Here is a 115,343-nt window from a genome sequence, read left to right as displayed (position 1 = left end):
CCCGTCCCGGCTGAAACCGACCGCACCCCCGCCAGCACCCGCCCGATCTCCCCATACCCGCGCCGCCGCGCATGCTGCAACGGCGTCTTGGCGTTCGAATCCACGAGATTGACGTCCGCGTGCCAGGCGAAACCGCGATTGCCCGCGGCATCCGACCATGTTAAAAGTCGTCGCACGCATTTGGAAATGAAATGCTCGAATCCACAGAAGTGCAGAAATGAATAGACCCCTGTTCGACCTCGACCTGCTGCGTGCGCTCGTGATGGTCGCCGACTGCGGCAGCTTCACGACGGCGTCCGCGCGCCTGCATTCGACGCAGTCGACGGTCAGCCAGAAGGTGCGCCGGCTCGAGGAAATCGCCGGGCACCGCCTGCTCGACCGCGGCACGCGCGACGTACGGCCGACCGACGCGGGCGTGACGGTGCTCAGCTACGCGCGGCGCATGATCGCGCTGAACGACGAGATGCTGGAAGCGCTGTCGGGCGCCACGGTCGCGCTGACGATCCGGCTCGGCGTGCCCGACGACTTCGCGGCAGGCCGCACGACGCATGCGCTCGCGGCATTCAAGCGCGCGCATCCGCAGGTGAAGCTCGAAGTGACGTGCGGGCTGAGCCGCGACGTCAGCGCCGCGTACGACCGTGGCGAGCTCGACCTCGTGCTGATCAAGCAGCGTCGCGACAGCCGCGAGGCCGTCGTGCGCTGGCCCGAGAAGCTGCGCTGGATCGACAGCGCAAAGCATCCGTCGATCGATCTCGACCCGGTGCCGATCGTCGTGTTTCCGCCGCGCGGGCTCTATCGCGACGACATGATCAAGGCGATCGAGGAGCGCGGCCGCCGCTGGCGGATCAGCTTCACGACGTCGAGCCTGAGCGGCATCCAGGCCGCCGTCGCGGACGGGCTCGGCATCAGCGTGCTGCCCGCGCGCGTGGTGACGGACGAGCACGTCGTGCTGACCGCGAAACAGGGCTTCGCGCCGATCGAGCACATGGACATCGCGATCCTGCATCGGCCGACGGCCGACCCGATGGTCAGCGAACTGACGAAGGCGCTCGCGACGATGCTGGAACACGAGGAGTAGCAAGCAGGCCGGATGCGGCGGCACTGCGAAGGACGCCGCTGCACCGCCGGCACCGCCGATGCGGCGCGATCGCGGGCGCATCGAAACGCCGGCGCACCCCATCCCCGTCAGAACATCGTGTTCCCGTTCGCGGCCTGCTCGGGCACGGGTTGATTGACGTCCCAGTGCTCGACGATCTTGCCGTTCTCGAGCTTGAAGATGTCCATGATCGCGCTGCCGCGCGTGCCGGGTTCGCGCACCGCATGCACGTGCAGGATCACGTAGTCGCCGTCGACGAACGAGCGCTTGATCTCGCTGTGCGACCGCGGATATTTGTCACGCAGGAATGCAACGAATTGGCGGAAGCCGTCGCGGCCGTCGGCCGCGTTCGGGTTGTGCTGCACGTAGCGATCGCCGACGTACGCGAGCGCGGCGTCCGCATCTTTCTCGTTCAGGCCTTTTTCGTAGAACGCGAGCACCGTCCGCCGGTTGGCCTCCTGCTGCGCGTCGGTCGGCCCGGCCGCCACCGCATGCGCGGCGTTCACGGCGAACAGGGCCGCCGCCATCCATCGTGCGGCCCGTGCCGCTGTCGTGCGTCGCATCGTCGTCTCCCGCGAAATCCGGCTGAAAACCGGATCATACCGGGGCGACGCCGCGCTCACGCTTCGCTCAGGCCAGCGCGCCGTTGCGCGCAACGATCTTCCCCGACGACACGACGAGCCGCCGCAGCGGCCGCGCAACAACGGCCTCGGCGAACGTCAGTGCATCGACGAGCACGACATCCGCGCGACTGCCCGGCTGCAGCCCGTAGTCGGCGAAACCGCACCCGCGCGCCGCGCCGTGCGTCACGCAGTCGAGCGCGACTTCCAGCGCATCGTCGCGGCGGAAATCGTTGCGCATGCCGATCAGCATCGCGCGTTCGAGCATGTCGGGCGACCCGTACGGCGTCCACGTATCGCGCACGCCGTCGTTGCCGCCGATGACCGTCACGCCCGCCGCGCGGCACGCGGCCACCGGCGGCACGGGCACCGCCGCCGGCGCGGTCGTGACGAGCCCGACGCCGAGTTCGGCCATCCGTGCGAGCAGGGCATCGCGCTCGCGTTCGGCGATATCGCCGAGACAGAACCCGTGGCTGATCGTCACCTTGCCCTGCATGCCGTGCGTGGCCGTGCGCTGCAGGATCAGGTCGAGCGAGCACGCACCCATCGATCCGCGCTCGTGCAGATGAAGGTCGAGCCCGCGGCCGTGGCGCTCGGCGATCGCGAACAGCACGTCCACCGCCTCGACCGGATCGCCTTCGATCGCGCACGGGTCGAGCCCGCCGAGCAGATCGGCGCCGGCGGCGAGGGCTTCGGACAACAGCACATCGGTGCCCGGCCGCTTGAGCACGCCCGACTGCGGAAACGCGACGATCTGGATTTCAACTTCCCCGCGCAGCGTCTCGCGCGTCGCGAGCACGCCGTGCAGATGCCGAAGCCCGGCTTCGGTATCGATGTCGACGTGCGTGCGGATGCGCGTCGTGCCGGCCGCAAGGAACGCGCGCGCCAGCGCGAGCGACGCGGCGCCGGCGTCATGCCCGCTCGTCGCGCGATAGTGGCGTTCGTTCTCGATCCGGTCGACGAGGCGCGGCCCGACCTGGTTGCGATACCACGGCATTCCCCAGTGCGTCTTGTCGAGGTGCGTGTGGCCTTCGACGAGGCCGGGCAGCGCGAGCGCGCCCGCGCCGTCCTCGATCGCGCAGCCGGCGGGCGCGTCGAGCGACGGGCCGATGCGCGCGATCCGGTCGCCTTCGATCAGGATGTCGAGCGCGGCGTCGGCGCTCGGACGGACGTTGCGGATCAGCAGGTTCGTCATGTCGGTTCCGGTGTGGTCGGTTGGTGCAGTCAGTGCGAGGAGGGCACGGCGCGTGCCGTGCCGCCGGTCCGGTGGGTCAGCGCGCCAGGCGCAGCGCGGGCGCGAACGGCGCGCCCGTGTCGCTTTCGCCGCGACGGAACACCCAGCGCTCGGCCGGCACGCCCGCGACGGCCGCCGCCGCATTCGGCGCACGCACCGCGACGAACGTCGCATCGCAGCCGACCGCGACTCCATAGTTGTCCTTTCCGATCACGCGCGCGCCGGCGTGCGTCGCCATGTCCAGCGCGATACCGAGCGCTTCATCGGTGTAGAAGCCTGACCGATAGCCGACCATCATCGCGCGCTGCAGCATGTCGCCGTTACCGTACGGCCACCATGCATCACGGATGTTGTCGTTGCCCGCGAACACGTGCACGCCCGCATCGCGCAGCGGCCGCACCGGCGGAAACGCGCAGTCGCCGGGCGCATTCGTCAGGATCGACACGCCGGCTTCGGCCAGCGCCGCCGCGGTGCGTTGCACCGCGTCATCGCTCACCTGGCCGAGCGCGTAAGCATGGCTCACGTTCACGCGGCCGCCGAGCCCCGCCGCGCGCGTGCGCGCCGCGATCCGCAGCAGCTGCGCGATGCCCGTTTCACCGGGCTCGTGCAGGTGAATGTCGATCTTCGCGCCGCGCTTCTCGGCGATGCCGAACACGATGTCGAGCTGGCCGTCCGCATCGCCGTCGAGCGTCGTCGGGTCGATCCCGCCGACCACGTCCGCGCCTTCGCGCACGGCTGCATCGAGGATCCCGGCGGTGCCGGGGCACGACACGACGCCCGCCTGCGGGAACGCAACCAGTTCGATATCGACGATGCCGCGCCATTGCTCGCGCGCAGCCATCACGGCCTGCAGGTTCGACAGGCCCGTGGTCGCATCGACGTCGACGTGGCTGCGCATCGCGACCGTGCCGAATGCCGCGGCCTGCGCGATCAGCGCATTCGCGCGCTCGACGATCGGCCGCGCCGCCGCGAGCTGGCGCTTCTCGACCGCGAGCCGCTCGCGCAGCGTGCCGACCGGTTCGTGCGGCACCCAGCGATCGCCGACGAAGCTCTTGTCGAGGTGGAGGTGGCCGTCAACGAAGCCGGGCAGCACGACGCGGCCGTCGAGGTCGATCGTTTCCGCGCCGGGCGCGGCGGCGCAATCGGCGCCGATCGCGGCAAAGCGGCCGTCACGGACGACGAGGTTGATGGGCTGGCCGCCGGCGTCGACGGCGTTGATGAAGAGACGATCGATCATGGCTCGGAATGTGGGGCGGTCGCGGCGCGGCACCAGCGCGGACAGGGGAAGGAACCGCAGCCGGCGCGGCGCGACCGTTGGCAGGGAATCGGGCCACGATATCGGACGCCGCCGCCCGAGGCCAATTAAATGTCGCGATGCCGCGCATTCGATTTCGCGATGCGCGTCGCGCGAGACCGCCGGGCCTGGCGATGGGGCGGGATCGCGGTGAAGACGGCGGAAAAGCCGATGGCCGCGCAGCGGCGGCCTCACCGGAAAGCGGGCGTCCGGAAGCCGCGTCGCGCCCTTGTCGGGCGTCGCTTCGGCGCCCCGCCGGGACGGCGATTTACGCGGCAACAGACTTTACACGTTGTTACCCGGCCGCACCGGACGCGCCTCAACCCATTCCTTATACTCACGCCGAGTTCGCCACCCGTCCCGGCATTCGTCGGCGGACCCGTTGCCGATGCAGGAAACACCATGATGCGCATGCCTTCCACGAAGACCGTTCTGTTCGCCTCGCTCGTCGCCGTCGCGGCGCTTCCGCTGACCGCCTGCGTCGCACCGGGTTACTACGGCGCGCAGCCGGGGTATCCGCAGCAGCAATACGCGACGCCCGGCTACGCGCAGCCCGCGTATTCGCAACCGGGCTACGTGCAGCAGCAACAACCCTATCCGAACCAGGCGCCGCAGCCGTACGACCAATACGGCAACTCGCAGCCATACGGGTCGCAGCAGCCGTATGACCAGTATGGGAATCAGCAGCAATACGGCAACGGCTACGGCACGCAGTACGGCACGGTCTCGAACATCCAGCCGGTCAACGGCTCGGTCGGCCCGTCGGGCGTGGCCGGCACCGTCGTCGGCGCGCTGGTCGGCGGCCTGGTGGGCAACCAGTTCGGCCGCGGCCACGGCCGCGATGCGGCGACCGTGATCGGTGCCCTCGGCGGTGCGGTGGCCGGCAACCAGATCGGTCAGCAGATGGGCGCCGCGCAAGGCCCGAGCAGCTATCGGATCGACGTGCAGGTCAGCGACGGCACGATGCGTTCGTTCGACGTGCAGTCGCCGGGCAATCTGCGGCCGGGCGATCGCGTGCAGATCAACGGCAATCAGCTGGCGCGGTATTGATGCCGATACGGCGCGCCTGACCTGATCGGGCGCATCGTCGCGCGTTTGACGTCGTGCACCGGTTCGGCGCGACGATACGCCTGCTTCACGTCATCCTCATCCTTCGTGCCGACGCGACGCGCATGACGCGCCGCCGGTACCTCCGCAGTCCGTCCACCTTCGCGTCAGCCTCCGGCGCGACGCATCGCACGGCCGTTTCGCCGCTCGTCTGCACGGACCGAGCGCGTTGCTGTCACACGCGACGCGCACCGAGCGCGATGCGCGTCGACCGCACGGCCGCCCGCGGATGCCCCGAACGCCGCCACGCGTCATCCAGATTCCGATTAGCATAGGCACGATGCAACCCGCGGCCGCAGCAGCCTGCGCCGACGTGCACAACCCTCTACCAGAATCCCCTCGATGACGATCACGACCCGCCTGCTCGATGCGGCCGACGCCGCCCGTTTCCAGACCGTCCGCCTGCGTGCAGTCGACACCGCGCCCACCTCGTTCCTGCCGACGCTCGAAGAAGAATCGCAGGTGCCCGTCGACGAATTCGCGACGCGCATCACGCCGACCCACGAACGTGCCGTGTTCGGCGCGTTCGACGGCGATACGCTCGTCGGCATCACCGGCGTGCGCCGCGATGCGCGCATGAAGATCGCGCACAAGGCGACGGTCTGGGGCGTGTTTGTCGATCCCGCGTATCGCGGGCAAGGCATCGCGCAGACGCTGCTCGAAAGCGCGACCGCGCACGCGGCGCAGGCGTGGGGCTGCAAGCAGCTGATGCTGTGCGTGAACGAGGTCAACGGCACCGCCGAACGGCTGTATGCGTCGCAGGGGTTCGTCCGGTTCGGCACGGAACCGCGCTCGCTGTTCGTCGACGGCCGCTTCTACGACGAGCATCACATGGTCAAGACGCTGGCGTAACGCGTTCAATCAGGTTGGCGCTCGCGTGCATCGACAAACCGCGCGCGAACGCCCTTCACCTTCACCTCACGCCACCGCTAGTCGGTGATCGTTGTATCGACGGCCTGCCCGGCGATCGTCACGTTCGTCAGCGTCATCGCGCTCACGTTGAACGCATGGATCGGCCCCGGCGACGTGACCGTCGGCGTGCCCGACGCGACCGGCATGCCGACGTCGCAGTTGCTGATCGTCACGCCGGAAATCGGCTGCACGGCAAGCACGGGCGGCGCGCGCCGCCCGTGCGTCACGTCGACATCGCACCCGTGCAGCGCGAGCCGCGAAACGTGCGCGAGCGACGCGGCGATGCGCGCAGCCGCGCCATGCTCGCCCCAGACGAGGTCGACCGCCGACGCATTGGGCATGTGGCCTCCCGCGAAGGCGCGGGTCGCCGCGAGCGGTCCGCCGAGCACGGCGCCGCCGGCGAGCGCGCCGGTCCAGCCGGTGAAAGCGCGACGCAACGCGCTTCGACGAGGGCGATCGGGCAGGCGAAAACGAACGGCGATTGTTTGCGGCCGTGGGAGCTCCTTCAGTGCATGGGGTATCGACGCACCTGACGGCGGATCGCTATTTGTACGTTGTCGTATCACGATGCGCAGTCTGAACGCGACCGCAGCCGAGCCCGCATTTGTCGCTTATCCTTTTTTAACCGGGATAATGCCTCGAATGTATGCGCTCACTCACATCGCAAAAGAGTAATTTCAGAGATGTGTTGTCGTACATTTATGCGCACAAACTTCAACTGAAACGCCCCGACCGACACCGTCCGCCGGGGCAACGACCTACTCGCCAGCAGCCGCTACCGCACCCGTTGCCGGCTCGCGTCCCGCCGAAGCGGCCGGTTCGAACATCAGCACCAGATCGCCGTGGTAACTCCCATTGGTCGAGGTCGCACCACTGACGGCCGGCGCATGGGCGCTGACTGTCAGGTTGCGCGTTTCGTCGTAGCCGTCAAAGCCATCGTGACCGGGCTTGACCAGCGTGATCGTGCGAGCGGCGCCGGATGCGATTTCCGCGTCGCCCGCCTTGCCCGTCAGCACGACCTTCGCATTGGCCATGTCGTCGCGACCGTTCGTCAGCCGCAGCGGCTGCAACAGCGTGACGTTGATATCGGGGTTCGTCGTGCGCACGCGGATCGGCAGCGTCGCGGCGAACGCCTGCTGCGCACGGTCCGTCGCGTTCAGTTCGACCACGTCGTACCACGCGGAATTGTCCGGCTTCGACACGAACAGGCTGTCGCCGATATGCGCCGTCAGCGTGATCTTCTTGACGACCGCTTGCGGCGACGTCGGGCCTGCATGAGCGATGCCGGCCAATGCGCCGCACACGGCGAGTGCGGCAAGCTGTTTTCCGATCTTCATTGTGTTGCTCCGCATTCTGGATGGATGGTCGAAATCCGATCGCCGAAAAGCCGGCCCGCTTCGAGCCCACGATCCCGCCATTGCTGGAAAATCCGGTATTCGCTTATCTCTAAATTAACAAGCAAATCCCTGCGGAATTCGAAATACCCGGCCGCATGCAAGAGCGATCGAATCGTCCGGATGCATTCGTAACCGCGTATCGGATTCCCGCGTCAGCCAGCAACGACAAGCTCGGACGAACACCTCACGCCACGGCGTGCATTAACGATAGGCCACGAGAACCCGGATAAATATCCATGGAAACCTTCACGGTTTTTTGCGGTTTCCATTTACCAGTGCTATCCCCAAATCAAATAAAACATGCACGGCAAGCACCTGCCGTCACGCTCGACAACGTCATCGTCAATCGCAACGGATATTCGCGCGCCGCCATTCGCCTCGGTAATTCCGCCCCTGTTCATCCCCCCGCCGCCCGCGCTATCGTTTCCCCATCTTCACAGCCCAGGAGCCGCCTTTGCCTTCCCGCCACGGAGTCGATCTCATCCGCGCCCGCGCGCTGTTCGATCGCGAGCGCCGCGCATTCACCGAAGCCATGCCGGTCTCCCGCGCCCTATCCGCGGAAGCATCCGAGCATCTGCTGTTCGGCGTGCCGTTGCACTGGATGCAGGACTGGTCGACGCCGTTCTCGCTGTACGTGAAGGAAGCGCGCGGCGCGACGTTCACCGACGTCGACGGCCATCGCTACGTGGACTTCTGCCTCGGCGACACCGGCGCGATGTTCGGCCATGCGCCCGAACCGGTCGCGCGCGCGCTCGCCGAGCAGGCCACGCGCGGCTACACGACGATGCTGCCGAGCGAGGACGCTGCGTGGGTCGCACGCGAACTCGCGCGCCGCTTCAGGCTGCCGGTCTGGCAGTTCGCGCTGAGCGCGAGCGACGCGAACCGCTTCGTGCTGCGCTGGGCGCGCGCGGCCACCGGCCGCAATACGATCGTGGTGTTCAACGGCTGCTATCACGGCACGGTCGACGACGTGTTCGTCGATCTCGTCGATGGCCGCCCCGTGCAGCGCGACAGCCTGCTCGGGCAGTCATACGACCTGCTCGCGAACACGCGCGTCGTCGAATTCAACGATCTGGCTGCACTCGAAGCGGCGCTGAAAAGCGGTGATGTCGCCTGCGTGCTCGCCGAGCCCGCGATGACGAACATCGGGATGGTGCTGCCCGATCCGGGCTTCTGGGAGGCGGCACGCGAACTGACGCGCCGCTACGGCACGCTGCTCGTGATCGACGAAACGCACACGATCAGCAGCGGCCCGGGCGGCTACGCGGTCGCGCACGATCTCGAGCCGGACATGCTGGTGGTCGGCAAGCCGATCGCGGGCGGCGTGCCGTGCGCGGTGTACGGGTTCAGTGCTGAATTTTCCGAACGCGCGAAGCAGGCAAAACTGAACGCGCCGCCCGGCCATTCGGGGATCGGCACGACACTCACCGCGAACATGCTCGCGATGCATGCGATGCGTGCGACGCTGGCCGAGGTCGCGACCGACGCGGCCTATGCGCATATGTTCGAACTCGCCGCGCGGCTGGCGACGGGGCTCGAACAGGCGATCGCGAAGCACGGGCTGCCGTGGTGCGTGACGCGCATCGGCGCGCGTACCGAGTTTCAGTTCGCGCCCGTGCCGCCACGCAACGGGACGCTCGCCGGCGCACAGCTCGACAGCGAACTCGAACACATCGTGCACCTGTACCTGCTGAATCGCGGCGTGCTGATCACGCCGTTCCACAACATGATGCTCGTGTGCCCGCAGACGACGGCCGACGATGTCGACCGGCTCGTGACGCAGTTCGACGCGTGTCTCGGCGAGCTGGTTTGATGCAGTGACATTCGCGGCAGGCAGCACATCGCGCGAGTACGCGCCGCGATGGGTTGCCTGCGGCGTCGCTCGTGTCGCCCGCGCCGCCCGTCTCGCCTGACAGTGAAACGAACCGCCGCACGGCGAGCCGTTTCCCGACGCATACGCATCACGCAGCGGCGCGCTACGCCGCCTTCAACGCCCGCCGCGCCACTTCCGCGAAATACCGCGCCCCCACCGGCAGGATCTCGTCGTTGAAATCGTAGCCCGCGTTATGCAGCGGCACGCCGCCGCGCCCGGCCGCCTCGCCGTTGCCGATGAACATGAAATTGCCGGGCACGGCCTGCAGGAACGCGCCGAAATCCTCCGAGATCATCATCGGCTGCACGTCGGCGTTCACCGCATCCACGCCCGCGACCTGCGCCGCCGCCTGCACCGCCGTATCGACCCACTCCGGCGAATTCACCGTCGGCGCGAACTCGTGCGTGTACTCGAACGTGCAGGCCGCGCCGTGCGTGCGGCAAATCCCTTCGCTGATCTCGCGCATCCGCGTTGCCAGCAGCGCCTGCACGTCGCGCGAATAGCTGCGCGTGTCGCCCTTGATCGTCACCGTCGACGGCAGCACGTTGCGCAGCCCGTCGGTGATGAACTCCGTACACGAGATCACGGCCTGCTGGCCCGGATCGAGATTGCGCGACACGATCGTCTGCAGCGCGAGCACGACCTGCGCGCCGATCACGATCGGATCGATGCCCATGTGCGGGCGCGCCGCATGCGTGCCGCGCCCATCGATCCGGATCACGAAGTTGTCTTCGCTCGCCATGATGCCGCCCGCACGCGTCGAGAACGTGCCCGCGCGCATGCCCGGCATGTTGTGCGCGCCGAAGATCGCGTCGACCGGAAAGCGCTCGAACAGCCCGTCGGCCATCATCGCCTTCGCGCCGCGCCCATGCTCCTCGGCCGGCTGAAAAATGAAACGCACGGTGCCGTCGAAATCCTTGCGCTCGGCCAGCAGTTGCGCGGCGCCGAGCACCATCGACATGTGGCCGTCGTGCCCGCACGCATGCATCTTGCCGGGCGTGCGCGACGCATGTTCGCGGCCCGGCGCGTGCTCGGCGATGTTCAGCGCGTCCATGTCCGCGCGGATGCCGATCGCGCGACGGCCGGTGCCTGCCGTCAGGTTCGCGACGAGCCCCGTGCCGCCGATCCCGCGATGCACGTCGAGCCCGAGCGTCGTCAGGATGCGCGCGACGTAGTCCGACGTGTTCACTTCTTCGAAACCCGTTTCCGGATGCTGGTGCAGATGGCGGCGCCAGGTCTTCAGTTGCCCCTGCAGCGTGCGTTCTTCGGTTGCGTCCATGGTGTTGGCCTCGTCAGTCCTAGTCGATCGGGATCGGTCGTGATGTCGGTCAGGCCGCCACTGCCGCGCGGTCCAGCCAGTCGCGCTGCCGCGCGAGCACGGCGTCGGCCGCCTCGCCGACGCAGCTCCGGTACACGGACGGCGCCGTCGCACCTTCGGTATTGATCGCCAGCACGCGCGATTGCGCATCCAGCCCCACCTGTCGCGCGAGCGCGGGGTCGCGCATCAGCACTGCCAGCCCCGCGACGCCGGCCGCGCCCGATTCGCCGGCCACGAGCGGCGCGTCGCGTTCGCTGCCGGCCGCGAGGCCGCGCATCGCCTGCACCGCGTCCTCGTCGTCGATCAGCATGAAGTGGTCGATGCACAGCTCGAGGAAATCCCATGCAAGCGGCGACGCCTCGCCGCACGCCAGGCCGGCCATCACGGAATCGACGCTGCCGGTCGCCTTCGCCGCCCGCCCCGCGAGCGCGCTCTGGTACAGGCAGTCCGCCTGGCGCGGCTCGACCACGATGAAATGCGGCCGCTGCGCGCCATCGCGCTCCCACAGATAACTCGCCACGCCCGCTGCAAGGCCGCCCACGCCGCCTTGCAGCAATACATGCGTAAACGGCCGCCCGTCGTCCTGCGCCGCCTGCGCGGCCGCCTCGGCGGCGATCACGCCGTAACCCTGCATCACGTCGCGCGGAATCGCCTCGTAGCCGTCGTACGACGTATCCGACACGACATACCAGCCGTTCGCCTGCGCAAGCTGCGCCGCGCAGACGACCGACTCGTCGTAGTTTCCCGCGATGCGCACGATCCGCGCGCCGTACGCCGAGATCGCGCGTTCGCGCTCGGCGTCGACGTTCGCATGCAGCACGGTCACGCACCCGCAGCCGATCGCACGCGCGGCGGCGGCGAGCGCGCGGCCGTGATTGCCATCGGTCGCGCTGATCACCGTCAGGTCGGCCAGCTCCGCCGCGTAGCGGCCGGTGACGAGCCCTTGCGGATCGAGATCCTGCGTGCGCCGCAGGCGCTTCACGAGCCGCACCAGTGCGATCGGCGCACCGAGCGCCTTGAAGCTGCCGAGCGGCGAGCGGCACGACTCGTCCTTCACGCTGACGCTCGCGACGCCAAGCCGCGCGGCGAGATCCGGCAGCGCGCGCAGCGGCGTGCGCGCGTGGCCGACGAGCGGCCAGTGCGACAGCCACGCGCCGCTTTCGTCGGCCGACGCGATGTTCATCACGCGGCGCAGCGCGTTCGGATAGGCGGCGCGCGACGCGCGGGGGTTGGCGATCAGCATGGGGAAAGGCTCCGGTGCGGGACCGCGGAGGCGGCCCGTCGGGTGGTTCGGATCGGGCAAGCGCGGGTTGCATTCGCCGTCGGTCCGAAAAATAATATTGCGCATGCCGGTCAACAAAATCGCCAAATCGGTTGTCTGGACGAAAAAATTTCTCATTCTTTCGAGGTTTCGCGCACCATCATGACGACCCCACTCGATGCGTTCGATCACAAGCTGTTGATGGAAGTGCAGCGCGACGCGCAGACGCCGCAAAGCGAACTCGGCGCACGCGTGAATCTGTCGACGGCGGCGGTGAACCGGCGTTTGAAGCGTCTCGCGGAAGACGGCGTGATCGAGCGCTACACGGCCGTGGTCGCGCCGGACAAGGTCGATCATCCGCTGACGATCGTCGTGAACGTCGAGGTCGAGAGCGAGCAGATCGACCAGCTCGACGCGATGAAGCGGTCCTTCGAGCGGTGCCCGCAGATCCAGCAGTGCTACTACGTGACGGGGGAATGGGATTTCGTGCTGATCCTCGCCGTGCGCAACATGGATCAGTACAACGCGCTCACGCGCGAGCTGTTCTTCGCGAACAACAACGTGAAGCGGTTCAAGACGCTGGTGAGCATGAGCCGCGTGAAGGTCGGGCTCGAGGTGCCGGTGGCTCTGGACACGTAGCGCTTAATCCAGGATATCAAAAGCAGCTAATCCACGTTATTGTGAATAAATTCACTCACGCGCTCCATCAATTCCGAGCATGGGTTGCTTCGGAAGATTCGTGTCGCCATATTCACTGGATCGCCGAAGAAGAATCGCTCGTAGAGGACCTGACGACCAGCGAATGCAGAAATTGAAGCGTCCCACGCTAGTCGGTACAGATCAATCTTGTCTGCCGCCTCCAGTCTCATGCCTTGAAAATATTTATCGATCTCGCTGCGCATCGGCCCATCCAAATCCTGGCTCGTCGGCAATGCCACTAAACCGCTAGCACCAATCTGCTGCACGACTTCCACGATCCGGGGGTATATGCGAGGAAACAAGAACCGAGCAGCCTCTAGCGGCTCCCAATCAGGAACCAGAACACCAAAATCGTTTGGCCTTGCCCCGGCCTCGGAAGCTGCCTTGAACGCCTTCATAGTTTGCCAGCCAGCCCAGACATCGGCCATCTTATCGTGAATATGCTGAAATAACTCAAGCCCGGAACCGCGAATCATCAGGGAAATAAGTCCGAGAAAGAACTCCAATTTGACAATATTCTTGCACACCACTTGATAGGTGATGTGTGCGGTTGCTCCAGTCGCGTCGTAGAAACGATTGCATATATCTATATCACGATAACAAAATACCCTCTCCCATGGAACGAATACGTTGTCAAACAGTGCTACGGCATCCATTTCCTCGTATCGTGCACCAAGAGGATGATTTTTGCGTTCCATCCCATAATCAAGGGACTCGCGACAGATGAACTTTAATCCTGGGGTACAGGTCGGCAGAACGAACGCAAATGCATACGCTTTCGACGCATCCGAGACGTCCAGCAACCTTGCCGGAAAGACCGCAATCTCATCGGCAAAAGGAAGTGTAGCAATCAACCTAGCACCTGTTATATAGATGCCAGCATCTGTTTCTCTTGTAACATGGGCGGATACAGTCGGATCATCTTGAAATGCCGGGCCGACGCGACGATTTGCTCGCGGATTCAAGAGGGTGTGTGTGAGAGCAAGATCATTGTCCCGCACAAACCGAAAATACTCCCTGACATTACCGGAAAATCCCCGCCCCCCGATGTCAAAAAAATCCGCGCATCCTGCGAACGAAGCAATTGATCTATTTAGGTAAGCCGGATCACGGCCGAGCATACCTTGACTAAACTCAGCGCCAGTAAGCAGCGCCTTACCAACGGCCAACAAATCACTTCGACTCTTCGTGATGGAAAAGGACCTGCTTACCCTCCTACCATCAATAGTCTCCAACATAAATTCGCTGTGATCCCATTGGTAGTCGTAGAGCGCAGCGAGTGTCTCCACGCCATTTCTGAGCCCTGCGGTATCTCGAATGCTTGTGACCCGCTCACCCTGATACCAAAGCTCTGGAGGATAGTTCTCGAGACGCCGCAAGAAATTCACCCCTTTTCTTGCACCTTGGTATTCATCGTCAAAAGCGAGCGACATGGACATAGTTTCCTTATTTCTACAAGCATCGATCATCATCAAGACTCCTGCTTATGATCGATATCTTCAATGCACAGCTTTGCGATCTGCCAACGATTGTCGACGACCAACCACAATTCAAAGAAATAAAATTGACTGGCTATCGCGCCATTTTTTTTGATTTTCATCGAACCGGATACTGTGCCCCAGTACTTACGCTCCTGCACCTGGTCGACCACTTCGGTATATTCGACATTATCCGCGCGTCTGTTTGGAAATTTTCTTCGACTTCGCTCTATGAACTCAATTTCCTCAGACTTCGATATGCTCCGCCCATTTCTAATCACGAAAAATAAAGGAATCTCAAGATAGTCAAGCCAATCCACCTCTCCATGCAGGTAAGCATTAATCCAAACCTCCCGAATCTGCATTATCGAGTATTTATTTTTCACACCAAAAACAATATAGAAATCCTAATTGATACTGATCGACCCGCTCGTTCGCGCGCGCTTTGCGTCACACATGCGCTCGCCTTCAATCTGGGTAAGCACCAATTTCTATAGCTTCTCTACAAGCGGCACCCGCGGTTGCCGACCGAAACACGTATTCATCATCCAATACATCGCTGCCATGAGGCATAGCGTAATCCGACCTTCATTATCGTTGTACGTGATGCACGCATCAAAGCGTCGGAAAATTAAACTCGGCTTTTCTTTCGCGCCACTGCCCACGCAACTCGTCAAGTAACATTTCCATATCCAGCTCTCCTATCGCATCGACTATCCTCTCCTTCAGCTCACGCGCCTCGGCTGTAGTCGTCGAATAGTTCACCTTGTCGCGAAAAAAGCGATTCTTAGCCAGCTCGTCGATGAATAGCTTCAGCACGTCCGCCCTTCTGACGAAATCGAGACCAATTGTTACGTGCATCGAAATATCGCTAATAGCCTCGACGTCGTGCCAATATCCGAAAGGCAAGTACAAGCCATCACCCGTGGATAGCGTGTATTCTTTAAGTGGCTCCCCCTTAGGGAGCGGAAAATGAAAACTCTTATCCCCTCGATTCGGCGAGTGGTATGTAGGTGCATATACTACCCATCGTTTGACACCATGAATCTGTATGGCAAAAACATCATGATCATCGAAGTGACAACCAAATCCGCCTGGCCCCTTGGGTGAAACATACAAGTTGGCCCACGTTCGGCAGCAAAACGAATCGCTGATTTCCTCTGTCAGCGCACTAACACCCGGGAAGAATGCTTCACAGTTGTCAATGATGATTGCGCAACCATCGGTCAGTACCTTGCGCAGCACGCCAGGAACCACTCTTGGTCGTCGCTCCCCCCGTTCCGAGATCGAATAGCGGAGGAATCCGTTATAGCCGCGGCTGTAGTCATTGCCTGCAGCAGCAATCCGGATCCTCGGATAATCGATCAGCCCACTCGATAAGAGCGAATTGACTTCATCCCAAGTGGCGATTCGATCGACGTTTATCGAGTCGAATGCATAGGGCCGCAAATTAAGCCCCTCAGACAAGAAATCTCCGGAACTAAGCATGCTACCTCCCACGCTTAATATGAATCTCGCCGCCAAACTCCTCCATGACGTGCGAGTTAATCGTTGAACTAGAATTAAAAACTGCCTCTGGACGCTGATGCATAATCACGAACATGACGGTGCTATCCGCGAGGCGCACTATAGTACCTGCAAGATCGGAGGCTCTCTTTTCGTCCAACCCAGAAAATGGCTCGTCAAGTATCAAGATGTCACATTCTTGCAGCAATCCCCTGGCGATAACCAGTCTCTGGCGCTCCCCGCCAGAAAGTCGACCACCCTTTTCGCCCACGACATATTCGAGATCGCTCGTAAATTTGTGAAGCCCAACCTTTGTAAGCGTATCGATGATTTCTTCTAGCGTAGCACTGGGTTTACCATAGCGAAGATTTTCGACGATAGACTCATTGAAGATGATATTGTCTTGAGAAACATAACCCATCTTTTTCAACAACAAATCCGAATCCAGACTAATTACATCAGTATCATTTATATGCAATTGCTCTGCCGAAGAGCGAATTTCTCCACGCATTGCACGTGCAACAGTACTTTTTCCAATTCCACTTGGGCCACGCAGTATGTTCAATGAACCCAGTTCGATCGTGATATCCCCGTTGATTGGCGGCATGTTTCTGTTCGATGAGTCTGCCATTCTGAAATCTCGAAAGGAAAATTTATATCGGCCTCCATCCAACACCGGACAACCCGCATCACAATTTAAATCCCCCTCAATTCTCAATCCTTCCGAAATCCTCAATATATCAATCTTCGCACCGAGAACATTACGATAATTAAATCCAAGCGCATTGATCTGAGAAATCAATTGCGCCAACCCGGTCGCAAGCATGACAACGACTCCAATCGAATCCCCCCCCTGTCTGTAGTACAGCATGAGACTCGCGAAACACACCACCAGACATATAACAGAGGAAACAAGACTGTCAACAAATAGCCTATTGGAATTCCCATCCTTTCTAATTTCCAGCTTTGCCAACAATGCATGGTGGCGATTTATTCTTTCCACCATAACAGCGGGGGAAATGAAATCCGAATTGATAAAGCTGTCGTGCATGAATGCCGAACATTCAGCATCCAATTTTACGATATCCCTCATCAACGGCACTCGCCTCTTCGTGACATAGATGACAAAAGCAGAGTAAACCACCGCAAACGAAATCAAAATCGCGCCCGCTCGCCACCCCACAAGCCAAACCGAAAATAGCGTGACGGACACAATTTCAAGCGCGATCGAAAGTAGTGATCTTAAAGTGTTATTTAGCAGAGCTCGTACTGAAGCAACCGCCTCCTGGATTTTCTTTTGATATTCTCCGGAATTCTTATGCCTAGCACTACGGTAATCCATTCGCACAACGTGCTCATACCACCTGTCGCGAACGTCGCTTTCGATTCGATTCGCGAGTTTATTCGAAACCAATGTCCCGCCAGCACCCGCGATTGGGAGCAAGAATCTTTGCAATGAAAATAGTGCAATGAAATAAAAAATCACATCCTGCCTTCCGTGTTGCAGGCCGTCCGTCAACCACTTCAACATCGCGCCAAACGACGTATTTAGCACCGCACTCAAACACGCAAGGACCAGCACGGCACTAAAATACCACCTATAAAGGACCAGCAATTTATAAATATACTTAGACACACGCCACCCTTTATTTCATTTCACCCAAACTGCTGCCCCAAGCTTGATTGCGCACACCATTCATTCAGGGCAGCTGATCTTATAGGTCACTCAACATCATGCATAAAGATCACGTGAAGAGTTGCAGGTGCAATACATACCGCATCCTCGTCTACCACAGCCCATCGTAATTTCCGATTTTTTAACGATTTCCGATATTAATTCACCACTTGTCATTCCCAAGATCGACTGCAAATTCATTGACACCCCTGATTTATCAGGCGCACCATGATTGATCGATCTTTTCAATACATTCATTTTCTTTAACGAATATTTCTCCCCGTACTCCACATACCACTTCCTGAGCGTCTCATCTCCAAATGTTGAGCCAATGAAATTGAGCTGCTGCTCCAGACGAGCTCGATTATGATCCTTCAGAGTTGTGCCACTCTGAACTAGCTTCTTTATTTTCTGGGCCAAATGCGCCGAACAGAATGGTATGTGATGAAGCGTCTTACCAAAAAAATGATGGCAAAATTTCTCATAGTCCTTTGTGAAAAGAATAAAGTGATGCCACATCTTATCTATCATCAGAATCGGCTCATCAACCTCAAACTCAACGCATTGCTTTTGCGCATACTCCGATACAAAAAGAAATTTCTTTGTTTCAGAGAAGATATCGATCGCCTCCACTTCCTCGACATCCCACTCATCTCTGAATTTCCCAATCACACCCTCATGCTCGTATCGAGCCAATGCTTCCGGATACAAAAAATCGACAACGTTATAATTGCAATCCACGACGGCACTCATAGGTTCTCCAATCTAAATAATCATCCGAATAGATACGAAGCCACAATTACCACAACGTCACAATGCATTCTTGCGAGAGTGCCGCCTCGAAAAACACAAGTCCATAAGACAAGTTCGAAATCCTCATTAATGATTTCCAAATTTAATTAAAAATGGAATTATTGGTTGAATTATTCAAGAACAGTAAATATATGGATTGACTGGCCGGTGTGTCAGGGCTATGAGTTCGTTCGGAGGAAAGCCGGCGCAGTAACCTATCTATCGTGCAACACGAACAACATACGTTGGAGAAACGTCGGGATGCGCAATTGATCGATATTCGCTGCACGATTTGTGCAAATCCCTGAATATAGAAACCCTGTCAAGCGCCGCCGGACGGTTGTACGCCGCTATTGCCTCCTGCTCTGAGACGTTAAGAGCAGAACCGCGCGCGTAGTTCAATCGTGAGAGTTAGCCCGGCGGATATCTCTTCCCGGCATAGATGGGTCAATTGAGTACGTTGCCGAACGCGGTACTGTGAGGAATGAGGTCAAACCACTCACACACGACTCGGCGTGCGATTTCCTCGGGGGACCGATCACTATCGGTCAATGATAGGAAGCGCTGACGCTAGATTGACGAACGCCTCTTTGGGCTAGATAGCGACTCGATGCTGGCACTCGAGCAGAATCATCAGCAGAATTGAGTTGGATTCTTCGTGTTCGACGCAATTGGACGTATTCTGGCTTCAGACCGGACTACGCCATCGAGCATGAGCCGCGTGAAAGTCGGGCTCGAGGTGCCGGTCGAACCCGGCGAATGAGTGCGGCAACGAAGCGGCCGGCGCGCAACCGCGCACGCCGGCCGCCTCCCATCGACGGCTACGTCAGCGGCAACTGAAGCTCGCCGCCGAATTCACGTCGCCGGAGCCGTTGTAGCGCGCCACCTGCGGATACGGGCACAGCGGCCGCGTACGCCCCGCCCCCCACGATGCGGGCACGTCCGCATTCGGCACCGCGTTCGTCGCATCGCGTGCAGTGGCCACCACCGTACCGGGCGCTTGCCCCTGCTCGACCCACGCGACGAGCGGCGTCAGCAGGTCGAACTGGTCGGCCGCCGGCCCGCCCGAGCAGTGGTTCATCCCCGGCACCGGATAGAAGCGCGCGAAATCCGACGCATCGCCGCCGTTCGCCTGCGCGACCCGCGCATACCAGTCGCGCGTGTCGTCGAACGAAAACACCGGGTCGCCCGTGCCGTGATAGACCAGCAGCTTCGCACCGCGCGCCTTCAGCGCGGACAGGTTGGTCTCGTCGGGCGGCGTCATGAACGACCACGCGGATTGCGTGTACACGCCGCTCGTCGCGAAAATGGCCGGCGCGTCGTTGTCCATGTCGAAACCGAGCGCAAAGCCGGGCACGTTTGCGAGCACCGCCGCGGTTTTCGGCGGCGACATGAACGTGAACGCCATCGCGACCGGATCGAGCGCGATCGAATTCGACTGCTTCCACGCGGCCCAGCCGCTGCCGGCGATGCCCGGATCGTACGGAAAGCCCGCGTAGAGCGCCGTGCCCGCGCTGTTGCGTGCGCCCGTGAACACGTTCTCGAGGGCGGTCTTCTGCGCGGTCGTCAGGCACGCGCCCGTGCGTGTGCCGTTCGCACAGGTCGGGATGTCCGCATCGACGCTGAAATGCGCCTGGCACGCGGCGACGTCCTGCACCATCCCGTCGGCCGCGCCGTCGAGCGCATCGCATTTCTCGAGGATCTTCGCGCCGACGAACTGCCGCTCCGCATCGCTGAAGCCGCTGCGGATATCCGGCAGCCCGTTCGACCCGGTCGCCGATGCGATCTTCGCGAACTGCTGCGCGCCATACATCTCGCCGATCGCCGCCTTCGGCAAGTGGAAGCCCGGATCGCCCGCGATGATGCCGTCGTAGTCGGCCGGGTTGCGCACCGCCGTGACCATCGCGTGGCGGCCGCCGTTCGAGCAGCCGCCGAAGTAGCTGCGGTCCGGCGCCTTCCCGTACGCGAGACGGATCACCTGCTTCGCCATCGGCGTCAGCGCATCCACGGCGCCGTAGCCGTAGTCGATCCGTGCCTGCGGGTCGAGGCCGAACAGCGGGTTCTGCGCGCCGCTGTGCCCGGAATCCGAGCTGATCACCGCGAAGCCCTGGTTCAGCGCATCGGTCAGCGGCCCGCCGCCGCCGATCTCGCCCGTTGCCGTCACGACGTTGCCGTCGAGCCCGCCGTTCGCCTGGTAGAAGAAGCGGCCGTTCCACGCCTTCGGCAAGCGCATCTCGAAGCCGATCGCATAGGTGTTGCCGTCCACCGCGCTCACGCGCTCGTTCATCTTCCCTTCGATCACGCAGTGCTCGGCGATCGGCTTGCCGGCCACCGTGAGCGCGCCGGCGGCTGCGGTCGTCACCGACGTGAACGACGTGTTCGCATACGCCAGCTTCGCGGCGAGCGCGTCGCAGGTCTGCGCCATCGCGGCCGGTGTCGCGGCACTCAGGTGCGTCGGTACGGAATTCACCGAATCGTCGCCGCCGCAACCGGCGAGCATCGCGGCGGTGAGCGGGGCAATGCAGAGGAATGCAGATTGTCTGTTCAAGATAGCTCCCGTTCGTCAGACTGCCGGATCAGAACATGTGCCGGACGCCGACCATCGCGCCGAGCTGCCCCATCCCTTCGCCGGGCGTCGTGCCCGGTCCGCCGCCGCTGACCGCGTAGCGCGCATGCGCGCTGTTCCACAGGTACGACGATTGCGCGTAGACGGCCGTGCGCTTGGTCAGCAGATAGGTCGCGCGCAGCGTCGCCATCGTCGCGCGCGTGTCGTGCGCGCTGTTGACGATCCGGTAGCCTTCGCCGTCGACGACGAAATCGGGCTTCACCGCGTACGACGCACCGACGAAGAACAGGTCCGAATGCGCGCCGGGCGCGGCCGGCGAACCGGTCGACACGCTCCGGCCGATCCAGCCCGCGCCGATCTTCGCGCCCGCCGCCTGCGCGTAGGCGCTCACGTGCGTGCGCGCGTCCTTGCCGCCGCTGCTCGTGAAGGCGACCGGCGCGACGCCGTCGAAGAAATTCGCGGCCGCGCCGGTGCCGCCGCGCTGCTCCTCGTACGACGCCGCCGCGCCGAAATACGCGCTGTCGTACTTGAGCATCACCGACCAGTTGCGGCACTGGAGCGTATCGCCCGGCACCTGCCCCGCGCACGTGCCCTGCCCCGGCGAGTTGCCGGTGCCCGCGCCGTCGCGGCCGAACGAATACGCGGCGCCGAGCGTCACGCCGCGGTACGTGCCGATGTAGGTCGCCGCGTTGTCGGCGCGCCCGTTCGGCACGTATGCGTCGAACGAGCCGAGCCCGTAGATGTCGGGGCCGATGATGTCCGCGCCCTGCAGCGCGAGGTACGTCATCGTGTACTGGCGGCCGAACGCGAGCGTGCCGAAGCCGCCCTTCAGCCCGACGAACGCCTGCCGCCCGAACAGCCGGCCGCCCTGCCCGAGATCGCCGCCGCGCACGTTGAAGCCGCTCTCGAGCGTGAAGACCGCCTGGTAGCCGCCGCCGAGATCCTCCGCGCCGCGCAGCCCCCAGCGCGACGGCAGTTCGCCGGTCACGGCCGGCATCCGCACCACGTGGTCGCCGGCCGCGTTCGCGTGGGACACGAACTCGACGCCCGTGTCGATGATCCCGTACAGCGTCACGCTCGATTGCGCGTGCGCGCCGGTCGAGGCCAGCGCGCATGCGCCGGCCGCCAGCAAGGCTTTGGTGTGCTTCATGGTTAGTGTCTCCAGACCTGTGTCGATTTCGCGCTCTGCCGGCGCTCGTGGGTGAAAGTAAAGAAACTCAGTCGTGTGCCTGCGGCCTGCGGATCAGCACCAGCGCCGCGACGGCGGCGACCAGCGTGACGGGAATGCTCGCGCCGATCACGACCGACGCGCTGCGGCCCATCGCGAGCAGCTCGGCGGCCGCGAGCGGGCCGACCACGGAGCCGAGCCGGCCCACCGCGACCGCCGAGCCGACGCCGGTGCCGCGCATCGCGGTCGGGTAGTAGATCGCGGCGAGCGCATACAGCACCGACTGGCCGCCGACGACGAACATCCCGGCCGCGAACGCCGCGGCGGACAGCCATACGAGGCCCGGCGCGATGGCGAGCGCGGCGAGCGACAGCACGATCCCCGCGTACATGCCGCCGACGACCCGCGACGGCCGCATCCGGTCCATCGACATGCCGATGCCGAGCACGCCGAGGCCGCTGCCGATGTTGAAGAAGATCTGCACGATGCCCGCCTGGCTGCGCGCGAGCCCTTTCGCGGCCATCAGCGACGGCAGCCAGTTCAACAGGAAATACAGGACGATCAGCGTGCAGAAATAGCTGAGCCAGAGCGCCAGCGTCGTGCCGGTGCGCGAGCCGCCGAACAGCGTGTGCGCGACGCCCGGACGCGCGCCGCCCGATGCGCTGACGTCGAGGAACGCGCGCGATTCCGGCAGCAGCGCGAGCAGCAGCGGGGCAAGCAGCAGCGGCCCGATGCCGCCGACGTAGAAGATGTGCCGCCACTCGGTGTCGCCGGCCAGCAGCACGCCGATCAGCGACGCGATCACGCCGCCGAACGGAATCCCGCAGTACATCACGGCCACCGCGCTGCTGCGCGAGCGCGAGTCGACCGCTTCGGACGACAGCGCAATGAGGTTCGGCATCGCACCGCCGAGGCCGAGGCCGGTCAGCGCGCGCACGACGACCAGCATCGCGAAGCTCGACACCTGCGCGGTCGCGATCGACAGCAGCCCGAACAGGCAAACCGACGCGATCAGCACGTGCTTGCGGCCGATCCGGTCGGCGAGCCAGCCGCCGAGCATCGCGCCCGGCAGCAGGCCGAACGTGCCGGCGCTGAACGCGAGCCCCATCTGCGAAACCGTGAGCCCGAACTCGTGAGCCATGCGCGGCGCGGCAACGCCGACCGACTGCAGGTCGAGCCCCTCGAGCAGCGCGATCGCGAAACACAAACCGAGCGTCGTCGCGACGGCCGGCCTCTCGGCAACGGAAGTGTCCATGTCGTCTCCAAACCTTGTACTGCGCGTCATGCCGGGACGCATGCGCGGCGTCTTTGTCGTGATCGGACCATGCATCAGAAATTATCAGGTAGCCTGATTTATTGTCCGAAATAAAATCCGCTCGACCAGCCGGTCATGCGGACCGTCATCCCATCGAAGGACGGGACGATTTAATAACAGGTAACCTGATATTTCAAGTGCGCGGTGCGCCGGTGTTAACCCGCAACACGCGCGGAAGCCGGCCGGGCAAGGGCGTGCGGAACGCCGAGTGAAGCGAACGTGTGGTTCAGTCGCGCAGGTTGCGCACGAACAGCTCGAGCGTGCGCTGGACCTGCGCGGCGTCGGCGGCGGTGAGGTCGTCGCCGAGCATCCGGCGCTCGAGCGGCCGCAGCACCCGTTCGCATTCGCGCAGGATCGCCGAACCTTCGTCGGTCAGGCGCAGCAGGATCACGCGGCCATGATTCGGATCGGCCTCGCGCGTGACGAAACCGCGTGCCGCCATCGCGACCATCACCTCGTTCGCGGATTGCGGCGTGATGAACGAGCGCACCGCGAGCTGCGCATTGGACAGCGCACCGCGCGCCTCGAGCACCGACAGCGCCGTGTATTGCGCGAGCGTCACGCCGAGCGGCGCGAGCGCATCGCTCATCTGGCGGCGCAGCAGCCGATCGAGATTGCCGATCAGGTAGGTCAGCCGCTGCTGGGCACGCATGGGCGGCCTGGCCTCGGTGGCACGGGCAGCGCGTTTCGCGCCGGCCGGTTTGACGGGAGTCGAACTCATGAAGGTGTCGGGAGGAATATCGCGGGCCATCTTACCTCACGCGGCCCGCATGGCGGACAGGCTCGCATCGCCGAATCGTGGCGGCCGGCACACTGTATACAACATGAGTCCGACCAACCGGTTTCGCTCATGGTTTACCCGCTGATTTGCACGATTCCGCTTGAACGCATGGCAGCGATGTATACAATTTTATCAAGTAACCTGATAACTCCGCACGCCTGCCTCGGCAATGCTGCACTGCCCCCGATATCCGCCATGACCGACCTCGACGCTCCGACTTCCGACACCCGCGCGGCTTCCCCGTCGCAAACGGTCCGCACGCTGCTCGGCCTGCGCGAACTCATCGTCGGCGGAGAGCTCGCGCCCGGCACACGCATTTCCGAACTGTGGGTCGTCGAGCGGCTCGGCGTATCGCGCACGCCGGTTCGGGCGGCGCTGATCCGGCTCCAGGAGGAAGGGTTGGTCGAGCCGATTTCGACCGGCGGGTTTGCGGTGCGCGCGTTTTCGGCGCGCGAGATCGGCGACGCGATCGAACTGCGCGGCACGCTCGAAGGGCTCGCCGCGCGGTTCGCGGCCGAACGCGGCGTGCCGCCGTCGATGCTGCACGGCCTGCACGCGTGCGCCGACGAGATCGACGTGCTGCTCGCCGGCCCGCTGACCGACGACACGTTCTCGCGCTACGTCGACGCGAATGCCCGCTTTCACCGGCTGCTCGCGGCCGCGGCCGGCAGCGACGTCGTCGCGCGGCAGATCGACAAGGTCGCGACGTTGCCGTTCGCGTCCGCGAGCGCGTTCGTCGTCGTGCAATCGCTCGATCCGCGCGCGCGCGAAACGCTGATCGTCGCGCAAGCCCAGCATCGCGCGGTGCTCGACGCGATCGAACGCCGCCAGGGCGCGCGCGCCGAAGCGCTGATGCGCGAACACGCGCAGATCGCGCACGACAACCTGCGGCGCGTGCTCGACAGCCAGCGCGCGATGACGAAGCTCAAGGGCGGCAACCTGATTCGCCGCGACGCCGGCTGACCGGCACGCGGCACCTTCGCGCGGCGCACGACGCGCCGCTCATCCGACGATAGACACGGCGTGGGGACACGCCATGGAGGAGACGCATGTTCCTGAAAAACGCGTGGTATGTGGCCTGCACGCCGGACGAATTCGCCGGCAAGCCGCTGGGGCGGCAGATTTGCGGCGAACGCATGGTGTTCTTTCGCGACGCGGACGGCGCGGTCGCCGCGCTCGAGGATTTCTGCCCGCACCGCGGCGCGCCGCTGTCGCTCGGCACCGTGCGCGACGGCCGGCTCGTGTGCGGCTATCACGGGCTGACGATGGGCGCGGACGGCAAGTGCACGAGCATGCCGTGCCAGCGCGTCGGCGGCATTCCGGCGATCCGCCGCTATCCGGCCGTCGAGCGGCACGGCTTCGTGTGGGTGTGGCCGGGCGACCCGGCCCAGGCCGATCCGGCGACGATCCACCCGCTCCACTGGGCCGACGATCCGGGCTGGGCGTATGGCGGCGGTCTCTATCACATCGACTGCGATTACCGGCTGATGATCGACAACCTGATGGACCTCACGCACGAGACCTACGTGCATGCGTCGAGCATCGGGCAGCCGGAGATCGAGGAAGCGCCGCCCGCGACCAAGGTGAACGGCGATACGGTCACGACCAGCCGCTTCATGGAAGGCATCGTGCCGCCGCCGTTCTGGGCCGCCGCGCTGCGCGGCAACGGGCTCGCCGACGACGTGCGCTGCGATCGCTGGCAGATCTGCCATTTCACGCCGCCGAGCCACGTGATGATCGAAGTGGGCGTCGCGCATGCGGGCAAGGGCGGCTATCACGCGGACCCGCGCGACAAGGTGTCGAGCATCGTCGTCGATTTCATCACGCCGGAAACCGAGACGTCGATCTGGTACTTCTGGGGGATGGCGCGCAGCTTCGCGGTGGACGACCGCGCGTTGACGGACACGATCCGCAACGGGCAAGGCGCGATCTTCGCCGAGGATCTCGACATGCTCGAAGCGCAGCAACGCAACCTGCTGCGCTGGCCGGACCGGCCGCTGCTGAAGCTGAACATCGACGCCGGCGGCGTGCAGTCGCGACGCGTGCTCGACCGGCTGATCGACCAGGAGCGCGCCGCCGCGCTGCCGTGCTGACCGCGTGCCGCGCCGCCGCCGCATGGCGGCGCGACACGCCTACTTCATCCTTCCCCATGAAAGTCACGCTCATCCGCAAGCTTCCCGTCGCGACCGACATCTGCGCGTTCGAACTCGCGCCGGCAGACGGCACGGCGCTGCCGCCATTTACGGCCGGCGCGCATATCGACGTCCACGTCGGCGGCTTCGTCCGCCAGTATTCGCTGTGCAACAGCCCGTCGGAGACGGGCGTCTACCGGCTCGGCGTGCTGCGCGAGCCCGCGTCGCGCGGCGGCTCGCTCGCGATGCACGCATGCGAGCCCGGCACGACGCTCGACATCAGCGCGCCGCGCAACCACTTCCCGCTCGACCCGCGTGCCGCGCACACCGTGCTGCTCGCGGGCGGCATCGGGATCACGCCGCTGCTCAGCATGGCCGCGCACCTGATCGAGACCGGCCAGTCGTTCGAGCTGCATTACTGCGCGCGCGAGCCGGCGCGCGCCGCGTTCCTCGACCGGCTCGACACGCCCGGGCTCAAGGCCCGCACGCGGCTCTGGTTCGACGACGCGCCGGACGGCCGGCGCATCGATTTCGCGCAGGTGCTCGCGAAGCCGGATGCGGGAACGCACCTGTACGTGTGCGGTCCCGGCGGGTTCATCGGCGCCGTGCTCGCGGCGGCCGCGCAGGCCGGCTGGGATCCGGCGAACGTGCATCGGGAGTATTTCGGTGCGGCCGGCTCGGGTTCGGCCGGCGTGGACGCCGCGGCTGTCCCAGGCGAAGACGGAGGCGACCGCGCGTTCCAGGTCTCGCTCGCGCAATCGGGCCGCGTCGTCGACGTGCCTGCCGGCACGACGATCGTCGAAGCGCTGCGCGGCTGCGGAATCGAGGTACCGGTGTCGTGCGAGCAAGGTGTGTGCGGCACCTGTCTCACGCGCGTGCTGTCCGGCACGCCCGATCATCGCGACGTCTACCTGACCGACGACGAACGCGCGGCCAACGATCAGATGCTGCCGTGCTGTTCGCGTGCGGCCACGCCGCTGCTGGTGCTGGATCTGTGAAAGTGCGTGCGGCGCGACGGACGCGCCGCACGCCGCCCGTTCACGCCGACGGCCGGTTTTGAGCCCTGGCAACCGGCAACGACGCCCGGCACCCGGCCTCGACGAGCGCGAGCCGACGCGCGAACGCCGCCAGCGGATAGTCGAAGAAGTAAGCGCCGACCGTGCGCTTGTCCGTGCGGAACGGATCGTCGTACGGCGCGTCGCCACTGTCGAACCGGCAGCCGTCGAGATCGCCGCTCGCGTCGAGCGGCGCGACGCGCCCGGTCACGAAGCGCGCCGCATCGTCGAGCACCTGTTGCGCGCTCGATGCATCGAGCGGCGCCACAGCGCCGGTGCGTCGAGCCATTCGTCGATCACGAACAGCATGTCGCGCAGCGGCGCGCGATATCCGGTACTCATCGTGCGCGCCTTACGCGCCGCGCGCACCGCCGGCGACGATCACGCCCGAGTCGGCCGCGTCGGCCGCATACATCGCTTCGACCACCGCCGCGCGCTGCGTCAGCACCGCGCGCTGGTTGATCGACCCCTTGTCGGTGATTTCGCCGAGATCGAGCGACGGCGGCGTGTCGAGCAGGCACAGCCGCGTGATGAACGTCGCGCTGCCGGTCGCGTCGCGGTTCAACCGCTGCAACAGGTCCGCAAAGAACGCGCGCACGGCCGGCGCCTGCAGCACGGCGCGCACGTCGGCGTCCGGCCCCGCGCCCGCGAGGCGGCGGCAATCGTCGACGCGCGGGAAGATCATCGCGCCGACGTCGTCGCGGTTCATCCCGGTCACCACCGCGTCCTGCACGTACGGCGCGCCGTTCGACACGATCCGCGCGCGCATCGGCCCGACGCTCACGAAGGTCCCCGTCGACAGCTTGAAATCCTCGGCGATCCGGCCGTCGAACATCAGCCCGATCTCCGGACGCTGCGGGTCGACGAAGCGTACCGCGTCGCCGCTGCGGTAGTAGCCTTCGTCGTCGAACACCTCGCGCGCGTCGTCGCCGCTCGCGCGCCAGTAGCCGGCCATCACGTTCGGGCCGCGAAAGCGCGCCTCGAGCTTGCCGTCGACCGGCACCAGCTTCGCGTCGCAGCCGGGCGCGGGCAGGCCGATGTAGCCGGCGCCCGACATCGGCCCGGTGGTGAACATGCACGACGGCGCGGCCTCGGTCATCCCGAGGCCCGCCATGATCCGGATGCGCTCGCCGCAGTGCGCGAGCGTCACGCGCTCGAGCCGGTCCCACGCGGCCTGCGACAGCCCCGCGCCCGCGAAGAAGTACATCTTCACCCGCGAGAAAAAGGTCGCGCGCAGCGCCGCGTCCGTTTCAAGCGCGACGGTCAGCTCCTCCCAGCCTTTCGGCACGTTGAAGTACACCGTCGGCGCGATCTCGCGCAGGTTGCGCAGCGTCTCGTCGAACTTGCCGGCGACCGGCTTGCCGTCGTCGATGTACAGCGTGCCGCCGTTGTACAGCGCGATCCCGACGTTGTGGCTGCCGCCGAACGTGTGGTTCCACGGCAGCCAGTCGACCAGCACCGGCGGCTCGATGCCGAATTGCGGAAACGTCTCGAGCAGCATCTGCTGGTTGCTGCACAGCATCCGGTGCGTGGTCGGCACCGCCTTCGGCAGCCGCGTCGAACCGGACGTGAACAGGAACTTGGCGATCGTATCGCCCGTGATCGCCTCGTGCGCGGCATCGACGCTGCCCGGCGCGGTGTCGAGCAGCGACGCGAAGCGCGTGACGCCGCGCATCCCGTCCGGCGCCGACACGACCACGCGCTCGACGTCGGGCGGCACCGTCGCATCGAGCGCGGCGCGGAACGCATCGCCGTCGGTGGCGAACACGAGCCCCGGCGTCAGCAGCGCCAGCGCGTGACGGAGCTTGCCGTAGTCGCTCGACACGAGCGAATACGCCGGCGACAGCGGCGCATACGGAATGCCGGCCCACATCGCGCCGAACGCGACCTGCAGGTGTTCGAGATCGTTGCCGGACAGGATCGCGACCGGCCGCTCGGCTGACAGCCCGCGATCGAGCAGCGCCTGGCCGATCGCGCGCGCGCGTTCGAGCATCTGCGCATAGCTGATGCCGATCCACGCGCCGTCGGGGCCGCGCCGCGCGACGAGCCAGCGGTCCGGGTGCGCTTGCGCACCGCTGACGAGCCGGTCGGTCAGCCGGCGCGGATATGCGCCGAGCGCGGTCGATGCGCGCAGGGTCCAGCAGCCGTCGCGTTGCGCGATGTCGGGCGGTGCCGCACCGATCGCGACGGGGCGGTAGCCGGCAGGGGCGGGCTGCACGGCGGCAGTGCCGTGCAGTTGGGTCGGATCCGCATCCAAGGTCTGTCTCCAGTCGGTTCCGCCTGCGCGCTGGCAGCGCGCGGCGGGAACTTCGTTGTGTCGTTGTCGGTGCCGCGACGCGGCTGCCCGCTCAGATCGGGTAGTGGCGCGGCGCGGTCTGCACGGTGATCCAGCGCAGGTCGGTGAATTCGGCGATCGACGCCTTGCTGCCGAACCGGCCGTAGCCGCTCGCCTTCACGCCGCCGAACGGCATCTGCGCCTCGTCGTGCACGGTCGGGCCGTTGATGTGGCAGATGCCCGACTCGATCCGCTTCGCGACCTGCATCGCGCGTGCGATGTCGCGGCTGAACACCGCGGCCGACAGCCCGTATTCGCTGTCGTTCGCGGCGGCAAGCGCCGCGTCGTCGCCGTCGACGCGCTGCACGGTCACGACCGGCCCGAACGATTCGTCCGCGTAGAGCTTCATGTCGCGCGTGACGCCGTCGACGATCGTCGGCTGCATCACCGCGCCGTCGACTTCGCAGCCGAGCGGCAACGCCGCGCCGTGCGCGCGCGCGTCGGCGACCAGCGCCGCGATACGCTGCGCGGCCGCCGCGCTTTCGAGCGTGCCGAGCACGACGCCCGGCGCGGCCGGGTTGCCCGCCTTCAGCGTACGCGCCTTCGCGACGAGCCGTTCGACGAACGCATCGGCGACTGTCCGGTCGACGATCACGCGCTCGGTCGACATGCAGATCTGGCCCTGGTTGAAGAACGCGCCGAACGCGACCGCGTCGACCGCCGCATCGAGATCCGCGTCGTCGAGCACGAGCACCGGCGCCTTGCCGCCGAGTTCGAGCAGCGCCGGCTTCAGGTGCTGCGCGGCGAGCGTCGCGACGATCCGGCCGACGCGCGTCGAGCCGGTGAAGTTGACGCGCCGCACCGCCGGGTTCGCGATCAACCGTTCGACGATCGCGGGGGCGTCCTGCGGCGCATGCGTGATCACGTTGACGACACCGTCGCCGAGCCCCGCGTCATGCAGCACGCTGCCGATCAGCCGGTGCACGCCCGGGCAGCCCTCGGACGCCTTCAGCACGACCGTGTTGCCGCACGCGAGCGGCATCGCAAGCGCGCGGGTCGCGAGAATCACCGGCGCGTTCCACGGCGCGATGCCGAGCACGACGCCGCACGGCTGGCGCACCGCCATCGCGAGGCTGCCAGGTACATCGGACGGGATCACCGCGCCGTCGATCTGCGTCGTCATCGCGGCGGCCTCGCGCAGCATGTTCGCCGCGAGCATCACGTTGAAGCCGTACCAGTTCGCCATCGCGCCGGTTTCGGCACGGCCGATCTCGATGAATTCGCCGGCGCGCGCGTCCATCCGGTCGGCCGCCGCGAGCAGCCGCCGGCGGCGCTCGGTCGGCGCGAGCGCCGCCCATGCGGGAAACGCGCGCGCGGCCGCCGCGACCGCGGCATCCGCATCGGCGAGCGTCGCCGCGGCGGCGCGCGACGCCACCTGTCCCGTCGCCGGATCGATCCGGTCGAACGTGCCGCCATCCGACGCGCCGCGCGACACGCCGTCGATCAACAAACTCACTTCGTGCATTTCGCTGTCTCCGCTCAGTCCGGTTGCGTGCCGCGTCGCGCGTCAGCGCTTGTATGCCTGCAGGCCCGGCTTGATGCTCTTGTCGTCGAGGAACTGCTTGAGGCCCTGCTCGCGGCCGCCTTCCGGATCGCGGTAGTTCGCCTGGTCGAGCTTCGCGTACAGGTAGTCCTCGTTCTGCTCCCACGTCAGTTCGCGGCAGCGCTTGAAGCCGTGCTTCGCGTTGCGGATCACGACCGGATTCTTGTCGAGCAGCTTCGCGGCGAGCGCCAGCACTTCATCGCGCAGTTGCGCACGCGGCACGCTCTTGTTGACGAGCCCCATCTTCGCGGCCTGCTGCCCGGTGAAGGTATCGCCGGTCATGATGTAGTACAGCGCCTCGCGATGCCCGACGGTATCCGCCATCGCCTTGCTGACGAGGTTGCCCGGCGGGATGCCCCAGTTGATCTCCGACAGCCCGAACACGGCTTCGTCGGCCGCGATCGCGAGATCGCACGCGACGAGCGGCGAGAAACCGCCGCCGAAACACCAGCCGTTGACCATCGCGATCGTCGGCTTCGCATACATGCGCAGCAGTTGCCACTGCCAGCGGCTCGCGTCGCGGCGGATCTTTTCCTGCAGGATCTCCGGGCCCGCGTCCACTTCGCGGAAATACTCCTTCAGGTCCATCCCGGCCGTCCAGGCATCGCCCTCGCCGGTCAGCACGAGCACCTGCGCTTCGGCGTCGAGCTCGACCGCTTCCAGCACGTCGATCATCTCCGTGTTCAGCGTCGGGCTCATCGCGTTGCGCTTGTCCGGGCGGTTCAGCGACACCCACGCGATCCCGCCCTCGACCGTGACCTTCACCGTTTTCCAGCGACCTTCGTAACTCATCTTCGTTCTCCAATGACCGTGCCGCCCTACGCGACTCGATGCCAATTTACTATCAGGTAACCTGATATGTAAAGTAGAATGGAAGCGGCTCGGGACAAACCCCTAAACGGGCACGAACGCGCGGTTTCGCGCCGCGCGGCGCCTGCGCTTCACGACATGAGGAGACACGCTTGGACATCCGCAACCTGATCGCCATCGACACGCACGTGCATGCCGAAGTGTCGTGCTGCCAGCCGCCCGACCTGTTCGCGAAGGCATTCGACGACGCGGCCGACAAGTACTTCGGCACGGTGCTGAAGCAGGGCCGCCGGCCGACGATTCCGGAGACGATCGCGTACTACCGCGAGCGCCGCATCGGCTTCGTGATGTTCACCGTCGACTGCGAGACGAACATCGGCCGGCGCCGCATTCCGAACGAGGAAATTGCACAGTTCGCGCAGGAGAACGCCGACGTGATGATCGCGTTCGCGAGCATCGACCCGCACAAGGGCCGCTTCGGCGCGCGCGAGGCGCGTCGCCTGATCGAAGAACACGGCGTGAAGGGCTTCAAGTTCCACCCGACGATGCAGGGGTGCTTTCCGAACGACCGGCTCGCGTATCCGATCTACGAGGTGATCGCCGAATACGGGCTGCCGGCCGTGTTTCACAGCGGGCATTCGGGGATGGGGTCGGGCATGCGCGGCGGCGGTGGGCTGCGTCTGAAGTACTCCGAACCGATCCATCTCGACGACGTCGCCGCCGACTTCCCGGACATGAAGATCGTGATCGCGCACCCGTCGTGGCCGTGGCAGGAGCAAGCGCTGTCGATCGCGCTGCACAAGCCGAACGTCTACATCGACCTGTCGGGATGGTCGCCGAAGTATTTCTCGCCGGAGCTGGTCAAGTATGCAAACACGCTGCTCAGGCACAAGGTGCTGTTCGCGTCGGATTTTCCGCTGATCCGGCCGGATCGCTGGCTGGAGGATTTCCACGGCGCCGGGTTCCGGCCCGACGTGCACCCGCTGATCCTGAAGAACAACGCGGTGGCGTTGCTGGGGTTGGGGCTCGACGCGCCGCGCGAATGATGCGCCGAGTGGCGAATGCGCCGATCGTGGCGCGGCGGCCGGCGCGGCCGGTGCGGTCGTGCGACGATGCCGCGCCCGCCGGCCGCTCGCCGCGCCGTGGCGCTCAGGTGGCGCGCTTCGGCGTGAACCGCGCGGTCGGCAGCCCCGCGTGCCGCGTCTGCGCGACGAACACACCGCCCGCATGTGCATCGCTTGCCAGCGCATCGCCGCTCAACCCGACGCGCGCACTCGTCACGTACAGGCGGCCTTCGCCATCGAGCGTTGCGCAACTCGGCTGCGCGGTCGGCACGTCGACGCGCGCCGTCTCGACGCCGTCCGGCCCGTAGCGCACGACCCGCCGCCCGCCCCATTGCGCGTTCCACAGGCCGCCGTCGCGATCGATCGTCGAGCCGTCGGGGTCGCCGTCCGGGTCGGTCAGGCGCGCGAACGGCCGCACGTTCGCGACGTCGCCGCCCGCGCGGTAGTCGCAGACGAAAATCTCGCGAACGAGCGAATCGCAGAAATACATCCTCGAACCGTCCGGCGAGAACGCGATGCTGTTCGCGATCGCCGCCGGCGGCAGCGCGAGCCGTTCGAGCGTGAGATCCGGATTGAGCCGGTAGAACCCGCCGACCGCGCGCGGCGGCTCGCCGCCTTCGTCCTTCATCCCGAACACGAACGCGCCGAACGGGTCGCAGCGCCCGTCGTTCAGCCGCGTCGGCAGATCGGGTTCGACGTCGACGATCCGCGTAAACGCGCCGCTGCGCAGGTCGAAGAACGCGAGATGCGTCGCGAGCCCGACGAGCAGCACGTCCGGATCGTCGGTCAGCGCGAAACACGCGAGCCGCTCGGACATCGCCCACGACGTCAGGCCGGAACCGTCCGCGCGGCATCGCCACAACTGCGCGCCTTCGATGTCCGTCCAGTACAGCGCGTGCGTCGCATCGCACCACGTCGCGCCTTCGCCGAGCGTGTTGCGGCTGTCGGCCAGCAGCATTGCCTGCCCGGCCGGATGAATCTGTTGCATGCCGTCTCCCGATATCTGTCGTGTCCGCAGGCGGCCGCACTTTCGTCAGATCTTCATCGCGCGCCGCTGGTTGCGACGATACTGGTCGAACAGCACCGCGAGCAACAGAATTCCGCCGCGTATCAGATATTGGTAAAACGTCGGCACGTTCAGCAGGCTCATCGCGTCCTGCACCGCGCCCATGATCAGCACGCCGACCAGCACGCCGGAAATCGTCGCGACGCCGCCCGTCAGCGACACGCCGCCGAGCACGCACGCGGAGATCACGCCGAGCTCGAGGCCGACCGACGTCTTCGGATCGCCGAGGCTCATCCGCGACGCGAGCATCACGCCGGCGAAGCCCGTCACGAGCCCCTGCAGCACGAACACGGTGATCTTGATGCGCATCACCGGCAGCCCCGCGAGCAGCGCGGCCTCGCCGTTGCCGCCGACGGCGAGCACGTTCTTGCCGAACACCGTCTTGCGCAGCAGGAAGCCGAACACGACGAAGCCGACGATGTTGCTCCAGATCGGATACGAAATGCCGAGGAACGAGCCGGCGCCGAGGTCGAAGAAGCGTTCCTCGGAGATCATCACCGCGTCGCCGTTCGACGTGATGAACGCGAGCCCGCGCACGACTTCCATCATCGCGAGCGTGACGATCAGCGAATTGATCCGGTAGCGCGCGATCAGCACGCCGTTCACGAGCCCGACCGCGCCGCCCGCGAGCACGCCGGCCGCTGCGCCGAACAGCACGCTGTGCGTCGCGGTGATCAGCGTCGACGCGACGACGCCCGAGAACGCGACGATCGACGCGACCGACAGGTCGACCTCGCCGAGCGCGAGCACGAACATCATCGTCACCGCGATCGAGCCGATCAGCGTGACCGACAGCAGCAGGCCCTGGATGTTGCGCGGCGTGAGGAAGTCCGGCACCGTCAGCGACAGCGTCGCGAACAGCACGAGAAACACCATCACGATGCCGGAACGGTTGATCAGTTGCCACACGCCGCCGCGCGCCCGCATGGGCACGCCGGTGGCATCGGGGGATGGAGAGGTACGTTGGGGTTGCATTGCCTGGCTCATGTCATTTGCATTCCGGTTGATCGTTGCGGGGCGCTAGCGCGGCAGCGCGAGCTTGATCAGCGCGTCGGGCGTCGCCTGCGCCTTCGCGACCTCGCCCGCGATCCGTCCTTCCTTCATCACGATGATCCGGTCCGACACGCCGATCACCTCGGCCAGGTCGCTCGACACGAGGATCACCGTGCGGCCCGCTTCCGCGAGTTCGTAGAACAGGTTGTAGATTTCCGCACGCGCGCCGACGTCGATGCCGCGCGTCGGCTCGTCCATCAGGAACACGTCGATGCGTTCGGCCAGCCAGCGCGCGAGCACGACCTTCTGCTGGTTGCCGCCCGACAGCGCGCCGATCGGCGTATCGCCGTCGCGGGTCTTGATCGCGAGCCGCTCGATGTAGCGTTGCGCGAGTTCGCGCTCGCGCCGCGTGTCGAGCAGCATCCGCGCCGGGCTGAAATGCCGGCGCGCGCTGATGTTCAGGTTGTCGGCCACCGATGCGATCGCGACGATGCCCTCCTGCTTGCGGTCTTCCGGGCACAGCGCGAGGCCGGCGCGTACCGCGTCGCGTGGGCTCCCGAACGCCACCCGCTTCCCGTTCAGCTCGACATGTCCCGCGCTCGGGCGCGCGGCGCCGTACAGCAGCTTCATCAGCTCCGAGCGGCCCGCGCCGACGAGCCCGAAAAAGCCGACGATCTCGCCGCGCCGCGCGGTGAACGACACGGGCTCGGACAACCCGGGCCCCGCCAGCCCCTTCGCCTCGATCAGCACGTCGCCGGCCATGCGCGGCCGGTAGCCGTACACGTCCTCGATCGAGCGGCCGACCATGCAGCCGATCAGCCGGTCGCGGTCGAGATCGGCGACCGAATCGAACGTGTCGATGCGGCGGCCGTCGCGAAACACGGTCACGCGGTCGCACAGTTCGTAGACTTCCTCCATCCGGTGCGTGACGTAGATGATCGCGCGGCCTTCGGCGCGCAGCGCGCGGATGATCCGGAACAGCTGCGTGGTCTCGCGCGCCGACAGCGAGCTCGTCGGCTCGTCGAACGCGATCACGCGCGCGTCGCGCATCAGCGCCTTGCCGATCTCGATCATCTGGCGCTGGCCGATCGACAGATACTTCACCGGGGTGCCCGGATCGATGTGCTCGCCGAGCCGCTCCAGCGCATCGAGTGCGCGCGCGGCGAGCGTGCGTTCGTCAACCACGCCGAGCCGGCTCGGCAGTTGCCCGAGCATCAGGTTCTCCGCGACCGTCAACTCCGGCACCAGATGCAGCTCCTGGTAGATGATCGCGATGCCGGCCTCGAGCGCCGCACGCGTCGACGCGAAACGCTGCTCCGTGCCGTTCAGCGTCAGCGTGCCGGCCTGCGGCTGGTTCACGCCGGACAGCACCTTCAGCAGCGTCGATTTCCCCGCGCCGTTCTCGCCCATCAGCCCGTGCACTTCGCCCGCGCGTACCGACAGCGACACGGCGTCGAGCGCGCGCACGCCCGGGAACGTCACGGTGATGCCGTCGAGCGCGAGCAGCGGGGCGTCCTGTGGCAGTGCGCCGGCTTCACCGTCGTCGTGGCGGGACACTGCCGTCATCGTCTGCATCGTCATGGCGTTTTCGCCCCGCGTGCTCAGATGCCGAGCTCGGCGCGCACGGCCTGCCAGTTCGCGCGCGTCATCAGCTTGCCGCTCGTCTGCGTGTCGGGCGGCGGCGTCTTGCCGTTGCGGATCCAGTCGACGAGGTTCTGCGTGCTGTCCTTGCCGTGGTTCGTCGAGCTGACGGCGATCGTCCCGTAGAAGCCGGTCGGCTCCTTCTTCTGGAATTCGGCGAACGCTTCGCCCGCGCCGTTGATGCCGACGCCGATCACGTCCGCCGCCGGGATGTGCAGCTGCTCCGTCGCGCGCACCGCGCCGAGCACGGTTTCCTCATTCAACGCGTAGACCACCCACTTCTTCACGTTCGGATGGCGCGCGAGCACGGGTGCTGCCGCGCTGAAGCCGCCTTCGTCGTCGGTCGTCTTCTGCGGCGCATCGAAGATGTTTTCCTTGCGGAAGCCGTTCGCGAGCAGCGCCTGCGTCGCGCCGTCGGTGCGCAGCTTCGCGGTCGGCAGCTCGTAGTTCGTGATCCGCAGCGCGCCGACTTCCTCGGGCTTCCAGCCGCGCCGCTTCATCTCGTCGGCAATGGCCTGGCCGACCTGGTTGCCGATCTTGGTCGCCGACATCCCGAGGTGCGGCACGTTCGGCAGCGGCTTGCCGGTCGAATCGACGAGCTGGTCGTCGACGGTCACGAACTTCATGTTGTAGCGCTTCGCGCGTGCGGCGATCGCCGGGCCGAGGCGCACGTCGGGCGCGCAGATCACGAAGCCCTGTGCGCCTTGCGAGCCGAGGTTGTCGATCGCGGCCAGCACTTTCTCGCCGTCGGGCGTGCCGATCTTCACGACCGAGAAATTCTCCTTCTGGCCGAGCGCGGACGCCGCGTTCTGCTCGTTGATGAACCAGGCCTGCTCGGGCATCTTCACCAGAAAGCCGATCTTCAGCGGCGCGTCGGCGCGCGCGGCGCCCTGCATGCCGAGCGGCGCGATGCAAAGCGCGGCCAGCAGCGCGCGCAGGGTATGGCGGCGAATCGTGCGATTCATGTCGTGTCTCCTTGTATCGACTGGGGTCTTCATCATTCGTCGTGCGCGGCCGCGGCGCAGCGCGCCGGCACGTTCATCGGCCGAACGCGTCGGTCTGGACGCGCCGCCCGAACAGAAACGCATCGGCGACGAGCCGCAGCGGCCGCACGTCGACATCGCTTGCGCCGCGCGCGATCAGCGCGCGGAAGTGCGCGTACAGCGCCGGATACTCGCGTTCGGGCCCGAGCTCGACCGGCTCGCCCGCGATCGACAATTGCGCGCCGCCGCGGCTGATCGCGAGCACGCCGTCGGCCGTATCGACCGCGATCTCCCATTGCTCGAGCGGGCCGTGCCGCCAGTCGAATTCCGCGCGCACCGGCACGCCGTCGGTATCCGCGCAATCGAGTTCGGCCGCGATCGGCGTCTGCACGTCGCTCGGCACGATGAGCGTCGCCTCGCGCAGCACGAGCTCGCGCGGCAGGATCCGCGTGACGATCGACAGCGCGTTGATGCCCGGATCGAACACGCCGAGGCCGCCCGGCTCCCAGATCCACTGCTGCCCCGGATGCCAGCGCCGCACGTCCTCTTTCCAGCGCACCTGCACCGCGCGGATCGTGCGCGTCGCGAGCCACGCGCGGGCGGGCTCCACCGCGCTCGCGCAGCGCGAATGCCAGGTCGCGAACAGCGTAAGGCCGCGTTCGCGCGCGAGCGCCTCCAGCGCGGCCACTTCGCCGAGCGTCGCGCCCGGCGGCTTCTCGAGCATCACGTGCTTGCCGGCTTCGAGTGCGGCACGCGCCTGCGCGTAGCGCACCTGCGGCGGCGCGCACAGCGACACGGCGTCGAGCTCGCGCTCGGCGGCCAGCAGCGCGCGGAGGTCGCGATAGTTGCGCACGCCGGTGACTTCCGCGTGGCGGCTCGCGCAAGCCGTCAACGTGAAGCCCGGTTCGGCGGCGATCGCCGGAAGATGCTGGTCGCGCGCGATCTTGCCGATCCCGACGACGCCCAGCGAAACCTGATCATTCATCGTGCATGTCTCCTTCGCGTATCGCTCAGTGCGCCCAGCGCAGCACGAGCGGATCGAGCCGGCGCGCGATCGCGAGCAGTTCCGCGCGCGTGTCGGGATGCAGTTCCGGCATCGGATGCCGCGGCCGCTCGCACGCGATCACGCCGCCTGCGCGCATCAGCGCCTTCGCGGTGAGGATCCCGGACTGGCGGTTCTCGTGATTGATCAGCGGCAGCCACGCCTGGTAGCGCGCGTACGCGTCGTCGTGGCGCCCGTCGCGCCATGCTGCGAGGATCGGCCGGATGCCGTCCGGATACGCGCCGCCCGTCATCGCGCCGGTCGCGCCCGCATGGAGGTCGGCGAGCAGCGTGATCGCCTCCTCGCCGTCCCACGGCCCCTCGATTGCATCGCCGCCGAGCCGGATCAGCTCGCGCAGCTTGTTCGCGGCACCGGGCGTCTCGATCTTGAAGTACGCGACCTGCTCGATCTCGCGCGCCATCCGCGCGAGGAACGGCGCGGCGAGCGCGGTGCCGCTCGCGGGGGCGTCCTGGATCATGATCGGGATGGCGATCGCGTCGGACACGCGGGCGTAGAACTCGAAGATCTGCGCTTCGGGCACGCGGAACGTCGCGCCGTGATACGGCGGCATCGCCATCACCATCGCGGCGCCGAGCTGCTGCGCGCGCAGGCTGCGCGCCGCGCACACCTGCGTGCTGTAGTGCGACGTCGTGACGATCACCGGCACGCGGCCCGCCACGTGTTCGAGAATCGTGCGCGTGAGCACGTCGCGTTCGTCGTCGGTGATCGCGAACTGCTCGGAGAAGTTCGCGAGGAGGCACAGCCCGTCCGAGCCCGCATCGATCATGAAATCGACCGCGCGCTTCTGGCTCGCGAGGTCGAGCTCGCCGGTGTCGGTAAACGTCGTCGGGACGACGGGGAAGATGCCGCGATAGCGCGGCGTGCTGCTCGAGGTCATGGTTCGGTCCTGCGTCGGTCGAAGCGGCATTCAGCCGGAAAGCAATGCGTTCAGGATTCGCGGGCGAGCGCGCCCGCGGCCGACTGCGGCGCTCGCAGCGTCGCGCGGACCACGAACGTGATCAGCACCGCGAACAAAAGCGTCGCCGCGAGGAAATACAGGCCGGCCGCGAGGCTGCCGGTTGCCTGCTTGATCAGGCCGATGCCGTACGGCCCGACATAGCCGCCGAGATTCGCGAGCGAATTGATCGCGGCGATGCCGACCGCCGCGCTCGTCCCGGTCAGGAACTCGCCGGGCAGCGCCCAGACGACGGCCTGGATCGAGTAAAGCGAGAACGCGGTGAGGCAGATGAACAGGAACTGCAGCGCGGGCTGACGCGCCCATGCGCTGGCGGCCATCGTCAGCGCCGCGGCGGCCGACACGACGACGATGTGCCAGTAGCGTTCGCGCGCGCGATCCGAATGACGCGGCACGACCAGCAGCCCGACCACCGCGAACAGGTACGGCACGGCGGACAGCAGGCCGGTGGCCGTGTCGCCCGCGCCGAACGCGTGAATGATCGTCGGCAGCCACAGCGACAGCCCGTAGATGCACAGCGGGAACGGCAGGAACAGCGCCGCGAGCAGTAGCACGCGCCGGTCGGCCAGCGTGGCGAGCGGGTTGCGGTGCGCGTCGGGGCGGAACGTGTCGCGATCGGCGGCGAGCTGGCGCGCGATCCAGCGCCGCTCGTCATCGTTCAGCCAGCGCGCGCGATCCGGCGATTCGGGTAGCAGCCGCAGCGTCGGCCACACGAGCAGCACGGCCGGCAGGCCGCTGGCGACGAACAGCGCCTGCCAGTTCGACAGCCCGAACAGCCCGTGCGTCGACAGCAGCCAGCCCGCGAGCGGCCCCGTCACGATGCCGGCGATCGGCTGCGCGAGCACCAGCAGCCCGATCACGCGCGCGCGGCCGCGCATCGGAAACCACTGCGTGAGGAAATACAGGATGCCCGGATACAGGCCGGCTTCGGCCGCGCCGAGCAGGAAGCGCAGCACGTAGAAGCTGGCCGGCCCGCGCACGAGCGCCATCGCCATCGTGATCACGCCCCACGTCGCGAGAATGCGCGCGAACCACACGCGCGCGCCGAAGCGGCCGAGCGCGAGATTGCTCGGCACCTCGCACAGGAAATAGCCGATGAAGAACAGCCCCGCGCCGAACCCGTACGCGGCGTCGCCCAGGCCGACGGCCGCATTCATGTGCAGCTTCGCGAAGCCGACGACCGTGCGGTCGACGTAGGCCACCACGTAGATCAGCGCGAGAAACGGCACCAGCCTGCGCGTGAGCGTGCGCATCAACTGCCGTTCGTCGACGGCGGCCGACGGGCCGGATTGAGCCGCGGCGGGTGTCGCGGACGGGTGCTGCGTCGTCGTCATCGTGTCTCCATGGGTGGGCTGCGCCGGCGTCGTCGCCGGTCTGTCCTGCTTCACCTGTGCCGCGTTTCGCGCACGCCGCTCAATGCGAGTGGCTCGGCACGTCCGCGCCGCGCGTGCCGACCAGGAAGTCGAGGTCGCACCCCTCGTCGGCCTGCAGCACGTGATCGATATACAGCCGCGCGTAGCCGCCCTTGCCGAGCTGGCCGGCCACGCCCGGCGCCGCGGTCGGATCGACGTCCGACAGGCGGCGCTGCAGTTCGTCATCCGTGATGTCGAGATGCAGCGTGCCGGCCTCGCAGTCGAGCTCGATCCAGTCGCCGTTGCGCACGGCCGCGAGCGGCCCGCCGGCGGCGGCCTCCGGCGCGACGTGCAGCACGACCGTGCCGTACGCGGTGCCGCTCATCCGCGCGTCGGAAATCCGCACCATGTCCTTCACGCCCTGGCGCAGCAGTTTCGGCGGCAGCCCCATGTTGCCGACCTCGGCCATCCCCGGATAACCGCGCGGCCCGCAGTTCTTCAGCACGAGCACCGAGCTTGCATCGACATCGAGCGCCTCGTCGTTGATCGTCGCCTTGTAGTGGTCGAGGTTCTCGAACACCACCGCACGGCCGCGGTGCTTCAACAGCTCGGGGCTCGCCGCCGACGGCTTCAGCACCGCGCCGCGCGGCGCGAGATTGCCGCGCAGGATGCGGATGCCGCCGTCCGCGATCAGCGGCCGGTCGAGCGGGCGGATCACCTCGTCGTCGTAGTTCGGCGCTTCGCGCACGTTGTCCCACAGCGATTTGCCGTTCACCGTCAGCGCATCCGGGTTCGGCAGCAGCCCGCCTTCGCCGAGCCGGCGCAGCACGGCCGGCAGCCCGCCCGCGTAATAGAACTCCTCCATCAGGAAGCGGCCCGACGGCATCAGGTCGACGATCGTCGGCGTGTCGCGGCCGATGCGCATCCAGTCTTCCAGTTCGAGCGGCACGCCGATGCGGCCCGCGATCGCCTTCAGGTGGATCACCGCATTCGTCGAACCGCCGATCGCCGCGTTCGCGCGGATCGCGTTTTCGAACGCGGCGCGCGTCAGGATCTTCGACAGCACGAGCCCTTCGAGCGCCATCTCGACGATGCGGATGCCGGACATGTGCGCGAGCACGTAGCGGCGCGAATCGACGGCCGGAATCGCCGCGTTGTGCGGCAGCGTGACGCCGAGCGCCTCGGCCATGCAGGCCATCGTCGACGCGGTGCCCATCGTGTTGCAGGTGCCGGCCGAGCGCGACATCCCGGCTTCGGCCGACAGGAAGTGATGCAGGTCGATCTCGCCGGCCTTCAGCGCTTCGTGCAGCTGCCACACGGCCGTGCCCGACCCGATGTTCTTGCCTTCGAGCTTGCCGTTCAGCATCGGGCCGCCCGACACGACGATCGCCGGCACGTCGCAGCTCGCCGCGCCCATCAACAGCGCGGGCGTGGTCTTGTCGCAGCCGGCGAGCAGCACGACCGCGTCGATCGGGTTGCCGCGGATCGCTTCCTCGACGTCCATCGACGCGAGGTTGCGCGTGAGCATCGCCGACGGCCGCAGGTTCGATTCGCCGTTCGAGAACACCGGGAACTCGACCGGGAAGCCGCCCGCCTCGAAGATCCCGCGCTTCACGTGCTCGGCGAGCTTGCGGAAGTGCGCGTTGCACGGCGTCAGTTCGGACCACGTATTGCAGATGCCGATGATCGGCCGGCCATCGAACTCGTGATCGGGGATGCCCTGGTTCTTCATCCAGCTCCGGTACATGAAGCCGTTCTTGTCGTTCGTGCCGAACCATTGGGCGGAGCGCAACCTGGGTTTTGTTGCCGACATCGTCAGTCCTGTGGTGACGGGATACCGGCGCAGTCTAGGCAGAATTTTGATAACTCGCTAATGACGTTTTGGTCGATTACGATATCCAATTCGATATCGATATAAACCCGTACGATGCCCGAAGCCAGCCCGTGGGGAAACCGTGGCCGCCTGAAGACGCGCCAGCTTCTGCTGGTCGTCGCGCTTGCCGACGAAGGCAGCATTCACCGCGCGGCGGCCGCGCTGAACATGACGCAGCCGGCCGCGTCGAAGCTGCTGCGCGAACTCGAGGAATCGATCGGCGCGGTGCTGTTCGAACGCCTGCCGCGCGGGATGCGGCCGACGCTGTACGGCGACGCGCTGATCCGCCACGCACGCGCGGCGCTCGGCAGCCTCGACCAGGCGCACGAGGAACTGGCCGCGCTGAAGGCCGGCCATCTCGGCCATGTGGCGGTGGGCGCGATCACGTCGCCGGGCCTGCGGCTCGTGCCGCCGGCCGTCGCCGCGGTGAAGGACACGCACGCGAACGTGCGCGTGTCCGTCGCGATCGACACGAGCAACGCGCTGCTCGAACACCTCGCGCAGGACAAGCTCGACATCGTGCTCGGCCGGCTGTCAGCCGAACACGACAAGCTGCACCTGCGCTACGAGCCGCTGACCGGCGAGCCGGTCGCGGCCGTCGTGCGGCCCGGCCATCCGCTGCTCGCGCAGGCGCCGCTGTCGCTCGCCGACGTGCAGCGTGCCGCGTGGATCATGCCGCCGGCCGGCAGCGTGCTGCGCCACCGCTTCGAGCTGGTGTTCCAGCGCGCGAGCCTCGCGCCGCCGGCGAACGTCGTCGAGACGGCCGCGCTGCTGTTCATCACGCAGGTGCTCGAACAGAGCGACATGATCGCGGTGCTCGCGGAGGACGTCGCGCTGTACTACGCGCGACATGGCATCGTGTCGGTGCTGCCGCTGGAAATGGATTGCCGGATGGACGATTTCGGGATCATCACGCGCACCGACCGGCTGCATTCACCGGCCGTCGCGGTGATGGCCGACGCGATCCGCGCGGCGGCGCGGGAGGTGTACGGGATCGCGTTGTAACGTCACGCGGCCGCGCACTCGACGCGCGGCTCGCACCGGATCGGAAAGTTCACGGAGTTCGCGATATAGCACTTCGCATGCGCATCGTGATGCAGCCGCTCGGCCAGCTCGCGATCGTCGCCCGCGCGGATCGTCACGCGCGGTTGCAGCACGATTTCGGTGAAGCGCCCTTGCTCCGGGGTGTCGAGCATCGTCCCTTCGGCGTCGTCGACATACGCGAGCACGCGGATGCCGGCTTCCGAGCAAAGATGCAGATACCACAGCTTGTGGCACGCCGAGGCCGACGCGAGTAGCAGGTCCTCCGGATTCCAGCGTGCCGCGTCGCCGCGAAACGCCGCGTCCGACGAGCCCGGAATGTCCGGCTTCGAACCGGCGCGGATCACATGATCGCGGCCATATTCGCGATACCCCGACGTGCCGGTTCCGCGGTTGCCGGTCCACTCGACTGCCACGCGGTACGTGTGTTCGCCATGCGCCATCTCGGTCTCCTTCGGTATCGGAACGTGAGGCCGTCATTGTGGCATCGGAAATCCGTTTGGTATACCATTATTCCAAAATGGAGAATCACGGAATGGAAGCTAGACTCGATTCGACGGCGGACGCGGTGGCCGCATCGCTGCGGGAAATGATCGTCAACGGCGAGCTGCAGGCCGGCGAGCGGCTCGTTGAACGCGACCTCGCCGAGCGCTTCGGGATCAGCCGGATTCCGATGCGCGAAGCCATCCAGCGGCTGGAGCGCGAAGGGCTGCTGGAGATCTTCCGCAATCGCGGTGCGGTCGTGCGGATGCTGAGCGCGTCCGACGTGCAGGAGATCTACGACATGCGTGCGCTGCTCGAAGGCGACGCGATCCATCGCAGCGTGAAGCGGCTCGACGACGAGACGCTCGCTCGCGCCGAACTCGTGCATCGGCTGCTCGGCGAATCGAACGTCCCGCGCCGGCAAGGCGAGTTGAACCGTGAATTCCATGCGTTGCTGTATTCGTGCTGCGGCAACGAGCGGCAGTTGAAGGCGATCGCGGAGCTGCGCAGCCAGGTCGAACGATATGAGCGCCTGCAAGCCACACTGCTCGCGGACACGCCGTCGTTCCAGTTCGAGCACGAAGAGATCCTGCAAGCGTGCCGCGAGCGCAATGCGCGCGGCGCCCGGGCGATGACCGTCGCGCATCTCGAGTCGGCCCGGCGCATCGTGTTGCGGCTCGTTGAAGGCGGGTGACGCCGGCACGTGTTCGGACACGGTCATGCGAGCAATCGCTGCCGACCGGTGCGGGCGGCCCGGTTCTTCGCACTTGCGGGGCGTGCTGCGCCCGCACGAACGGCGCAGCGCGCTTGTCCGCCGCTACCGTGAATCGCGCCAGTCGGTGAGCCGTCATTCGGCTTTCCGCCCACCGTTGCCGAATTCGCACGGCGCAAACAATAGCCGCCGGCGACTTCCCCGAACCCCATCGCTGTCCCGAGGCTCCCCGGCAAATCCGACCGTCCCGCCGCTCCCTCCGACGCCCTTTGGCACCCGCGCAACAAGATCAGCTTACGATTGCAAATAACTCTCATTTGCATTAGATTTCGGCGCGCAAATGAACTGTTTGGAACACGGATGCCGGCGCAAGACGGCCCGCGGCCCGAACGCGGACCACTCTCTGAGGGACGGGGTATGAGCAGGAAGAACTGGGCGGCCGCACCGATGGCCATCGTCGTCGGCGCGGCCGGCCTGAGCGCCGCCGACGCTCAGGAACTGTCGCTGCCCGCGATCGAAGTCTCCGGGCAGCGCACGACGGCGCCGTTTCGGGCGCCGGAATCGACGAGCGCGACGCGCACCGAGACGGACGTGATGGAGATTCCGTTCGCGGTCAGCAGCGTCGACAAGAAGCTGATCCAGACCGTGGCCGCCACGCGCGGCGAAGACCTGTACGACTGGGTCGCCGGCGTCGCGCGTCAAAACAACTTCGGCGGGCTGTGGGACAACTACGCGGTGCGCGGCTTCGCCGGCGACGGCAACACGTCCGGCACCGACTACCTCGTCAACGGCTTCTCGTGGAATCGCGGCATCGGCGTGCCGCGCGACACCGCCACGCTCGAACGCATGGAAGTCCTCAAGGGGCCCGCGTCCGCGCTGTACGGCCGCGGCGACCCCGGCGGGCTCATCAGCTACACGACGAAGCAGCCGCAGTTCGCGCGCTCGAACACCGTCGGCGTGTCGGCCGGCAGTTACGGCGCGCTGCGCGAGACGCTCGATTCGACCGGCCCCGTCACGCAGTCGCTCGCGTACCGTTTCGTCGCGATGAACGAGAACAACGGCAGCTTCCGCGATACCGTGTCGAGCAAGCGCTACCTGTTCGCGCCGTCGTTCACGTGGGACATCGGCGCGGACACGACGCTGCACTATGAATTCGAGACCGCCCGCCAGCGCGCGCCGCTCGATCGCGGCGTGGTCGCGGTCAACGGGCAGCTCGGTGCGGTGCCGGCGTCGAGGTTCATGGGCGAGCCGCGCGACGGCGACTTCGACGTGCGCAACTCGGGCCACCAGTTCACGCTCGAACATCGCTTCAATGCCGACTGGTCGGTCAACGCCGGCTTCGCGCAGCGCGACACCGACCTGTCCGGCCGCTCGTCCGAGGCGTTCGCACTGCAACCGGACGGGCGTACGCTATGGCGCCGCTACCGGCAGGTCGCGTTTCATTCGAACGACGTGCAAGGGCGCGTCGAGGTGGCCGGCAAGGCCCGCACGGCCGGCATCGGCCACACGTTCGTGATGGGCGTCGACGCCTATCGCTTCAACTACGACCAGTTCGTCGCGCGCTCGACGCCGACGGCCGCGGCGCCGTATGCGATCGACATCTTCGATCCGGTTTACGGCCAGCCGGCGCCCGTGCCGCGCACCGCGACGAACCTGCTCGAGCGCGACGACGGCCAGGGCCTGTACGCGCAGGACACGCTCGCGTTCGGGCCGCACTGGAAAGTGCTCGCCGGGCTGCGCTGGGACCGCTTTCACCAGTCGGTCGAGAATCGCCTGACGGGTGTGACGACGACCCAGCTGCAAACGGCGCTGAGCCCGCGGCTCGGCATCGTGTACGAAGCCAGCCCCGCGCTGTCGTTCTACGCGAACACCGCGTATTCGTTCCGGCCGAACAACGGCGCCGACGCGAACGGCCGCGCGTTCGATCCGGAGAAGGGGCACGGCTACGAGGCCGGCGTGAAATGGGCCGGCACGCGCTGGCTCGCGACCGTCGCCGCGTTCTACGTGAACAAGCGCAACGTGCTGACCGCCGATCCGGCGAATGCCGGGTTCTCGCGTGCGGCCGGCGAAGTACGCAGCCGCGGCGTCGAATTCGAATGGAACGGCGAACTGGGCCACGGGTTGCGCGGCCTCGTCAATCTCGCCTACGTCGATGCGCAGGTCACGCACGACAGCGTGCTGACGCCCGGCGCACGCCTCGTCGACATTCCGCGGCTGAGCGGGAGCGCGCTGCTGATGTACGAGACCGCGCTGCCGCTCGTCGACAAGGCCGGCGCGGGCGCGGGCGTGATCTACGTCGGACGCCGCGCGGGCAACACCGCGAACACGCAGGACGGCTTCGACCTGCCCGCCTACGCGACCGTGCAGCTCAACGGCTACGTGCAGGTCAACAAGCATCTGCGCGCGTCGGTCGTGCTGAACAACCTGTTCAATCGCACGTACTACGTCAGCTCGTACAACAGCCTGTGGGTCACGCCGGGCGCGCCGCGCAGCCTGTTCGCCTCCGTCGCGTACTCGTTCTAGAACGGCCGGCCGACGTGCATCGCGCGCCGGACGCAAACCGTGCGTGCGGTGCGCGACAAGCAATCACATCGCAGACGTCACGGGCCTCTCCACCCATTGCCCGCAACGTGAAAACGCCGCGCACGTCGCCCCCCGCTACATGGCGGCGCGTCGCCCGGACACCGCCGCCGTCGTACCGCGCACCACCAACCGCGGCAACGACGCGATCCGCACGCGCGACGCATCGTCGATCCGGCCGCCCGCCTCGCGCAGCGCGTTGAGCAGTTCGACCGCGAGCCCGGCGGCCTCGGCGGTCGGGATCGCCACCGTCGTCAACGTGGGACGCGTGTCGCTCGCCAGATGAATATCGGTAATGCCGACGATCGACAGGTCGTCGGGCACGCGCCGGCCGCGATCGGCCGCCGCGTGCAGGGCGCCGATCGCGGGCAGGTCGTTGGTCGCGACCAGCGCGGTCAACCGCGGATGCGTATCCAGCAACCGCCCCGCCGCACGCACGCCGCCTTCGATCGAATCGGGCTCCGCCGCGACAATCGTCGCATCGAGCCCGGCTTCGCGCATCACGTCGACGAAGCCGTCGTAGCGCGCCGCCTGCACGCCGCTCGCCGATCCGCCGACGATCACGCCGATCGTCCGGTGCCCGAGTTCGAGCAGATGCCGCGTCGCGATCCGCCCGGCTTCGCGGAAATCCACCGCCACGCACGGCAACCCTTCGGGCGGCGCATCGGGCCGCTCCCACAGACACAGCACGACCGGCACGCCGCGCGCCGCCACATCGAGCAGATCCGGCAGATGCAGGTTCGCGTTGGTCACGAGAATGCCTTCGGAGATCGTGCCGGCGATCTGGTCGAGATACGCTCGCCCCTGCAACGGATCTTCGTTCGTATTGCAGACGATCAGGAACTGCCCGTTGCGGCGCACCGCGCGCTCGACCGCCAGCGCGAACTCCGGATAGAACGGGTTCGCGATGCTCGACACCATCAGCGCGACCGTCGGCGCGCGCCCTTCCGCCAGCGCCCGCGCCGCGAGATGCGGCCGGTACCCGAGCGCCTCCACGGCTTCCAGCACCCGCGCACGCGTCGCGTCGCCCACCCGGCCGCGGTTGCGCAGCACGTTCGAGACCGTCGCGGCCGTCACGCCGGCGCGGCGGGCCACTTCATCGAGTGTCGCCATGACTTGCTCACTATATGAGACGTTGATCCAGTATTTGCTTCGCTCACCGAAGCGGCGCACTATCGCCGCACACCCTGCCGCCCGACCGACGGGCGCGACTCGGCCGCGATCGCATCGGCTCTTTTTTTGATCGCGATGATTAAGCGCTTAATCACTGATGAAAGCGCATTAGAACATGGAGCGGAGACAATGGCGAGCATCTCGATGCGGCGCGTGCAGAAAGCCTACGGCGATCACGCGCCGGTCATTCGCGACGTCGATCTGGAGATCGGCGCGCACGAGTTCTGCGTGTTCCTCGGGCCGTCCGGATGCGGCAAGTCGACGTTGCTGCGCATGATCGCCGGGCTCGAGGACCTGAGCGCGGGCGAGCTGTCGATCGACGGCCGCCGCGTCGACGACGTGCCGGCCGCCGAGCGCGGTGTCGCGATGGTGTTCCAGAGCTACGCGCTGTTTCCGCACATGACGGTCTACGAGAACATGGCGTTCGGGCTGAAGCTCGCGCGCGTGCCGAAGGCCGAGATCGACCGGAAAGTGCGTGATGCCGCGCGCATCCTGCAGCTCGACACGCTGCTCGATCGCAAGCCGAAGGCGCTGTCGGGCGGCCAGCGCCAGCGCGTCGCGATCGGCCGCGCGATCGTGCGCGAGCCCGGCGTATTCCTGTTCGACGAACCGCTGTCCAATCTCGACGCGGCGCTGCGCGGCCAGACCCGCATCGAGATCGCGAAGCTGCACCGGCAGTTCGAACGCGCGAGCGTCGTCTACGTGACGCACGACCAGACCGAAGCGATGACGCTCGCCGACAAGATCGTGCTGCTGCACGCCGGCGCCGATACCGCGCAGCACGGCAGCATCGCGCAGGTCGGTGCGCCGCTCGACCTCTACCACCACCCGGCCAGCCGCTTCGTCGCGGGCTTCATCGGTTCGCCGCGCATGAACTTCCTGCCGGCCGTCGTGACCGCCTGCGATGCGCATCGCACGGCCGTCACGCTCGCGCCGTCCGGCGAAACCTTCGTGCTGCCGCGCGACGGCGCGGCGCTCGGTGCGGGCGCCGCCGTGACGCTCGGCATTCGCCCCGAACACCTGACGCTCGGCGCCGCGCACGACGCGACGGCACTCGCCCGCGACGTCGCGCTCGTCGAACGCCTGGGCGAGCAGACCTACGTGCATCTCGACCAGCCCGGCGGCCACTCGCTCATCGCGAAGGTGCCCGGCGACGCACAGGTGCGCAGCGGCGAACGCGTGCTCGTGCATGCGCCGGCCGCGGCCTGCCATCTCTTCACCGAAGACGGCCGCGCGGTGCCCGCGTGCGCCGATGTCCACGTTCACCACTACGCATAAGGATCGGGCATGCGCCTCGGAGTCTGTTACTACCCGGAACACTGGCCGGAAACGATGTGGGCCGACGATGCCCGCCGGATGAAGGCGCTCGGCATCGAGCAGGTGCGGATCGCCGAATTCGCGTGGAGCCGCATCGAGCCGTCGCCGGGCGAATACGACTGGGGCTGGCTCGATCGCGCGGTCGACGTGCTCGGCGCGGCCGGCCTCGAGATCGTGATGTGCACGCCGACCGCCACGCCGCCGAAATGGCTGGTCGATCGTCATCCCGACATCCTCGCGATCGGCGCGGACGGCCGGCCGCGCGCGTTCGGCTCGCGCCGCCACTACGACTTCTCGTCGCCGACCTATCTCGAAGCGTCGCGCCAGATCTGCACGGCGGTCGCCGAGCGCTACGGCCGCCACCCCGCCGTGCGCTACTGGCAGACCGACAACGAGCTGGGTTGCCACCAGACCGTCGTCAGCTACTCGCCGGCCGCGCTCGTGCGCTTCCGTGCGTGGCTGAAGGCGCGCTACGGCACGATCGACGCGCTCAACCGCGCGTGGGGCACCGTGTTCTGGAGCATGGAGTATCGCCACTTCGACGAGGTCGACGCGCCCGTCGGCACCGTGACCGAGGCCCACCCGTCGCATCGCCTCGACTACCGGCGCTTCGCGTCGGACGAAGTCGCGCGCTATCACCGGATGCAGGTCGACGTGATTCGCGCACATTCGCCGGGCCGCCCGGTTGCGCACAATTTCATGCAGCTGTTCACCGAGTTCGACCATTACGAGGTGGCACGCGACCTCGACATCGCGACCTGGGACAGCTATCCGCTCGGCGCGCTCGAGGAGCAATGGTTCGCGCCTCACGTGAAGGCGCGCTGGCTGCGCACCGGCCACCCCGACTTCGCGTCGTTCAATCACGACCTCTATCGCGGCATGTCGAAGCTGCCGTTCTGGGTGATGGAGCAGCAGCCGGGCCCCGTGAACTGGGCGCAGTGGAACCCCGCGCCGCTGCCGGGCATGGTGCGCCTGTGGAGCTGGGAAGCGTTCGCGCACGGCGCCGGCTGCGTATCGTACTTCCGCTGGCGGCAGGCGCCGTTCGCGCAGGAGCAGATGCATGCGGGCCTGCATACACCCGATGACCAGCTCGACGAAGGCGGCCGCGAGGCGCAACGCGTCGCGCGCGAAATCGCGGCCGTGCACGACGCCGGCGCGGACGCGGACGGCGCCGTGCGCGCCCCCGTCGCGCTGGTCTTCGACTACGACGCGAAGTGGCTGTTCGAAGTGCAGCCGCAAGGCGCCGATTTCCATTACCCGCGCTTCGCGTTCGAGTACTACTCGGCGCTGCGCTCGCTCGGCCTCGACGTCGACATCGTGTCCGCGCATGCGCCGCTCGACGGCTACCGCCTCGTCGTCGTGCCGCCGCTGCCGATCGTGCCGGACGATTTCGCCGCGCGGCTCGCGGCCTCGGGCGCGCATGCGGTGTTCGGGCCGCGCACCGGCTCGAAGACCGTCGACCTGCAGATCCCGCCGACGCTGCCGCCCGGCCCGCTCGCGTCGATCCTGCCGGTGCGCGTGTGGCGCGTCGAATCGCTGCGGCCGAACGTGACCGAGCGGATCGACGGCACGCTGCGCGACGGCGCACCGCTCGCGGGCGAGGCACGCCACTGGCGTGACTTCGTCGAGCTTCACGACAACACGCGCAGCGTCGTACGCGCACGCTTTGCCGACGGTCACCCGGCCTGCGTGTCGCACGGCACGCTGCACTACTGGGCCGCGCTGTTCGACGATGCGACCACCGTCCGGCTGTTCGCCGATGTCGCGACCGAAGCGGGCCTCGCGCCGACGCCGCTCGGCGACGGCGTGCGCGTGAGCCGGCGCGGCGGCCTGACCTACGTTTTCAACTATGGCGACACACCGCACACGATCGACGCGGTGCCGCCGTCCGCGTTCGTGCTCGGCACGGCGCAAGTCGGGCCGCAAGACGTGGCCGCGTATCGAAGCCGTTCGTAGCAACCGCCCCCGGCGCCACGATGCGCCGGTGACGTACAACGACACCCAGAACTGGAGACACGTATGACACATCGCCCCCTTCGCGTCGCTGCCCGGCTCGCCACGGCCGCCGCTGTCGCACTGGCATCGCTCGGCATGACGGCGCCCGCCGACGCCGGCACGCTGACGATCAACATCGCGTTCAAGGGCGCGAGCCAGCGCGCGGTCTGGCAGTCGACGCTCGACGCGTTCCGCAAGGCGCATCCCGACATCGATGTGAAGGCCACCTTCGTCGACGAGGAAGCGTACAAGGTGCAGCTCCCCGCGTGGCTCACCACCATCGCGCCGGACGTCGTGAACTGGCACGCGGGCGAGCGGATGGCGTACTACGCGAAACGCGGGCTGTTCGAGGACCTGAGCGGCGACTGGGCGAAGAACGGCTGGGGCGCGATGTACGCGTCGACGCGCGACGCATCGTCGTACAACGGCAAGCAGTACGCGGCGCCGACCGTCTACTACTCGTGGGGGCTGTTCTACCGCAAGGACCTGTTCCACAAGGTCGGCATCGCCGACGAGCTGAAGACCTGGGACCAGTTTCTCGACGCGTGCAAGAAGCTGAAGGCGGCCGGCATCACGCCGATCGCGGTCGGCGGCCGCGACGCATGGACGCTCGCCGGCTGGTTCGACTATCTCGACCTGCGCCTGAACGGCAACGCGTTCCACCAGCAGCTGATGGCCGGCGACGTGCCGTACACCGACCCGCGCGTGAAGAAGGTCTACACGACGTGGAAATCGCTGATCGACGCGGGCTACTTCATCGACAACGCGCTGTCCTACGATCTCGACGGCGCGCAGCCGTTCCTGTTCCAGGGCAAGGCCGCGATGATGCTGATGGGCACGTTCATCGCAGCGGGCTTCCCGCCGAACGTGAAGCAGGAAATGGGCTACTACCGCTTCCCGATCATCGACCCGAAGGTGCCGACCGCCGAGGACGGCCCGGTCGAATCGCTGCATATCCCGACGAAGGCGAAGAACAAGGCCGACGCGCACACCTTCCTCGCGTTCGTCGAAACGCCCGAGATGGGCGCGAAACTCGCGGAAGGGCTCGGCTCGCTGTCGGCCAACAGCAAGTCGCCCGAGCCGGCCGATCCGATCTCGCGCACCGGCTTCCGGATCCTTGCCGACACGAAGGGCGGCGTCGCGCAGTTCTACGACCGCGACATGACGAAGGAAATGGCCGACGAGGGGATGAAGGGCATGCAGCAGTTCCTGGCCAATCCCGCGCAGCTCGATACGGTGCTCGCGCAGCTCGAACAGACCCGCAAGCGCATCTACAAGAAGTGACCGCGTGACCCAACCGGCGGCCCCGCGCCGCCGCGCCCGTTCAGGAGGCTTGCCGTGTCCAGTCCGATCACGTCCACCCCGCCCGCCGGCACCGCGCCGCCGCCGCGCGGGCCATCCGCCACGGTGCTGACCGCGCGCCGCCCGTCACCCGCCGTACGGCGGCAACGGCGCGCCGCGTGGCTCTTTCTCGCGCCGGCCTGCGCGATGGTTGCCGTCTATGTGATCTGGCCGATCCTGTCGACGCTGTGGCTGAGCCTGTACAACTGGGACGGGATGACCGAGCGCACCTTCGTCGGTCTCGCGAACTACGTCGAACTGCTGCATGCGCCGACGTTCTACACCGCGCTGCGCAACAACGTGATCTGGCTCGCGCTGTTCATGCTCGCGCCACCGCTCGGCCTCGCGCTCGCGTTGTACCTGAACCAGGCAGTCAGCGGCATCCGGCTCGTGAAGTCGCTGTTCTTCGCGCCGTTCGTGCTGTCCGGCGTGGTCGTCGGGCTGATCTTCTCGTGGTTCTACGATCCGACCTTCGGGCTGCTCGCGCTGATCGCCGGCCACGGCATCCCGGTGCTCGGCGACGCGCGCTATGCGACGTTCGGCATCGTGTTCGCCGCGCTGTGGCCGCAGACCGCGTACTGCATGATCCTGTACCTCACCGGCCTCACGTCGCTCAACCCGGAACAGATCGAAGCCGCACGGATGGAAGGCGCGCGCGGCTTCGCGCTGCTGTGGCACGTGGTGCTGCCGCAGTTGCGGCCGACCACCTTCATGGCGATCGTCGTCACGGTGATCGGCGCGCTGCGCAGCTTCGACCTGATCTCGGTGATGACGAGCGGCGGCCCGTTCGAGAGCTCGACCGTGCTCGCGTATTACATGTACGACCAGGCGATCAAGTACTACCGGCTCGGCTATTCCGCATCGATTGCGGTCGTGCTGTTCGCGATCATGCTCGTCTACATCGTGTTCCAGTTGCGCCGCCTGCTGCGCAACGAGCAATAACCTGACCGGTGGCCATCATGTTTCCAACTCCCGTTGCTCAATGGAAGCCTGTCTCGCGCAGGCTGTACAAGTTGTCGCTGCCCGTTGCGCTGCTGATCTGGCTGCTGCCGATGATCGCGGTGTTCGTCACGTCGGTGCGCTCGACCGAGGAACTGGTCGAAGGCCACTACTGGGGCTGGCCACGGCACTTCTCGATGATCGAGAACTATCGCGACGCGCTGACGACGTCGCCGATGCTGCATTACTTCTGGAACAGCGTGCAGATCACGGTGCCGTCTGTTGTCGGGTCGATCGCGCTCGCGGCGATGGCCGGATTTGCGCTGGCGACCTACAGGTTTCGCGGGAGTACCGCGCTGTTCGGGACGTTCGTCGCCGGCAACTTCGTGCCGGTGCAGGTGTTGATGATTCCGGTGCGGGACTTGTCGCTCAGGCTGGGTGTGTTCAATACGGTCGAGGCGCTGATCCTGTTTCACGTCGCGTTCCAGACGGGGTTCTGCACGCTGTTTCTGCGCAACTTCATCAAGCAGCTGCCGTTCGAGTTGATCGAGGCCGCGCGGATCGAAGGGGCGGGGGAATGGACGGTGTTCTGGAAGATCGTGCTGCCGTTGATCCGGCCTGCGCTGGCTGCGCTGGCGATTCTCGTTTTTACGTTCGTGTGGAATGACTACTTCTGGGCGCTGTGTCTCACGCAAGGCGATGAAGCCGCGCCGATCACGGCGGGCGTGGCCGCGTTGAAGGGGCAGTGGACGACGTCGTGGAATCTTGTTTCGGCCGGGTCGATTCTGGCCGCGTTGCCGTCAGTCGCGATGTTCTTCGCGATGCAGAAGCATTTTGTGGCGGGGCTGACGTTTGGTGCGACCAAAGGTTGAGCGCACGCGGCCCCGCGTATTCGTATCTCCCCCTCCGCATCGTGAGGTTGCCCGCTTCGGCGGGCTTTTTTTCGACTACGCAACGCCAGGCGAACCGTGCCCAATAGCCAAAATTTAGATTCATCGCGGAAAATCGTGGAGGGTTTGAGAGCGATTGCGTAACCTGACGCCTGACTTTAAGGAGGTCAGGAGGAAGAATTGCTCGATCGCAAGGCGCTTCAGGCACTGGGTTGCTGGACGGGTTATCGGTTGGAGCGTGTGGAATGGCCGGAAGGCGAAGGCCGCACGCTATCGCTGTATCTGAAGCCGGTCAGCAAGGTCATGTACTGCGAGCAATGCGGTGCACGCTGCCAGCAGATCCACGAGACGACGGTTCGCCGAGTGCGTGATCTGCCGCTGTTCGAATACCGGGTGGTGTTGTATGTGCCTCGTCGCCGGGTCTGGTGTGAACGCTGCGGTGGCCCGCGACTGGAGAAGCTTGCATGGCTGGGCCGCTACCAACGAGTGACGGAGCGCTTCGCCAAGGCGTGCGAGAAGCTGCTACAGGCTGCCAGCGTGCAGGCGGTGGCGGCCTTCTACGATCTGGGCTGGCACACGGTCAAAGCGATCGACAAGATGTGCCTACGGGCGCGCGTGGCCGAGCCGGACTGGTCGACGATCCGCTATCTGGCGATGGACGAGTTTGCGCTGCATAAAGGCCACCGCTACGCCACGGTGGTAGTCGATCCGATCGGCCGACAAGTGCTCTGGGTGGGACCTGGACGCTCGCGCGAAACGGCTCGAGCCTTCTTCGAACAGTTGCCCGAAGGCGTTGCCGAGCGCATCGAAGCGGTCGCCATCGACATGACCACGGCCTATGAGCTGGAGATCAAGGAGCACTGCCCGCAAGCGGAAATCGTCTTTGACCTGTACCACGTCGTGGCCAAGTACGGCCGCGAAGTGATCGACCGGGTACGTGTGGATCAGGCCAATCAACTTCGACATGACAAGCCGGCCCGGAAGGTTCTGAAGTCCAGCCGCTGGCTGTTACTGCGCAACCGGCACAATCTGAAGCCAGAACAGGCAGTGCAGTTGAGGGAGTTGCTGGCCGCCAATCAGTCGCTGTTATGCGTCTACGTGCTACGCGACGAGCTCAAACGGCTCTGGTTCTACCGAAAGCCAGCCTGGGCGGACAAGGCTTGGGGGCAATGGTTCGAACAGGCCCAGCAAAGCGGGATTGCCGCCCTGCAAAAGTTCGCCGAGCGCTTGCAGGGCTACTGGCACGGAATCGTGACCCGCTGCCGCCATCCGCTCAATACCAGCGTTGTCGAAGGCATCAACAACACCATCAAGGTCATCAAGCGCAGGGCCTACGGCTATCGCGACGAGGAGTATTTCTTCCTCAAGATCCGCGCCGCGTTCCCCGGAATTCCGCGTTGAACCAAAATTTATCCCCGACACTCAGCAAACAGCGTAAACTCAAACCTATCAAAATGATAGGTGTGCGATTGGGGCAACCATCCAAACGACAGCTTGAGAAGCACATCCGGGTATGTGCGGCCATTTCAGCGAACATCGTGTTCGTCGGCCATGCACGCGACCGGATGCGGCAGCGGAAGATCAACGATCCGATGGTGCTGGAAACGCTGCGCAAGGGCGTCATCGTGAGCGAGCCTGAACCGGACATGCGGGCATCGGGCCTGCGCTGTGTGATGGAGCGGTATGTGTCGGGCGTCAATGTCGGCGTGGCCGTACTCGTGGATCATCCTGCTCCTCACCTCACGGTGATCACCGTGATGGAAGTCACCAAACGCTGAATTGACGCACCAAGGGGCTGATATGTATCACTACACCGACGGTGGCCTGAAGAATGTATGGCTGACGAACGGATATACGCTGCACAAGACACCCTATGGCGACGGTGTGTCCATCAACGATCTGGACGGACTCTGCACCGCAATCTGTCTCGCGCTCGCGAAAAAAGCCGCTCCGCTCACGGGGGTCGAGTTTCGGTATGTGCGCAGCGCCGGCCTGATGCAATCGCAGAGCGGACTGGCCAAGCTGCTCGGCAACAACGAGCAGGCGGTCGCCCGCTGGGAGAAGTCGGGCAAAGTGCCACGCTGGGCCGACAAACTGGTTCGCCTGCTGTACCTCGCACACGCGGACGGCAATGTTCCTATCGCGTCGGCAATCGAGCGCATCAACGCGATCGAGCGTGCAGAAAAACAGCGAATCGTGCTGAAAGAAGCCAAGTCCGGCTGGGCATCCAGGCTCGAAGCGCAGGACGATGCCGACTACACGGCCACCTGACAAAAACCAACGCGCCTAAGTCCACCCTTCGAGCCGCAACGTCGACCGCACCAGCCGCTGCTCCTCCTGCTCGATCTCGCGCAGATACTCGACGCACTGGCGGATATGTTCGCTCGCGGCCTTGCGCGCCTGCTCGGGCAGCCGCCCAGTGACCGCGTTGTAGAGCCGCGCATGCTGGCGGTCGATCTGCTTCTTCAGCGGTTCGCGGTGATAGAGGTTGTTCACCGACGCAAACACCGAACTGAGCAGCAGATCCGTCAGCGACTGCAACGTATTCACGAGCACCGGGTTATGCGACGCCTCGCAGATCGCAAGATGAAACGCATGATCGAGCTTCGCCCGCGCAGCGGGATCGAGATCCTGCGCATCGGCCGCGGTCATTTCCTCATAGCGGCGCCTGATCAGGATGAAATCGGCCGGCGTCCCGCGCAGCGCCGCGAGCCGCGCGGCCTCCGTCTCGAGCATCCCGCGCACCTCGAACAGGTCGTACAGCGTGCGCGGCTGCGAGCCGAGCAGATGCATCATCGGCGTGATCTCGCGCTGCGGGGTCAGGCTCGCGACGAACGAGCCCTTGCCGTGCGTGGTGTCGATGATCCCGCGCGCACGCAGCAGCTTCATCCCTTCACGCACGGCCGTGCGCGACACGCCGAGCTTCTCGGTCAGCCGCCGTTCGGACGGCAATGCCTGCCCGGCCTTCAGCACACCGTCGACGATCAGCTTCTCGATGCGCTCGGCGACGACGTCGGCCACGTTCCGCGCCGGGCCCGCGCGATCCTGCATTTCCATACTGGTATGACCACTTCTAAAGGATATCGGCGATTTTCTCACAAAGCCTTTACAGCGCTGGGCTAACCGGCTGACATCGAAGCGGATTTCCGGTCACCTTCCAAAAACTGGTATGACCACGCATGTCACGTCTGGACACGCATCCGCCATCCGCCAAGAATCCCGTCCATTCGGCGCACCTCCCATCGCGCGGCGCCGCATGAAGGAGACGGAGACACCCGATGAGTTTCACCTACGACGAACGGATCGACGGCCCGCTGGCGACCGTCGGCCGCGACACACTCGTCGCCGCGCTGCACGCGGCGGCGCCCGGCCTCGACGTGCTGCACGAACGCGAGGCGCTCAAGCCGTTCGAATGCGACGGCCTCGCCGCCTATCGCACGGTGCCGCTCGCGGTCGTGCTGCCCGACACGGTCGACGAGGTGCGCGCGGTGCTGCGCGTCGCGGCCGCGCTCGGCGTGCCGGTGGTCGCGCGCGGCGCGGGCACGGGCCTGTCGGGCGGCGCGATGCCGCTCGAAAAAGGCCTCCTGCTCGTCATGGCGAAGTTCAACAGGATTCTCGACATCGACCCCGATGCCGGCATCGCGCGCGTGCAGCCCGGCGTGCGCAACCTCGCGATCTCGCAAGCGGCCGCGCCGTACGGCCTCTACTACGCACCCGATCCGTCGTCGCAGATCGCCTGCTCGATCGGTGGCAACGTCGCCGAGAACGCGGGCGGCGTGCACTGCCTGAAATACGGCCTCACCGTGCACAACATCCTGAAGGTCGAGATCCTGACGATCGACGGCGACACGCTCACGCTCGGCGCCGACGCGCTCGACGCACCCGGCTTCGACCTGCTCGCGTTGTTCACCGGCTCGGAAGGGATGCTCGGCATCGTCACGGAAGTCACCGTGAAGCTGCTGCCGAAGCCGCCGAGCGTGAAGGTGCTGATGGCGAGCTTCGACGACGTCGCTCAAGCCGGCGCGGCGGTCGCGACAATCATCGGCGCGGGGGTGATCCCCGGCGGCCTCGAAATGATGGACAACCTCGCGATCCGCGCGGCGGAGGATTTCATTCACGCGGGCTACCCGGTCGACGCACAGGCGATCCTGCTGTGCGAACTCGACGGCTCGCCGACCGACGTCGACGAAGACGCCGAACGCGTCGCCGCGCTGCTGCGCGACGCGGGTGCAACCGAGATCCGCGTCGCGCGCGACGAAGCCGAGCGCCAGCGCTTCTGGGCCGGCCGCAAGAACGCATTCCCCGCGGTCGGCCGCATGTCGCCCGACTACTACTGCATGGACGGCACGATCCCGCGCCGCGAGCTGCCGCGCGTGCTCGAAGGCATTGCCGCGCTGTCCGCCGAATACGGGCTGCCGGTCGCGAACGTGTTCCACGCGGGCGACGGCAACATGCACCCGCTGATCCTGTTCGATGCGAACCGGCCCGGCGAACTCGACCGCGCGGAAGCGCTCGGCGGAAGGATCCTCGAGCTGTGCGTCGCGGCGGGCGGCAGCATCACCGGCGAGCACGGCGTCGGGCGCGAGAAGATCAACCAGATGTGCGTGCAGTTCAACGCCGACGAGATCACGTTCTTCCACGCGGTGAAGGCCGCATTCGATCCGCAGGGCCTGCTCAATCCCGGCAAGAACATCCCGACGCTGCACCGCTGCGCCGAATTCGGCGCGATGCACGTCCATCACGGCAAGCTGCCGTTTCCCGAACTGGAGCGCTTCTGATGCGACCTGACATCGAATCGATCGACGACAGCGCGGCGCTGGTGGCCCAGGTCGACGCGGCGATCCACGACCGCCAGCCGCTGCACATCCGCGGCGCCGGCACGAAGGCGTTCCTCGGCCGCCCCGTCGAAGGCCGCGCGCTCGACGTGCGCACGCATCGCGGCGTCGTGTCGTACGACCCGACCGAACTCGTCGTCACCGCACGCGCGGGCACGCCGCTCGCCGAACTCGAAGCGATGCTCGACGCGGCCGGCCAGATGCTGCCGTGCGAGCCGCCGTCGTTCGGCGGCGCGGCAACGGTCGGCGGCATGTTCGCAGCGGCGCTGTCGGGCCCGCGCCGCCCGTGGGCCGGCGCGGTGCGCGACTTCGTGCTCGGCTGCCGCGTGATCACCGGCCACGCGAAGCACCTGCGCTTCGGCGGGGAGGTGATGAAGAACGTCGCGGGCTACGACGTGTCGCGATTGCTCGCGGGCAGCTTCGGCTGCCTCGGCGTCGTGACCGAGGTATCGCTGAAGGTGCTGCCGAAGCCGCGTGCGACGTGCGATCTTGCGTTGCCGCTTGCCGTGGACGAAGCCGTGCAGCGCATCGCCGCGTGGCGGCGGGCGGGGCTGCCGCTCGCGGGCGCATGCCACGCGGACGGCGTGCTGCGCGTGCGGATCGAGGGCGGCGAGGGCTCGGTGAAGGCCGCGCGCGACACGATCGGCGGCGAGCGCATGGACGATCGCGACGATGCGTTCTGGGCACGGCTGCGCGACCTCGCGCTGCCGTTCTTCGACGATCCGCGCCCGCTGTGGCGCGTGTCGGCGCCGGCCGCCGCGCCGCTCGACGCATTGCCCGGCGCGCTGCTTGCCGACTGGGGCGGCGCACAGCGCTGGCTGAAGAGCGACGCCGCACCGGCCGACGTGCAGCGGCTCGCCGCGCAATGGGGCGGTCACGCGAGCTGCTTCACGCCGGGCACGACGCGCGAGCCGTTCCAGCCGCTGCCGCCCGCGTTGTTGCGCGTGCACCGGCAGCTCAAGGCGCAGCTCGACCCGCACGCGATTTTCAATCCAGGCCGGCTGTACGCCGACTTCTGACGCGAACCCGATCCCGACCCCGATCCGCCGATGCAAACCAATCTCAGCGAAGCAAGCAAGGCCCTCGCCCGGGCCGACGAAGCGGAAGCGATCCTGCGCGCGTGCGTGCACTGCGGCTTCTGCAATGCGACCTGCCCGACCTACCAGGTACTCGGCAACGAGCTCGACGGGCCGCGCGGGCGCATCTACCTGATCAAGCAGCTGCTCGAAGGCGAGCCGTGCGGCGAGCGCACGCAGCAGCATCTCGACCGCTGCCTGACGTGCCGCAACTGCGAGACGACCTGCCCGTCCGGCGTGCGCTATCACACGCTGCTCGACATCGGCCGCGCGGAAGCCGAGAAGCGCGTGCAGCGGCCCGCGCACGAGCGCCTGCTGCGCGCGGGGCTGCGGCATGTCGTGCCGCGCCCGGCGACGTTCGCCGCGTTGCTGAAGGCCGGCCGCGCGCTGCGCCCGCTGCTGCCCGGCACGCTGCGGGACAAGATCCCGGCGGCCGCGCCAATGGCCGCACCGCGCCCGCCCGTGCGCCACGCACGGCGCGTGCTGATGCTCGAAGGCTGCGTGCAGCCGTCGCTGTCGCCGAATACCAACGCGGCCGCCGCGCGCGTGCTCGACCGGCTCGGCATCGGCGTGAGCCCGGCGCGCGAAGCCGGCTGCTGCGGCGCGACCGAATATCACCTGAACGCGCAAGATGCCGGTCTTGCCCGCGCGCGCCGCAATATCGACGCGTGGTGGCCCGCGATCGAAGCGGGCGCGGAAGCGATCGTGCTGACGGCGAGCGGCTGCGGCGCGTTCGTCAAGGAATACGGCGACCTGCTGCGCTCCGACCCCGTCTATGCGGAAAAGGCGCAACGGGTCAGCGCGCTCGCACGCGATCTCGCCGAGGTCATCGCGGCCGAGCCGCTCGACGCGCTGGCCGGGTCGACGCCACGCCGCATCGCGGTGCACTGCCCGTGCACGCTGCAGCACGCACAGCGCCTCGGCGGCGCGGTCGAGCGCATCCTGACGCGGCTCGGCTTCGATCTGACGAATGTCGCCGACGGCCATCTGTGCTGCGGCTCGGCCGGCACGTATTCGCTGACGCAGCCCGAACTCGCGACGACACTGCGCGACAACCGGCTCGACGCGCTCGAAGCCGCGCGGCCGGACCTGATTGTCACGGCGAACGTCGGCTGCCAGACTCACCTGAACGGCGCGGGCCGTACGCCTGTGCGCCACTGGATCGAGCTCGTCGACAACGCTCTCGTCAACTGACCTGATTCCGGAGGAATGCCATGCAGACGAAACCCGAACTCGAACTCGCCGATGCGGACCGCATGCTCGCCGCCGCCCGCGCGGAAGCGGAACGCCACGGCTGGGCCGTGTCGATCGCCGTCGTCGACGACGGCGGCCACCTGCTCGCGTTCGCGCGGCTGAACGGCGCATCGCCGGCCAGCGCCACCATCGCGCAGGACAAGGCGCGCGCGGCGGCGCTCGGCCGTCGCGAGACGAAGGCGTATGAGGATATGATCAACGGTGGCCGCACCGCGTTTCTCAGCGCGCCGTTGACGGGGTTGCTCGAAGGCGGCGTGCCGGTCACGGTCGGCGGCCGGATCGCGGGCGCGATCGGCGTGTCTGGCGTAAAGTCCGAACAGGACGCGCAGATCGCCCGCGCCGGCACACAAAGCGTCGTGGCATAGGAGAGGGCCTGTTCACGCTAATAACGGGCTTGCGCTGGCTACCAGAAGGGCCGAGCGCAAGGATTGTGACGAAGCGAATACTCGACGTATTCGCAAGGAGCATGACGCAGCGATCGGCCCTTCTGGTGGCCAGCCCCACAAATGATTTTTTCCGATCAGGGGAACGCGCCTTGCCGGCCGCATTGCGGCGTCGCGCGTCGCTTGTTTGGCTCGGCCAAACGGCGCTCCTTGCTCCTTGCACTACGACCGGCAAGGCGCGTTCGCAAGCCCGTTATTAGCGTGAACAGGCCCTCTAGCCGCGCGCGATTTTTTCCCCGGGAGGATTAACGATGATCGACCAAGCAGGACTGCAAGTCGCGCCAGCGCTGAGCCAGTTCATTGAAAACGAAGCGTTGCCGGGCACCGGCATCGACAAGGCCGCGTTCTGGAGCGGTTTCTCGGCCCTGGTGCACGACCTGGCGCCGCGCAACCGCGAGCTGCTCGCGGAACGCGACCGCCTGCAGCAGGAACTCGACACCTGGCACCGTGCGCACCCCGGCCCCGTGCGCGACCACGCCGCGTATCGCGCCTTCCTCGAACACATCGGCTACCTCGTGCCGGTCCCGTCGAACGTCGCGGCAGCCACCGCGAACGTCGACAGCGAGATCGCCACGCAGGCCGGCCCGCAGCTCGTCGTGCCGCTGTCGAACGCGCGCTATGCGCTGAACGCCGCGAATGCCCGCTGGGGCAGCCTGTACGACGCGCTGTACGGCACCGATGCGCTGCCTGAAGACGGCGGCGCCGAGCGCACCGCGACCTACAACCCGACGCGCGGCCAGCGCGTGATCGACTATGCGCGCAACGTGCTCGACAACGCGGCGCCGCTCGCGAGCGGCTCGCACCGCGACGCGCTGCGCTACCGCGTGCAGGACGGCCAGCTCGCCGTCGAAACCGCCAAGGGCATCGTGGGCCTCGCGCAGCCGGCGCAGTTCGTCGGCTACCAGGGCGCGGCCGGCGCGCCGTCCGCGATCCTGCTGAAGCACAACGGCCTGCACCTCGAGATCCAGATCGACGCGTCGACCCCGATCGGCCGCGCCGATCTCGCGAACGTGAAGGACGTCGTGCTCGAAGCCGCGGTCAGCACGATCATCGACTGCGAGGATTCGGTCGCGGCAGTGGACGCCGACGACAAGGTCCAGCTCTACCGCAACTGGCTCGGCCTGATGCAGGGCACGCTGGTCGAGGAAGTCGCGAAGGGCGGCAAGACCTTCACGCGCCGCCTGAACGCCGATCGCGAGTACACCACGCCCGCCGGCGGCACGCTGTCGCTGCACGGCCGCTCGCTGCTGTTCGTGCGCAACGTCGGCCACCTGATGACCAACGGCGCGGTGCTCGACCGCGACGGCAACGAGATTCCGGAAGGGATTCTCGACGGCGTCGTCACGGTGCTGTGCTCGCTGCACGACCTGAAGGCGAAGCGCAACTCGCGCACGGGCTCGATCTACATCGTGAAGCCGAAGATGCACGGCCCGGTCGAAGTCGCGTTCGCCGATACGCTGTTCGCGCGCATCGAGGATCTGTACAACCTGCCGCGCAACACGCTGAAGATGGGCATCATGGACGAGGAGCGCCGCACCAGCGTGAACCTCGCCGCGTGTATCGCCGCGGCCGCCGCCCGCGTGGCGTTCATCAACACCGGCTTCCTCGATCGCACCGGCGACGAGATGCACACCGCGATGGAAGCGGGCCCGATGATCCGCAAGGGCGACATGAAATCGTCCGCGTGGATCCAGTCGTACGAGCGCAACAACGTGCTCGCGGGCCTGTCGGCCGGCCTGCGCGGCCGCGCGCAGATCGGCAAGGGCATGTGGGCGATGCCGGACCTGATGCACGCGATGCTCGAGCAGAAGATCGCGCATCCGCGCGCCGGCGCGAACACCGCATGGGTGCCGTCGCCGACCGCCGCGACGCTGCACGCGCTGCACTACCACCTCGTCGACGTGCAGGCCGTCCAGCAGGAACTCGAGAAGACGCCGTACGCGAGCGAACGCGGCACGCTGCTCGAAGGCCTGCTGACCGTGCCGGTCGTCGAGCGCGCCGAGTGGAGCGAGGCCGAGATCCTGAGCGAGGTCGAGAACAACGCGCAGGGCATCCTCGGCTACGTCGTACGCTGGGTCGAACAGGGCGTCGGCTGCTCGAAGGTGCCCGACATCCATGACGTCGGCCTGATGGAAGACCGCGCGACGCTGCGCATTTCGAGCCAGCACATCGCGAACTGGCTGCGCCACGGCGTGATCACCGAGGCGTTCGTGCTCGACGTGTTCAAGCGGATGGCGCGCGTCGTCGACCAGCAGAACGCCGGCGACCCGAACTATCGCCCGATGGCGCCCGACTACGACCAGTCGACCGCGTTCAAGGCCGCGTGCGCGCTCGCGCTGCAGGGCACGTCACAGCCGAGCGGCTATACCGAGCCGCTGCTGCACCGGTTCCGCCTCGCGTTCAAGGCGCAACAGCACGGCGGTTAAGCGCAGGCGTGCTTCACGAAACGGGCGGCCGCAACGGTCGCCCGTTTTCATTTTCGGGTTCGCCCGGCCGTTGAAACGGATAATCGGCGCATATCGTCCGCCTTCATTTTTCGCGGGCGCGTGCCGCTCACCGGATGAACTCGACGGCCGCATGCCGCGCGCTACGGCCCTTTATGCCGCGCAGCCTTGCGCCACAACGCTCTGCCCGGAATTCGCAAGCCCGGGATTACACGGTAATTTGATCGGGATCAACCGTCCGCAACATTTCTCGCGCGTGCGAACGCGCGCGTTATACTCCGTTGAATTCGCGTTGCCCGATTCATCGGATCGTTGAATCGGCGCAGATGTCACCAGTGAACGTTTGATTTACCGGTATATCTGGCCGTGATTACCGATAATCGGCGTCCATTTTCTGCGCCGGGCGGCAGAAGGCGTCGAAATGGCCGCGTAACGGATCGCCGCCTGCACGTCATACGAACAATCGCATCGGCCCGCCTCCCGGCGGCAATGCCCACCGATCCACGGGACCATGGCAGAAACCGACTACGCAATGCCCAGCGAATCCGGCCTGACGAGCCGTGTCGCCGCTCATCTGCGCCGGTTCCTGCTGCCGCACCTGATCTTCTATACCGGGCTGCTGATCGTGCTGGTCCTGCTGCTCCTGTGCGGGATCGTGCTGTACGAAGGCCGCATCGACGCGCGCGACCGCTCGGCCGCGATGCAGCAGAATCTCGCGCTGATGGCGTCGTGGGACATCGAGCGCAACATCGAGATCTATTCGCTGTCGCTGCAGGCCGTCGTGGAAGGCGAGAACGACCCCGACGTCGTCAAGCTGCCGATGCCGCTGCGCCGCCAGGTGCTGTTCGACCGTGCGACGACCGCCAAGTACCTCGGCGGCATCTATGTGCTCGACGCGAAGGGCGACATCGCGGTCGATGGCAAGAGCGACGTGCCGCGCACGGCCAACTTCGGCAACGAACCGTACTTCACCGTGCACCGCGACCACCCCGACGCCGGCCTGTACGTCAGCCCCCCGTATCATTCGCGGCTGCGCGGCGGCTCGCCGAGCATCGCACTCAGCCGGCGGATCACGAAGCCCGACGGCTCGTTCGGCGGCGTCGCCGTCATGTCGATCCGGCTCGAATATTTCCAGAACCTGTTCTCGCGCCTGTCGCTTGGCGATCGCGGCTCGATCGCGCTGATCAACACCGACGGCAAGATGCTCGCGCGCGAGCCGTACGACCCGAAGATCGTCGGCCGCGACATCAGCCACGCCAGCACGTTCCGGCATTTCATGACCGCCAGCGCAGGCAGCTTCGCCGATACCGCGTCGATCGACGGCGTGCGACGCCTGTACGTGTTCCGGCACCTCGATCACCTGCCGCTCATCGTCATGGTCGCGCGCTCGGAAGCGGACACCTACGCCGCGTGGTACGACCGTGCGATTCCGATCGGCTCCGCGATGGTCGCGCTCGCGATCGGCTTCGTCGGCCTGTCGCTGCTGCTCGACGTGCAGCTGCGCAAGCGCCACCGCGCGGAAACCGAGCTGCAGGCGCTCGCGCGCACCGACGGCCTCACGGGCCTCGACAACCGCCGGATGCTCGACGTCACGCTCGCGCGCGAATGGCGCCGCGCCGCGCGCTCGCAGCATGCGCTGTCGCTGCTGTTCATCGACGTCGATTACTTCAAGCGCTACAACGACACCCAGGGCCACCAGGCCGGCGACGACGCGCTCGCCGCGGTCGGCCGTTGCATCGCCGGCTGCCTGCGCCGCCCGGCCGATTACGCGGCGCGCTACGGCGGCGAGGAGTTCGTCGTGGTGCTGCCCGACATCGACACGGACGGCGCGGTGACGATCGCCGAGACGATCCGTACCAGCGTCCTCGATCTGGGCATCCGGCACGACGCCGGCGCCTCCGGCCGCCTGACGGTGAGCATCGGCGTGACGACCAGCTATCCCGAACGCGACGACGACATGCAGGCCGCGCTGAAGCTCGCCGACGACGCGCTGTATCGCGCGAAGGAAGGCGGGCGCAACCGCATCGTCGTGCACGCGGCCGCTTCCGGCGGCCTCGCGGCGCGGCAGGCCTGAACGGCCGGGATACACGCCACGTAGCCGAGCGAAGGCAGGGCGGCCGCCGGGCCGCCGTCGCCGCCCGTGCACAAAATCGCCGACAATGTCGCCTCGACACACCGCCGCACGCCGCCGCGCGGCTGACGCACCCGGCCGGTCCGCGCCGGTGGGCGGCCGCTTCGCACCACCATGAGACTCAAGGCAAAGATCTTCCTCCTGGCCATCGTGCCGTTCCTGCTCGCGATCGCCGGCATCGGCTTCGGCGTGCGCCAGCAGGCGACGTCCCTCGCGCGCACGCAGCACGCGACGATCCAGGCCGCGTACCTGTCGAGCAAGGAAGTCGAGCTGAAGCACTACGTCGAGCTGGCGACGAGCGCGATCATGCCGCTCTACGACGCGAGCGGCCGCAACGCGCGCGACGACGCGCTGCTGCGCATGCAGGCGCTCGCGATGCTGCAGAAGATGGATTTCGGCCCCGACGGCTATTTCTTCGTGTACGACCTGCACGGCAATTCGCTGATGCATCCGCGCGAGCCCGAGCGGGTCGGCCACAACTACTGGTCGATGCGCGACCCGCAGGGCGCGCTGACGATCCAGAAGCTGATCGGCGCGGCGTCGAGCGGCGGCGGCTACGTGCGCTACGCATGGCAGCGGCCGTCGACGGGCCGCGTCGCGCCGAAGCTCGGCTACGTCGTCGCGCTCGAGCGCTGGGGCTGGATGGTCGGCACCGGCATCTATCTCGACGACGTCGACACTGCGCTGCAGCGCATCGACGCGCGCGCTTCCGCGAACATCGAGCGCACGATGAGCTGGCTCACCGCGATCGCGCTCACCGGCGCGGCGGCGATCGCCGTGTGCGCGCTGGTGCTGAACGTCAGCGAGTCGCGCAGCGCCGACGCGAAGCTCAAGCTGCTCGCGCAGCGTGTGGTCGAATCGCAGGAGCAGGAGCGGGCACGGCTGTCGCGCGAGTTGCATGACGGGATCAGCCAGATGATGGTGTCCGCGAAGCTGATGCTCGAATCCGCGCTCGCACGTTTCGAACGCGGCTCGGCGCGCGTGCCCGAGGCCGAGCAGGCGCTGGCTTCAGGCGTCGGGCGGCTCGGCGACACGCTGCGCGAAGTGCGCCGCATCTCGCATGCGCTGCGTCCGTCCATGCTCGACGACCTCGGCCTCGCAGCCGCGCTCGAACAGCTTGTCCGCGAGCTCGGCGCCGAAAGCGGCATCGACATCGGCTACACGCAGGTTGCGCACAGCGGCGCCCGGCCGCTGCCCGAAGCCGTCAACACCGCGCTGTTCCGGATCGCCCAGGAAGCGCTCAGCAACATCGTGCATCATGCGCAGGCGTCGCGCGCGGCCGTCACGCTCGACGTCGGCGCACAATCCGTCGTGCTGACCATCGCCGACAACGGCTGCGGCTTCGACGCCGAACGCTCGCAGGCCGACGCGCGCCGCGGCATCGGCCTGCGCAACATGCGCGAGCGCCTCGATGCGCTCGGCGGCATGCTGACGATCTCGTCGCAGGTCGGCCACACGATCGTCGCCGCGCGCGTGCCGCTGCCCGGCGCCGCGTCATGACGCGCCCCATCACAGGAGACCTTTCACGCATGAGCGCCCCCGACACCGCCCGGCCCGTCGCCCGACTGCTGCTCGTCGACGATCACCCGCTCGTGCGCGACGGCTTGCGGATGCGGCTCGAAGCGGCCGACCTGTCCGTGGTCGGCGAAGCCGGCAACGCCGACGAGGCGCTCGCGCTCGCCGCGTCGCTCGAACCCGATCTCGCGCTGATGGACGTCGGCATGAACGGGATGAACGGCATCACGCTCGCGGGCGTCTTCCACGAGCGCTTTCCGGGCATCCGCGTGCTGATGCTGTCGATGCACGACAACATCGAATACGTGACGCAGGCCGTGCGTGCCGGCGCGAGCGGCTACCTGCTGAAGGATTCGCCCGCGAGCGAGATCGTGCGCGCGATCGGCGCGGTGCTGGCCGGCCAGACGTTTTTCAGCGAAGGGCTCGCCGCGCGGATGATCCACGCGAGCGCGACCGCATCGCCGCTTGACCGGCTCACGCCGCGCGAACGCGACATCCTCGACGCGCTGGCGGAAGGGCTGTCGAGCAAGCAGATCGCGCAACAGACGGGGCTGTCGGTACGCACGGTCGAGACGCACCGGCTCAATTTGAAGCGCAAGCTGGAAATCGAAGGGCAGGCCGAGCTGATCAAGTTCGCGGTCGAGCATCGGCGCAGATAGGACGCCATTCCGGTTGCGCACGTCACGCGCAAGTCGGCTTCCAATTTCAGAGTTGTCCAATCGACTTCACCCCGAGGGCGATGGAATCCTTTCGCTTGCCGGAACGCGCATCGTGCTCGTGTTTCGCATGACGTCTGCATGACCGGCACATATGGCGTGCCCGCACCGAAGCCGGCGCCCGAGAGCTAATGCCGTTCAGTCAAACTGAACAGCATTTTTTGCTGGTGGTATCGCGAAGTGACAATTGTTCATCTTACGAATCGTTGACGCCGGTACGATTCGCTTCGTCCAAGTGTAACCGGGCCGAAAACACAATATTCGGTCGCGTGATGCCTTTTCGGGTTGCCGTTGGATGTCGCGTCGCGCTATCGAACGGATAGCGCGTCGGCGTCGTATCTCCATTCAGATCGCTTCTTTCAGAAACCAGAAACCATGCAAACCAAACTCATTACCGCCGTGTTGTTCGTGGCTGCAGCCACTGCGTCGCAAATCGCATCCGCAGCCGACGGCACGATCACGTTCAACGGCACCGTGCTCGCGCAAACCTGCACGATCAACGGCAACGGCAGCGGCTCGAACAACTTCAACGTCCCGCTGCAATCGGTGTCGACCAGCGCGCTGGCCGCTGCAGGCCAGTACGCCAACCGCACGCCCTTCAACATCTCGCTGACGGCCTGCACGCCGGCGTCGGGCACCGTCCACGCCTACTTCGAGCCGGGTCCGACGGTCGACACCGCCACCGGCAACCTGGTCCTGGCCGCAGGCGGCGCGACCAACGTCGAGATCCAGCTGCTGAACGGCGACGGCAGCTATTCGCCGATCAAGATCGGTGCGGCTGACGCCTCGCAAAACTCGAAGGCCGTCGCAATCAGCTCGGCCGGCGCCGCCACGCTGAACTACTACGCGCAGTACCTCGCGACCGGCGCTGCAACCGCGGGCGCGGCGACGTCGAGCGTGATGTACTCGCTCGTTTATCAGTAATCAATCATTTAGTTATACGTAGTAGATGGAGTGGGGCGGCACGACGTCGCTCCACCCGTCGTGCTCGCTACCGGCATCGATCCCTATCATGAAGCTTCGAAAAACACTCCGGCGCGCGATCGCCACCGCGTGCGTCGCATCGCTCGGCTACCTGGCGACACCTGCCGTTGCATCGGTAGTGATCGGCGGCACGCGCGTGATCTATGGCGCGAGCGAGTCCGAGGTCACGCTCAAGCTGTCGAACGCCGGCCAGTCGCCTGCGCTCGTGCAGTCGTGGGTCGATGCAGGTGACGTGCGCAGCGCGCCGTCCGCGATCAAGGTGCCCTTCACCGTCACGCCGCCGATCGCGCGGATCGATCCGTCCAAGTCGCAGACGCTGCGCATCGTCTACACCGGCGAGCCCATGCCGCAGGATCGCGAGTCGGTGTTCTGGCTCAACGTGCTCGAGGTCCCCCCCAAACCGGGCGCGGCCGACGCGGACATGAACCATATCCAGCTCGCGTTCCGTTCGCGCATCAAGCTGTTCTATCGTCCGGAAAAACTCAAGGGTTCATCGGCCGATGCGCCGGCGCAACTCACCTGGCGGCTCACGCAGGCCGACGGAAAACCGGCCATCGAGGCGCACAACCCGACGCCGTTCCATGTGTCGTTGACCCTGATCAGCGTGCAGTCGGGCGGACGCAGCGCGATCTTCGACGATGGCGGCATGGTCGGGCCGGGCGAGACGCGCGCCTTCCCGCTGAAGGGCGACGTGCCCGGCGCGGCCGGCGCCAGCGTGCGTTACACGGCGCTGAACGACTACGGCGGCTCGGTCAGCGGCGAGACGCCATTGCGGTCCGGCCCCGCGGCGCCATCGCGATGATGCGCGGCTGACCCCTTCCATTGCGCGAGGCGCGGGTAGCGCGCCACGTCCTTTCCACGGCAAGACCCAGCATGCCCGCCCGGGCAGGGCGCAGGCTTGCCCACGCTCGGGTGCCTATCGTGATCCAACGTCTTTCCAGTTTGCCGTCATTCATGCGCTGGCGCCCGCGCCCGTGCTTCCTGCTCGCGCTGTCGATGTTCGCATCGACCGGCACGATGGCGGAGACCACCAGCGCCACGCAAGTGGCGGAAGTCCAGTTCGACGACCTGTTCCTGCAGCGCCCGGGCGGCGCGCGGGTGGACGTCAGTCGCTTCGCAAAGGGCAATGTGGCGGCGCCGGGTTCATATCGCGCCGACCTGTACGTCAATACGAACTGGATCGGCCGCGCCGAAATCACGCTGCGCCAGGTGGGCGACAGCCGGAACAACGTCCAGCCCTGCTTCGATCGCGAGCTGTTGCAGCAGGTCGGGGTGGATCTCGCAAAGCTGTCGCCCGAAGCGACGCACAAGTTGACGGACGCGAACCATGCCTGCGCGACGATCGGCATGCTGGTGCCGGACGCCGTCGCCACCTTCGACAATGGCGAGCAGCGGCTCGACGTCAGCATCCCGCAGGCCTCGCTGAGCCGCGCGGCGCGCGGCTACGTGGACCCGCGCTACTGGGACGAGGGCGTGCCGGCCGCGCTGCTGTCGTACAACGGCAACCTCTACCGCGCCGACAACCAGGGCGCCTCGTCGACCCAGGCCTACCTGGGCCTGACCGCCGGCCTGAACGTCGGGCCCTGGCGCTTCCGCCACAACGGCAACACCACCTACGACACGCACGGCGGCACGCACTACCAGAGCGTGCAGACCAGCCTGCAGCGCTCGATCGCGCGCTTGAAGGCGCAGCTCGTGATCGGCGACGCGTTCACCGACGGCACGATGTTCGACAGCGTGGGCTTTCGCGGCGTGCGGATCGCCAGCGACGAGCGCATGTATCCGGAATCGCAACGCGGCTATGCGCCGACCATCCACGGCATCGCCAACAGCAATGCACTGGTGCAGGTGCGCCAGAACGGCAACATCATCTACAGCGCCAACGTCGCGACCGGCCCGTTCGAGATCGACGATCTCTACGCGACCGGTTATGGCGGCGACCTCGACGTCATCGTGACCGAAGCCGATGGCAGCATCCATACCTTCAAGGTGCCGTATGCGTCGGCCGTCAGTTCGCTGCGGCCCGGCATCACGCGTTTCAGCGTGACAGCGGGCCAGTACCGCAGCCCGCTGCTGTCGAGCAAGCCGGCGCTGTTCCAGGCGACCGTGCAGCACGGTTTCACCAACCTGATCACCGGCTACGGCGGCATGACCGCCGCGCCCGGCTACCTGGCAGGCCTGGTCGGCGCCGCACTCAACACCGGGCTGGGCTCGTTCGCGTTCGACATCACGCAGGCCAACACCGATCTGCCCGGCATGGGCACGCGCCACGGCCAGAGCGTGAAGCTCTCGTACAGCAAGCTGATCAGTCCGACCAACACCAACATCGCGGTGGCCGCCTACCGCTATTCGAGCAGCGGCTACCTGGGCCTGCAGGACGCCATGCAGTTGCGCGGCCAGCAGACGGGTGGTGTGAACAGCCTGCTGTCGGGCGGCGTACGTCGCGGTCAGTTCCAGGTCATGCTGAACCAGGGCCTGCCGGACGGCTGGGGCTCGTTCTACCTGTCGGGCTCGACCGTCAACTACTGGAATCGCGGCGGCAACGACACGCAGTTCCAGGCCGGCTACAACAACAATTTCCGGCGCATCAACTACGGCGTGTCGGCCGCGCGCCAATTCGACGCGACGCAAAACCGCTGGGACAACCGGTTCATGCTGAACGTGTCGATCCCGCTGAACCTCGGCTCGCGCACGTTGTACTCGTCGACCAGCCTGCAGCACGACAGCCGTGGCACGACCCTGGTCCAGCAGTCGCTGACGGGTTCGCTCGGCGTCGACAACGCGCTCAGCTACGGCGTGAACGTCGGTCGTACCAGCGGCGGCGGCGCCGGGGCGACCGTCAACATGGGCGGCAACGTGTCCTACATGTCGCCGTATGCGACCTTCTCGGGCAACGCTTCGAAGGGCACCGGCTTTACGCAGTACGGCGGCGGCATCTCGGGCGGCATGGTGGCCTATGCCGGCGGCCTGGCCTTTGCGCCGACCATGGGCGAGACGATGGCGATCGTCGAGGCCAAGGACGCGAACGGCGCACGCGTGACGGCCGGCAGCGGCCTGCGCATCGATTCGTTCGGTCATGCGCTGGTGCCGAGCCTGACACCGTTCTCGACCAACGAGGTGGAGATCGATCCGAAGGGCGTGCCGATGAGCGTCGAGCTGAAATCCAGCGCGCAGCACGTCGCGCCGACCGCGGGCGCGGTGGTGCGGCTGAAGTACGAAACCGTGGGTGGCGGGCGCGCGGTGATCATGCGCGCGCGCATGAGCGGCGGCGAGCCGGTTCCGTTCGGCGCGGAGGTGAGCGATGCGGCGGGGCAGAGCGTCGGCACCGTGGCGCAGGATGGCCGCATCGTGCTGCGCGGCGTGAAGACCGATGCCGGCACGCTAAAGGTGAAGTGGGGCGATACGGATGACGAAATCTGTTTGCTATCCTACACGTTGCCGGCGGCAAGCAAGGCGAGCCAGCAACGCTGGATCGATGCGGAGGCGGTATGCACGAAATGAGCGAAGCGGATGCGATGAACCTGGGAAAGAAGGCGAACGAGAACGAAAAGCCGGCCGCGATGCGCAGGCAAACCAAAGCGGCGCATCGCGTGAGCCGTCTGGCATTCTGGCTGCTGACGCTGGTGGCACTGATGCTCGGCTTGGGTACCCGTCCCGCGTTCGCCGCGGGAACCATCAGTTGCTCGGGAACGGCGCAGACGGTGACGCTGTCGATGCCGGCCTCGGTGACGATTCCGCGCGATGCAGCGGTCGGCACCCTGCTAACCGGCTGGTTCAGTACCTCGAACGTTCCCAACTACTACACGTGCACGGTATCGGGTGTGGTTGTCGCCGGCATGGTCTTTGAACCGCAGTCGCTGACCAAGGCCGGCATGACCGTGGCCTCGCCGAATGGTGGAACCTATACGGTCTGGAATACCAATGTGCCTGGCGTCGGTGTCGCGATCGGCGTGACGACGTACGCAAACCAATGCGGAACTCAGGCCTGGATCGATCTTTCCAAGTCGACTACTTCGCAGATCCCGCTCCCATGGGCAGGCTGGGTCTGCAACACGAGCGGCACGGTTACTTCGATCACCAACGGTGGCCAGATCCAGGCGGCGCTGGTCAAGACCGGCCCCATCACGGCAGGCACGGTGACGGGCGGCGTGATGGTCGTGGGAGCGTCAGCAACGGGCACCGGTGGCAGCGCCCCATATACGGTCGCCGCCTCGCCCCTCGTGTCGTTCTCGCTCACCCCGACCATCGTGAACGTCTCGGCGTGCACCACGCCGAACGTGACGGTCAACATGGGTTCACCCCTGCAGTCGGAATTCACGGGCATCGGCTCGACCAACAAGCAGGCCGTCTCGCTCAACGTGGCGGTCAACGCCTGCCCGACCGGCCTGAACGCGATCCAGTACCAGTTCATCCCGGTCAATGCCGTGCTCGACGCCACCAACGGCGTGCTCGCGCTGTCGAGCGGGTCGACGGCCACCGGCATCGGCCTGCAACTGAAGGACGGCAACGGCAATGCGCTGAAGTACAACACGCCGTACACGCTGACGAGCTACAGCAGTGCGACGGGCGGCTCCTACACGATCCCGCTCACGGCCCGGTACTACCAGACGGCCGCCAGCGTGACGCCCGGCAGCGCGAACGCGGTGCTGACCTTCACCATGACGTATCAATAAGCACTGCGTATCAGGCTTTGATGTATGCGGACGCAGTGCGGACGCAATGAGCAAGCGAATGCGATGGACCAGGTAAAGATCATGAAACGGAACGAGAAGCCGGCCGAGACGCGCGGGCAGACGAAATCGGTGCGAGGCCCGGGCCGCCTCGCGTTCTGGCTGCTCACGCTGGCAGTGCTGATGCTCGGTTTGGGCACACGTCCGGTGTTCGCCTCGAGCATAAGCTGCTCGGGAACGGCGCAGACGGTGGCACTGACGATGCCGGCCTCGGTGACGGTCCCGCGCGACGCTGTAGTCGGCACCCTGCTGACCGGCTGGGTCAGTACGCCGAACGTTCCCAATTACTACACTTGCGCGGTGTCGGGTACGGCGGCCGCGGGTATGGTCTTCGAACCGCAGTCGCTGACCAAGGCCGGCATGACCGTGGCCTCGCCGAATGGCGGAACCTATACGGTCTGGAATACCAATGTGCCTGGCGTCGGTGTCGCGATCGGCGTGAGTACTTACGCGAACGGTTGCGGAAGCCTGCCCTGGAAGGATCTCGGCGTGCCGTCTGCGCCGTTCCCCAGCCCGTGGACCGGGAACGCCTGCAACGCAAACGGAATTGTTACTTCGATCAGTAACGGCGGTATGGTGCAGGCGGCGCTGGTCAAGACCGGCCCGATCACGGCGGGCACGGTGACGGGCGGCGTGATGGTCGTGGGGGCGTCAGCGACGAGCACCGGCGGCAACGTGTATACGGTCGCCGCTTCTCCTCTCGTGTCGTTTTCGCTGACCTCGACCATCGTCAACGTGGCGGCGTGCACCACGCCGAACGTGACGGTCAACATGGGTTCACCCCTGCAGTCGGAATTCACGGGCATCGGCTCGACCAACAAGCAGGCCGTCTCGTTCAACGTGGCGGTCAACGCCTGCCCGACCGGCCTGAACGCGATCCAGTACCAGTTCATCCCGGTCAATGCCGTGCTCGACGCCACCAACGGCGTGCTCGCGCTGTCGAGCGGGTCGACGGCCACCGGCATCGGCCTGCAACTGAAGGACGGCAACGGCAATGCGCTGAAATACAACACGCAGTACACGCTGACGAGCTACAGCAGTGCGACGGGCGGCTCCTACACGATCCCGCTCACGGCCCGGTACTACCAGACGGCCGCCAGCGTGACGCCCGGCAGCGCGAACGCGGTGCTGACCTTCACCATGACGTATCAGTAGGCCGCGCACAGCGGGCCTTGATGTGTGCGGAGGCGGCCTGGACTTGCGCGCGCACGCCCGGACGCGCGGTCACGCCGGCCGTTCGACTGCTCTCCGGGCACCCTGGGTAAAAGACAAAGGCGCCCGAGGGCGCCCTTCGTACTTCCGGATTCGGGACCGCGCAGCGCGCCGTCAGTTCGTCCGCGAATTGTGCTTCTGCAGGTACGCGATCAGCCCGTCGATCCCGCCCGACGCGAGCTGGCCCTTGAACTGCCCCTGGTAGACCTGGATCAGCCACGCGCCCGACATGTCGATGTCGTAGATCTTCCAGTCGTTGCCGACCTTGCCGAGACGATAGCCGACCGACTGGCTGTCGCCCGGCGTCGTGACCGTCGACTGCACGAGCGCGTCGGCGCCCGACGCGCCGCCGGCCTTGAACGAGAACTTCGCGTCCTGGCTGCCGAGCTGCGCGAGCGACGCGGCGTAGGTGCGCGTCATCAGCAGCTTGAACTGCTTGTACAGCTCCTGCTGCTGTTGCGGCGTGGCCTGCTTCCATGCGTCACCGACCGCGATGCGGGTCGTGCGCTCGAAGTTGGTTGCGGGCAGGAAGCGCTGCTCGACGACCGCCGAGACCTTCGCCATGTCACCGCCGCGTGCGGCCGGGTCGGCCTTCATCGCGTTGACGGTGCCCTCGACCGCATTGCGGACGATATCGACCGGCGCGCTCTGCGCGAAAGCGGAAACCGACACGGCGGCCGCCGCGACGAAAGCAAACAGATGACGTTTCATACGAATATCGCTCGATGAGAAAAAACGACCGGTTGATTGCACCGGCCGACGGAGCAAAGTATACCGGGCCTGACGCCCCGGTGCGCCGCCGTGACCGACTGTTACCTTTCAGCTTCGTTTGTCACAGGTGCGCGCGGCGGCGCGGCGCGGCAGCGAAGCGCGGATTATGTAAACATCCCCTTACAAAACAGCCGGCCACCGGTATCGATTCCGCCACCGCGAACAAATCTCCTTCCCGCCCCCAAACCCGCAACGTCACGTCCTTCGCCACGCCGCGCCGGTATACTTGGCTACTTTGCCCTTGCCAGCCGCTCCCCACCGCCACATGGTGACATCTCTCATCGTCCGACTCGTTGCATGGTCGGTGCGCCGCCCCGTCTGGGTCGTCGTCCTGTCGCTCGTCATCGCCGCGCTCAGCGGCGTCTATGTCGCGCAGCATTTCAAGATCAACACCGACATCAGCAAGCTCGTCGATGCGGAACCGCAATTTGCCGCGCTCGGCCAGGCCGTCGATCAAGCGTTCCCGCAACGCAACGGCACGATCCTCGCGGTCGTCGAGGCGCCTGCGCCCGAATTCGCGAATGCCGCCGCGCATGCGCTGACCGAGGCGCTGCAGAAGCAGGCCGATGCCGGCCGCATCGGCCAGGTCGCCGAGCCCGGCGGCGGGCCGTTCTTCGAGCACAACGGGCTGCTGTTCCTGTCGCCGCAGGAAGTCTCCGATACGACGTCGCAGCTCGCGAGTGCGCGCCCGCTCGTCAACGAACTCGCGAAGAACCCGAGCCTGACCGGGCTCGCCACGACCCTCTCCACCACGCTCGGCCAGCCGCTGCTGACCGGCCAGGTGAAGCTGCCCGCGATGGCGAAGCTGCTCGCGCGCAGCGCCGCGACGGTGGACGACGTGCTGGCCGGCAAGCCGGCCGCGTTCTCGTGGCGCGCGCTGGTCGACAACGATGCCGCGCGGCAGCCTGCGCGCGCGTTCGTCACCGTGCAGCCCGTGGTCAATTACGGCGCGCTGAAGGCCGGCGCGGAAACCAGCCAGGTGATCCGCGACGCGGCCCGTTCGCTCGACCTCGAGAAACGCTTCGGCGCGGCCGTGCGCCTGACCGGCGAACAGCCGCTCGCCGACGACGAATTCGCGTCGGTGGAAGACGGTGCGGCGCTCAACGGCGTCTTCACGCTGCTCGCCGTGCTCGTCATCCTGTGGCTCGCGCTGCGCTCGAAGCGGATGATCGGCTCGGTGCTCGTCACGCTGTTCGTCGGCCTCGTCGTGACCGCCGCGCTCGGCCTCGCGATGGTCGGGTCGCTGAACATGATCTCGGTCGCGTTCATGGTGCTGTTCGTCGGCCTCGGCGTCGACTTCTCGATCCAGTACGGCGTGAAGTACCGCGAGGAACGCTTCCGCGACCCGCGCATCGACCACGCGCTGATCGGCGCCGCGCACTCGATGGGCATGCCGCTCGCGCTGGCCACCGCGGCCGTCGCGGCGAGCTTCTTCTCGTTCATTCCCACCGCCTATCGCGGCGTGTCCGAGCTCGGCCTGATCGCGGGCGTCGGGATGTTCGTCGCACTGCTCACCACGCTCACGCTGCTGCCCGCGCTGCTGCGCCTGTTCGCGCCGCCGGGCGAATCGAAGACGCCTGGCTTCCCGTGGCTCGCGCCGGTCGACGATTACCTCGATCGCCATCGCAAGCCGATCCTGATCGGCACGCTCGTGGTCGTGATCGGCGCGCTGCCGCTGCTCGCGTTCCTGCGCTTCGACTTCAACCCGCTGCACCTGAAGGACCCGAACAGCGAATCGATGGCGACGCTGCTCGCACTGAAGGATTCGCCGGAAGCCGCCGTCAACGACGTCACGCTGCTCGCGCCGTCGCTCGCGGACGCCGACGCGGCCGCGAAGCGCCTCGACGCACTGCCCGAAGTCGGCCGCACCACCACGCTGTCGACCTTCATCCCCGCCGACCAGCCGGCCAAGCGCGCGGCGATCGCCGCCGCCGCGAGCGACCTGCTGCCCGCGCTGACGCAGCCGCCCGCGCCGCCCGCAACCGACGCGCAGCGCGTCGCCGCGCTCAAGCGCGTGTCGGACCTGCTGAGCTACGCGGCCGAAGATCACCCGGGCCCGGGCGCGGCCGCCGCGCAGCACCTGTCGGCGTCGCTCGCGAAGCTCGCCGCCGCGGACGCCGCGACGCGCGACCGCGCCGAGCGCGCGTTCTCCGATACGCTGCGCATCGCGCTCAGCCAGCTCGCGTCGCTGCTGCAGCCGCAGGACATCACGCGCGAATCGCTGCCGCCGCAGCTCGTGCGCGACTGGGTCGCGCCGGACGGCCATGCGCTCGTGCAGATCTCGCCGAAGGTGCCGAAGGGCGTCGACCCGAACGACGACACGATGCTGCGCCGCTTCGCGAAAGCCGTGAAGGCCGCGGAGCCGGGCACGACCGGCGGGCCGATCTCGATCCTGCATTCGGCCGACACGATCATCAACGCGTTCCTGCATGCGGCGCTGTGGTCGATCATCTCGATCACGATCCTGCTGTGGGTCACGCTGCGCCGCTTCGGCGACGTGCTGCGCACGCTGGTGCCGCTGCTCGTGTCGGGCGTCGTGACGCTCGAGATGTGCGTCGTGCTCGGCATGCCGCTCAACTTCGCGAACATCATCGCGCTACCGCTGATGCTCGGCGTCGGCGTCGCGTTCAAGGTGTATTTCGTGATGGCGTGGCGCGCGGGGCAAACCGGCTTGCTGCATTCGAGCCTCACGCATGCCGTCCTGTTCAGCGCCGCGACGACCGCGACCGCATTCGGCAGCCTGTGGCTGTCGCACCACCCGGGCACGTCGAGCATGGGCAAGCTGCTCGCGCTGGCCCTGACCTGCACGCTGATCGGCGCCGTGGTGTTCCAGCCCGTCCTGATGGGCAAACCGCGCGTCAAACGCGCCAAGAACCAATCGCAAGGAATCAATGAATAAGGTGCGAATCATTGCGGCGACCGTTGCCGCCGGCGCGGTGCTGTCCGGCTGCGCGACGGGACCGAACCGCAACCCCAATGACCCGCTCGAGCCGATGAACCGGGCGATGTACAAGTTCAACGACACCGTCGACACGAACATCGCCCAGCCGATCGCGAAGGGGTACCAGAAGGTCACGCCGACGCCCGTGCGCACCGCGATCAGCAACTTCTTCTCGAACCTCGGCGATCTCGGCAACATCGCGAACAACCTGCTGCAGCTGCGCATCACCGATGCGACCGAGGACCTGATGCGCGTGGCGATGAACTCGGTGTTCGGCGTCGCCGGCCTGATCGACATCGCGACGCCGGCCGGGCTGCCGAAGCATCACCAGGACTTCGGCCTGACAATGGCGCGCTGGGGCGTGCCGTCCGGCCCGTATCTCGTGCTGCCGGTGTTCGGGCCGAGCACGATCCGTGACGGCGTCGGCCGCGCGGTGGACGTGCGCTTCAACCTGCTGAACTACATCGAGCCGGCCGCACGCAACCCGATGTACATCGCGCAGTTCATCAGCGCGCGTTCGGACCTGCTCGGTGCAACCGACCTGCTGAAGCAGGCCGCGCTCGATCCGTATTCGTTCGTGCGCGACGCCTACCTGCAGCAGCGCAAGTCGCTGACGTATCGCAGCCAGTCGTCGTCGGGCACGCTGCCGACTTACAACGAACCGGGTGAATCGGGCAACGCGCCCGCATCGGCACCGGCCGCGCCGGGGCTGCCGAACTACGAGGATCCAGGCGAGTCGGGCGGGGCATCGGGCACCACGCCGAGCAACGCGCCGGCCGCGCCGGGGTTGCCGCAGTATGACGATCCGGGTGCGGACAATGCGATGCCGGCGAGTGCGCCGGCTGCCGCGGCATCGGCGGCCGCACCGGCGACGCCTGCAAGCACGCCGGCCGCGCAGTAACGTCGGCCGCCTCAAATCTACTCTCTCAAAACCCGCTCTTGCGAACTACCGGCAACGCGCCCCAAGGGCAATCCCGGCGGCGGGCCGCTATCCGGCTGGTTAAGCACCACCATCGTGCTCGGACATCGGAGCGTCTTCAGCACATCGCTTGTCAGCGGGTTCGCAACACTTCCCGCGCTCGTGATATCGAGTGCTGCTTCTCGATCGTCAAAAAGGTCATGCCGGGCGGGATCGCGTATGTCGGCGCGGGAAATCCGGTTGCAGGAAAATTGAGCGGCGGTGGAAGAGCGGAGGCGTCGCATGAGTTGTGTGCGGCGCGTCCTGATCGTTATGGCAAGACGATATGCTTTATCCAGAACGGCGCCAAATAACCAATACATGTTCCGCTCAATATTGCGAGCAAATAACCTTCCGCGCCAGACTCCAGCATCAGGGCCACAAGCAAACTCCCTGCGACCGAACAGGAAATTTGCCAGAGAGTCGGATACCGAAATGCGCTCGGTTCCAGTTCCGGTACTGCTATGGCACCGAACAAGGCACCCATGACGCCAAGAACAGCAATTGTGGCCATCGAATACCCCACCGATATTCCTCCAAACACGACAAATACAACAGAGGAAACACCAACAATGGCAGCAATCGTTTTGATATGACTGACTTTTCGCCGGATCATCGATTATCTTTGGCTTGCCAACGACGCTGTTGTTGAAGCCATCGCAGCGCGCTCCCCTTTCTGAACGACCGGAATCGAACCGCGCGGCAGCCCCACCGGAGGGCCACTGTCCGGTAGATTGAACATAGGCATCGTGCTCGGACACCGGAACGTCTTCAGCACATCGCTTGTCAGCGGATTCGCGACACTTCCGTCGCTCGTAATGTCGAGTGCTGCTTCTCGGCCGTCAAAACTGAACGCGACTCGCATGCGGCCCGGTGTGGCCGCCTCGACCACACGACCTTTCCGGAGCAACCGCATCAGTGCCCACGGCCCGTCCGTTGCGATCGTCGAAGTGTCCGGACGAACGCGCGGGCTCGCAGTGATCTGAGCATGGACACCACCACGCGGTCCCGGCCATGTGACCGTGAAAGACGCAACCGGGCCATGTCGGTAGAGCGTCATCTGTCCGTCGATGTCGAGCGACAGGCTCATGATCGTCGGGTCGAGTTCAGGAATTCGGATGTCGGCCTTCCAGCTCGGCTGCTTACGATCAGGATCGTTGAAGAAAATGTCGCGGATCGCCTTCGCGTGCTCGAATGGCTCGAGGTCCGGCCCCTGCACGGGTTCGGTCGCGCCCGGCAGCGTCCGGTAGCGCCACGGCTTCGCGGCCGTGTCGACGAACGGTGCAAGTGTTTTCGTGAAGAAGTCATCGATCACGCCACCCTGCGCAAACACCCGAGTGAAATCGTCAATGCTGACGTCGCGCTTGCTATCGGGCGAAAACGGATAGTTTCCCTCGATCGTCATTCGACAGGCGTCTCCGACTGCCGCCTGCATCTGCCGCGACAGTAGCTGGCCGATACCCTGATTCACGCCACGTGAACCGTCGACAGCGAGTTGACGCAAGACTGCCCGGAACGGCGCAGGCATCGTGTCAGCCGTCATCTTGAGCTTTGCAGCATTCTCGCTTTCCGGCGGCATGCTGTTGTTCAACAGCGCATTGTCGGAAATCGTGAGCGTTTTGTAGTAGTCGTTCAACAAATCGGTGACGCCATCCAGACCGGTTTTGTCCGCCGGAGTCCTGGACAACCGCGTATCCGACAGCGCATCGGCATGACCCGTCACCACTTCACGCAGCGCCGCGAAATGGTTATCGACCAATTCGCGTTCAATCTGCTCCGACGCACGAGGCCCCAGTATCTTCTCGGCTTTTTGGTTGACCGCGTCAGTCGCCTTTTCCAGAAAGGAGCCGTCTGATCTCGCCATCGGCTGCGTCAACGTCGTTTCATTGACCGCCGCCCGCACAAGACGAATCAGCGGTGAATCAGGTGCAGCGAAAGTCCGTAGCACCTTCAAGTTAAAGGCAAGACTCGTTCCGCTCACGACACGAATGTCGTCAAGAAACGCATCCCATTGTTGGGCATACTCCGTCAGGTACTGACGTCTGATTGCCATCGACAACGCGTCCTCACCTCGACTCGATACGTTCAACGCGCTACCCGAATTTTCTGGGGAACTACCCAACGTCCGACGCCCCATTACCCAAGCATCATCGTCGCTTGCCTTTTGAAGAAACTCCGGCAAGCGTTTGCCGAACATCGCCCGATACCCCTCCAGCGTAAAGAGTCCTGGCACGCCGATGGACAGCGGCACCCCGCTGGCTCGCGTAAATATCATGCCTGCCTGTGGCCCAACCACGCGCAGCAGCGAAAACTCGTCGGGCGCGTCTTTCAACATCGCCGCTTTCGCGCGCTGGTAAAGACGATCGGTTGGATTGCTGCCATCGAGAAATGCACGCGCCTGCTGGATCAGTCCTTCGTTACGGGACAGTGGCGACTGCACGACATGTCCTTCAGAAAGCATCCGCTGCACATGACCGATCATGGCAGCACGCCCACCGAACATCGCTGCACTGTCGTGACGTGCCCAATCCTCCAGTACCCACGTCTTGACGTCATTCGGGGTGAGCCTTGCCCTGTCATAGAGCATCAAGTACACGCGCAATGCATCGTAAGCGGATTTGGCATCACCACTCGCCACAGCATCTTTGATCACGTCCTCCATCCGGTGGACGATTTGCGGCAACACAACCTGCTCCGACAGAGACTCGTACACATGACGACAGTCGGATTCGATCATATCGAGGCGGTCCGATCCGAAACGAAACGCGATATCGGGATCGGTGACGAGACGTGTCGTGTCGCGCAACAATTCGTTTGCACTGTCCAACACCATCGGCACACGCTCAGGACTAGCGGCAAGGTCACTTCGTGCAAGCAAACCAGACAATGAGCGTGCCTTTTGTCCCAGCGTGGCCAGGGATGTCCGTTCCGCAACGAAGCTATTCCAAAGATTCGCGCACAACCCCACGCCGATCAGCCACACGAGCGAGTGTCCCAGCCACCGCTGCAATCTCGCACGATGCTCCCGATTCCGGTTCGGGCATGCGAGATGTCCCTCGCGAAATACGATCGCAAACAACAGATCGCGCAGGAAGTAGCTGGTTTCGCTAGACTCCCGTCGCCGGGTATTCGACTGCGCACCGGCTGCGCCGATCATGCGTTGCAACAGCGTTTGACGATCCGCGACGATCTGCCGGCCGGTCTGACTTGCGCTCGTCAGATAAACACCTCGGAACATTGCATACGGTACCGCCCGTGCACCGTTATCGCCCCTGGCGAACACTTGTCCGATCAGGTCGACCAACGGGTTCGTGAGTGCCGAAAACGCTTCTGGCAGCATCGCCAGACGGCGACGACGGGCCACATCGGTTTCGTTGCGAAGCAGGCCACTTACGCCGTCGGCAAGACACGTGGCCAGCAGGTCCAGTTCTGCCCTGATCGCCTCGTCCGTCCGCGCCTCCGAGTCGGGCCGCAACGTCACGCCCCATATCTGCGCACGCTCCGGCTCCCCGAGCGATGCGAAATAGTCCGTGAAGCCCGGCAGCCGGTCTATCTTCGTGACAATCAGCCAGACGGGAAATCCGGTTCCGAACTTGGCTTGCATCTCCTCGAGACGTGTCCGCAATGCGCGGCTCTCGGTTGCGCGTACGTTGGAATCCGCATGCATCAAGGCAGCGACATTGATCGTCAACAGCACGCCATTCAGCGGCACGCGGGGCCGGATAAGGCGAAGCAACCGAAGGAATCCTTTCCATTCCGCGGCATCAGCCTGCTCGCGAACAGTGCTTATGTCGGTCGGTCGCTGATCCAGTTTTCCTTCATTCGACGTATCCAGCGGTTCCACCGTCAGCGGGTAGCGCGACGTGCCGTGCCGGACGTAGTGGCCCGGCGTATCAATCAGCACCGCGTCATTGGTCAACCTCCAACCCGGCAAAGCCCTGGCGTCATCGGGCGCGAGCGAATGTTGAAGTTGTGCGTCGAGCGGAAAAGCCACGCCCGCGTTTAACAGCGCCGTGGTCTTGCCCGAACCCTTCGAGCCCAGCACGGCATACCACGGCACATCGTAGAGATACGCTGGCCCTCGAAACAGCCGCACCAGCCCGCAGGCACCCTCACGCCGGGCTTTCAACTGCTTGACCGCTGCGCGGGCCATGTCTTCGATCTCTGCCAGACGCGATGCGGCTAGCGGCAGGGCGCTACGCTTACCGAGTCGAAGCAAACGCCTGAGGTGACTCGGATGCCGGCGCATGCGCCTCCACCATCGAACCAACATCGAAACGGCATACACGAGTACAACGCCGGCCATTGCCAGAATGCGAACTATCACGGACGCAAACAGCGACTTGCCAGCCAACGTCATGAGTGGAAAGGCATGCCAGATCGCGAGACAAAGCAGCGCGACGATCACGATGCCCGTCGACCAGTCGATCAGCCACAGGACCCATGCAGCAAGAATCACGGCGATCAAAGTCAACCGAATGCCGATCGATGCGAACGGGTTCAACCCACCGAGACTCACCAGCGGGCCCGCAAACCAGATCACGGCAGCAACAACGATCACCGTCACGACTGCCCACAGATAACGCGAGCGTAGAAACGAGAGAATCTTCTTCATGTGTACGGTGAATGGCGTCCAACTCGCACTACCGTGCCGAACTGGCCCTCGGTGGATCGATCGCGCTACCTGTCGTCGCTATACGCGCAATGCTCAAGAGTTGTCGCTGCAAGTCGTCCGCTTGCGCGCCCAACTCGATACGGCAGAAGGCATACAGCGCGCAGAGCGTCACTGACAGCAAGGCCATCGACATCCACACCGGGATTTCGAAATGGAATGTTTGTCGAATCGTTACGTTAGATTGCGCATGAGGTGAGAGCGCGTCTGGAACAGGTGGCAGATACACGGCAATCGCGTTGTAAATTCGCTCTCGTACGCGGTCGTGCACGCCAAACGTCCTGCCATGTGGATACCGACCTTCAAACCCCAGGCTGAAAATCCGGTAGATCACTTCGAGCAATGGCCAGTGATCGGCGTCGTCTTTCAACAAACGCAGCGACAGCGCGTAGATCTTCGACCCGCCCTGATTGTCTTCTCCAATACGCTGAGTCAGCGCTCCGGCAGCCCATGCGGCACTCCCCGACGTATCGCCCCGCGACGCAAGTACACGCATTGCGGCCTCGTCCAGCGCCGTACATAGGCAATATCGTGCGCCGATCATGTGTTCGTTGCGGACGTTGGCCCGCACACATAGGCGCTCGAACACGCGAACTTCGTCCATCAACAGGTCGCGCAAGCGTTCGTCATGACCGATGCCGATTAGCTCCGGCATATCCACAAACGCTCGAAGCAGCACCCTGCTCGCCTCCAGCAAGGCATTACGGTGGCCAAGTACCGGAGCCAGCCTCGTCTGCTCGTCCTCGGGCGGCGAAAGCGGTCCCAATGGACGACTACGGCGCGAGTTGGGTCGCTGCCTTGTACTCTTGCCAGAGAGAAAGATACCGTTTGGTTGTCGCGATGGTGCGAGCGCGCATCGAGCCGATACGATCTTGGGCGGGCTACTGGACTGGGTCATGCTCGGGTGAATTCAAAATTCGACTCATCACGCTCAACGTAAATAAGGTCAAACCGTAGGACCACCATCGGACACGATCAGCGTTCCACCGCAACTCGTGTCACTGCCATGATGAGCAATTTGACGGCCGTTGATCGTGCCGAAACCGCCTTTGGTAATGACACCCGGACCATGCAATGGACACGACACGGAATCGCCTACGCATGCTGCGGGACGTCCGTTGATCGCGACGCCCGCGCTGGCTGACGTGACTACGCCGCCATGGGTGGTCAATGTTCCGAGAATTGCGACGGAAGCTGGCATTCAGGGACACCTCAAAAATAATTTTCCAATTTCACATCTTGAAAAGCATGACACTATTTGCCCCCTCGGATTTTCCAAAAAAAATAGCCAAAGCAGAACAGACACACAGATAAATCACGGAGCACACAAAAAATAACACACCTCCGCCCAGATATTTCTTCAATGGCTCATAAAATAACGCAAGCGGAATAAAGAATAAAATGTAAAGCCAAGTCCTATCTACTCTTCGCACTTTTTCTCCTCACCAAAAACACACTTCCCACCTTGCTTCACTCCCTGCCACGCCCCCTGCACAATCAATTCTCGCTTGATTGACGCCTTTTTTATATCTATTCGAGATTTCAATTTTGCAGCACGATTTGCTGTATTAGTCGCCTGACCCGATAGATTTTTGATAGCCTTTACGGATCCAGTCACACTCTTTCTGGTTGCGCCTAAACCAGGCGCCACTGTCCCGACCGCAGCCGAAACACCTACATCAGACCAATCAATCTTTACGCAATCCCAGTCAATATCGGTCAATGGACGCCCATCAACCCAATTGCCTTTCATTTGTCAAAATATTTGTTTCGCCCCCTGCATGCTAATTTCCACAACCCCACCCAGCACGCCTCTTCCCAAAAATGCCGCAGCAGCAATCAAGGGAACAAATAGGCCTTTTGGGTCGTAAGCAATGTTAGGTGCGTTGTATGCATAACTGTAAAAATTGATCCCACCATCAAACCCAATCAGATCCTGATTGATATACCGCCCTACTTCAGGATCGTAGTACCGGAACCGGTTGTAGTGCAGCCCCGATTCCTGATCATAGTACTGCCCCGGAAACCGTATCGGATTGTCAACGACATGCGCCAGCCTCCAGGCCGTCCGTCCATACGCGCTCAGATCCGCTGCCCACACCACTTCGCGCTGTTCGTCGTACAGTTCCTGCGGCGCCCCCAGGTGATCCGTCACGTAATGCCACGCCTGCCCCTCCGCCAGCCGCGTCAACGGACCTTCATGATCCGGATGCGGCACGTATGTCACGGCGTTGTCCTCATGTGACGTTCGCCCCGTCCGCACCTCCTGCATCATCCAGTCACCGTCCCACATGAACAGCGTCGTATGTCCCGGGCCGCCTGCCGGTGTGTGGTGCTTCGCTACCCGCCGACCGAGCGCGTCGTATTCGTACTCGCTTCTCGTGCCGTCCGCGTGCTCGATTGCAACGAGTTGATGGCTGCCGTCGTACCGATACCGCGTCACCTCCGGCTCTTCTGTCGGCTCCTCGTACTTCGGCGTCCCCGTCAGCACCTCCATCACGCGCAGCAGGTTGTCCGTCCCGCGCTGGCTACGCTGCTCCGCCGCCGTCAGTTCCGGCTTCGGCGGCAGCGGCACCGTCCGCGCGATCCGGTTGCCGTGTCCGTCATACGTAAAATCCACCGGACGATCCGGCCTCGCCTGCGACGCAAACCGCAGCAAGCAATCGCCGCTCGCCTTCCACGCCTGCACATCATTCAGGCTCGACGCAGCACCCTGCAAATTCATGGAATGAGGGGCGACGGAACTTCGCCAGCACGGGTGACAGGTGCCCCCAAGGAGGAAATTGGAGTTTGCATATCAAAACTTCTCCCGAAGCAACCTCGCGGCTTCGGAAGCCAAATCGAGATTGTGATGCCTCCATTCGATTCGACTCATTTCCCCCAAAAAATCCAGAACCAGACCTAACTGTTCACGCGTGTAACTTGACAAAATAGCTGACAAATTATCATCCGCGCGCCCTTTTGCCATGTCACACATTCTATAGACAACCGTATCAGGAATTACATCAGCATCATCATAATCGACGATCGATATTTTCATGAAAATCGGCAAAAAAAACGCAAATGCTTTCGGCAACATAAATCCCAAACAGGCAGATGGATCGTGCTCGTAAACATTATCCAAATCACGAAGACTCACATCAAATCTTCGCCGACCCCTAAAGAAGGCCTCGACGTCCTGTGCCTCAATTCCGCCCCCATAACCAATTGGCTCATCAATAGGAAAAATAACATTATCAAACACCGAAAAATCAATCTTCATTTCAATAACCCGTCACATTTAGCCACACTCTCCCAAGCCTTTATTGCTTCATTTCGATGAATCGCATCGCCACCAGCAAAACATTTACCATTCATTAAATCTCTAGCTATAGCGCACCGCACATTACGCTGCCTCATCATCAGAATAGTTACGTTATCCATATGGGCTCTACAAGATCTCTTTTCCCCTTTACAAGCCCGATCAACCTCGTCTTGAAGCCTTCGGTGTTCGCCCGGTGAGCAATTGCCTGGGGGTTGCATCGTATCTGCGATCGGACTCACCTTATTCCCCGCCTTGTCGGTAGTTGTCGACGACAACATCCAAGCAACCACACCGACCGTCAACAACACCAAACCACCCAGTGCAGCCCCAACAAGCGCACCCGGCGGTCCGGCTACTGCCCCGCCACCCATTGCACCCATCGTGATCGCTTCGAGCCCGAACGGATCCATCGAATACGGCGTCCGATTGTCCGAGTAGATGTAGTTATTGGAACCGCCCGCGAGTCCAATCGGATCCTGATTGATGTACCTCCCCACCTGAGGATCGTAGTACCGAAATCGGTTGTAGTGCAGCCCCGACTCCTGATCGTAGTACTGCCCCGGAAACCGTATCGGATTGTCGACGGCATGTGCCAGCCTCCGGGCAGTCCGCCCATACGCACTCAAATCCGCTGCCCACACCACCTCGCGCTGTTCGTCATACAGTTCCTGTGGCGTTCCCAGGTGATCCGTCACGTAATGCCACGCCTGCCCATCCGCCAGCCGCGTCAACGGGCCTTCATGATCCGGATGCGGCACGTATGTCACGGCGTTGTCCTCATGTGACGTTCGCCCCGTCCGCACCTCCTGCATCATCCAGTCACCGTCCCACATGAACAGCGTCGTCTGCCGCGCGCCGCCCGCCTGCGTGTGGTGCTTCGCTACCCGCCGTCCTAGCGCGTCGTATTCGTACTCACTTCTCGCGCCGTCCGTGTGCTCGATTGCCACGAGTTGATGGCTGCCGTCGTACCGATACCGCGTCACCTCCGGATGCGCTTCCGGCTCCTCGTATTTCGGCGTCCCCGTCAGTACTTCCATCACACGTAGCAGGTTGTCCGTCCCGCGCTGGCTGCGCTGCTCTGCAGCCGTCAGTTCCGGCGTCGGCGGTAACGGCACCGTCCGCCCAATACGGTTGCCGTGCCCGTCGTACGTAAAATCCACCGGGCGATCCGGGCGCGTCTGCGGCGCAAACCGCAGCAAACGATCGCCACTCGCCTTCCACGCCTGCACGTCGTTCAGGCTTGGCGCAGCGCCCAGCAGGTTGCCCGCCGGATCGTAATGAAACGCTTCCGCGCCACTTGCCGCTGTGATGTGCGTCAACCGGGATAGTGCGTCGTACCGATACGTCTTCTTGTCCCGCCACGCGTCGTCCAGTGTCGTCAGCCGGCCTGCCGCGTCGTACGCCCACGCCCGCCACGGCCGTGGTCTCTCCAGCGACCGCCCCTGTTCATCGAGGTTCTGCCAGCGATGCGCCGCCAGTAAGCCGTTCGCGCCATACCCGAAGTGATGTGATGCAGGGCCTTGCGTGCGCTTGATCTCCCGATGCAGTCCATCCCGCTCGAAGCTCGCCAGTGGATGCTCATCCAGCAGGACACCATGCACATGTCCCGAGCCGTAGCGCTGCCACACCAGCGAACCGACGTCCGGTACGTTCGTCCAGTCGCGATTCCCGATCGCATCCACCCCATGCGTCAGCCGCCAGACGCGTCCGTGATGCGCCTGCACCTCTGCCGTGCGGCGCCCAGCCGCGTCGTATTCGTAAGTCACCTGCACCGGGGCTCGCCCCGGCGAGACCGCCTGTGCCTGCGTGAGCAGCCCGCGCGCGTCATAACGATAGCTGGCTTGACTGCCGTCGCTCGATCGTCGCTCCACCGGTCGGCCGAGCACGTCGTACGTCACGTGCGTAGTGATCTGCCCATCCTGGCCGTGATCGATGCGCTCGACCAGTTCCCCCGCTGGGTTGTATCGGTAGCTTTGCCGACGGCCATCGAAGCCGGTCTGTTCGATCAACCGGTTTCGGCTGTCGTAGCGGAACGTCGTCGTCTCCCGGTTCGCATTGGTCAGCTTCGTCAGGCGGCCAATGGCGTCATAGCGGAACTGCTGCGTGCCCTCCGCTGGGTCGACGATTTGCGTTCGCTGCCCGTATCCGTCCCAGTCCACCCGCGTCACGCGCTTGAGCGGATCCGTATGCGCGATCGCCCTGCCTGCGTCGTCGTAGTCGACCTTCCACCAGCCCATGCCGGCCGGCTGCACCGCCGTCATACGAGCCGACAGGCTGCCGCTGTGGCGGCTGACCTGGCCCAGCGCGTCCGTGGTCTCGGTCAACTGGCCGAACTGATCGTATTGATAGGTCGTCGTGTGCCCGGAGCAATCGGTGCGCTCCACGAGTTGCCCCGCGTCGTCCCATCGCATCTTCGTTACATTGCCCAGCGCATCGGTGCGGGCAACCGGCAAGCCGTTCTCGTAGGCATAACCCGTCACATTCCCGAGTGGATCGGTTTCGCTCGTCAGGTGGCCTTGCACATCGTAGCCGCGCTGCCAGACCTGCCCGACCGGGTCGGTGATCTGTTCCGGTAGGTTCTGGTCGGTGTAGCCGATGCGCGTGACCTGACCGGCCGGGTCGATGATCGACGTCGGGTTGCCGCGCGCGTCGTTCACCATCCGCGTCGTGCGGCCCAAGCCATCCGTGTAGCCCGCCACGCTCCCTGTTTCGTCGAAATGCGTCTGCTCGACGCTGCCGTCCGGATGCACGATCTTCTCGACCGCCCACAAGCCGTTGTAGTGGTATTCGGTCGTATGTCCTAATCCATCCGTCACCCGTGTCACACGCAGTGACGGCAGGTAATCGAAGCGTGTCTCGCGCGTGATGGCGCGCTGCCCATCAGCGGTTTCGGTATACGCGTAGGTCCGCAGGCAGTACGCGTTCGGCGTGTCGTCGCTCCACTCCGAGACGTGCGTTGCGCCCGCCGGCGTGCGGTACGTTGTCAGCAGATGGTGGTCGTAGCCGTAGCGCCACGTCAGGTTCTCGCGGTCAGTGGCTTCGATCAGGTCGCCGTATTCGTCGTAGACATAGCTTGTCAGGTGCAGCGGCGAATTCCCGAAACCCTGGTCGAGCAATACGCTCGTGATCCGGCCAGTCTCGTCCAGTTCACAGCGCACGGTATGCCGATTGTTGCGAACCGTTTCCAGCCAACCCTGTGCCGTATAGCCGAGCGTCAGACTCTGCTCATCGCGTGTCGTGACGCACTGCAACTGCCACCGGATCTCGTCGACGGGATGACGACCATAGTGTTCTTCGACACCGTTGCCGAAGCGCAGCACGTAGGTCGCGCCCGAAGCGTTGTCGTCACTACGCGCCAGCGTGAACTTCTCAATCGGATGGAAGTGCTCGTCACCGGGGTTCAGCGCCGGAAACTGCAACTGCCGCCCGTCCGCATCAAAATAGATCAGTCCAGCCGAACTCATACGCACTTCGGTCGCATACGGCAGCTTCCATGCGACACCCAAACTGCCTTGACGCTGGTCCGCGCTGCGGTAGCTCCGGCTCCAGTGAATCGATACCCGGCCCGGCAACGTAAAGTCCGTGTGCGACAGCACTTTCTGCCCCGTCGCCAGATCGACCGGATTCGCGCTGACGGTCTTCTTCGCGCATTCCGCACAATCGGCTTCGGTTACCGGTGCAAGGCCACCTGCATCGCCTTGCGTCATGCTGATCGTCGGCGCCTGCAGGTAAATGGCCGTGCCTTTCAGGTGAATGCCGGACTCGTCGATCGTTACCGTCCCGCCCGGGCCCGTCAGTTGCGCCTGCTTCGCACCTGACAGGCTGCTTTCACCCGTATCCGCGATGCGCAACTGGTTGGCGTTCGAACTCGATACCGGCGCGGGCAGTTGCGGCGCGAAGTCCGGCGACAGTTCGATCGGGTTCGCCTGATCCGCGCTCACCGCATCGCCCACCGCCTTGCCGCGCACGGTCACCGTGTAGGTGTGCCCGACATCCGTCGTCCAGTCCTGCACGACGCGGTCGGTCCGGCTCTGGCCGACCGTACTGGCCATGTGCAGTCCGACGTTGCACAGGTACAGCCCGCCGACGTTCACGTTGTAGGCCATCCCGACGTTGAGCATCGCCCCCATGCCCACGCTCTTCACCGACGCGAGCGTCACCGTCTCGAACTTGTAGCCGCCGGTCGACAGTGTCCAATGACGTCCGATCTGGTCGGTTTCATCGTGGCCGATCTGCTTCGTCCTGTCATGTCCCACCGCGTGGGTTTCATCGGCTTCGATCACCGCATCCAGATTGCGCTCGGCCTGGATCCAGACCTGCTCCGCGCCTTTCTTGTCCTCGAAGCGGATCGCATTGGCGTTGCCATATCCGCCGCCTTTGGTCGAGCGCGTCAGGATCCCGCTTTGCGTCGCGTGGGCCGGCAGCGTCCACGGTGGCATCGTCATCGCGTTATAGACGCGCCCCGTCACGATTGGTCGATCCGGATCCCCGTTCTCGAAATCGACGATGACCTCGGTTCCCACCCGCGGAATATGGATGCCACCGAAGTTGCTGCCAGCCCACGGATACGACACCCGCACCCAGCAGGACGAGTTCTGGTCCTTCACGTCGGAGCGGTCCCAGTGGAACTTGAGCGTCACCTCGCCGTTCTTGTTGGTCCAGATCTCCGCGCCTGCCGGACCGGTCACGATCGCCGTCTGCGGGCCGCGCGTGCGGGGTTTCGTGATCGTACGCGGCGGGCGGAATACCGTGGTCGAGGGCTGGACAATAAACTTGCTGCGAATCGCGTAGGCCGAGAACCCGGTCGTTTCCCCGGTTTCCTTCACATCGAGTTCCGACGCGATCACCAGATATTCGCGATTGGCGCTCGCCATCGGATGGCCTGCCAGCGCAAACGTGGTGCCGCACACCACGTTGCGCAAGTTGCCTTCGCCTTTCGCCCGCTCGCCCTGTGCGTGAATCTCTTCCATTCGCACGCGTGCGAATGCGTGACCGTCATCCGTTTCGGTATAGTCGCCCGGCCACTCGTAACGTTCGAGCTGGTTGTGCGCCGTGTCGCGCGGCTGGCTGTTCTGCGCGGTCAGCATCGCGCCCGGTTTCTCGAAGTCGAAATCGTCGGTGGTCCAGACGCCCGACTGCAGACACTCCGTTGCTTCGAAGCGGTCGACGTGTTCCCGGTCGATCTTCTGGCCCGGAGGGTAGTACGCGAGCGTTTGGTACGCGACGCTTTCCACCATCCGGTGAGCGCCAGGACCGTCGACCAGCACCAAGCGATGCACACCTTGCGAATGCTCGAAGAACCACGTGATGCCGTGTTCTTCCATCAACCGCTGGGCAAACGCGAAATCCGACTCGCCGTACTGGACTTGATAGCGCAAATGCTTGTAGGTCCGGCCGACCCGCATTTCGAACGAGTACAGGTACGGACCGAACACCTCGCGCAGAATGTCCAGCACGCTCTTGCGCTGGAAGATGCGGTAGTCGGTGCGCTCCCGCGCCAGTGCAAACCACGGTTCCAGCACGACCCGGTAACGCGACTGCCGATTCAGTTGGTCCACGTAGCTGGCCGCCGTCACGACGCCGCTGATTTCTCGCGTGCCGGCCCCCAGATTGGCTGCGCCCGCTCGCCCAGCCATCCCCGCGACAAAGCTTCCCATCCCGTCCAGCTGGATCGTGACGGTCAGCTCCTTGCCGAGCATCGCCCTGAGATCGAGGTTGGCCAGCAGGTCGACCGGCAGCAGCGGATCAGCGGGCGTCGTCAGCCACAGTTCGTATGCATACAGCGTGGAGAGCTGCTCGGTGCCCCGGATCGCGCTCAGGTGCAGCACCGACGCGATGCCTTCCAGCTCCGGCAGCGCCGGGCCGCTGACCGAAAACGTTCGGTTCGTCTTGAAACTCAACATGCGTGCTGGCCCTCGTGCGCTCGATTGTTGTTCTGTGTCACCGACTGCATGAACCGCTTTCCTCCGTGATTCAGAGTGCGCTGCGCGTCCCCGTTCGAACCGGCCAGCGCATCAACTCGCCGCGCTGCGGCGAGCGCAACACAGCCTGAGTAAAAGAATGTGTCGAAACGTGACGTGCCACCTAACGCTCGAGGATCACCCCAAAGAGATAAGGGCTCATTCCATCAAATCCGGTTTCATCCACGGTCAGCACGCATTCGATACCTCGACCGAATCGCAACTGGCTCTGGCCGGGCAGTTTCTTCGTCACGGGGCGCGCATCAACATGGAGCAGACTGTCGACCTGTCGTTGGAAGCGCACATCATCGGCAGCAGCGAACAAAGCCAGAATGTCGCGTAGCCCGCTCCCGTCCTGAGCCTCCAAGGTGCTGTATCCGAGATTCAGCTGGCCGATCAACCGCCAGGCAGCGTCCCGTTGGGCAAACGGCGCACGTGCAGGGCTCGGCGCACGAATGAGTCCCGCGCTCCTTACCGGCGCACTGATCCCGACAGTCAGATCCGTCATGCCATCGGGTTCCAACAAGCTCGGCAGATCGCAGTTCGTCAACCAGGCGTCCACCGACAGATATTTCATTGGATGTGGATAGGACTGCTCATTTTTATCGACCAACGAAGCGAAAACATCCGTACCTGCGTACGTGGCACGCGCACCATAGCGACGATATGACGTCTTCGCCACTCCATGCTCGCGGCGCGTCGTGAAGTAGCGTCCGTGATTGGCTTCATCGTTCAGCAGCGCCTGGTACAGCGGCCGAAACTCGAGCGACGCCACGCCTTTGCTCACAAAACCATGCAATGCTTCTACCGCGAATACCTCGTAGTCCGAGCCGTTCTGCCTGTCGGGTCTCAGCGGAATTTCAGCACCCATGTGCGGGATCTCGGCGGGATCGGTCTTACGACGAAACAGGTTGATGACCGGTGTACAGAAGAGTACAAAGCGGGATGCGTCGACGTGCTCGACCAATGCACTGTCGAAGCGATCCAGCAGTATGACGATTTCGGCTTCACGACCGGTCACGTGTCGCAATCCCGCACTCAGGCCGGCCAGCGTGAAAAACCAGAAGCGCGCGGGACACGCCGCATATTCGTGCAGCAGGTTATGGCCGTGAAACTTCGATCGGGCCAGCGGCAGCAAACTCTCGTCGGTAGCCAGACCCGCGTGTTCGATCGCCTGATCGGAAACAATTCCGAGCGATTGATTCGGGTCAGCGAAGCGGTTCGGCACCCCAGTCACGGATACCACGGCGCCAGCGTGGATCAGTTCGAACAGCCGCGACGCGACGCGCTCGTCACCTGCCAGATACACGGGCAACTGATCCAGGCCGCGCAACTCATCGAATAGCGCTTCGCCCGTGGTACGGAGCCTGAGGCGCAGCGCACCGCGAACCGGCTTATCTGCAGCGCTATAACGCTCTATCGACGGGATGTCCGGTGGAACCCCTGTCAGCCTCGCCGAAACAATCTCCAACGGATACAACATCACATCCAGGCCGCTACGAAACGTGCAGGACGTGCGTTCGCCATCCGGCACGCGGCTCGTGAACTCCGTGCCACGCGGTACGCAAAACCCCTCGAGCAAATTGCCTTCCTGCTCATCAGGATAGAGGCGAGCTACCGCAATCGAGGGCGTCGGGGCGACGTAATTCGGATAGACAGTTTCCAGGAGCCGACTGGTCAGCAGCGGGAATTCGGCATCCAGTTTCAATTGCAGCCGAGCGGTTGTAAAACTCGCCGCCTGCACCAGACGCTCCACAAAGGGGTCGGCAATCTCACCGGCGTGCATGCCCAGCCGACGCGCAATTTTTGGATGCGCCTGAGCGAACTCTTCCATCAACTCGTTGAAATAGAGCAATTCCCGATTGTAGGCATCAAGGAGATGAGGGTTCATGGCAAGCGCAAATTCGGATTCCACACAGAGAATTCGACAGCATCGCTGTCAGCAATGCGTTGGATGCTAGCCTCAAAAACCATCTCGATAAATACCTGACAGAATTGAGAGGTCAGGCTTTGATACTGGAGCTGAGAGCCTTATTTTGAGATATGAGCCGGCATCCTGACTATTTTTAACGTGATCCACCGCTGCAATTCTGCGCTGACGCTCGTTGCTGCTATGCAGCCTCGAGTGTGCTGCATCGACGGGTTGAATCCGCAGTCAAGAGTGCCGCGTCATGCAGCGGTTTTCTTGCGAGTGCGAAGAAGAGGGCAGAGGAGGGGAATGCGCAGCGGCGCGTGCCGCTCAACCGATCCGCATCGCGCCGGCACGCTCGAACGCGTGCCGCGCCTGGATCAGCGTGGTACGCGCCGCACGCGCATCGCTTGCCACCTGCAGCAGCGGGCCGAGCTGCGACGGCTGCTTCAGCAGTTCGCGCAGGATCGGCAGGATCGCCGTACTGCCGTCGTCGCGCAAACCGGCCGTCGCCGCGCGCGGCAGCGTGCGCCACGCCGGATCGACGATCGCGCGGCACACCGCGAACGGCACGCCGCGCGCGGCCGCGAAGGCTGCCGCGATATGCGACTCCATATCGACCGCGAGCGCGCCCTTCGCGTGGTGCAGCGACGCCTTCTCCTCTTCGCTGACCACCGGGGCGCCGACGGCCGCGATCGTACCGCGCGTGACGCGCGCCCAGACGGGCGTGTCGTGCAGCGCGGCGACGAGCCGTGCGCTCCAGCCCGTATCGGTGTCGACACGACCGAACGGCCCGTCGATCGCGTTCGCGATCACGAGTGCGCCGGGCGCGAGGTCGGGCGCGAGCCCACCCGCCGTGCCGAAGCTCACGATGCCCGCGCAACCGCGTGCGGTCGCCTCGGTCAGTGCGCGTTCGAGCCGGTCGGCTCGCGCGGCAAAGACGGCTTCGACGCCTTTGCCGCGCGCGATGCGCGCCTCGAATGCCATCCCCGTCACGGCAATGACGGGCAACGTGCCGGTGGGTTGCGGCGCCACGCTTACAGCCCGAACGTCACGCGCGTCGTGTTGTCGCGCTTCAGGTTGCGATAGCGGGCGAGCGCCCACAGCGGGAAGAACTTGCGATAGCCGTGGTAGCGCAGGTAGAACACGCGCGGGAAGCCCGTCGCCGTGAAGCGCGCCTCGTCCCACAGGCCCGCTTCGTTCTGGTTGGCGATCAGGTAGTCGATGCCGCGCGCCACCGCCGGGTGGTTCACCTCGCCGGCCGCCATCAGGCCGAGCAGCGCCCACGCGGTTTGCGACGCCGTGCTCGGCGCCTGCTCGAAGCCGCGATAGTTCAGCTTGTAGCTGTCGCCGTCCTCGCCCCAGCCGCCGTCCTTGTTCTGGATCGACAGCAGCCACTGCGCGCCGCGCTTCATGCGGGGATCGTCCGGCGTCAGGCCGGCCGCGTTCAGCGCGCACAGTGCCGTCCACGTGCCGTACACGTAGTTCATCCCCCAGCGGCCGTACCAGCTGCCGTCCGGTTCCTGCTCCTTCAACATGTAGTCGAGCGCACGCCGTGCCGGCTCGCTGTTCAGCGGCGTCTCGCCGAGCTGCGACAGCATCGACAGGCAGCGGCCCGACACGTCGGCCGTCGGCGGATCGAGCAGTGCGCCGTGATCCGAGAACGGGATGTTGTTCAGGTAGTACTGCGTGTTTTCCGGTTCGAACGCGCCCCAGCCGCCGTCGCTGCTCTGCATCCCGACGACCCACTCGCGCGCACGCGCGATCGAATCGCGATAGGCGTCGTTCTGCTTGAGTTTCTGCGCGCGATCCATCGCCACCGCGACCACCGCCGTATCGTCGACGTCGGGGTAGTGTGCGTTCGCGTACTGGAATGCCCAGCCGCCGGGCCGCACGTGCGGGCGGCGCGAGATCCAGTCGCCGCGCACGTCGAGGATCTGCAGCGGGCGCAGCCACTCGAGGCCGCGGATCGCGGCGTCCTCGGCACGCGCGTCGCCCGTTTCGAGCAGCGCATGCGCGGCGAGCGACGTATCCCACACCGGCGACAGGCACGGCTGGCAATACGCTTCGTCGTCGTGCACGACGAGCAGCTTCTCGATCGACTTGCGCGCGATCGCGCGGTTCGGGTGATCTTCCGCGTAGCCGAGCACGTCGTACATCATCACCGCGTTGGCCATTGCCGGATAGATCGCGCCGAGGCCGTCCTCTCCGTTCAGGCGCTCGTCGACGAACGACACGGCCTGGCGGATCGCGCGCTCGCGCGTGTAGTTCGGGAACAGGCCGTCGACCGCGCGCAGCGCATGGTCGACCACGCGGAAGAACGCGAACCAGCCGGGGCTCTGGTGACCCTGGCGCGGCAGCAGCCCCGCGTTGACGGGCGGATCGATGAACAGTTCGTCGATGCGCACGCCGCGCGGATTCTTCGCGAGCGGGCGCTTCGCGTTCAACACGAGCAGCGGCACGATCACGGTACGTGCCCAGTACGACACCTTCGACAGATGGAACGGGAACCACTGCGGCAGCAGCATGATCTCGACCGGCATCATCGGCACCGCGCGCCACGGAATCGCACCGTACAGCGCGAGCTGGATGCGCGTGAACACGTTCGACATCTCGGCGCCGCCCATCGCGTGAATGGCACGGCGCGCACGCTGCATGTGCTCGGCGTTCTCGTCGTCGCCGATCACCTTCAGCGCGAAATACGCCTTCACGCTCGCGCTGATGTTCGGCGCGCCGTCGGTAAACAGCGGCCAGCCGCCGTCGGCCTGCTGGATGCGGCGCAGGTACTTGCCGATCTTCCGCTCGAGCTCGAGGTTCGGCGTCTCGCCGAGATAGTGGACGAGCAGCACGTATTCGGCGGGAATCGTCGAATCGGCTTCGAGTTCGTAGACCCAGTGTCCGTCCGCATTCTGCGCGGCCAGCAGCGCATCGGTCGCGCGCGAGACGGCTGTGTCGACGCCGGCCGGCACGGCGCCGGCGGACAGGGTAGCCATTTCGGTGAGATCGTTCATCGGTCCCTCTCTTATTGTGTCTGGAGCACGTCCGCGGCCATCTGGCCGGAGCGGATCGCACCCTCGATCGTGGCGGGCAAGCCGGTGGCAGTCCAGTCGCCCGCCAGCACAAGATTGGTCCAGCGCGTACGCACGGCCGGACGTTTCATTTCCTGCGACGGCACCGCCGCAAAGCCCGCGCGCGGCTCGACGACGAGCTGCCACGCGGGGATGGTTTCCGGGTTCGCGCCGGTCACGCGCGCGACGTCTTCCCAGATGCGCCGCGCGAGCGTGTCGCGTGGCGTGTCGAGCCAGCGGCCCGCGTCGCGGATCGTCGCCGCGAGCGGGCCGCCGCCGGTGCGCACCGCATCGACGACACCGTTCACGACGGACGTCTGCTGCGGATTGCCGGCCGGCGCTTCGACCGCGAAATACGCGGTCACGACCGCGCTGAACGTGTCGGGCGCGGTGAGTTCGGGCACGAGCGGCTGCGCGACCTCGGGCGGCACGGCCAGCACGACGGCGTCGCCCGGCGCGAGATCGATTCGCTCGCCGCCGACCGAGATCGCATCGACCGCATTCCCGTGCGCGCCGAATTCAAACGCATCGAGCCGCGCGTTCAGCCGGATCTGCGCGCCGCCGTGCTGCAGCATCCGCAGCGCCGGTTCGACAAAGGCGCTGCCGAGGCCGTGGCGCGCGACGAGCGGACGGCAGCCGGGGCCGCCCGCGGCAAACGTGCCGTACAGCGCCGCGCGCGCGAGTTCGGCACTCGCGTGGCGCGGCTCGACGTTCAGCACACCGAGGAAATACGGCCGCAGCCAACGTTCCCACAGCATGCCGTCGCATCGCATCGTCTGTGCGAGTGAGCGGCCCATGCGCGCGAACGCGAGCGGGGCGAGCGCGAGGTAGTCGAGCGGCGTCGTGCCCGGCGCGCGCGACGCGGCATCGAACAGCCACGACGGCCAGCGCCCGTTGCCGAAGCGCAGCGTCCAGCGCTGCTGCGACGCAACGTCGACGACCGGAAATTCAGGCAGCGCGGGCCCCGCGAGCTGGTCGGCCGCACCGATCGCACGCAGGTAGCGCTGCGTCGCGGGCTGTCCCGCGAACACCGTGTGCAGCCCGCTGTCGAGCGTCGTGTTCAGCGTCCCGTCGAACCACGAGCGGCAGCGGCCGCCCGCATGCGCGTGCGCGTCGTGCAGCACGATGCGGCGCCCGCGACGTTGCAGCTCGACCGCGGCCGACAGGCCGGCAAGGCCGGCACCGATCACGTGGACGGTCCTGGGCATCGACTCGGTCGGCTCAGAACAGCGCGTAGCGCGCGGCGATCATCAGCATGCGCGCTTTCGGCTTGCGCAGCGGTGCGCGCGGGAAGGCAAAGCCGCGTGCGATCGCGGTTTCGAGAATGCAGCGATACGCGCCCGACATGATGCGCGGCGCCTTCACCTGCGCACGCGAGCAGGTATCCATCACCGCGTCGGCCTGGCGGAAATGCTCGAGCGCGCGCTCGACGAGCGTCGCGCACACGCGCGGCAGCGCCGGATCGCGCACGATCGTCGCAGGGTCGGTGATCGCGATGCCTTCGCGCGCAAGCAGCTCGCGCGGCAGATAGCAACGGTTGATCGCGGCATCGTCGTCGATGTCGCGCAGGATGTTGGTCAGTTGCAGCGCGCGGCCCAGGTGATGCGACAGCTTGATCCCTTCGGCTTCCGGCATCCCGAAAATCCTCACCGACAGCCGGCCGGCCGCGCTCGCCACGCGATCGCAGAAGAGGTCGAGCGTCGGTTCGTCGGGCGCGCAGATGTCTTCGACCGCATCCATCGCCATCCCGTCGATCATCGCGTGGAAATCGTCGCGCTGCAGGTTGAAGGCGCGGATCTCGCGGTCGAGCGCGGCCAGGTGGCGCGGCGGCCGGCCGGCGAAGCACGCGTCGATGTCCGCGCGCCAGCGGTCGAGGCCCGCGTTGCGCTCGGCGCGCGGCAGGTCGCTGTCGGCGATGTCGTCGACCGCACGGCAAAACGCGTAGACCTGGAACATCGCATCGCGCTGCACGGCCGGCAGAATGCGCATCGCAAGATAGAAAGAACTGCCCGATGTGACGGCAGCGGCGTCGGTTTCTTGTTCGTCCACGACGGAATGGGAAACGGCCAAGGCGAGCTCCACGGAGACACCCACGCGGGGCGATTGAAGAAGCCATGCCCGGCTGGGATGGTCAGGGTGTCATGCGTGCGAGATATGCGAACGATCGACGCAGACAGGCACAAATTACCGGCCGGAAGCCGGAATTGGGCGAAAGTATAGCAATCTTTGAAGTTCGATGGCGGACACGCGCCGTGTGCGGCGGCGTGCCGGAAGCGGTTGGCCGGAAAGCACGGCCGGCCCGGGCGGAACCCGGCGCCGGCGGCGCGTCAGCCGTAAACGATGTCGCGCTGCAGGTCGAGCGCAATGAGCCCCATTTCGGAGGTGAGCTGCAGCATCGAGCGGCGTTCGAGACGCGAGCCCATGAAGCTCGTCACGCGGCCGTCAGGCTCCGCGGTGAACTGGAAGACCGCGCCGCCCGTGCCGAACCACGCGCCCGGCACATCGGGCGATTCCTGCCAGTCGATCTGCGCGAACACGCGCGCGATGCCCGCGCGCACCAGGTCGCCCGGGCCGATCGGCGGCGCGATGTCGCCCAGGTCGTCGAGCGAGTAGGGGCCGGGTTTGTCCGGCTTCCGGTAAAAGAGGTAGTCGACGTTCATGGGGTGCAACCGCAGGCAAAGCAACAAATTAGCGTGCTTCGGGATAAATTCAAATCGGATACGAACGAAATGTGGCCTGTACGAGACAAGGGGGACAGATCGAATCCGGCCCGTCTGGGCGCACGCGGGTTCGTCTAAGATGACACCTTTCGCAAAATCTGAAGACCCGGACACCATGGAGACGAACGCAAGCGCCACCCCGCAGTCCGATCATCCCGTTTTCGTGCTCGTGCACGGCGCCTGGCACGGCGCGTGGTGCTACGCGCACGTCGCGGCCGCGCTGGCCGCGCGCGGCCACCTGTCGATCACGCGTGACCTGCCCGCGCACGGCATCAATGCCCGCTTTCCCGCTTCCTACTTCGCACGCCCGCTCGACAAGGACGCGTTCGGCGCCGAGCCGTCGCCGGTCGCGAACACGACGCTCGACGACTACGCCACGCAGGTGATGCAGGCGGTCGACGACGCGTACGCGCTCGGCCACGGCAAGGTCGTGCTCGTCGGCCACAGCATGGGCGGCCTCGCGATCACGGCGGCCGCCGAACGCGCGCCGGAAAAGATCGCGAAGATCGTCTATCTCGCGGCCTTCATGCCCGCGTCGGGCGTGCCGGGCCTCGACTACGTGCGCGCACCTGAAAACAACGGTGAAATGCTCGGCCCGCTGATGCTGGCGAGCCCACGCGTCGCCGGTGCGCTGCGCATCGATCCGCGCAGCGGCGACGCCGCATATCGCGAACTCGCGAAGCGCGCGCTGTACGACGACGTGCCGCAGGCCGACTTCGAGGCCGTCGCGAACCTGATGACCTGCGACGTGCCGGCCGCGCCGTTCGCGACCGCGATCCCGACGACGGCCGCACGCTGGGGCGCGATCGACCGCCACTACATCAAGTGCCTGCAGGATCGCGTGATCCTGCCCGCGCTGCAGCAGCGCTTCATCGACGAAGCCGACGCGTTTGCGCCCGGCAACCCGACCCACGTGCACCAGCTCGACAGCAGCCATTCGCCGTTCATGTCGCAGCCGGCCGTCCTGGCCGGCGTGCTGGCCGACATCGCGAAAAGCTGAGCGCGGCACGCGCCCAGGGCATCCGCTCCGCGCGCGGCGGGGCGGATGCGCCGCCTATGCGTATGCGACCGACCGGTCGCGCCCGAGCCGCTTCGCGCGATAGAGCGCGGCATCGGCCTCGTTGACGAGCACGTCGCAGGTCGGCGCCCCCGTCCTCGCACACGCGCCGCCGACGCTCGCCGTCACCGGCACGCTGACCCCCTCGGCATCGACCGGCGTGCTGCCGATCGCATCGCGCACCTTGTCGGCCACCCGCATCGCCTCGTCGAGATTCGTGCACGGCAGCAGCAGCGCGAATTCCTCGCCGCCGAAGCGGCCGAACGTATCCTGCGCGCGCACGATCGACGCAACGCGACGCGCGGTCTCGCGCAGCACAGCATCGCCGACCGCATGCCCGAAACGGTCGTTGATCGTCTTGAAGTGGTCGAGGTCGAACAGCAGCACCGACATGTCGCCGCCGTAGCGCTGCCAGCGCGCGAATTCGTCACCGAGCCGCGCCTCGAAGAAGCGCCGGTTCGCGATGCCGGTCAGGCCGTCGCGATTCGCGTGCTCGCGCAGCTTCGCGACCGCTTCCTCGCGCTCGCGCTGCATCACGCTCACATGCGTGACGTCCGAGATCGTCACGCACACGGCCTCGACCTCGCGGCCGCGCGTGAGCGGCATGAACGTGCAGTCCTGCTGCATGTAGTCGACGCCGCCCGTGATCGGCCGATCGTGCTCGAAGCGGAACAGATAGGGCCGCTGCTCCCACGAGCTGAACGCAAAGCTGCCGAGCTGGAACACGCTCTCGAGCTTGCGCGACAGCCATGCGCGCGGCAGGTCGGGAAAGCAGTCGAACAGGTTGCGGCCGATCACGTCGGCGGCCGGGATGCCACTGTGGTCCTGCATGAAGCGATTCCACATCAGCACGGTCATCGCGCGGTCGAGCACGAACAGGCCGAAGCCCACCCGCTCGATCACGAGGTCGCTCAGCGACGGGGTGGCGGCCGTCATAGCGCGGACAGCAACGCGTCGAGCGCGTCGCCCATCAGCCGGATCGAATCCTCGGCCATCAGCATCACGAAGTGGGCCCGGAACGCGTGGTCCTCGAGCCCGAAGTTCACTTCCAGCAGCAATGCCACGCTCCATGCCAGCTCGGTCGGCTGGAATACGTCGTCGAACGACACGTTCGCGCCGAGCAGCCCCGGCGGAAAAAACACGGGCTTGCGGCCGAGCTCGTCGAGGATCGACGCGACGCACGCACCCATCAGCACGTTCGCGACGTCGAACACGACTTCGTCGGGCGTCGCCATCCCGCCGTACACGCCGTCGCCGAACGTGCGGTCGACGACCGACATGAGCCGCGCGATGCTCGCGGTGCGGCACAGCACGATCGCTTCGCCCTTGATGTCGGAACGGAAGCCCTGGCGCACGGCGGTCACGTTGTCGTGAATGCCCGTCATCTCGCGCAGCGCATCCCCCGCGTCGGTCGCTTTCACGACCCGCACGCGCGGCACCGACAGCTCGATGAAGTGCCCGAGCAACAACGCGAGCCGCGCGGCGGCGCGGCCCATTGCGAGGTTGGCGATCTCCTGCAACGCGTCGCGTTGCTCCGCCGTGAACACCGAGTCAGGCATACAACCCATACTCCTTGAGAATGGGCAGCAATGCCTCCGACGTCACGGGTTTGGCTACGAATGCGATCGCGCCCAATTCGCGCACGCGTGCTTGCGCCTGCGGCTGGATATCGGCGGATACCACGATCACGAACGTGTTCAGATCTTCGTGGCGCAGTGTCTCAAGAACCTGATATCCACTCATGTCGGGCATCGTCAGGTCCAGAAACATTACGGAAGCTTTGCCGTCACGATAGAGCGCCAAGGCCTCTCGACCATTCGCGGCATACGCGACTTCGACGTCCCAGCCTCCCGGCAGCGCCTTTGTCAGAAGTTTGCGAGCGAGCAGCGAATCGTCGGCAATTACAATCGGCAAAGGCATGGAGCGATGCGGTATACGGAATGGTCTCTCTCGCGTTAACGACCGCGCGGCGCACTTCTTTAGGCGCCATGCGTTCGGGTGCGGGCAACCGCCTTGCGGCCACGCGCGGGCGCCGCGACGCGGATGCGCGCGACGCACCGCGCGGCGAACGCCGGCGGGCGCATATATCTGTCATTGGGAAAGCAAGGCGCGATTCTCTGAGTAAAACGGAGGCGATGCAACTCGCCATTTTCACCATTTCGAACAGAATCGGTCCGAACCAGCGCCATTCCGAAAACAAGCGCGACCATTTTCGAGATAAGCACGCAAAATTTTTCCTTGTGTACGTTTGCGCTGCCGGATTCGTCGCGTTTTCAATCTGACAATTTCCCCTGTCGAAATCGACAGGATTGCGGGCGTCCGGGGCCGTGCGGCGGCCCGTCGCAACTCGTTTATGATGGCAGGCACCTCTGCCTCACCCGCCTTTTCGATGACGTCCGACCGGCCCGCCGACTCCCACGCTCCCGCCTCCCCACCCGCCGACGACTGGCAGGACGACGGCAACTATGCGTCCGGTGCGCCCGAGCACGATTTCGCGGTGCGTCGCGTGACGCTGATCGTGCTGCTCGTCGCGGCGATCGTGCTGCCTTGCATCTACGTCGTGGTGATGGCGTACAACGACCTGAAGACGCGCGAGGCCGCCGCGAGCGACGTGACGATGCGCACGGTGCGGGTGGCCGAGGAGCACGCGCTCAAGGTGTTCGACCTGAGCGAGACGCTCGATGCTCGCATCGTCGATCTCGTGCAGGACATGGACGACGCGACCGTGCGCAACCGGGAGTCCGACATCCACGAAGCGCTGAACACGATCGGCGGCGGCTATCCGCAGGTGGCCGCCGTGTCGATCTTCGGCGCGAGCGGGATGCTGCTCGCGAACAGCCTCTACTATCCGGCGCCCTATGCGTCGATCGCGAACCGCGACGACTTCGCCGGCATCCGCGACGGCAAGGTCATCGAACACATCTCGCGGCTGATGATGGGGCCGCTCAAGCTCGAGAACATTCCCGTGTTCAACACGGGCGTCGCGCGTCGCCATAGCGACGGTTCGTTCGCCGGGATGGTGTCGATCGCGCTGAAGTCGTCGTATTTCAACGCGTTCTACCGCGACCTGCTCGGCGGTGCGAGCACGCCGATGACGATGGCGCTCGCGCGCTCGGACGGCGCGGTGATCGCGTCGTATCCGCCGCCGCCGGCACTCGCGCACACCGATCGCGCCGTCACGTTCGGCGACGCGCGCAACGATCCGCGCGCCGGTGTCGTGCGCGTGCGTCACGACGGCGCGAGCAGCGAGATCGTCGCGTATCGCCAGGTCGGCAGCTATCCCGTCTACGTGACGTGTGCGTACCGCACGTCGGCGATCTGGCATGAATGGTACGAACACCTGAGCGTACTGTTCATCTCGATGTTCGCACCGTCGGTCGCGCTGTGGTCTGTGATCTGGCTATCGCTCAAGCGGCTGAAGGCGGAAGAGGAAGCGTGGGATCGCTGGCAGGCCGAAGCGTCGATGCGGCGCTCGATCGAATCGGCGTACCGGCAGTCGCGCAAGATGCAGGCGCTCGGCAACCTCGTCGGCAGCGTCGCGCACGACTTCAACAACCTGCTGATGATCATCTCGAGCAACGTGCAGATCGTGCGGCGGCGCGGGGTCCAGCATCTCGACAAGGAGCTCGGCGCGATCGAACGCGCGCTGAAGAACGGGCAGTCGCTCACGCGCCAGCTCCTCGGTGTCGCGCGCAAGCAGCCGCTGCACAACGAGACGATCGACGTCGGGCAATGGCTCGGCACGTGCCACGAATTACTGAAGACATCGCTCGGTTCGAAATCGTCGCTGGTCGTCGCGATCGAGCCCGGTGTCTGGCCGATCCGCGTCGACGTCGCGGAGCTCGAGCTCGCGGTGATCAACCTCGCGGTCAACGCGCGCGACGCGATGGCGACCGGCGGCCGCTTCACGGTCGGCGCGCGCAACGTGACGCTGCGTCGCGAGGACGGCTTTCCGCTGATCGGGGATTTCGTGCAGATCTCGCTTGACGATACGGGTTCGGGCATGGCGCCCGATGTGCTCGCGCGCGCGTTCGAACCGCTGTTCACGACGAAGGCGCAGGGGATGGGGACGGGGCTCGGGCTGCCGCAGGTGTTCGCGTTCTGCGAACGCTCGGGCGGCCTCGCGACGATCGACAGCGCGGTCGGCGCCGGCACGTCGGTGCGCCTCTACCTGCCACGCGCGCGTGCCGAGGATGTCGTCGCGCGGCCACCGGCGATCGTGCAGGACGCAGGGGCAGGCGCGCTCGCCGGCCTGCACGTGCTGCTCGTCGAGGACAACAGCGAAGTCGCGGCCGGCACCGAAGCGCTGCTGTCGCTGCTCGGGCACCGCGTGACCTACGCGCCCACCGCCGACGACGCGTTGCGCCTGATCGAAGGCGCAGCCGCGAACGACACGTTCGACCTCGTGATTTCGGATATCCACATGCCGGGCCGCCTGAACGGCATCGACCTCGCCGAAGCAGTCGAGCAGCGGCCGGAGAAACTGCCCGTGATACTCGTCACGGGTTACGCGGAGGAGCTCGACCGCACGCGCACCGTCAACGTCCGCGTGCTGTCGAAGCCGTTCGACATCGCGCTGCTCGACGAGATCCTGCTGGGCATCCGTGAAGCGCGCGATGCACGACACGCGCGGCACGCCGGCACGTGACCCGCTGCGTGCGGGCCGGCGCCGCCGGCGTGAAAGGGTGTGCCGCTCAGGCCGACTTCAGCAAGCGCACCCAGCCCGTGTAGCGATCGACGAAGCCTTGCAGGAACTTGCGGGTGTCTTCGCTGACGATCTGGCCCTGGTCGTCGATGCGCGCCGGATCGTGCTTGATGAACATCTCGGGCTGCCCGAGCGTCTTCACGTCGAGATACGCCAGCACGTTGCGCAGGTGCTGTTGCGCGAGCGCGGTGCCGGTCGCGCCCGGCGACGTGCCGAGCACCGCGCCCGGCTTGCCCGACCACGAGTTGGAACCCCACGGGCGCGAGCCCCAGTCCAGCGCATTCTTCAGCACGCCCGGAATCGAGCGGTTGTACTCGGGCGTGACGAACAACAGCGCGTCGGCGGCCTCGATCGACTGCTTGAAGCGCTTCGCGACTTCCGGGAAATCCGCGTCGTAGTCCTGGCTGTACAACGGCAGATCGCCGATCTCGACGAACTCGAACGAGAAATCGGCGGGGGCGAGCGAGATCACGGCGTGTGCGAGCGCGCGGTTCCACGACGCGCGACGCAGGCTGCCGACGACCACAGCGATGCGATAGGACATGGCATTCTCCTTCCGGTGAGTGAGGAATCGGATCGATTGCTTCTGAACGAGCGACAAAGGTCTGTTTATAGGCAAGCCAGCCCGCGAACCGCCCCACGGGGCCGTCCGGCCGACTTTCCACAAGGTTTTCCACAGAAATTGTGGATAACTCGGCCGTGATGTTCCAACGTTACAGATTGCCCGCCGCGTGCCGTCGCCGACACGCGACACAGGGTTCGGCAAGCATAGCGCAGCGTGCCGGCCGGTTTCGTGAATTCGTGACGGAACATGCATTGCAGGCCGGGACCGCGCCCAGTAAGCTGCTCGCACCGCGACGCGCCCGCTTGGGCAAGTGCGCTTGCCTCGAGACACCGCAACCCAGACATGCCGGCTGCTTACGACGACCCCGCCTATCTCACGCAACTGCGGCGCGACCTGCTGCGCTTCGCGCGACTCCAGCTCCGCGATACCGACGCGGCCGAAGACGCCGTGCAGGAAGCGCTCGCCGCCGCGTGGTCGCATGCGGGCGATTTCGCCGGACTGTCGGCACACAAGACCTGGGTGTTCGGCATCCTGCGCAACAAGCTGATCGACGTGCTGCGCGCGCGGCAGCGGACGGTCAACCTGTCCGCGCTCGATGCCGAACTCGACGGCGAATCGGTGCTCGATCGCGAACTGTTCAAGGAAAACGGGCACTGGGCCGCACATGCGAAGCCGCGACCGTGGCCGCGCCCCGAGACGCTGTTGCAGCAGCAGCAGTTCTGGACGCTGTTCCAGGCCTGCCTCGATCACCTGCCGGAGCAGATCGGGCGGGTGTTCATGATGCGCGAATTCCTCGATGTGGAAATAACGGACATCTGCAGCGAATTGACGCTGACGACAAATCATTGCAGCGTGCTGCTGTATCGGGCGCGCACGCGCCTGCGAACCTGCCTGAGCGAACAAGGACTGACGACCGAAGATGCTGCCGGGGAAATGTACTGACGTGACGCGACTGCTGTCGGATGCTCTCGATCGGCATCTGACCCTGCATGAGCGCCTGCAGGTGCGCATACACCTGCCGACATGCAGTGGCTGCAGGGCCTATCGCGGCCAGATCACGCTGCTGCGGACGGCCGCGAAAGCGGCGGCGGGGCGGGAGCCTGCCCCGGATGATGACGGCGGGTCGTCCGGGAAAGGCTAGGCCGGATCGCGTGATGGCGATCGTTAGGGCGGTGGCGGGTGGGTGGTGGCGTGCTGCCCGGCGATCGTGCGGGCTTCGATTGCCGGCGCTTGGGCTAATGCTTGCGCCGGGCTGACGCAATCAGAAAAATACGGTGGGCAAGAATTATTCGAACAGTCCCCGCACCGATTCGGGCGGCCGGCCGATGGCAGCCTTGCCGCGATAAACGACGATGGGCCGCTGCAGCAGGATCGGATGAGCGGCAATTGCCGCATAGGCTTCCGCATCGGTCAGATCGGCGCGAGCAAGATTCAGCTCCTTGTACGGCTCCTCACCGTCGCGCAGCATGTCGCGAACCGGACGGCCAAGCTGCCGATGCAGCGCTTCCAGTTCCTCGACCGTCGGCGGCGTCTTCAGATACTCGACGACATTCAACGGCGCACCGGTGGTATTCAGCGACTCGACCAACGCAAGCGTCTCGCGCGACTTCGAGCATCGGGGGTTGTGGTAGATCGTGATCATCATTCAGGCCTGGAAGGTAGAGCCCTGTATTGTAGCTAGTCTGCATCGGGGGCTCGGTGGAGCGGTGGACGTGGGATCTCGGGTGCGGATTCGCTGCTTCGTAGAGGCAGGTGGATGAAGCCGTGCGACGGCCCGCGAGTGGGGAGTACGGCTCGGGATGCGCTTCAATGAATTGGTGGGTTTATGCGCATAAAAGCGAGCGGGACTCTATCGCGGGGGATGAATAAAGGTCCCGCGCGCCTGATCAATACGAAAAGGGGCGATCTGCAAAGGGTGTAGCCGGTAGCGTCGCAGGCCGGTGTTTATGCGCATAAAGCGGGCGATTGCCGGGTAGGGTACCTCGCGATCCACTGCGTGGTGAGTACTGAAATTTCGGCGCGTCGGTGTGCTGCCTGCTCGGTGTGCTGCCTGCTCGGTGTGCTGCCTGCTCGGTGTGCTGCCTGCTCGGTGTGCTGCCTGCTCGGTGTGCTGCCTGCTCGGTGTGCTGCCTGCTCGGTGTGCTGCCTGCTCGGTGTGCTGCCTGCTCGGTGTGATGCCTGCTCGGTGTGAATGCGGCGTCGGTATGCTGCCTCGCAAGTAGGTCGTCGCGCGCTGGATTCCGGCGCGGTCGGAATGTGAGCCTTCGTCGCTCGCCGTCTACGCTCGCGGTTTATGCGCATAAACGTAGCGCTCGGATAGCGTATCGTGTCGACGTCCGCTGGCTCAGTGGCATGCCTCGACGCTGCATACCCAGCCAGGCGCACCACTCACAACCCTCGCTCAGAAGTACCGACCCTCCCCGCGCACAATCTAGCGCCCCGGTTTTCGCGGAGTTTATGCGCACAAACTCTCCAGCTCTCAGGCAAGACGCCTCCATCCGAGAGAAAGGGCAGTGCCCCGGGATCCCGCGGCAACTCGCTACGCCACGCGTGATGACTCAACCACCGCGGTCACTCATCGACGTCTCAGGCATCCGCCACGCCATCCAATCGAGCCACAAGCCATCGTCGCTTCGTTTATGCGCATAAACCGATAGCCCGAATGGCTAATGTGTCGTTGCAGAACGACAATTTCATTGAAATTCAAATATCGTCCTGTAGAATTCCAACGACCAAAATAGGAGTGAAAATTGGCCGCGGAAATCATTGCAGTCACTCAACAAAAAGGTGGCGTCGGCAAAAGCACGATTGCCATGCACCTCGGTGCCGCGTTCCATGAAAAAGGGAAGCGCGTCCTCGTCATCGACGCAGACCGTCAAAACACACTGGTTCACTGGTCAAGCGCATCCGGCGACAGCGACACCGGCATTCCGTTTCCGGTGGTCAACCTGGCCGAAGCCGATGGCCAAATCCATCGCGAGATCAAGAAGTTCATCAACGACTACGACATCATCGTCGTAGACTGCCCGCCGTCGATTACCGAGAAGGTATCGGGCGTGGTCCTGCTGGCCGCATCGATTGCCGTGATTCCGACATCGTCGTCGCCGGCCGATTACTGGTCGAGTGTCGGGCTGGTCAAACTGATCCAGCAGGCGCAGGTCATGAACGAAGACCTCCGCGCCGTCTTCCTGCTGAACAAGACCGAAGAGAAACGCATGCTGACCCGCGAGCTCAAGCGCGCGCTCGAGGAACTCGGCTTCCCGTTGCTGAAGACGCAAATCCCGACCCGGGAGGCGTACAAACAGGCGATGGCGCTCGGTCAGACCGTGCTGCAGATGAACGATCGTGGCGGCAAGCTGGCCGCCTCAGAAATTCGCGCATGCGCCGACGAAATCGTCGCCATGCTGCCCTGACTTTATGCGCACAAAGGAGTCACATGAAACCCTCCCAATTTGCCAAAGGATTCCAAGCGCGCCCGGATATCACGACGAGCGAGAAGCGCACGGCGCTCGATCGACTCAATGCGATCGACGGCATCGTCAAGTCCGAGACGCCCACTCCGGCACCGACCCGATCCGCGAAAAAAGACATCGCGCCGCCGCCCGCTCCCGAGCTCACGCTCGATCCGTCGATCGATGAATCGGCACAATATCGCGCGTGGCGTCTCGAGAACCGCTATGCGCCGGGGCAGGTGATCGAACTGCCGCTGAAGGCAATCAAGCATAGTCCGTTCAATCCGCGGCACTTCTATCTGAAATCATCGATTGCCGAACTCGCGGTCAACCTCGCGAAGCAAGGGCAGCAGCAGGCGATCCACGTGATTCCGGACTACGAGAACCCGGGCACGTATTTCGTCAGCGACGGCGGCCGCCGCGTGCGGGCACTGAAGGAAGCGAACAAGGAATCGGTCAAGGCGATCGTGATCGACGTGCCGATCGGCATCCAGAGCTACAAGCTCGGCTACGATCTCAACGTCCAGCGCGATTCGCAAACGGTGTTCGACAACGCCGTCGTGTGGCGCCGCTTCCTCGACGACAAGCATTTCCAGAGCCAGAAGGAGCTCTCCGAGCACCTCGGCCTCGATGAATCGACGGTAGCCGTCGCGCTGTCGATCGGCAAGCTGCCGGAAGCGATCATGCAGGAAATGGTCGCGCGCCCTGATCGCTTCGGTTCGAACATGGCGTATCAGGTCGGCCGCTATCACAATGCGCGCGGCACCGAGGCCACGCTGCGGTTGATCAACAAGATCGTGTCGGACGATCTCAGCACGCGCCAGGTGTCGGACATCGTCAAGGGCCGCGTCGCGGCGCAGGAAACGCCGAAGGCTGCAGGCCGTCAGCGTTATGCGCAGCGTCACGAGATCAAGCTCGGCGGCAAGTCGGTCGGCGACCTGAAGTCGTATGGCGAAGATCGCATCGAATTGCGCCTGCGCGGTCTCCCCAAGGACAAGCGCGACGCGATCCTCGAGCAGCTCGAGCGGATGCTGTTGTCGGAGTGATGGAAACGGCCGGCAGGGCCGGTGAGGACACCGGGCCCGCCAACTGAAGGCGGGGCCGGCGGCGGCCCGTCAGCGGGCCTCAGGCGGCCCGCGACTGGTTCAGCGTGAACGACAGCAAGTCGCCGTCCGTCGGCTCGCCCCAGGTCCTCTGGGCCAGCCAGTCGAAAAAGGCCGTCTCGGCCAGCTTGGAATCGAGGCCGCGCTTGCGCCAGTCATCGCGCAGATGCGTGCCCATCGTCGGCAGCGCCTCCGATTCGAACGACTCGCGCGCCACTTCGCGCTCGGCGTCGCCCTGCTCTTCGTACAGCACCTTTGCTTCCTTGCGGCGGAACGCCGCGAACTCGCTCAGCAGGCGTGCCTTCAGATCGTCCGGTTGGGCCGCTGCAATCTTCGGGGACGGCGTGCCGGCAGGCAGCGCGTCGACCGACTCGACCGGCGGCGCATAACCCTTCTTCAGCGCATCCTTGAACAACGCCGGCGCGCTGCGCACCGGCGGCAGCGTCGTGCTGCGCATCCGCTGCTCAGTCATCTGCAGCGCGGCACGAATGCGGTTCTCCTCGCTATCCGCATAGAGCGTCTGCGCTTCCTTCAGCGGGATCCCGAGCTTCACCATCCGGTCGACCAGCGTGCTGTCGAACACGTTCGGGTGTTCGTCGAGCGCGAGCATCGGCTGCTTGCGTTCGGTCACGCGGAACTGGATCTCCGCGACCCGGCGCCCTTCACGGTGCTCGATCAGCTCGACGAAGATGTTGGTAACCGCGTTGACTTCCGCGATCGCGGGGCGCAGATAGTCGCGCTTGAAGTACTTGTACTCGCGCTTTGCCTCGTCGCCGGCTTCCGTATCGGGCGTGCCCGACAGGATCGGCCGCCACCACTCCCACGGCTCGCGCATCGTCAGGTGGCTCGGGTTCGTCAGGTAGCGCACGCAGATCTCGTACAGCGCGAGGCCGGCGCTGCTACGCAGCTGGCTCTGGAACTGCAGGCTCAGGCGCGCATACTGAACCGGGTCGAGCAGTTTCTTCTTGATCTTCGGCGCGAACGAGAATTCGACCCACACGCGGCGGGTTGCCGGATCCTCGAGAATTTCCGCGTCCGCGATCAGCGTCGAGATCCCCCACTTGCGGCCCGGCTTCTGGCTCGAGGTCCCCGTGCTCCATTCGACCTGCACCGACACCATGCGGCGCAGGTGTTCCTTCACCAGCGCGGTGTCGTTCGAATCGAAAGCGGAGTTGGCGACGATGTCCGACAGCAGTGCGCGATACGTATCGCCCGAGTCGTCGGCCTGCTGCGCCACGGCCAGCAGGACATTGAACAGCTTGCGAGTGAGGAGCGTGATCTTGCCGCTCTTCGGCTGAATCGCGATCGCCTCGACGGCCTTCCGCAATTCGGCTGAACTGGCACTCACCACATCCACATCGGTTTTCTTGGCGCGCTTCGTCGTGGCCAT

At 65.5% G+C, this 115,343-nt stretch carries 92 protein-coding genes and 3 pseudogenes; 42 read left to right on the top strand and 53 right to left on the bottom strand.

Annotated features, from left to right (window positions below; genetic code table 11):
- Positions 1–217 precede the first annotated feature (217 nt).
- Entirely contained in the window at positions 218–1,078 is an 861-nt protein-coding gene (locus ACPTTC_RS18800; RefSeq protein ID WP_423393445.1) for a LysR family transcriptional regulator, read from the top strand.
- A gap of 107 nt (positions 1,079–1,185) precedes the next feature.
- Here ACPTTC_RS18800 and ACPTTC_RS18795 read toward each other — a convergent pair whose 3' ends face one another.
- The 3 genes from ACPTTC_RS18795 to ACPTTC_RS18785 form a co-directional block, all read right to left on the bottom strand.
- Positions 1,186–1,659 (bottom strand): nuclear transport factor 2 family protein, encoded by a 474-nt coding sequence (locus ACPTTC_RS18795; protein ID WP_175952718.1) that lies wholly within the window; start codon positions 1,657–1,659, stop codon positions 1,186–1,188.
- A gap of 67 nt (positions 1,660–1,726) precedes the next feature.
- Positions 1,727–2,911, bottom strand: coding sequence for an amidohydrolase family protein (locus tag ACPTTC_RS18790; protein ID WP_423393444.1), 1,185 nt, complete (start codon positions 2,909–2,911; stop codon positions 1,727–1,729).
- Between the two features lie 76 nt (positions 2,912–2,987).
- Positions 2,988–4,187, bottom strand: a complete 1,200-nt coding sequence (locus ACPTTC_RS18785; protein WP_423393443.1) for an amidohydrolase family protein — start codon at positions 4,185–4,187, stop codon at positions 2,988–2,990.
- A 459-nt stretch (positions 4,188–4,646) separates the two neighbouring features.
- Here ACPTTC_RS18785 and ACPTTC_RS18780 point away from each other — a divergent pair, with 459 nt between their 5' ends.
- A complete protein-coding gene (locus ACPTTC_RS18780) occupies positions 4,647–5,294 on the top strand; it encodes a glycine zipper 2TM domain-containing protein (RefSeq protein ID WP_423393442.1) in 648 nt (215 codons plus the stop codon).
- A gap of 399 nt (positions 5,295–5,693) precedes the next feature.
- Positions 5,694–6,203: a GNAT family N-acetyltransferase gene (locus tag ACPTTC_RS18775; RefSeq protein ID WP_423393441.1), complete on the top strand. Its 510-nt coding sequence runs from the start codon at positions 5,694–5,696 to the stop codon at positions 6,201–6,203.
- Between the two features lie 164 nt (positions 6,204–6,367).
- On the opposite strand, the pseudogene ACPTTC_RS18770 reads toward ACPTTC_RS18775, so the two are convergent.
- Both ACPTTC_RS18770 and ACPTTC_RS18765 read right to left on the bottom strand, forming a co-directional pair.
- Positions 6,368–6,755, bottom strand: a pseudogene (locus ACPTTC_RS18770) (endopolygalacturonase); the annotation flags it as partial.
- Positions 6,756–7,021: 266 nt separating this feature from the next.
- Positions 7,022–7,600 carry a CS1 type fimbrial major subunit gene (locus tag ACPTTC_RS18765; protein WP_175952723.1) on the bottom strand — a complete coding sequence of 193 codons (579 nt, stop codon included), beginning with the start codon at positions 7,598–7,600 and terminating at the stop codon, positions 7,022–7,024.
- A gap of 514 nt (positions 7,601–8,114) precedes the next feature.
- Here ACPTTC_RS18765 and ACPTTC_RS18760 point away from each other — a divergent pair.
- The gene (locus ACPTTC_RS18760; protein WP_423393440.1) at positions 8,115–9,473 is read left to right on the top strand and encodes an aspartate aminotransferase family protein; all 1,359 of its coding nucleotides are present in this window, start codon (positions 8,115–8,117) and stop codon (positions 9,471–9,473) included.
- 163 nt (positions 9,474–9,636) lie between these two features.
- On the opposite strand, the gene ACPTTC_RS18755 is transcribed toward ACPTTC_RS18760, so the two are convergent.
- Positions 9,637–10,812 carry a M20 aminoacylase family protein gene (locus ACPTTC_RS18755; RefSeq protein WP_423393439.1) on the bottom strand — a complete coding sequence of 392 codons (1,176 nt, stop codon included), beginning with the start codon at positions 10,810–10,812 and terminating at the stop codon, positions 9,637–9,639.
- Positions 10,813–10,861: 49 nt separating this feature from the next.
- Entirely contained in the window at positions 10,862–12,094 is a 1,233-nt protein-coding gene (locus ACPTTC_RS18750) for a diaminopropionate ammonia-lyase (protein ID WP_423393438.1), read from the bottom strand.
- Between the two features lie 180 nt (positions 12,095–12,274).
- On the opposite strand from ACPTTC_RS18750, the gene ACPTTC_RS18745 reads away from it, so the two are divergent.
- Positions 12,275–12,751, top strand: a complete 477-nt coding sequence (locus tag ACPTTC_RS18745) for an Lrp/AsnC family transcriptional regulator (RefSeq protein WP_423393437.1) — start codon at positions 12,275–12,277, stop codon at positions 12,749–12,751.
- A 26-nt stretch (positions 12,752–12,777) separates the two neighbouring features.
- On the opposite strand, the gene hpaB is transcribed toward ACPTTC_RS18745, so the two are convergent.
- The 9 genes from hpaB to ACPTTC_RS18700 all read right to left on the bottom strand — a co-directional run bounded on the left by hpaB (position 12,778) and on the right by ACPTTC_RS18700 (position 24,032).
- Positions 12,778–14,283, bottom strand: a complete 1,506-nt coding sequence (gene hpaB / locus ACPTTC_RS18740) for a 4-hydroxyphenylacetate 3-monooxygenase, oxygenase component (RefSeq protein ID WP_423393436.1) — start codon at positions 14,281–14,283, stop codon at positions 12,778–12,780.
- The gene (locus tag ACPTTC_RS18735) at positions 14,283–14,675 is read right to left on the bottom strand and encodes a hypothetical protein (protein WP_423393435.1); all 393 of its coding nucleotides are present in this window, start codon (positions 14,673–14,675) and stop codon (positions 14,283–14,285) included. Before ACPTTC_RS18735 ends, hpaB begins: the two co-directional genes overlap by 1 nt.
- 229 nt (positions 14,676–14,904) lie before the next feature.
- Positions 14,905–15,777 carry a cupin domain-containing protein gene (locus tag ACPTTC_RS18730; RefSeq protein WP_226197235.1) on the bottom strand — a complete coding sequence of 291 codons (873 nt, stop codon included), beginning with the start codon at positions 15,775–15,777 and terminating at the stop codon, positions 14,905–14,907.
- Between the two features lies 1 nt (position 15,778).
- Positions 15,779–17,431: an ATP-binding cassette domain-containing protein gene (locus ACPTTC_RS18725; RefSeq protein ID WP_423393434.1), complete on the bottom strand. Its 1,653-nt coding sequence runs from the start codon at positions 17,429–17,431 to the stop codon at positions 15,779–15,781.
- A 96-nt stretch (positions 17,432–17,527) separates the two neighbouring features.
- The gene (locus tag ACPTTC_RS18720) at positions 17,528–18,223 is read right to left on the bottom strand and encodes a hypothetical protein (RefSeq protein ID WP_226197233.1); all 696 of its coding nucleotides are present in this window, start codon (positions 18,221–18,223) and stop codon (positions 17,528–17,530) included.
- An 865-nt stretch (positions 18,224–19,088) separates the two neighbouring features.
- A complete protein-coding gene (locus tag ACPTTC_RS18715; RefSeq protein ID WP_423393433.1) occupies positions 19,089–20,810 on the bottom strand; it encodes a tannase/feruloyl esterase family alpha/beta hydrolase in 1,722 nt (573 codons plus the stop codon).
- A gap of 28 nt (positions 20,811–20,838) precedes the next feature.
- Positions 20,839–21,978 carry a porin gene (locus ACPTTC_RS18710; protein ID WP_423393432.1) on the bottom strand — a complete coding sequence of 380 codons (1,140 nt, stop codon included), beginning with the start codon at positions 21,976–21,978 and terminating at the stop codon, positions 20,839–20,841.
- Between the two features lie 67 nt (positions 21,979–22,045).
- The gene (gene mhpT, locus ACPTTC_RS18705; protein WP_423393431.1) at positions 22,046–23,251 is read right to left on the bottom strand and encodes a 3-(3-hydroxy-phenyl)propionate transporter MhpT; all 1,206 of its coding nucleotides are present in this window, start codon (positions 23,249–23,251) and stop codon (positions 22,046–22,048) included.
- A gap of 286 nt (positions 23,252–23,537) precedes the next feature.
- The gene (locus tag ACPTTC_RS18700; protein WP_175965213.1) at positions 23,538–24,032 is read right to left on the bottom strand and encodes a MarR family winged helix-turn-helix transcriptional regulator; all 495 of its coding nucleotides are present in this window, start codon (positions 24,030–24,032) and stop codon (positions 23,538–23,540) included.
- Positions 24,033–24,287: 255 nt separating this feature from the next.
- Between ACPTTC_RS18700 and ACPTTC_RS18695 the strand changes: the two genes are divergently transcribed.
- The 3 genes from ACPTTC_RS18695 to ACPTTC_RS18685 all read left to right on the top strand — a co-directional run bounded on the left by ACPTTC_RS18695 (position 24,288) and on the right by ACPTTC_RS18685 (position 27,222).
- Positions 24,288–25,055, top strand: a complete 768-nt coding sequence (locus ACPTTC_RS18695; RefSeq protein WP_423395680.1) for a GntR family transcriptional regulator — start codon at positions 24,288–24,290, stop codon at positions 25,053–25,055.
- A gap of 86 nt (positions 25,056–25,141) precedes the next feature.
- A complete protein-coding gene (locus ACPTTC_RS18690; RefSeq protein WP_226197227.1) occupies positions 25,142–26,185 on the top strand; it encodes an aromatic ring-hydroxylating oxygenase subunit alpha in 1,044 nt (347 codons plus the stop codon).
- A 56-nt stretch (positions 26,186–26,241) separates the two neighbouring features.
- A complete protein-coding gene (locus tag ACPTTC_RS18685; RefSeq protein WP_423393430.1) occupies positions 26,242–27,222 on the top strand; it encodes a PDR/VanB family oxidoreductase in 981 nt (326 codons plus the stop codon).
- Between the two features lie 40 nt (positions 27,223–27,262).
- On the opposite strand, the gene ACPTTC_RS18680 is transcribed toward ACPTTC_RS18685, so the two are convergent.
- The 4 genes from ACPTTC_RS18680 to ACPTTC_RS18665 all read right to left on the bottom strand — a co-directional run bounded on the left by ACPTTC_RS18680 (position 27,263) and on the right by ACPTTC_RS18665 (position 31,949).
- Positions 27,263–27,568 (bottom strand): hypothetical protein, encoded by a 306-nt coding sequence (locus tag ACPTTC_RS18680; RefSeq protein ID WP_423395762.1) that lies wholly within the window; start codon positions 27,566–27,568, stop codon positions 27,263–27,265.
- Positions 27,569–27,631: 63 nt separating this feature from the next.
- Positions 27,632–29,536 (bottom strand): feruloyl-CoA synthase, encoded by a 1,905-nt coding sequence (locus ACPTTC_RS18675; protein ID WP_423393429.1) that lies wholly within the window; start codon positions 29,534–29,536, stop codon positions 27,632–27,634.
- Between the two features lie 91 nt (positions 29,537–29,627).
- The gene (locus tag ACPTTC_RS18670) at positions 29,628–31,079 is read right to left on the bottom strand and encodes an aldehyde dehydrogenase (protein ID WP_423393428.1); all 1,452 of its coding nucleotides are present in this window, start codon (positions 31,077–31,079) and stop codon (positions 29,628–29,630) included.
- Positions 31,080–31,121: 42 nt separating this feature from the next.
- The gene (locus ACPTTC_RS18665; RefSeq protein ID WP_226197223.1) at positions 31,122–31,949 is read right to left on the bottom strand and encodes a p-hydroxycinnamoyl CoA hydratase/lyase; all 828 of its coding nucleotides are present in this window, start codon (positions 31,947–31,949) and stop codon (positions 31,122–31,124) included.
- A gap of 170 nt (positions 31,950–32,119) precedes the next feature.
- On the opposite strand from ACPTTC_RS18665, the gene ACPTTC_RS18660 reads away from it, so the two are divergent.
- Complete coding sequence (locus ACPTTC_RS18660) at positions 32,120–33,013, top strand: amidohydrolase family protein (RefSeq protein ID WP_423393427.1); 894 nt, start codon at positions 32,120–32,122, stop codon at positions 33,011–33,013.
- A gap of 103 nt (positions 33,014–33,116) precedes the next feature.
- On the opposite strand, the gene ACPTTC_RS18655 is transcribed toward ACPTTC_RS18660, so the two are convergent.
- From ACPTTC_RS18655 to ACPTTC_RS18620, 8 genes are all read right to left on the bottom strand, one after another.
- Entirely contained in the window at positions 33,117–34,019 is a 903-nt protein-coding gene (locus ACPTTC_RS18655; protein WP_423393426.1) for an SMP-30/gluconolactonase/LRE family protein, read from the bottom strand.
- Positions 34,020–34,064: 45 nt separating this feature from the next.
- Positions 34,065–35,084 (bottom strand): L-arabinose ABC transporter permease AraH, encoded by a 1,020-nt coding sequence (araH, locus tag ACPTTC_RS18650; protein WP_423393425.1) that lies wholly within the window; start codon positions 35,082–35,084, stop codon positions 34,065–34,067.
- A gap of 33 nt (positions 35,085–35,117) precedes the next feature.
- A complete protein-coding gene (gene araG / locus ACPTTC_RS18645; RefSeq protein ID WP_423393424.1) occupies positions 35,118–36,671 on the bottom strand; it encodes an L-arabinose ABC transporter ATP-binding protein AraG in 1,554 nt (517 codons plus the stop codon).
- A 20-nt stretch (positions 36,672–36,691) separates the two neighbouring features.
- A complete protein-coding gene (locus ACPTTC_RS18640; RefSeq protein WP_175952743.1) occupies positions 36,692–37,696 on the bottom strand; it encodes an arabinose ABC transporter substrate-binding protein in 1,005 nt (334 codons plus the stop codon).
- A gap of 73 nt (positions 37,697–37,769) precedes the next feature.
- Entirely contained in the window at positions 37,770–38,699 is a 930-nt protein-coding gene (locus tag ACPTTC_RS18635; protein ID WP_423393423.1) for a Gfo/Idh/MocA family protein, read from the bottom strand.
- Positions 38,700–38,724: 25 nt separating this feature from the next.
- Positions 38,725–39,654, bottom strand: a complete 930-nt coding sequence (locus ACPTTC_RS18630) for a dihydrodipicolinate synthase family protein (RefSeq protein WP_423393422.1) — start codon at positions 39,652–39,654, stop codon at positions 38,725–38,727.
- 50 nt (positions 39,655–39,704) lie between these two features.
- Positions 39,705–41,066 carry an MFS transporter gene (locus ACPTTC_RS18625; RefSeq protein WP_423393421.1) on the bottom strand — a complete coding sequence of 454 codons (1,362 nt, stop codon included), beginning with the start codon at positions 41,064–41,066 and terminating at the stop codon, positions 39,705–39,707.
- A gap of 79 nt (positions 41,067–41,145) precedes the next feature.
- Complete coding sequence (locus tag ACPTTC_RS18620) at positions 41,146–42,897, bottom strand: IlvD/Edd family dehydratase (RefSeq protein WP_423393420.1); 1,752 nt, start codon at positions 42,895–42,897, stop codon at positions 41,146–41,148.
- A gap of 114 nt (positions 42,898–43,011) precedes the next feature.
- Between ACPTTC_RS18620 and ACPTTC_RS18615 the strand changes: the two genes are divergently transcribed.
- Positions 43,012–43,962, top strand: coding sequence for a LysR substrate-binding domain-containing protein (locus ACPTTC_RS18615; RefSeq protein WP_423393419.1), 951 nt, complete (start codon positions 43,012–43,014; stop codon positions 43,960–43,962).
- A gap of 2 nt (positions 43,963–43,964) precedes the next feature.
- Here the strand turns inward: ACPTTC_RS18615 and ACPTTC_RS18610 are convergent, their stop codons facing one another.
- Entirely contained in the window at positions 43,965–44,441 is a 477-nt protein-coding gene (locus ACPTTC_RS18610) for an OsmC family protein (protein ID WP_423393418.1), read from the bottom strand.
- 92 nt (positions 44,442–44,533) lie between these two features.
- Here ACPTTC_RS18610 and ACPTTC_RS18605 point away from each other — a divergent pair, with 92 nt between their 5' ends.
- Together ACPTTC_RS18605 and ACPTTC_RS18600 are read left to right on the top strand one after the other, a co-directional pair.
- On the top strand, positions 44,534–45,175 hold the full coding sequence (locus ACPTTC_RS18605; protein ID WP_423393417.1) for a GntR family transcriptional regulator: 642 nt from the start codon (positions 44,534–44,536) through the stop codon (positions 45,173–45,175).
- Positions 45,176–45,610: 435 nt separating this feature from the next.
- Positions 45,611–47,716: a TonB-dependent siderophore receptor gene (locus tag ACPTTC_RS18600; RefSeq protein WP_423393416.1), complete on the top strand. Its 2,106-nt coding sequence runs from the start codon at positions 45,611–45,613 to the stop codon at positions 47,714–47,716.
- Between the two features lie 135 nt (positions 47,717–47,851).
- On the opposite strand, the gene ACPTTC_RS18595 is transcribed toward ACPTTC_RS18600, so the two are convergent.
- The gene (locus ACPTTC_RS18595; RefSeq protein WP_423393415.1) at positions 47,852–48,886 is read right to left on the bottom strand and encodes a LacI family DNA-binding transcriptional regulator; all 1,035 of its coding nucleotides are present in this window, start codon (positions 48,884–48,886) and stop codon (positions 47,852–47,854) included.
- A 189-nt stretch (positions 48,887–49,075) separates the two neighbouring features.
- Between ACPTTC_RS18595 and ACPTTC_RS18590 the strand changes: the two genes are divergently transcribed.
- The 8 genes from ACPTTC_RS18590 to ACPTTC_RS18555 all read left to right on the top strand — a co-directional run bounded on the left by ACPTTC_RS18590 (position 49,076) and on the right by ACPTTC_RS18555 (position 57,699).
- Positions 49,076–50,224 (top strand): ABC transporter ATP-binding protein, encoded by a 1,149-nt coding sequence (locus ACPTTC_RS18590; protein ID WP_423393414.1) that lies wholly within the window; start codon positions 49,076–49,078, stop codon positions 50,222–50,224.
- 9 nt (positions 50,225–50,233) lie between these two features.
- Positions 50,234–52,219, top strand: coding sequence for a beta-galactosidase (locus tag ACPTTC_RS18585; RefSeq protein WP_423393413.1), 1,986 nt, complete (start codon positions 50,234–50,236; stop codon positions 52,217–52,219).
- A 63-nt stretch (positions 52,220–52,282) separates the two neighbouring features.
- Positions 52,283–53,542 carry an ABC transporter substrate-binding protein gene (locus ACPTTC_RS18580; RefSeq protein ID WP_423393412.1) on the top strand — a complete coding sequence of 420 codons (1,260 nt, stop codon included), beginning with the start codon at positions 52,283–52,285 and terminating at the stop codon, positions 53,540–53,542.
- Positions 53,543–53,596: 54 nt separating this feature from the next.
- A complete protein-coding gene (locus ACPTTC_RS18575; protein ID WP_226197205.1) occupies positions 53,597–54,541 on the top strand; it encodes a carbohydrate ABC transporter permease in 945 nt (314 codons plus the stop codon).
- A 17-nt stretch (positions 54,542–54,558) separates the two neighbouring features.
- A complete protein-coding gene (locus ACPTTC_RS18570) occupies positions 54,559–55,410 on the top strand; it encodes a carbohydrate ABC transporter permease (protein ID WP_069261021.1) in 852 nt (283 codons plus the stop codon).
- A gap of 198 nt (positions 55,411–55,608) precedes the next feature.
- The gene (locus ACPTTC_RS18565; protein ID WP_423391749.1) at positions 55,609–56,829 is read left to right on the top strand and encodes an ISL3 family transposase; all 1,221 of its coding nucleotides are present in this window, start codon (positions 55,609–55,611) and stop codon (positions 56,827–56,829) included.
- Positions 56,826–57,206 (top strand): DUF4258 domain-containing protein, encoded by a 381-nt coding sequence (locus ACPTTC_RS18560; RefSeq protein WP_423393411.1) that lies wholly within the window; start codon positions 56,826–56,828, stop codon positions 57,204–57,206. The genes ACPTTC_RS18565 and ACPTTC_RS18560 overlap by 4 nt, the downstream gene beginning before the upstream one ends.
- Before the next feature lie 22 nt (positions 57,207–57,228).
- A complete protein-coding gene (locus ACPTTC_RS18555) occupies positions 57,229–57,699 on the top strand; it encodes a hypothetical protein (protein WP_423393410.1) in 471 nt (156 codons plus the stop codon).
- Positions 57,700–57,714: 15 nt separating this feature from the next.
- On the opposite strand, the gene glcC is transcribed toward ACPTTC_RS18555, so the two are convergent.
- The gene (glcC, locus tag ACPTTC_RS18550; protein ID WP_423393409.1) at positions 57,715–58,485 is read right to left on the bottom strand and encodes a transcriptional regulator GlcC; all 771 of its coding nucleotides are present in this window, start codon (positions 58,483–58,485) and stop codon (positions 57,715–57,717) included.
- 221 nt (positions 58,486–58,706) lie between these two features.
- Between glcC and glcD the strand changes: the two genes are divergently transcribed.
- The 13 genes from glcD (at position 58,707) to ACPTTC_RS18485 (ending at position 76,711) form a co-directional block, all read left to right on the top strand.
- Positions 58,707–60,206, top strand: coding sequence for a glycolate oxidase subunit GlcD (gene glcD / locus ACPTTC_RS18545; RefSeq protein ID WP_423393408.1), 1,500 nt, complete (start codon positions 58,707–58,709; stop codon positions 60,204–60,206).
- A complete protein-coding gene (gene glcE / locus ACPTTC_RS18540; protein WP_423393407.1) occupies positions 60,206–61,282 on the top strand; it encodes a glycolate oxidase subunit GlcE in 1,077 nt (358 codons plus the stop codon). Before glcD ends, glcE begins: the two co-directional genes overlap by 1 nt.
- A 30-nt stretch (positions 61,283–61,312) precedes the next feature.
- Entirely contained in the window at positions 61,313–62,533 is a 1,221-nt protein-coding gene (gene glcF, locus ACPTTC_RS18535; RefSeq protein WP_423393406.1) for a glycolate oxidase subunit GlcF, read from the top strand.
- Between the two features lie 20 nt (positions 62,534–62,553).
- Positions 62,554–62,958: a GlcG/HbpS family heme-binding protein gene (locus ACPTTC_RS18530; protein WP_175965245.1), complete on the top strand. Its 405-nt coding sequence runs from the start codon at positions 62,554–62,556 to the stop codon at positions 62,956–62,958.
- A gap of 329 nt (positions 62,959–63,287) precedes the next feature.
- Positions 63,288–65,462 carry a malate synthase G gene (locus ACPTTC_RS18525; protein ID WP_423393405.1) on the top strand — a complete coding sequence of 725 codons (2,175 nt, stop codon included), beginning with the start codon at positions 63,288–63,290 and terminating at the stop codon, positions 65,460–65,462.
- A 529-nt stretch (positions 65,463–65,991) separates the two neighbouring features.
- Complete coding sequence (locus ACPTTC_RS18520; protein WP_423393404.1) at positions 65,992–67,554, top strand: sensor domain-containing diguanylate cyclase; 1,563 nt, start codon at positions 65,992–65,994, stop codon at positions 67,552–67,554.
- Positions 67,555–67,725: 171 nt separating this feature from the next.
- Complete coding sequence (locus ACPTTC_RS18515) at positions 67,726–69,111, top strand: cache domain-containing protein (RefSeq protein ID WP_175952765.1); 1,386 nt, start codon at positions 67,726–67,728, stop codon at positions 69,109–69,111.
- A 29-nt stretch (positions 69,112–69,140) separates the two neighbouring features.
- Positions 69,141–69,785: a response regulator gene (locus ACPTTC_RS18510; protein WP_043186307.1), complete on the top strand. Its 645-nt coding sequence runs from the start codon at positions 69,141–69,143 to the stop codon at positions 69,783–69,785.
- Between the two features lie 432 nt (positions 69,786–70,217).
- Positions 70,218–70,766: a fimbrial protein gene (locus ACPTTC_RS18505; protein WP_175952766.1), complete on the top strand. Its 549-nt coding sequence runs from the start codon at positions 70,218–70,220 to the stop codon at positions 70,764–70,766.
- Between the two features lie 88 nt (positions 70,767–70,854).
- Entirely contained in the window at positions 70,855–71,628 is a 774-nt protein-coding gene (locus tag ACPTTC_RS18500) for a fimbria/pilus periplasmic chaperone (RefSeq protein WP_423393403.1), read from the top strand.
- 152 nt (positions 71,629–71,780) lie between these two features.
- A complete protein-coding gene (locus ACPTTC_RS18495) occupies positions 71,781–74,327 on the top strand; it encodes a fimbria/pilus outer membrane usher protein (protein WP_423393402.1) in 2,547 nt (848 codons plus the stop codon).
- On the top strand, positions 74,315–75,499 hold the full coding sequence (locus ACPTTC_RS18490) for a fimbrial protein (protein WP_423393401.1): 1,185 nt from the start codon (positions 74,315–74,317) through the stop codon (positions 75,497–75,499). The genes ACPTTC_RS18495 and ACPTTC_RS18490 overlap by 13 nt, the downstream gene beginning before the upstream one ends.
- A 24-nt stretch (positions 75,500–75,523) precedes the next feature.
- Entirely contained in the window at positions 75,524–76,711 is a 1,188-nt protein-coding gene (locus tag ACPTTC_RS18485; RefSeq protein WP_423393400.1) for a fimbrial protein, read from the top strand.
- Between the two features lie 171 nt (positions 76,712–76,882).
- Here the strand turns inward: ACPTTC_RS18485 and ACPTTC_RS18480 are convergent, their stop codons facing one another.
- Positions 76,883–77,479, bottom strand: a complete 597-nt coding sequence (locus ACPTTC_RS18480) for an MlaC/ttg2D family ABC transporter substrate-binding protein (protein ID WP_423393399.1) — start codon at positions 77,477–77,479, stop codon at positions 76,883–76,885.
- Positions 77,480–77,804: 325 nt separating this feature from the next.
- Between ACPTTC_RS18480 and ACPTTC_RS18475 the strand changes: the two genes are divergently transcribed.
- Both ACPTTC_RS18475 and ACPTTC_RS18470 read left to right on the top strand, forming a co-directional pair.
- Complete coding sequence (locus ACPTTC_RS18475) at positions 77,805–80,438, top strand: MMPL family transporter (RefSeq protein ID WP_423393398.1); 2,634 nt, start codon at positions 77,805–77,807, stop codon at positions 80,436–80,438.
- The gene (locus ACPTTC_RS18470) at positions 80,431–81,381 is read left to right on the top strand and encodes an MlaA family lipoprotein (protein ID WP_423393397.1); all 951 of its coding nucleotides are present in this window, start codon (positions 80,431–80,433) and stop codon (positions 81,379–81,381) included. The genes ACPTTC_RS18475 and ACPTTC_RS18470 overlap by 8 nt, the downstream gene beginning before the upstream one ends.
- Before the next feature lie 17 nt (positions 81,382–81,398).
- Here the strand turns inward: ACPTTC_RS18470 and ACPTTC_RS18465 are convergent.
- The 15 genes and pseudogenes from ACPTTC_RS18465 to ACPTTC_RS18395 all read right to left on the bottom strand — a co-directional run.
- Positions 81,399–81,593, bottom strand: a pseudogene (locus ACPTTC_RS18465) (hypothetical protein); the annotation flags it as partial.
- Between the two features lie 116 nt (positions 81,594–81,709).
- A complete protein-coding gene (locus tag ACPTTC_RS18460; RefSeq protein ID WP_226197191.1) occupies positions 81,710–82,054 on the bottom strand; it encodes a hypothetical protein in 345 nt (114 codons plus the stop codon).
- 3 nt (positions 82,055–82,057) lie between these two features.
- Positions 82,058–86,053, bottom strand: coding sequence for a type VI secretion system membrane subunit TssM (gene tssM, locus ACPTTC_RS18455; RefSeq protein ID WP_423393396.1), 3,996 nt, complete (start codon positions 86,051–86,053; stop codon positions 82,058–82,060).
- Between the two features lie 28 nt (positions 86,054–86,081).
- The gene (icmH, locus tag ACPTTC_RS18450; protein WP_319000823.1) at positions 86,082–86,789 is read right to left on the bottom strand and encodes a type IVB secretion system protein IcmH/DotU; all 708 of its coding nucleotides are present in this window, start codon (positions 86,787–86,789) and stop codon (positions 86,082–86,084) included.
- 267 nt (positions 86,790–87,056) lie between these two features.
- On the bottom strand, positions 87,057–87,311 hold the full coding sequence (locus tag ACPTTC_RS18445) for a PAAR domain-containing protein (RefSeq protein ID WP_423393395.1): 255 nt from the start codon (positions 87,309–87,311) through the stop codon (positions 87,057–87,059).
- A gap of 219 nt (positions 87,312–87,530) precedes the next feature.
- A complete protein-coding gene (locus tag ACPTTC_RS18440; protein ID WP_423393394.1) occupies positions 87,531–87,863 on the bottom strand; it encodes a hypothetical protein in 333 nt (110 codons plus the stop codon).
- A gap of 3 nt (positions 87,864–87,866) precedes the next feature.
- Positions 87,867–88,835 carry an RHS repeat domain-containing protein gene (locus tag ACPTTC_RS18435; RefSeq protein WP_423393393.1) on the bottom strand — a complete coding sequence of 323 codons (969 nt, stop codon included), beginning with the start codon at positions 88,833–88,835 and terminating at the stop codon, positions 87,867–87,869.
- 72 nt (positions 88,836–88,907) lie between these two features.
- Positions 88,908–89,372 carry a DUF6714 family protein gene (locus ACPTTC_RS18430; RefSeq protein ID WP_423393392.1) on the bottom strand — a complete coding sequence of 155 codons (465 nt, stop codon included), beginning with the start codon at positions 89,370–89,372 and terminating at the stop codon, positions 88,908–88,910.
- Positions 89,369–95,317, bottom strand: a complete 5,949-nt coding sequence (gene tssI, locus ACPTTC_RS18425) for a type VI secretion system tip protein TssI/VgrG (protein ID WP_423393391.1) — start codon at positions 95,315–95,317, stop codon at positions 89,369–89,371. The genes ACPTTC_RS18430 and tssI overlap by 4 nt, the downstream gene beginning before the upstream one ends.
- A 70-nt stretch (positions 95,318–95,387) precedes the next feature.
- A pseudogene (gene tssF, locus ACPTTC_RS18420) lies at positions 95,388–97,265 on the bottom strand (type VI secretion system baseplate subunit TssF).
- Positions 97,266–97,613: 348 nt separating this feature from the next.
- The gene (locus ACPTTC_RS18415; protein ID WP_423395679.1) at positions 97,614–98,270 is read right to left on the bottom strand and encodes a phosphorylase; all 657 of its coding nucleotides are present in this window, start codon (positions 98,268–98,270) and stop codon (positions 97,614–97,616) included.
- A 50-nt stretch (positions 98,271–98,320) separates the two neighbouring features.
- Positions 98,321–100,294, bottom strand: a complete 1,974-nt coding sequence (gene shc, locus ACPTTC_RS18410) for a squalene--hopene cyclase (protein WP_423393390.1) — start codon at positions 100,292–100,294, stop codon at positions 98,321–98,323.
- A gap of 11 nt (positions 100,295–100,305) precedes the next feature.
- Positions 100,306–101,559 carry a hydroxysqualene dehydroxylase HpnE gene (hpnE, locus tag ACPTTC_RS18405; protein WP_423393389.1) on the bottom strand — a complete coding sequence of 418 codons (1,254 nt, stop codon included), beginning with the start codon at positions 101,557–101,559 and terminating at the stop codon, positions 100,306–100,308.
- A gap of 13 nt (positions 101,560–101,572) precedes the next feature.
- Positions 101,573–102,421 (bottom strand): presqualene diphosphate synthase HpnD, encoded by an 849-nt coding sequence (gene hpnD, locus ACPTTC_RS18400; RefSeq protein WP_423393388.1) that lies wholly within the window; start codon positions 102,419–102,421, stop codon positions 101,573–101,575.
- A 257-nt stretch (positions 102,422–102,678) separates the two neighbouring features.
- On the bottom strand, positions 102,679–103,011 hold the full coding sequence (locus ACPTTC_RS18395; protein ID WP_175952777.1) for a hypothetical protein: 333 nt from the start codon (positions 103,009–103,011) through the stop codon (positions 102,679–102,681).
- A gap of 175 nt (positions 103,012–103,186) precedes the next feature.
- On the opposite strand from ACPTTC_RS18395, the gene ACPTTC_RS18390 reads away from it, so the two are divergent.
- Complete coding sequence (locus ACPTTC_RS18390; protein WP_423393387.1) at positions 103,187–104,071, top strand: alpha/beta fold hydrolase; 885 nt, start codon at positions 103,187–103,189, stop codon at positions 104,069–104,071.
- 54 nt (positions 104,072–104,125) lie between these two features.
- On the opposite strand, the gene ACPTTC_RS18385 is transcribed toward ACPTTC_RS18390, so the two are convergent.
- Genes ACPTTC_RS18385 through ACPTTC_RS18375 form a run of 3 tightly spaced genes read right to left on the bottom strand, consistent with a single transcriptional unit; the run spans position 104,126 to position 106,048 of the window.
- The gene (locus tag ACPTTC_RS18385; protein ID WP_226197181.1) at positions 104,126–105,064 is read right to left on the bottom strand and encodes a GGDEF domain-containing protein; all 939 of its coding nucleotides are present in this window, start codon (positions 105,062–105,064) and stop codon (positions 104,126–104,128) included.
- Positions 105,061–105,687 carry a chemotaxis protein CheC gene (locus tag ACPTTC_RS18380; RefSeq protein WP_039344650.1) on the bottom strand — a complete coding sequence of 209 codons (627 nt, stop codon included), beginning with the start codon at positions 105,685–105,687 and terminating at the stop codon, positions 105,061–105,063. The genes ACPTTC_RS18385 and ACPTTC_RS18380 overlap by 4 nt, the downstream gene beginning before the upstream one ends.
- Positions 105,680–106,048 carry a response regulator gene (locus ACPTTC_RS18375; protein ID WP_039344648.1) on the bottom strand — a complete coding sequence of 123 codons (369 nt, stop codon included), beginning with the start codon at positions 106,046–106,048 and terminating at the stop codon, positions 105,680–105,682. The genes ACPTTC_RS18380 and ACPTTC_RS18375 overlap by 8 nt, the downstream gene beginning before the upstream one ends.
- A gap of 20 nt (positions 106,049–106,068) precedes the next feature.
- Between ACPTTC_RS18375 and ACPTTC_RS18370 the strand changes: the two genes are divergently transcribed.
- Positions 106,069–106,410, top strand: a complete 342-nt coding sequence (locus tag ACPTTC_RS18370) for a hypothetical protein (RefSeq protein ID WP_226197180.1) — start codon at positions 106,069–106,071, stop codon at positions 106,408–106,410.
- A gap of 107 nt (positions 106,411–106,517) precedes the next feature.
- A complete protein-coding gene (locus ACPTTC_RS18365) occupies positions 106,518–108,776 on the top strand; it encodes a response regulator (RefSeq protein ID WP_423393386.1) in 2,259 nt (752 codons plus the stop codon).
- 46 nt (positions 108,777–108,822) lie between these two features.
- Here the strand turns inward: ACPTTC_RS18365 and ACPTTC_RS18360 are convergent, their stop codons facing one another.
- On the bottom strand, positions 108,823–109,377 hold the full coding sequence (locus ACPTTC_RS18360) for an NADPH-dependent FMN reductase (protein WP_423393385.1): 555 nt from the start codon (positions 109,375–109,377) through the stop codon (positions 108,823–108,825).
- A gap of 363 nt (positions 109,378–109,740) precedes the next feature.
- On the opposite strand from ACPTTC_RS18360, the gene ACPTTC_RS18355 reads away from it, so the two are divergent.
- Positions 109,741–110,340 carry an RNA polymerase factor sigma-70 gene (locus ACPTTC_RS18355; protein WP_423393384.1) on the top strand — a complete coding sequence of 200 codons (600 nt, stop codon included), beginning with the start codon at positions 109,741–109,743 and terminating at the stop codon, positions 110,338–110,340.
- On the top strand, positions 110,318–110,539 hold the full coding sequence (locus ACPTTC_RS18350) for an anti-sigma factor family protein (protein WP_423393383.1): 222 nt from the start codon (positions 110,318–110,320) through the stop codon (positions 110,537–110,539). The genes ACPTTC_RS18355 and ACPTTC_RS18350 overlap by 23 nt, the downstream gene beginning before the upstream one ends.
- 144 nt (positions 110,540–110,683) lie before the next feature.
- On the opposite strand, the gene arsC is transcribed toward ACPTTC_RS18350, so the two are convergent.
- Positions 110,684–111,043, bottom strand: a complete 360-nt coding sequence (arsC, locus tag ACPTTC_RS18345) for an arsenate reductase (glutaredoxin) (RefSeq protein WP_423393382.1) — start codon at positions 111,041–111,043, stop codon at positions 110,684–110,686.
- 1,105 nt (positions 111,044–112,148) lie between these two features.
- Here arsC and parA point away from each other — a divergent pair.
- Entirely contained in the window at positions 112,149–112,811 is a 663-nt protein-coding gene (gene parA, locus ACPTTC_RS18340) for a ParA family partition ATPase (protein WP_175952785.1), read from the top strand.
- Positions 112,812–112,834: 23 nt separating this feature from the next.
- Positions 112,835–113,896, top strand: a complete 1,062-nt coding sequence (locus tag ACPTTC_RS18335) for a ParB/RepB/Spo0J family partition protein (RefSeq protein ID WP_423393381.1) — start codon at positions 112,835–112,837, stop codon at positions 113,894–113,896.
- A 79-nt stretch (positions 113,897–113,975) separates the two neighbouring features.
- On the opposite strand, the gene ACPTTC_RS18330 is transcribed toward ACPTTC_RS18335, so the two are convergent.
- On the bottom strand, positions 113,976–115,343 hold the full coding sequence (locus ACPTTC_RS18330) for a replication initiation protein (RefSeq protein WP_011353619.1): 1,368 nt from the start codon (positions 115,341–115,343) through the stop codon (positions 113,976–113,978).

The organism is Burkholderia mycopellens (assembly GCF_964265025.1).
Classification (GTDB): domain Bacteria; phylum Pseudomonadota; class Gammaproteobacteria; order Burkholderiales; family Burkholderiaceae; genus Burkholderia.
Note: the sequence above shows the minus strand (reverse complement) of the source record. Positions and strands in the feature narration are given on the sequence as shown.

What these genes read in the sequence shown, in the direction of transcription:
- ACPTTC_RS18775 (WP_423393441.1), top strand. Translation starts at nt 5,694, where the DNA reads ATGACGATCACGACCCGCCTGCTCGATGCGGCCGACGCCGCCCGTTTC.
- ACPTTC_RS18395 (WP_175952777.1), bottom strand. Translation starts at nt 103,011, where the DNA reads ATGAACGTCGACTACCTCTTTTACCGGAAGCCGGACAAACCCGGCCCC.
- ACPTTC_RS18765 (WP_175952723.1), bottom strand. Translation starts at nt 7,600, where the DNA reads ATGAAGATCGGAAAACAGCTTGCCGCACTCGCCGTGTGCGGCGCATTG.
- ACPTTC_RS18670 (WP_423393428.1), bottom strand. Translation starts at nt 31,079, where the DNA reads ATGCACGAAGTGAGTTTGTTGATCGACGGCGTGTCGCGCGGCGCGTCG.
- ACPTTC_RS18490 (WP_423393401.1), top strand. Translation starts at nt 74,315, where the DNA reads ATGCACGAAATGAGCGAAGCGGATGCGATGAACCTGGGAAAGAAGGCG.
- ACPTTC_RS18680 (WP_423395762.1), bottom strand. Translation starts at nt 27,568, where the DNA reads ATGGCTCGACGCACCGGCGCTGTGGCGCCGCTCGATGCATCGAGCGCG.
- ACPTTC_RS18610 (WP_423393418.1), bottom strand. Translation starts at nt 44,441, where the DNA reads ATGGCGCATGGCGAACACACGTACCGCGTGGCAGTCGAGTGGACCGGC.
- tssM (WP_423393396.1), bottom strand. Translation starts at nt 86,053, where the DNA reads ATGAAGAAGATTCTCTCGTTTCTACGCTCGCGTTATCTGTGGGCAGTC.
- ACPTTC_RS18655 (WP_423393426.1), bottom strand. Translation starts at nt 34,019, where the DNA reads ATGCAACAGATTCATCCGGCCGGGCAGGCAATGCTGCTGGCCGACAGC.
- mhpT (WP_423393431.1), bottom strand. Translation starts at nt 23,251, where the DNA reads ATGGACACTTCCGTTGCCGAGAGGCCGGCCGTCGCGACGACGCTCGGT.
- ACPTTC_RS18685 (WP_423393430.1), top strand. Translation starts at nt 26,242, where the DNA reads ATGAAAGTCACGCTCATCCGCAAGCTTCCCGTCGCGACCGACATCTGC.
- ACPTTC_RS18440 (WP_423393394.1), bottom strand. Translation starts at nt 87,863, where the DNA reads ATGAAAGGCAATTGGGTTGATGGGCGTCCATTGACCGATATTGACTGG.
- ACPTTC_RS18785 (WP_423393443.1), bottom strand. Translation starts at nt 4,187, where the DNA reads ATGATCGATCGTCTCTTCATCAACGCCGTCGACGCCGGCGGCCAGCCC.
- ACPTTC_RS18570 (WP_069261021.1), top strand. Translation starts at nt 54,559, where the DNA reads ATGTTTCCAACTCCCGTTGCTCAATGGAAGCCTGTCTCGCGCAGGCTG.
- ACPTTC_RS18640 (WP_175952743.1), bottom strand. Translation starts at nt 37,696, where the DNA reads ATGAATCGCACGATTCGCCGCCATACCCTGCGCGCGCTGCTGGCCGCG.
- ACPTTC_RS18530 (WP_175965245.1), top strand. Translation starts at nt 62,554, where the DNA reads ATGCAGACGAAACCCGAACTCGAACTCGCCGATGCGGACCGCATGCTC.
- ACPTTC_RS18500 (WP_423393403.1), top strand. Translation starts at nt 70,855, where the DNA reads ATGAAGCTTCGAAAAACACTCCGGCGCGCGATCGCCACCGCGTGCGTC.
- ACPTTC_RS18580 (WP_423393412.1), top strand. Translation starts at nt 52,283, where the DNA reads ATGACACATCGCCCCCTTCGCGTCGCTGCCCGGCTCGCCACGGCCGCC.
- ACPTTC_RS18480 (WP_423393399.1), bottom strand. Translation starts at nt 77,479, where the DNA reads ATGAAACGTCATCTGTTTGCTTTCGTCGCGGCGGCCGCCGTGTCGGTT.
- glcC (WP_423393409.1), bottom strand. Translation starts at nt 58,485, where the DNA reads ATGGAAATGCAGGATCGCGCGGGCCCGGCGCGGAACGTGGCCGACGTC.
- ACPTTC_RS18665 (WP_226197223.1), bottom strand. Translation starts at nt 31,949, where the DNA reads ATGAGTTACGAAGGTCGCTGGAAAACGGTGAAGGTCACGGTCGAGGGC.
- ACPTTC_RS18755 (WP_423393439.1), bottom strand. Translation starts at nt 10,812, where the DNA reads ATGGACGCAACCGAAGAACGCACGCTGCAGGGGCAACTGAAGACCTGG.
- ACPTTC_RS18520 (WP_423393404.1), top strand. Translation starts at nt 65,992, where the DNA reads ATGGCAGAAACCGACTACGCAATGCCCAGCGAATCCGGCCTGACGAGC.
- ACPTTC_RS18620 (WP_423393420.1), bottom strand. Translation starts at nt 42,897, where the DNA reads ATGTCGGCAACAAAACCCAGGTTGCGCTCCGCCCAATGGTTCGGCACG.
- shc (WP_423393390.1), bottom strand. Translation starts at nt 100,294, where the DNA reads ATGAACGATCTCACCGAAATGGCTACCCTGTCCGCCGGCGCCGTGCCG.
- ACPTTC_RS18505 (WP_175952766.1), top strand. Translation starts at nt 70,218, where the DNA reads ATGCAAACCAAACTCATTACCGCCGTGTTGTTCGTGGCTGCAGCCACT.
- ACPTTC_RS18555 (WP_423393410.1), top strand. Translation starts at nt 57,229, where the DNA reads ATGTATCACTACACCGACGGTGGCCTGAAGAATGTATGGCTGACGAAC.
- glcD (WP_423393408.1), top strand. Translation starts at nt 58,707, where the DNA reads ATGAGTTTCACCTACGACGAACGGATCGACGGCCCGCTGGCGACCGTC.
- ACPTTC_RS18385 (WP_226197181.1), bottom strand. Translation starts at nt 105,064, where the DNA reads ATGACGGCCGCCACCCCGTCGCTGAGCGACCTCGTGATCGAGCGGGTG.
- ACPTTC_RS18415 (WP_423395679.1), bottom strand. Translation starts at nt 98,270, where the DNA reads ATGGCATTCGAGGCGCGCATCGCGCGCGGCAAAGGCGTCGAAGCCGTC.
- ACPTTC_RS18445 (WP_423393395.1), bottom strand. Translation starts at nt 87,311, where the DNA reads ATGCCAGCTTCCGTCGCAATTCTCGGAACATTGACCACCCATGGCGGC.
- ACPTTC_RS18475 (WP_423393398.1), top strand. Translation starts at nt 77,805, where the DNA reads ATGGTGACATCTCTCATCGTCCGACTCGTTGCATGGTCGGTGCGCCGC.
- ACPTTC_RS18600 (WP_423393416.1), top strand. Translation starts at nt 45,611, where the DNA reads ATGAGCAGGAAGAACTGGGCGGCCGCACCGATGGCCATCGTCGTCGGC.
- ACPTTC_RS18510 (WP_043186307.1), top strand. Translation starts at nt 69,141, where the DNA reads ATGAGCGCCCCCGACACCGCCCGGCCCGTCGCCCGACTGCTGCTCGTC.
- ACPTTC_RS18355 (WP_423393384.1), top strand. Translation starts at nt 109,741, where the DNA reads ATGCCGGCTGCTTACGACGACCCCGCCTATCTCACGCAACTGCGGCGC.
- ACPTTC_RS18470 (WP_423393397.1), top strand. Translation starts at nt 80,431, where the DNA reads ATGAATAAGGTGCGAATCATTGCGGCGACCGTTGCCGCCGGCGCGGTG.
- ACPTTC_RS18730 (WP_226197235.1), bottom strand. Translation starts at nt 15,777, where the DNA reads ATGCTTAGTTCCGGAGATTTCTTGTCTGAGGGGCTTAATTTGCGGCCC.
- ACPTTC_RS18350 (WP_423393383.1), top strand. Translation starts at nt 110,318, where the DNA reads ATGCTGCCGGGGAAATGTACTGACGTGACGCGACTGCTGTCGGATGCT.
- ACPTTC_RS18365 (WP_423393386.1), top strand. Translation starts at nt 106,518, where the DNA reads ATGACGTCCGACCGGCCCGCCGACTCCCACGCTCCCGCCTCCCCACCC.
- ACPTTC_RS18390 (WP_423393387.1), top strand. Translation starts at nt 103,187, where the DNA reads ATGGAGACGAACGCAAGCGCCACCCCGCAGTCCGATCATCCCGTTTTC.
- ACPTTC_RS18515 (WP_175952765.1), top strand. Translation starts at nt 67,726, where the DNA reads ATGAGACTCAAGGCAAAGATCTTCCTCCTGGCCATCGTGCCGTTCCTG.
- ACPTTC_RS18780 (WP_423393442.1), top strand. Translation starts at nt 4,647, where the DNA reads ATGATGCGCATGCCTTCCACGAAGACCGTTCTGTTCGCCTCGCTCGTC.
- ACPTTC_RS18695 (WP_423395680.1), top strand. Translation starts at nt 24,288, where the DNA reads ATGACCGACCTCGACGCTCCGACTTCCGACACCCGCGCGGCTTCCCCG.
- ACPTTC_RS18605 (WP_423393417.1), top strand. Translation starts at nt 44,534, where the DNA reads ATGGAAGCTAGACTCGATTCGACGGCGGACGCGGTGGCCGCATCGCTG.
- ACPTTC_RS18720 (WP_226197233.1), bottom strand. Translation starts at nt 18,223, where the DNA reads ATGAGTGCCGTCGTGGATTGCAATTATAACGTTGTCGATTTTTTGTAT.
- ACPTTC_RS18360 (WP_423393385.1), bottom strand. Translation starts at nt 109,377, where the DNA reads ATGTCCTATCGCATCGCTGTGGTCGTCGGCAGCCTGCGTCGCGCGTCG.
- ACPTTC_RS18590 (WP_423393414.1), top strand. Translation starts at nt 49,076, where the DNA reads ATGGCGAGCATCTCGATGCGGCGCGTGCAGAAAGCCTACGGCGATCAC.
- ACPTTC_RS18330 (WP_011353619.1), bottom strand. Translation starts at nt 115,343, where the DNA reads ATGGCCACGACGAAGCGCGCCAAGAAAACCGATGTGGATGTGGTGAGT.
- araG (WP_423393424.1), bottom strand. Translation starts at nt 36,671, where the DNA reads ATGACGATGCAGACGATGACGGCAGTGTCCCGCCACGACGACGGTGAA.
- ACPTTC_RS18370 (WP_226197180.1), top strand. Translation starts at nt 106,069, where the DNA reads ATGGTCTCTCTCGCGTTAACGACCGCGCGGCGCACTTCTTTAGGCGCC.
- ACPTTC_RS18595 (WP_423393415.1), bottom strand. Translation starts at nt 48,886, where the DNA reads ATGGCGACACTCGATGAAGTGGCCCGCCGCGCCGGCGTGACGGCCGCG.
- ACPTTC_RS18625 (WP_423393421.1), bottom strand. Translation starts at nt 41,066, where the DNA reads ATGACGACGACGCAGCACCCGTCCGCGACACCCGCCGCGGCTCAATCC.
- ACPTTC_RS18335 (WP_423393381.1), top strand. Translation starts at nt 112,835, where the DNA reads ATGAAACCCTCCCAATTTGCCAAAGGATTCCAAGCGCGCCCGGATATC.
- tssI (WP_423393391.1), bottom strand. Translation starts at nt 95,317, where the DNA reads ATGTTGAGTTTCAAGACGAACCGAACGTTTTCGGTCAGCGGCCCGGCG.
- ACPTTC_RS18525 (WP_423393405.1), top strand. Translation starts at nt 63,288, where the DNA reads ATGATCGACCAAGCAGGACTGCAAGTCGCGCCAGCGCTGAGCCAGTTC.
- ACPTTC_RS18745 (WP_423393437.1), top strand. Translation starts at nt 12,275, where the DNA reads ATGACGACCCCACTCGATGCGTTCGATCACAAGCTGTTGATGGAAGTG.
- ACPTTC_RS18435 (WP_423393393.1), bottom strand. Translation starts at nt 88,835, where the DNA reads ATGAATTTGCAGGGTGCTGCGTCGAGCCTGAATGATGTGCAGGCGTGG.
- hpnE (WP_423393389.1), bottom strand. Translation starts at nt 101,559, where the DNA reads ATGCCCAGGACCGTCCACGTGATCGGTGCCGGCCTTGCCGGCCTGTCG.
- ACPTTC_RS18635 (WP_423393423.1), bottom strand. Translation starts at nt 38,699, where the DNA reads ATGAATGATCAGGTTTCGCTGGGCGTCGTCGGGATCGGCAAGATCGCG.
- hpaB (WP_423393436.1), bottom strand. Translation starts at nt 14,283, where the DNA reads ATGATGATCGATGCTTGTAGAAATAAGGAAACTATGTCCATGTCGCTC.
- ACPTTC_RS18375 (WP_039344648.1), bottom strand. Translation starts at nt 106,048, where the DNA reads ATGCCTTTGCCGATTGTAATTGCCGACGATTCGCTGCTCGCTCGCAAA.
- ACPTTC_RS18700 (WP_175965213.1), bottom strand. Translation starts at nt 24,032, where the DNA reads ATGAGTTCGACTCCCGTCAAACCGGCCGGCGCGAAACGCGCTGCCCGT.
- ACPTTC_RS18460 (WP_226197191.1), bottom strand. Translation starts at nt 82,054, where the DNA reads ATGATCCGGCGAAAAGTCAGTCATATCAAAACGATTGCTGCCATTGTT.
- ACPTTC_RS18800 (WP_423393445.1), top strand. Translation starts at nt 218, where the DNA reads ATGAATAGACCCCTGTTCGACCTCGACCTGCTGCGTGCGCTCGTGATG.
- ACPTTC_RS18430 (WP_423393392.1), bottom strand. Translation starts at nt 89,372, where the DNA reads ATGAAGATTGATTTTTCGGTGTTTGATAATGTTATTTTTCCTATTGAT.
- ACPTTC_RS18790 (WP_423393444.1), bottom strand. Translation starts at nt 2,911, where the DNA reads ATGACGAACCTGCTGATCCGCAACGTCCGTCCGAGCGCCGACGCCGCG.
- ACPTTC_RS18585 (WP_423393413.1), top strand. Translation starts at nt 50,234, where the DNA reads ATGCGCCTCGGAGTCTGTTACTACCCGGAACACTGGCCGGAAACGATG.
- araH (WP_423393425.1), bottom strand. Translation starts at nt 35,084, where the DNA reads ATGAGCCAGGCAATGCAACCCCAACGTACCTCTCCATCCCCCGATGCC.
- glcE (WP_423393407.1), top strand. Translation starts at nt 60,206, where the DNA reads ATGCGACCTGACATCGAATCGATCGACGACAGCGCGGCGCTGGTGGCC.
- ACPTTC_RS18380 (WP_039344650.1), bottom strand. Translation starts at nt 105,687, where the DNA reads ATGCCTGACTCGGTGTTCACGGCGGAGCAACGCGACGCGTTGCAGGAG.
- ACPTTC_RS18710 (WP_423393432.1), bottom strand. Translation starts at nt 21,978, where the DNA reads ATGAAGCACACCAAAGCCTTGCTGGCGGCCGGCGCATGCGCGCTGGCC.
- ACPTTC_RS18750 (WP_423393438.1), bottom strand. Translation starts at nt 12,094, where the DNA reads ATGCTGATCGCCAACCCCCGCGCGTCGCGCGCCGCCTATCCGAACGCG.
- ACPTTC_RS18485 (WP_423393400.1), top strand. Translation starts at nt 75,524, where the DNA reads ATGCGGACGCAGTGCGGACGCAATGAGCAAGCGAATGCGATGGACCAG.
- ACPTTC_RS18795 (WP_175952718.1), bottom strand. Translation starts at nt 1,659, where the DNA reads ATGCGACGCACGACAGCGGCACGGGCCGCACGATGGATGGCGGCGGCC.
- glcF (WP_423393406.1), top strand. Translation starts at nt 61,313, where the DNA reads ATGCAAACCAATCTCAGCGAAGCAAGCAAGGCCCTCGCCCGGGCCGAC.
- ACPTTC_RS18690 (WP_226197227.1), top strand. Translation starts at nt 25,142, where the DNA reads ATGTTCCTGAAAAACGCGTGGTATGTGGCCTGCACGCCGGACGAATTC.
- ACPTTC_RS18495 (WP_423393402.1), top strand. Translation starts at nt 71,781, where the DNA reads ATGCGCTGGCGCCCGCGCCCGTGCTTCCTGCTCGCGCTGTCGATGTTC.
- arsC (WP_423393382.1), bottom strand. Translation starts at nt 111,043, where the DNA reads ATGATGATCACGATCTACCACAACCCCCGATGCTCGAAGTCGCGCGAG.
- ACPTTC_RS18630 (WP_423393422.1), bottom strand. Translation starts at nt 39,654, where the DNA reads ATGACCTCGAGCAGCACGCCGCGCTATCGCGGCATCTTCCCCGTCGTC.
- ACPTTC_RS18615 (WP_423393419.1), top strand. Translation starts at nt 43,012, where the DNA reads ATGCCCGAAGCCAGCCCGTGGGGAAACCGTGGCCGCCTGAAGACGCGC.